Origin of the sequence: Serratia liquefaciens (genome assembly GCF_027594825.1) — a bacterium.
In the GTDB taxonomy this organism is placed as follows: Bacteria; Pseudomonadota; Gammaproteobacteria; order Enterobacterales; family Enterobacteriaceae; genus Serratia; species Serratia liquefaciens_A.
Window position 1 is genome coordinate 230,686 of sequence record NZ_CP088930.1, and the last position, 115,343, is coordinate 346,028.

Sequence of the window (115,343 nt, forward strand, 5' to 3'; positions counted from 1 at the left end):
ATCAGGGTGATCACATCACCGATAGCAGGCAGCGGCGAGGCGACAGTCAACATGGGCAACGCACAGGCGATGGCCAACAGGGTACCGGTCAGCAAGTACGGCATGATGTGAAAAGCCAGGCCGGAAGCCGCCGGCGCCACGTTCTGACGTTTCAACAATTTGGCGATATCGCGGTATTCCTGTAGTACTCCGGGGCCGCGACGGTTATGCATCCGCGCGCGCAGCACGCGGCTGATACCGGCAAACAGAGGGGCGACGGCCAGTAACAGCAAGGCCTGCGCCAGACCGAGTAACACATTGGGATAGGTCATTGTCATTTCCTCAGGCAAAAGCCACCACCAACAGCACCGCAATCTCCACTGCGGCCAGGCCGCGGCAGAAGGCAACGAAGGCGTTACAATGTAACGGGTTGGTCAAAGATTCCGGCAGCCAGCGGCGCAGTTGATAGAGCGGGGCGAACATCACCCGTAGCGGTTGGGCAAAACCGGTGGCGGTGATCACCATCGCCTCCTCATGACCATATCCGCAGGTCCAGGCGCTACCCTGTACCCGGCGAGGTTGGCGACGGGTCTGATAACGTGCAGCAATCAATAGCGGCAGCAGCGGCATCGCCAGCAACAAAATGGCGATCAACGGGGTAGAAACCAAAGTGCCGGATACGGAGAGGGATTGTTCGGAGGTCATGCCGATCAGCCGGGCAAACAGCGGGATGATCCAGGGCGCACCCAGGCCGCAAGCCAGACACAGCAACGCGGGCAGCGCATGGCTCAGCGTCAGGCAAAGGTTAGCCGGCACGGCCTGGGCCGCAGCGGCGCAGCGCGGGGCTCCCAGACAGGCAACGCCAAACACTTTGCTGACGCACATCACTGCCAGCGCACCGGTCAGGGCCAGCGCCACCGCCAGCAGCGGGCCGAACAGATGGCCAATAAAGCCAGGGGCCGCACTGAAATGGAACAGCCCCTGATAGATCAGCCATTCACTGGCGAAACCGTTCAGTGGCGGCAGTGCGGCCATGGCCACCAGGCCGATCAGCAGAGAAATGGCGGTCCAGGGCATCAGCCGTGCCAGCCCGCCCATTTTCTCCATGTCCTTCAGCCCGGTTTGTTGTTCGATGGTGCCCGCCGCCAACAGCAATGCGCTTTTGAACAGGCTGTGGTTCAGCAGGTGGAACAGGCCCCCGATCAGGGAGAACGCCGTCAGTAATGGCTGTTGCAGCGCCATGCCGACCATGGCACCGCCAATGCCCAGCAGGATGATGCCGATATTCTCCAGCGTGTGGTAAGCCAGCAAGCGCCGCAGATCGTGCTCCATCAGCGCATACAACCCGCCAAAAAACGCGGTGCCGGCAGCCAACAACAGGACCAGCAATCCCCACCACAGCGGCGGCGTACCCAGCAGATCCAGCCCAATCTTCAGGATCCCCAGCAGGCCAACCTTCATCAGCGCGCCGGAAAACAACGTGGCGGCAGAGGCGGGCGCGCTGCTGTGGGACTGAGGCACCCAGGCATGCAGCGGCATCACCCCGGCAAAAATGCCAAACCCGGCCAACGCCAGCAGGAATACGCCGTTACGCAGTGCGTCCGGCAATGGCGTAGCGCGGATCACGCTGAATTGCAGGCTGTGGCTGTGGGTATAAATCAGAGCGAAAGCGATAACCAGCAGCAGGGTGCCGAGGCGCATCAGCAGAAACTGGCTGTGCCCGGCCCGCAGACTTTTCGCGTTCGGGGCATGGACAATCAAGAAATAGCCGCACAGCGCCGCCAGTTCTAACAGCAACAGCAAGGCCAGTGCATTATCGGCGATCGCGGCGGCGCTCAGCGCTGCCAGCATCAGATTGATCAGCCCGCCCAACCGGGCACGTGCACTGGCATTCAGCTTCGCGACGCTTCCGATGTGATACAACGCGGCACAGATCCCACACAAAGCCATCACCAGCAATAACAGCGCGTTAATGCCGCTGATTTCCACCGCATAATTCAACCAGGGCAAACGGGCACTGTGCAGCGGTGCCAACAGCATTTGCCCCGCGGCCAGCAATGTGGCGATGGCACACAGCAAGCTGCCGCCACCCAGCAAGGCATTGATGCGCGGCCAGGGGGCCAGCAGCCAGCTCAGCAACGCGAACAGGAGATACCCGACTAATGCCAGAGTCAGCAACGACAATGGATCGGGCGCAATGGCGTAGAACATCAATTCGGCTCCTTGCGGGATTCTGGGGCGGTAGCGAACGGCAGCTCGGCGCTGAGCGCCTGCATGGCATTACGCCTTTTCTGTTCGCTGGCGTTACGCACGTCGTGGTCGCTGACCAAGCGAATGGCCTGGGTAGGACAGGTACGGATACAGGCGGGGCCCAGGGGGGTGAAAGCGCAAAGGTCGCACTTCACCGCCACGGCGCGGACACCGGGCACGCAATCCAGGAAGGCGCCGACCGGCCGCGGCGCTTTGGCGGCAGGCAGGGCCAGCGGTGTGTTGCAGTCTGCGGGGATCGCCAACGGAGTACTGCCGCCGAAGCCAATGGCGCCGAACGGGCAGGCGATGCCGCAGAGTTTGCAACTGACGCACAGGCTCTCGTTCAGGACGATGGCATCATCCTGATGGCGAATGGCGTTTACCGGACAGACCTGCGCGCAGGGCGCATCCTCACATTGATGGCACATCACCGGTGCCGAATCGCGGGCGTTACGTATCACCTGCAAGCGGGGTAATGCCTGCAAACCCTGTTGCCGATGTTCCGCAGAACAACTGGCCATGCAGGTATTGCAGCCAATACACAATTTGGGGTCCGCAATAATAAAGCGGTTCATGCACACTCCTTGCTTCGTCATTTATGACGAAATCGTCAGTAAAAAATGACGTTTCGACAGTTTTCTGTCGGTGAGTAACGCCGACAGTCAGACGGACAGGGTTATTTTTTTCAGTGCGTCATGAATGGCATGGCCGTCATGCAGAGAGTCAAACAGGCATTGGTAAATAACGGCGATCTTATCCAGGTAATGTTCAAATACCGCCGGCATGTCGCGATTGTTTATTACGCCGTCAATATTGCCGTCTTCATCCAGCGAGGCATGGGCGAAGGGGGCGAAATTCTCGGCTTCGTGCGGCGATGCCAAATTAATGCGATAGCAAATATCACGGCTATAAAACCCCTCACTTAATTGAATGCTCACCGTGAAGTGGTTGAACAGCACAAAACGCAGATCGTCGTCCTGACCGTAAGTAAACTGATGATTAATCTTCTTTTTAGTGGTGGTTACCGCTTTGATTAAGGTGCTGTGGTAGGTTTGCCACTGCGCCATCAGGCGGTTGCTTTTGTTGGCGATATAATCGGCCTGGCTGGTTACTTCACTGATAGTACTCATTGTCGTCACTCAAAATGGATGGTCATTGTCGAAACGCTTCGGGTGAACGACTTAAAGCATAAAGCGTGCCAGACTCCGGTGGTTTTTATTATTTCCTTTTAATTCAAGCATCAGTAATGGAATTAACCTCCTCAGTGAGCAGTGCGACTGCCAGCTAATTAATGTCGACGTCATGACACTCGACAAATATGCCGAATAGGTTTTGGCACCATATTTGCAATGCAGGGTGACGAAACGTTTTATCACCCCAGACGGAGGCCGGATGCACGAAATAACCTTGTGCCAACATGCGATGGAAATAATGCAGCAACAGGCTCGTCAACATCGGGCGAAACGTATTACCGCGGTGTGGTTCGAAATTGGCGCATTTTCCTGCGTGGAGGCGGAATCGCTGCGGTTCTGTTTTGACATGGTCTGTCGCGACACCCTGGCCGAAGGTTGCGAGCTGCATCTGCATGAACAACGCGCCTTGTCCTGGTGTTATGACTGCCAGGCCGACGTCGAGCTGTTGATCCCGCAGGTTCTGGTCTGCCCGCACTGCGCCGGTAGAAACCTGCGGGTGCAGGCCGATGATGGGTTGCAAATAAAACGTCTGGAAATTGAATAACTGAAAGGAGAAAGAACATGTGCAGCACTTGCGGTTGTGCCCATGGGGAACTGACGATTGAAGGGCAAGCAAAGGTCCCGTTTCGCCCGCAGCGGTCTCTGCAGGGGGACCTGCATTATGGACTGGGAGTGGCGGGCACTCATGCGCCGGGCATCAGTCAGCGGCGAATGCTGGAAATAGAAACCCGGGTGTTGGATAAAAACGATCGTCTGGCCGAACGCAATCGCCAGTATTTTGCCGAGCAACGGATCCTGGCGTTGAATCTGGTATCCAGCCCCGGTTCAGGCAAAACCACGCTGCTGACCGAAACCCTGCTGCGGCTCCGCGGGGCGCGTGAGTGCGCGGTAGTGGAAGGAGACCAGCAAACCACCAACGATGCAGAACGTATCCGCGCCACCGGCGTGCCGGCGATCCAGGTCAATACCGGCAAAGGCTGTCATCTGGACGCGCAAATGGTTCATGAAGCCGCCCAACGCCTGGAGCTCAAACCCAGCAGCCTGTTGTTTATCGAAAATGTCGGCAACCTGGTTTGCCCAGCCAGCTTCGATCTGGGGGAGCGGCATAAGGTGGCGGTGCTGTCGGTCACCGAAGGGGAAGACAAGCCCCTCAAGTACCCACATATGTTCGCCGCCGCACGTCTGATGCTGCTGAACAAGGTCGATCTGCTGCCGTACTTGAAGTTTGACCTGGACGCCTGTATCGCCAATGCCCGTCAGGTTAATCCCGACATCGAGATAATTACCCTTTCGGCGACTCAGGGTGAAGGGATGGACCAGTGGATGGCCTGGCTGGAGCGGCAGCTATGTGCATAGGTATTCCCGGGCAGATCGTGGCGCTGGACCAGCATCAGCCTCAGCACGCCTGGGCCGAAGTCTGCGGCGTACAGCGCGAAGTGAATATCGCGTTGGTTTGCCGGGAGGATGAACCCAAAGAAGCGATGCTGGGGTGTTGGGTGTTGATCCACGTGGGCTTTGCGATGAGCCGTCTCGATCAGCAAGAGGCCGAGGAAATGCTGGCGGCACTGCAGGCGATGGGGGAAGTGGAGCAGGACGTGGCGTTGTTTTTGGCGGGGGAGGATAACCATGGATTACGTAGATGAATTTCGCGATCCGCAGCGGGTGAAGAACCTGCTGCAACATATCTGGCAGCGCGCCGCGCAGTTGCCGTTTACCGCCGAACGACCGCTGCAAATCATGGAGGTGTGCGGTGGCCATACCCATGCGATATTCCGCTTTGGCCTGGACAAGCTGCTGCCCGCGCAAATCGAATTCATTCATGGCCCCGGCTGCCCGGTTTGCGTTTTACCCATGGGACGCATTGACGCCTGCTGCGAAATCGCCGGGCACCCCGAAGTGATTTTTTGCACCTTCGGCGATGCGCTGCGGGTGCCAGGCCAGCAGGGATCTTTACTGCAGGCTCGCGAACGCGGTGCCGACGTGCGAGTGGTTTACTCACCGTTGGATGCCCTGATGCTGGCGCGGAATAACCCGCAGCGGCAGGTGGTGTTCTTTGCCCTGGGGTTCGAAACCACCATGCCGGTCACGGCGGTTACCCTGCAACAGGCGCGGCAGGAAGGCCTGGGTAACTTCAGCGTATTTTGTCAGCACATCAGCCTGATCCCCACCTTGCGCAGCCTGCTGCAACAGCCGGATGTGCGCATCGACGGTTTTCTGGCACCCGGCCACGTCAGCATGGTGATAGGCACCGAGCCCTATCATTTTATCAGCGGGCAATACCACAAACCTCTGGTGGTGACCGGCTTTGAGCCACTGGATATCTTGCAAGGGGTGCTGATGCTGGTCGAACAGTTCCTTGGCCGACAAAGCCAAACCGAAAACCAATACCGGCGGGTGGTGCCGGAACAGGGCAACCGGCTGGCACAGCAGGCGATGAGCGAGGTTTTTGTGCTGGGTGGCGGCAGCGAATGGCGCGGGCTGGGCACCATTGCCGACTCAGGCATTGCTCTTACGCCAGCCTATCAGGCTTTTGATGCGGAACGTCGTTTCCGCCCGCAGCGGCGGCAAGTGGCTGACGATCCGCGATCCCGCTGCGGAGACGTGCTCACCGGGCGGTGCAAACCGCGTGATTGCCCGCTGTTTGGCCGCGGTTGTACGCCGCAAAACGCGTTTGGCGCCCTGATGGTCTCATCCGAAGGGGCCTGCGCCGCCTGGTACCAATATCGCCGCGAAACAGAGGAGATGCCGGCATGAACAACGTGATTACTATGGCTCATGGCAGCGGTGGTGCGGCAATGCAGCAATTGCTGGACGATCTTTTCTTGCCTGCCTTTGCCAACCCGCAGTTGGATCAGCGTGAAGATCAGGCCCGATTGGACCTGGCCGAGTTAACGCAGCAGGGCGATCGGCTGGCGTTTACTACCGACAGCTACGTGATTGACCCGATTTTCTTTCCGGGCGGTGACATAGGCAAGCTGGCCATCTGCGGTACGGCCAACGATCTGGCGGTGAGCGGCGCGCTGCCGCGCTATCTTTCCTGCGGCTTTATTCTCGAAGAAGGCTTGCCGTTGCCCGACTTACAACGCGTGGTCGCCTCGATGGCCGCCACCGCGCAGCAGGCTGGTATTCGCATTGCGACCGGGGATACCAAGGTGGTGCAGCGTGGTGCAGCCGACAAAGTGTTTATCAATACCGCCGGTATTGGGGTGATCCCGTCAGGCCTGAACTGGGCGGCGCAAAATATCCGCGCCGGCGATGCCGTGATTGTCAGCGGCACCCTAGGGGATCACGGGGCAACTATTCTCAACCTGCGCGAAAAGCTGGGTATGTCTCTGGACGTGATCAGCGACTGTGCGGTGTTAACGCCGTTAATTGAGCCACTGCGTGCCATTCACGGCGTGCGGGCGCTGCGCGATGCGACCCGTGGTGGGGTGAATGCCATTTTGCATGAGTTCTCCCGTGCGGCGGGCGTGGGCATCGAGGTGGAAGAAAGCCTGTTGCCGATCCCCCCGGCAGTGCGAGGCATTTGCGAATTGCTGGGGCTGGACGCCATTAATTTTGCCAACGAGGGAAAACTGGTGGTCGTAGCCGCACCGCAAGCCGCACAGGACGTGCTCTGTGCCTTGCGTGCTCACCCATTGGGCGCAAGCGCGGCGCTGATTGGCACAGTGACGGATGGGCGACAGGTAAGACTGCAGGGCGCTTATGGCATCAGCCGCCGGTTGGATTTGCCACATGCCGAGCCTTTGCCGCGGATTTGTTGATCCCGTCGGGGGAGAACGCCGCCGGCCAGCGTTACACTTTGCGATGTGACTCACAAATCTTCATCGCGACTCAGGCAAGTGATAAACAATGTCGAATGCACAATTAGAAAAACAAGAACTACTGGAAATTACCCGCACGCTGCTGAGCCAGCGCAGTTTCACCGATCTGTTGCTGCAACTGCGCCAGATACTGCAACGCCTACAATTGGCGGACCAGGTCACGCTGGTGCTGTTTGACCCCGACAGCGAACGGGTCAGCTTTTATGGCCTGGATGCGCATCGACGGCCGGTGAACTATCAGGATGAGACCCTGCTGGCAAATGGCCCGGTAAGTCGGCTGCGACAAAGCCCGCTGCCACAGCGTTGGCAGAGCGATGATCTGCACGCACGCTATCCGCAAATCGGTGCTCTGGCGCTGTATTTGCCCTTTAACCAGTATTGCCTGATGCCGCTGCATGCAGGCGGTGCGCTGATCGGCGGTTGTGAGGTGTTACGTTGTCACCCAGCGCCGTTCGCCGACGCCAGCCTGGTGCAGTTGCAGACACTGATGGAGTTGGTGGCATTGGCGGCAGAGCAGCTCCAGCTGCGGGAGGAGGCGGAACTCCGTCAACGGCAATTGCGCCATGAGCGAGATGATTATCGCATTTTGGTCGACGTGACCAACGCGGTGCTCTCGAAGCTCGATTTGGATGATTTGATCGGTGAGATCTCAAAGGAAATTCACCGTTTCTTCAAAATCGATGCGATCAGCATTGTGCTTTGCGTTGATAAAACCGAGCAGGTCACCATTTATTCCACCCACTATTTGCAGGATGACGTGGTTGAGCGTCAACAGTACAGCGTGGCGCTGGCGGGCACCTTGTCGGAACAGGTGATGCAAAGCGGTGAAATGCTGCTGTTGAATCTGAAGCACTCCGACCGGCTGGCGGCCTATGAGCGCCAACTGTTCGATCTCTGGCATGAGCAAATTCAAACGCTGTGCGTACTGCCGTTGGTTTTCGGCAACAAAACCCTGGGCGTACTCAAGCTGGCGCAATGTCAGCCGGACAACTTCAACGCAGCCAACCTGCGGGTGCTGCAGCAAATCGCCGAGCGTATCGCGATCGCCGTGGATAACGCGCTGGCCTATCAGGAAATTAACCGGCTCAAAGAGAGCCTGGTGCATGAGAACCTGTATCTGACCGAGCAGATTAACGGCAATAACCCGGACTTCGGCGAGATTGTCGGCCGCAGCGTGGTAATGTCCGCGGTGCTAAAACAGGTAGAAATGGTAGCGAAAAGCGACTGCTCGGTGCTGATCCTCGGCGAAACCGGCACCGGTAAAGAGCTGATAGCCCGTGCCATTCACAACCTCAGCGAACGACGCGATCAGCGCATGGTGAAAATGAACTGCGCGGTAATGCCGGCCGGGTTGCTGGAAAGCGATCTGTTTGGCCATGAAAAAGGGGCATTTACCGGGGCGACCAATCAGCGAATGGGGCGTTTTGAACTGGCGGACAAGGGAACGCTGTTCCTGGATGAAGTGGGCGAAATCCCCGTAGAGCTGCAACCGAAATTGCTGCGGGTACTGCAGGAAAGGGAGTTCGAACGCGTTGGCGGTAACAAGGTGATCTCGGTGGACGTGCGCCTGATTGCCGCGACCAACCGGGATTTGCAACAGATGGTGGCCGACCGCGAGTTTCGCAGTGACCTGTTTTACCGGCTTAACGTCTTCCCGATCGTCATTCCACCTTTACGTGAACGCCCGGAAGACATTCCGCAGTTAGTGAAATTTCTGACCTACAAAATTGCGCGCCGAATGAAGCGTACCATCGACAGCATCCCGGCGGAAACCTTGCGCCTGCTGAGCCAAATGCCCTGGCCGGGAAACGTGCGCGAGCTCGAGAATGTCATTGAACGTGCGGTACTGCTGACGCGAGGTACGGTGCTGAACCTGCAACTGCCGGAGCTGCAATACCCGGTCCCTTCGATGGTGCTCCCGGTTGCCAAAGCGGAGCCCAGCCAGCCCGGGGAAGATGAGCGCCAGCAGATTATCAGGGTGCTGAAGGAAACCAACGGCGTGGTTGCCGGCCCGCGCGGTGCCGCTCAGCGCCTGGGGCTGAAACGTACCACGCTGCTTTCACGCATGAAGAAATGGGGGATTCTGGTTAAGTGAAGCGCCACAGGGGTTAGGGGCAGCCAATGAGGGATATCCCTCATTGCGGCTTTAGGCTGAGTTACCTAAGCTAAAGCTGCAATGCAAATCGCACACAAGGAGATCATCATGACTAACTTACCATCCGAAGATCGTAATCCCGCCCCAGATGCCGCTGAAGAAAATGCGTTCTTTCCGTCACCTTACTCTTTGAGTAAATACACGTCGGCAAAGACGGACTTCGACGGTGCCCACTATCCTGCACCTTATAAAGGCGGCAAGTGGAAGGTGTTGATGATTGCGTCTCAGGAACGCTATCTGATGATGCAAAACGGAAAGTTTTTCTCTACCGGGAACCATCCTGTGGAGATGTTATTGCCCATGCACCACATGGATCTTGCCGGGTTCGAAATCGACGTCGCAACGCCATCAGGCGACCCGGTAAAGCTTGAGATGTGGGCATTCCCTGGTGAGGATGCGGCGGTCAAGGCCACCTATGAGAAATATCGCCATCAGCTCAAGCAACCGAAAAAGCTGACTGAGGTGGTGAAAGATTTGGATGCGGGTAATTATATCGGCGTCTTTATCCCGGGCGGTCACGGCGTCCTTAACGACATTCCCTTCAGCGAAGACGTGAAAAAAGCGCTGTTCTGGGCCCATGACAACGATCGTTACGTGATTTCACTGTGCCACGGGCCTGCCGGATTGTTGGCGGCGGGCTTGGGTGAGGACAAGGAAAACTTCTTGTACCGCGGTTACGAAATCTGTGTTTTCCCGGACTCGCTGGATACCGGCGCCAATATCGATATCGGTTATATTCCGGGCCCAATGCCCTGGCTGGTCGGCGAACGCCTTCGCGAGCTGGGCGTCAAGATCCTCAATAGCGACATCACGGGGAAAGTCCATAAAGACCGTCGTTTGTTGACCGGCGACAGCCCGTTGGCCTCCAACAATCTCGGCAAGTTGGCCGCAGAGACATTGCTTGCCGACGTTGCGGCGCGATGAGCAACCCCATTGCCCAGGATGCCTTTTCAACCGCTCTCGCCATAGAGGAGAGCGGTTCACTATCGGCAATCCAGGATCGGGTTCGAACCTTCGCCAAACCCTACGGTTTTGACCGTTTCGTCCTGTTCTCAGCTTCCGCAACGACAGAAGCGGTGGTCGAGCATATTTACTGGGTTGAAGGCGACTGGTTCGGCAACGGTGAAAGCGTGGACGCAGTAACTTACGTACGCCACTGCCCGGTGACGCGACATATGCTGCTGGGCGGCGATCCCTTTTTCTGGAGCAAAATCAGCGCGGAGAAAGGGGAGCTGTATCAGGTCGTTCGAACCCCACGAGGGCCGGGGATCCATGGTTTGCAGATCCCGGTATTTGGCCCGCTGGGACTGGAGGGGGCCATCAGCCTGGGCGGCGAGCACATAGAAGCTTCCGCGCAAGTCAGGCTGGCGATGTCATTGGTGGGTACGGCGGCGTTTTTCTCCGCGCGCCGCCGGTTAGAAGCGCCTGCAGATGGGATGATTGGCAAGTTGTCCGAACGTGAGCGCGAAGTCCTGGCCTGGACGGCTGCCGGGCGTCGGCAGGCTGATATCGCCGCCACGCTTGGGCTTTCCGAGCGAACCGTGGAAAACCATCTGCGCCGGATACGCCTGCGTCTGGGGGCGGCCACTACCGCCCAAGCGATAAGAATAGCGATCCGCAAGGGTGAAATAGAAATCTGACGACGAGAAAACGATGTCATTGCCTGAATATATGAATGAGATTGAAATAACCACGCCTGGCGGACCTGAAGTACTCAGGCTACGCAAGGCGTCGCTGCCGCAGCCTGGCCCTGATGAGATCCTGGTGAAAGTTGCCGCCGCAGGCGTAAACCGTCCGGATGTTATACAGCGGCAGGGGAATTACCCTATGCCCGACGGCGTCACTCCGGTGCCTGGCCTGGAAGTTGCCGGCAGCATTGTGGCTTTTGGTGACAACGTCACTGGGTTTTCAATCGGCGACAAGGTATGCGGACTGACCAATGGCGGGGGGTACGCGGAATACGCTTTGTTGCCCTCGACGCAATGCTTGCCGATTCCGGCAGGAATAAGCGTTATCGAGGCTGCCGCGATACCCGAAACGTTCTTTACCGTATGGGCTAATCTGTTCCAAATGGCTAACGCCAAACGGGGGGACAGCGTACTCGTCCACGGCGGCACCAGTGGTATCGGAACCACCGCACTGATGTTGTGCGAAGCGTTCGCAATAGAGTGTTTCGCCACCGCAGGCTCCGAGTCGAAATGTGCTGCCATAACCTCCCTTGGGGGAAAGCCGATTAATTATCGCACCCATGATTTTGCGTCCGCCATCCTCAACCAGACGCAAGGGCGCGGTGTCGATATTATTCTCGACATCATGGGCGCGTCTTACATCAAACCGAATCTGACAGCGTTAGCACGCGATGGCCGCCTGGTGGTGATAGGTTTTCTTGGCGGAGCCATCGCGGACGGCGTCGATCTGCAGGCGATGGCGCTTAAGCGCGCGACCGTTACCGGCTCGACCATGCGGGCAAGAACACCGCAGGAAAAGGCGCACATTGCTGCTGAACTTCGCCAGTACGTTTGGCCGCTGTTGGCTGCGGGTCAGTGTCGTCCGGTCATTCATCAGGTTTTCCGGCTTGAGGATGCCCCGCTGGCGCACGCCATGATGGAACGCGGCGATCATATAGGGAAAATTGTTCTGCAGATTGCGGACTGAGTTGTAAACGGGGCGGTTAACCGCCCTGATAGACCCCCTGCCGGCTTCGCAGGAAACTTGGCTGTGATGCTAATGCTATTCTGCGTCAACAGAATTACAGCTTGTAGCCAATAACTCGTCCAATGACGGGGCTTCGGCCAGGTTCTCGATACATGTCATGAGATGCCGGGCATTGTCACGTAATCCACGGCAAGGAGACTGTGAACAGCAACGAAGGAACTTAGCGCGAATATCCTGCATGTCTGCGGGATTTTCCGGCCAGCCGCGGCCAAACTCCGCCGCCAGCTTCAATGTCTCGCCTCGGTCGGGGGTGATATGAAGTTCAAAGCGGTCGAAACGGTCGAACGTGGGGCGCTCATGCACTTCGATGCGTTGTGCCAGCGCGACGACGGCGGGTTCGGTAGCGTATTCGGCGCTGAATTCACGCGCACTGGCGCACCCACGCAATAATGCATTGGCTATCACGTAACGCGCGCTGAATTGCGCGTCGATTTCCGCCGTTTTTTGCGGTTCATACTCCGCACCGCAGACCATACGCATGGTGGGCGAGGCGTGCAAAATGATTTTTGCCTGGCCGGGATCGGCTAATTGCCGGTGCGGGCCGGCATTCAACAGCGTCTCTGTCAGCGCCAGCAAAATGCTGCAATGGGGGTAAAGTTTAAAACAGGTTGCCTCTTCGCCTAGAAATGACACGCCCAACTGATGAGTCAAAGGGTGCAGATCGGGTTCTCCTGGCGCATACAGATTAAAAAAACCGTTTTCTCCGCTCAGCACCCGCTTGGGGCCACTGATGCCGGCTTGTGCCAACATAGCCGCTTCCAGAGCATGTCGCGCCACCAATCCTTGGCCGATGCGTACCGCCAGCGTTTTATCCTGATAATGCTGGAAAGTCCCGATACCAAAGTCAAATGCCAACCCAACGGCGTCGGTAAAGGCCTGACGATCGAGGCGCAGCAGACGAGAAGCGATCACGACGCCGGAAAACAAGCCCAGGATATTGGAATCGAAGCCACGATAGAAAAAGCCGTTAGCCTGAGCCGCAAGATTGATGCGTTGCGCAAAATCCTGCCCTACGGCCAGTGCGGCCAAAGTCTCCAATCCAGATGCGCCAGAAAGCTCCGCTGCCGCCAGTGCCACCGGCACGTCAGAAGAACTGGGGTGCCAACCGGGCGACAGCACGTCACAGTAGTCGAGTGCTCTGGCGCGCACCGCATTGACGAACGCCGCCTGCGGCGCCGCAAGCCGTTCTTCGCAGCCAATCAGCCGTGCTTCATGGCAGCCACTCCAACGCCTTGCCAGGGTCAAAGCGGCATCAACGCCGCTCTGTTCGAAGCCGGCGGCAAGACACCCCAGGTTATCCATCAGGCGTTTGCACTGAAACGCCAACACCGATGGGGGCACCATGCAGGCATCTACCTGTGAGGCAAAAGCGATCAGTTCTTCGATCGGATCGGGTTGTGTTCGCATCATTTATCCTCGCTCAAATTATTCTTGGGGTTTGCTCAGTGCGGCCGGCTGAGATGGGGCATGCACACGAAAACGCGGATGAAGCATGATCAGTAGCCAGACGGTCATGGCAATGCTGAGTAAACCGGCCCATAGCATCGCCACGCCAAAACCACCGGCAAAGGCGTTATGGGTTAAATCCAACAGGCGGTCCGCGCTCAACGGCGTGTTCGCAGTTTGCTGCTGTTCAATAATGGCCGCCCGGGCGATCGCTGAGGGATGCTCAACGCCTTGCGATTGCAAGACGAGGGTCAAAGAGCTCACCGCTTTCATGCTCATCAATGTGCCCAATAGGGCAATACCCAGAGTCATCCCCGTTTGGCGCAGCGCATTCATGGTGGCCGAGGCCATACCTGAACGCTGTGGCTCGACGGTGCGCATAACCAACGCGCTTGTGGCTGGCATCGCCAACCCCATACCCAGACCAAGCAAAGCCAAATAAAACGCGACGATGGCGTAATGAGAATTCGCCTGTAACTGCGTGAGCAGCAACAAGGCGATGCCGATTAGGCCGTAACCGGCGATCATCAATGAGTTGACGCTGAGTCGGGCAGAAAGCCGGCCAAAACAGGAGGCCGCCAGCGCCATGGCAAGAAACTCCGGTGCCATGCGCCAACCGGTGGCGGCAGGGCTCCACCCTTGAGCCTGCTGCAGAAAAAGCGAGACAAAGAAGACGCTGCTGTAAGATGAAAAGCCGAGGACGAAAGAAGCAAAGTTATAGCCAGTGAAGTCGGCTTTGCGAAACAGACTCAATTGCAGCAGGGGGCGTTTAACCTGGGTTTCCACCCAGATGAACAGGACGAATAGCGCTAGCGCGGCATACAAAGGGAGACGCGACTGCATACTTTGCCAGCCATGCTCTCCGGCGGCGATCAGGCCGTAGGTCAAGGCGCCAAGCCAAAGAATGCTTAACCCCTGGCCGAGTGGATCGAGAGCGGCATGCTCCGGATGCGCGCTCTCCCTGATCCCCCAACTGCCCAGTACCAGCGCTACGATCCCCACCGGGATATTAATCCAGAAAATGCCCGGCCAACCTGTGGTATGAACCAGTACGCCACCGAGTACTGGGCCGATCACCAGGGAAAGGGCATTGACCGATGACCAGATACCGATCGCTCGCGTGCGCTGCTGTTCTTCAGGGAACGCATGCGTCAGCAGAGACAGTGCGCCGGGGATGACGGCAGCGCCGGCAATCCCCTGAATCACCCGACCGGCCAGCAAGACGCTTAGGCTGGTAGCGAAGGCACAAAGGATAGAGCCAAGGATAAACAAGGCTACCCCATACAACCAAATACGTTTACGCCCAAAACGATCCCCCAAGGGACCGGAGGAGAGTATCAGCGCGGAAAGACAGAGTGCATAAGCGTCAACCACCCATTGCAAACCCGACATATCAGTCTGCAACGACTCCTGCATAGTGGGCAAAGCGACGTTAACAATGCTGATATCCAGCGAAGCCATAAAGGTTCCCAGACAAATGGCGGCGACCAGCGAGATCCTGCGCATACCGGACATAGAGTGGCTCCTTGAGTCATCGATGATGATAGTGAAAACTATTCTCACCTTATATTATGACTGACCGTCGGTCAATGGAGTGTTATTATTGATTTCACTGCCGCGGGTCATCTGGTCAATGGCGGCAACATTGGTTAGGATGGCCCCTGGGCTATAAGTGGACGTGAAGATGAAAACAAAAGAAAAAATGAAAGAATCGCAGCCGCGAACCAAACCTGCGGAAGTGCGTTTGGATGAGCTGATGGATGCGGCGCAAAAGCTGTTTATTGAAAAAGGTTTTGAAGCAACCACAATCAGCGACATCGTACGTGATGCGCAGGTTGCCAAAGGGACTTTTTACCATTACTTTCCGTCCAAAAACGAAATGTTGTCCGCATTGCGTATCCGTTTCACCACTCATTTTATTGAGCAAATTCAGCAAGCCATTGACGAATGCCCACAAGATGACTGGCTCGCGCGTTTACGTGCCTGGTGTGATGCCGGTGTGGCAACTTACCTGGAAGGCATGGAGTTGCATGACGCGTTGTATCACGATCATCATTATCACACCCGGGGCAATCAGGATCGTGATGCCGTGCTGGAACAAATCCTGACGATTTTGAATGACGGTGCCGCAGCCGGAGCCTGGCAATTGGAGAATCCGCACCTGACGGCGATTTTAATGTATCACGGCATGCATGGTGCGGTGGACAACGCCATGGTCTGCCCCGATGCCGATCGTAACGTCTTGGGCGCGGCATTGGCGAAAGAGTTTATGCGTTTACTGGGCTGTCGTTAGCCACGCTCCCGGAAAGATCCAGCGATACCCAGTAACCGGGTTGATAGGGAACCGGGAGATAACGCTCAAACAGCTTCGCAAAGGTCGTTTCGGGGTCAACCTCGTTAAACAACGAGGGGTGGAACCATTTTGCCAATCGTTCGATGGCGACAAAATTGAACGGATGATCGTAAAACGGATGCCAGATGGCATAGGCTTTGCCATGTTGTGCCGCCGCCAGAGTACGATAGGCAGGTCGTTGCATTAATTTTCGCAGTTGCCGCCTTGCCAACGTCTGATCTGCACCAGGCCCCAGGTTAACCCAATCGCCATTCGGCGAATATTGGCTCCAGTTGCTGCCGGTCACTACGATTTTATCGGGACGGGAAGCGATCACCGTTTCCTGACTGAGCGAACCATAGACGCCATGAATATACGCTTCGGCCAAATTATAGCCGCCGGCGATATCCACCATTTCTCCGTAATTCCCTTTGCCCCAAGACAAACAACAGTCGTCATACAATCCCGCAGCGCGCTCCATCATTATCCGCGGACGTGGGGGCGCATGTCGCGCCAGCGTCTCGGTAATATGATCGAGATGTTGTTGACGAAAGCGGATCAGGCTGGCGGCGCGAAGCGGGCTGTCGAACAGTTGTCCCATAATGGCCAGGCTTTTGGCGCTGTTGCTCATCAGGCCGATGCTCATATCGACAAATACCACCGGGATCCCTGCCGCCGTTAGCCTGCTCATCAGCCCGTTGGCCTCTATCGTCAGCCGGGTATTCAGGTTGAGGATCATCACTTCCGGACGCAGAGCAATTAACCTTTCCAAGTTGAATTGCATCTGTTGCACGCCGGAAAATGCCGGGAGTTCAGCCAATTCCGGGAAATGGCGGCAATAAAGGTGATAGCTGTCCAGATCGGCGGTGCGGAAATTATCACGCCACCCAACCAGTTTTTCGGCGGGCGAGGCAGGATTCAACGCCGCCACGGTATAAAATAAATTGCCTTCCGCTAAAAAAATACGTTTCAACGGATAACGCAAAATAACCTGGCGGCCGGCAATGTCGGTAACTACCTGGCTGTCTGCCTGCGCACGCAATGACTGCAGTGGGGAAAGTAACGCCAGCGCGGCCGCCGTCTGAATAAAATGACGCCTGCGCATTAAAAATACCAACTGACGGAGCCAACAATGGTGCGTTCTATGCCGATACTGCAATAAGGCGCGCTGGTGCAGCTGGCGACATAGGATTTATTAGTCAGGTTGTTGACCGTCAGGCCCAGCTCCAGATTGTACAAGCGGGGATCCCAGGCACCCGGCGTATAGCGTACGGAGAGGTCGCCAAGCCAGGTCGCGGGGACTTTAAAGCTATTGGCACCATCGGCCCAGCTGGAACCCAGATAGCGTGTCCCTGCGCCGACCAGCAACCCCTGCAACGGTCCTTTGTTAAAACGATAATCTAGCCACAGAGAACCGGTTTGGGCGGGCACACCGACCGGATGACGGCCCAATGTGTTATCGGTTGCGGAAGTCACGACATTATTCACCCAGGCATAAGCAAGCATCAGGTTTAGGTTGTCGGTTAAGGCCGCCCGCGACTCCAGCTCCACGCCGCGCGAACGCACTTCTCCGGTTTGGGTGTAGTAGCTGGGATTCAACGGATCGATGGTGTTCACATCGCGTTGGGTCAATTGATACACCGCCAGGCTGGTCATCATCGCGCTGCCAGGCGGCTGGAATTTTATCCCGGTCTCATATTGTGTCGAGTGGGTGGGTTTGAACGGCGCCCCGTTGGCGTCGGTACCGGTGAGCGGGTCGAATGCGGTCGATGTGCTGATCCAAGGTGCCAGACCGTTTTCCAAAGGATAACTTAGCCCGGCGCGGTAACTCCAGGCAGTGTCATTGGTTTGTGTCCGGGTGCTGGTCAAATTATTGTTAGTGCGCATTTGCGACCAATCATGACGCCCGCCCAACAGCAAATGCCAACCGTGCCACTGCATTTCATCCTGGCTGTAGATACCGACCCGGTTAAAACGCTGCGTGGTTGAGGTTTCAGAAGACGGCACGGGATCAAATGAAGGTCGATAATGGCTGGACCAGGGATCGAAGGAGACAGTTTGTGAAACCCACAGATCTTTATCGAACTTACCGGTTTGATAATCGATACCCGTCAACAGCTGATGGTCTAATTCACCGGTAGAAAATTGAGCGATGGCTTGATTATCCAACGCCAGACTGTCCGCCTGGCTGGGGGAGTCTTGATAGACTGCCGTCAAACTGCGTTCGTCCGCCGTGATAGCTCGAGTAAAGTCGCGTCTGACTGCAGAATCAACATGGGAGAAGCGCAGGTTTTGTTTTAACCGCCAGCTATCGTTCAATTGAAGTTCAAACAGAGAAGTCACGTCGTACTGGGTACGTGTAGAATGCTCATGAGCCGGATCGCTGTAATTCTTGTCGGTATCAATTTTTCCGCGAGGATTGGGTAATAACCCCAAGACCTGAGCCGGCAACGTGTTGTAATAACCTGATTTAGGTTCACGCAAATAATGCGTCAGCAAGGTCCAACTGGTGCGATCATTGGGCTGCCAGGTGATGGAGGGTGCCAGATAGAGACGCTCCTGCTTGGTGTCTTCGATTTGCGAACCGCGGGTCACGGCCAACCCATCAAAACGGTATAGCCATTGCTCGTTATCGGTTAACGAGCCGGTAGAGTCCAGGCTAAGTGAACGGGTGCGATAGTTGCCTATATCGAGCTTCAGTTGGTTAGACGCGAGGGCGGAAGGGCGTCTGGAAACCATATTAATTACGCCACCCGCGCCGCCCTGGCCGTAGAGCGTGGACGATGGACCATGCAGGACTTCAACGCTTTGCAGCCCCCAGGCCTCAATCTGTGGCCCCCAAATCCCAGTGTTGCCAATTACGCGCAATCCATCAAGATAATAATCTGCTTCAAAGCCGCGTATTCTGCCAAAGTCGACGCCGCTGGAGAAGGCGCCGAAGCGCTCTACGGAAACACCGGCACTGTAGCGAAGTGCTTGGCTTACGGTCCCGGCTGACTGTACGTCCATCTGTTGGCGATTAACTGCCGACACGAACTGCGGCACGGCTGTCAGCGGCGAGCGCGTCTTTGTCGCCACCTCAACCTGCTTGACGGCATACCCCGGCAGGGAGGCATCCGACGCCTGGTCGTTGGCCGTCACCAAAACTGATTCTTCAGCAGCGGCTGAAACCGCGAACGGTGACAATCCCAGCGCCAGCGTCCAAACGCAGCCACGGCGTGATCGGAATCCATTTATGTTTATCAAGACCTATACCTTAGTGAATGACGTTGATCGATGACAGCGACGGTGGGGCGCAGGCAATCAGGGTAGCGATAAAATACTCATTGACCGACTGACGGTCAATATGAATAATTATCAATACTATTTAGCTATTGGATAACATCATGATCACTTTTGAAGGTTTGCTATCCCTGTTGGCGGAGATTGGTGTCCCTGAAGATGTCCTGCAGCAGGCAGACGGAAGTTGGCAATTGCGGCAGGACCTGGCGTTAACTTCTGCTGAAACCGTTGCTCTGCAAACGCAGCTCAAAAATCGCTACAGCGCGACGCTCTCATTATGGGGTGCACGCGACTATTCATTAGATGAGCTTATTGCTGAAATGGCATAAGCAAATTTCATTTTTTGAGTGGTCAGCATAGGGTTGATTCAATGGGAGTTATTACGCCTGTCGAGAGTAGGAAACATAAATTCCATAAATAATTAACGTCAAACTAATTGACTGACGGTCGGTCGTAGTGTTTGATGGCGGGCAGAAAAAAAACAAAATGCTGTGAGTCCATTTTAGTTTTCATTGTGAGTCAGTGCAGGAGTGGGAGCATCGTCTGACGAGGTGCTTACAGGCTGTGTACTTAGCGAATTGCGATTGTGGAAGATACCAATCGAACAGTTAGTTAACTCATTATGGAGTCGCTATGGTTAGTGTTGAGGATTCGATCAATCAGCGTTTGTTGCGTTCCCTGCAACAAAATACCCAACGTCCTGCCCTGTTTGAAAATGGGGATGTTTACCACTACGGTTGGCTGAAGAATGCCGTTGCCTCTGCGGCAATGCGCATGCAGCAGTTGGGCGTAGAGAAGGGCGATCGGGTGGCCTACCAATTGCGTAACACCCGTGAAGCCGTGATCATCTTGCTTGCTACGCTGATGAGAGGTGCCATCCCCGTCCCCATATTACCCTCTTACCGAGAAAAAGAACTGCGGCACATTTTGCATTTAACCGCACCCAAAGTATTCGCTCTACAGCGCGGCAACCGTCGCTACAATCCCCTGGCTACCTTGCAGTATTTGTTTGATGAAGGTCTGAATATCGATGTTGTGCTGGTTGAGGATTACGAGCACACCGACCATGACTCACGTTATCTCAATTTGCAAAATTTCTGTGCCCCTTTGACGCCGGCTCCCGAGCTCCACGCCGTTGCCTTGTCTGCAGATGACACGGCAATCATGTTACTTTCAAGCGGTACTACCGGATTACCCAAGGCAATTGCCCGTAAAAACGGCGGATATAGCTACATGATTGAGTGCGGTTGCGATGTGTTCGTTTTGAACAACCACTCAGTGTATTTCGCGGCTATGCCGGTATCCCATGGTTTCGTTATCAACTGTCCCGGCATCCTGGGCACGCTCTCGCGGGGCGGCGCGGTGGCACTCGCCGATATGCCGTCAGCGGAAACCGCGCTGGAGGTCATTGAACGCTGTGGCGTTACGCACACCACGCTGGTGCCGGCCTTGCTGACGCAATGGAGTGAGTTGCAACAACGCTCTCCTTACAATATGACTTCGCTGTGGCATGTCCAGGTCGGCGGTGCCCGAGTTACGCAAGAGCTGGCGGCATCTTCATCGAGTATCCTCGGCATCACCTTGCAGCAATGTTACGGCATGAGTGAAGGACTGCTGTGCTTTAACGCGATTTCCGATGAAGACGAACTTCGTTTCACTTCACAGGGACGGCCACTCAGTCCGCATGATGAGGTGCTGATTGTTGATGAATATGGCCATACGTTGCCGGTGGGACAGTCAGGAGAACTGATCACCCGCGGCCCCTACACGTTAACCGAGTATTACCAAAACCCACAGGCCAATCGCACCGCTTTTACCCACGATGGTTTTTACCGCACCGGTGACCTGGCACACGTTGATCAGGCGGGTAACGTTTTTATTGACGGTCGGGTCAATGATGCTATCAACCGGGGGGGAGAGAAATTCTGCCCCAATGAGATAGAAGAATTGGCCGAGCAACATCCGGCGGTGATACGGGCGGCTTGCGTAGGCATGGACGATGCGCTGTATGGCGAAGTGCCCTGCCTGTTTGTTACCGTCGCCCATCCCGACCACTCGCTGACATTGGGTGCGTTAAGACGTTTCTTTGAGCAAGCAGGGTTAGCCGCATTCAAAGCGCCTGAAAAGTTGCTGATAGTCGAATCGATCCCGATGAAAGGCATCGGCAAAATCGATCGCCTGACGCTGCGGGAGATGCTACGCCAAACTCACCTTGCCAGTTCGGAGAAAACCGCGGGACTGAACTCATGACGCTATTACGCCAAAGCAACGGCTGCGTGCTCAGACTCAGCCGTCCACTCACCACGCCGGTAACGAAACAGCTGGTGGTTTTTCCGCATGCCGGCGGGGGGACCTCTTTTTATCAGTATTGGCGCGATCTGTTGCCGGACGAGACAGACCTGTTTGTTGTGCAATATCCCGGGCGGGAAGAGGCCCAGAATGTACCGTTTTGGACCACGGCTACCCAGGCGATTGAGGCCTGCAGTCACGATTTGCGCTCATCACTGGGTATCGCGCCCATGGTGATCTTTGGCCATAGCATGGGGGCTTTGCTGGCTATGCAGGTCGCTGGGGCATTAGCTGGCTCGCGCTTTCATTTCGAGACGGTACTATCGGCGCAGCGTGTCCCCTCTGAACTCCTGAGCTTACAGCATGAGCAGCAACGTCTGACCGTATTGGAAAGCATCGTGACCTTCAGTGAACGCAGCGGTTCTCTGGTGCTCGACGACATCACCCGGCCCATGGTCACCGGACTGATCCTGCAGGATTTACAATTACTGGGAAAATTGGCTGCCAAACCCTTACCCGGTCTCAGTCCGCGCATTTTTGGCGGCGATCAGGATCCGCTGGTTAACGCCTTATCACTGTTGCAATGGCAAGAAGATCTCCCCGGCAGCCAAGTGAGATTTTTCCCTGGCGACCACTTTTATTTTATGCAAGATAGCGCCGCTTTTTTACGTCAGCTAATGCAGTAACGTGCTGGCCCTTTGTTAACGTTATGGTCTTGAAGGAACATCTGATGAATTTTGAGCTGTTTAATCCACAGGATTGTGCACCGGACACAGAGAAAGCCTTTACCCTGTTTCCGCAACTGAAGAAATTCTACACCGGGTTGGGAAATACGCCACTGACCCCGGTGCCGTCGCCCGAAGGCAAAGCGACAATTCTCGCCAAGTTCGAGTTTAAAAATCCCTTTGGTTCCGTTAAGGATCGCACGGCGTTCGGGTTATTTTGCGATGCCATCAACCAGCATGATTTCAGCCGGGGTGAACTGAAATTACTCGACTCTTCGGGCGGCAACATGGCGAAGGCGTTGGCAAAACTGGGTGATATGTGCGGCATTGCCGTGCAGGTGGTCATTCCCGACTCTTCGCCGCAAGCGCTGATCGAAACGCTGGAAGGGGATAATGCCATTGTCACTTTGGTGGATCGTAATCAATTTCTGCTCGGTGTCATTGCCCGCAGCCAGCAGATTGCGCACGACGATAGCAGTTGGACGCTTTTGTCGCAGCATCTTAATCTGGTCAATACCGCCATGCATCAGTACCAGACCGGAGCAGAAATTCGTCGTCAACTCAATGGTACGCATGCCGACGGCTGGGTTTCTGCGGTGGGGACAGGGGGAACCTTATCAGGGGTAGCAGCGGCACTGCGCCAGGACAACCCTCAACTGGTTGTCTGGGGAAGCACCCCGCAAGAACTGCCGTATGGCACACTTTCTGCCCCTAATGGCGAAGCAAAATTTGCCGGTGCTGGCGGCCTGGGTTTCGGATTCCGCCAACCTTTTATCAGCAAGCTGATGCCACAAGAGCCGCCATTTAATCAGGTTTCCTACCGCGAAGCCTTATGTGCAATGCATGAGTTTTTCCAACTCACCGGCGTCAAGATCGGTGCCTCTTCCGCGGCTAACTGGAAAACGGCGTGGAAACTGGCGATGACTCTGGAGCGGGGACAGCAGGTCGTCACGTTGTTCGCCGATGCAGGCAGCGACGTTGAAAGAGAAAAAGGACGCGAGTGGTTTAAACAAAGCGAGGCGTTAACCGCGTAACAACGATGTCTTACCTTTAGCCAAGGATTACATAATGGAAATTATACAGGGCAATAATAATGTATTGTCCGAGTTAATTACGATCGGCGATCAAGTTCGTCAAAAAATACTCAGCGGCAATAAACCTGCGGATATTGAACTCGCGCTGCAAAAAAATGAGGGATATAACAATGTGACGGTAATATCTGCCATAGAAATGGCAAATATAACCTTCAATGCAAAAACAAAGAGCGGCCCTAATGTTGGTGATGCCAATTCGCACACCGACCAATTATTTGATGAGGAAGGGCGTGATCTGGGCACTATGACCGGAAGCGGTTGGAAAATAGCCTCATTGGCGGATGGCAGCGTGGTATCTTGGTATCACGAAACTGCGGAAACGCCGTTAGGAAGAATTGAAACCTCTGGCATCTGGAATTCCAGCGCTATCTGGGCAGGGCAATGGCAATCTCTGTTTGCCGCAGGTGTCAGTGGCGATGTCATGGGGAAAATCGGTGTTCGACAGATATACCAGGATATCCCGCGAGAAAAATACCTGACGTTGATAGTGCTTTTGCCTATCGACCAAATAAAAAGCTTAATTAAAAAATAACATTCACCCTATTTAAATAATCTCTATTGCAAGGGGTAGGTATGCACACGTCTGTCCAATGGGATGTCATTATTATCGGTGCCGGACCAATAGGCCTTTCCACGGCCTGGAATTATGCTCGTGATCACCGCGATCAGAAAGTCCTGGTGCTGGATCAACATCCACTGCTGACGCAATTGGCCGGCACCAGCGGGGAGGAACGCCACTGGCGCTTGCAATACTCGGAACTGGAAATATTCCGTCTCACGCTAGAGGCTGACAAATTATGGCGGCAGTTGGAGCATCAAGCCGACAGAAAGTTGATCCATCGCGTGGGAAGTTTGTGGTTTGGTGATGCAGATGTCTGGACCAATGAAGGGCAGATCCGCCAAACCATGACCTCGATGAATGATATGAATCTGCCGTATGAGCGGCTGACCATGGCAGAGATTGAGCGTCGGTACGGTTTTACCGGTTTGGACAGTAACTACGAAGGCTTTTTGCAGCGGGACGGGGGTGTCATCGATGTCAAAAGCACGCTGACGACTCTGTACTCACTGGCCAGCGAGGCCGGGGTGACGTTTCAGTTCCAGCAAGGGGTTAATACCATCGAGCCCGATGCCAGCGGCGTTACGGTGCTGACGTCTCAACAGCGCTACCGCGCTCGCAAGGTGTTAGTCGCCAGTGGTCCCGGAAGCAAAAAACTGCTGCAACAATTGGATATTGAACTGGCACTGTCTACCTTCGAAATGGCATGCATCAGCATGTTGCGTAGCCAACGATTGGAAGCCAATGACCCGTTTTGGTTTGCCTTCCAGGCTCCGGTTGAGAGCGACACCAATCTGTTCTACGGTTTCCCGCCCAACCCTTGGTCGATCAATGGGCTAGACCGGCTTGGCACGGATTTTGAGGTGGATCCTATAACCGAGGAAAACGCACCGAGTTACCAAGCCAACCCACACCATGTGGAACGGGCGCTGGAGTTTGCCCGTCGTCATATGCCCTTCCTGGAGCCCGATCGTCAACACTCGGCGTCAAGTTGTTTGGCTGTCCTGCCCAGCAATCCCTCACGCCAGTTTTATCTCGACAGTGCTCGGGGCCGTTGCCACGGGGGCGAAAACCTGGTGGTTTCGGCGGGCGGTTGGGCATTCAAGTTCACCCCGTTGATGGGACAGATTTGTGCCGATCTGCTGGCTGAGCGTGAACCTCGCTGGGATATCAGTGCATTACGTTTCTAACCGGGAGGATGCTATGCAGCAGGTGAACCACCCTGAACAGCAGGTTGCCTTGGTGGGCATGGCCTGTCGTTTTCCTGGGGCCGAAGATATCGATAGCTGGTGGCATAACCTGATCAATGGCGTTGAGTCATTGGTTCGGGTCGATAAGGTGGATATTGCCGCTGATAACGGGCAATACGTGCCCGTCGCGGCACCCTTGTCTGGTGACGTGACTCGCTTTGACGCGGGTTTCTTTGGCCTGAGCGCTCGCGAGGCGTTACTGATGGATCCGCAGCATCGCTTGTTTCTGGAATGCGCATGGCACGCACTCGAAGATGCCGGCGTGACGCCAGGGGATCTTGTCGATACCGGGCTGTTTGCCGGCTGCAGCAGCTCCGATTATTTACGTCAGGCGCAGCAATCGGCACTGTTTCAGCAGTTGGACCCTTCTGCATTCGAGCAGCAAATTGCCTGCGACAAAGATTACCTCACCAGTCGAGTGGCCTGGCATCTGGGCATCGGGGGGCCGGTGTGCAATGTGCAAGCTGCCTGTGCCACTTCACTGGTGGCGGTTTACGAGGCCGTTCAGGCGTTGCGAAGTGGGCGTTGCCGTTTGGCATTGGCCGGTGCCTGCACGCTGCGGATCCCGCAAAGGGAAGGCTACTTTTCCCAGCAAGGCATGGTGTTTTCAACCGATGGCCATTGCCGGCCTTTTGCTGCGGACGCCAGCGGTACGGTATTCGGCAGCGGCGTTGCCGTGGTGGTCCTGAAGCGCCTGCAGGACGCGCTGACGGACGGCGATGAAATTATCGCCGTGATTCAGGGGGTGGCGATGAATAATGACGGCGCGCGTAAAGTCAGTTTCACCACCACCAGTCTGCACGGTCAGCAACGTCTGTTAAGGCAGGCGATGGACGATGCGCGTCTGGAACCGGAGGATTTTCGCGCCATCGAAGCTCATGGCACAGGAACGCTGGCCGGCGATCCTATTGAGTTTGAAGCACTTAATACCGTTTTCCGTGAACGGACTGACCAACGAGGTTTTTGCGCAATCGGTGCAGTAAAAGCCAATGTCGGTCATTTGGAAACCTGTGCGGGGATGGCAGGGCTGATTAAGGCAGCGCTGCAAATCCGCCATGGGTGGATCACGCCACAAATAAATTTTTCTCGCGCAAATCCGGCGATCCCGCTGAATGATAGCCCATTTGAATTTCTTGGCTCAGCGCAACCCTGGTCAGCAAACGACAGGCGTCATGCCATTGGCGTCAGTGCCTTCGGCATTGGCGGAACCAATGCGCACGTGATTCTGACTCGACCACCACAAAGGACCAGGCGGCGTGAAGCCAGTTCGTCACTGATGGCCAACGTGGTGCCGATCAGTGCGCAGTCCGAACAGGCCTGGCACCGTTTGGTCAAACGTTACCTGCAGCTTCCGGCTGCGGCTGACAATGTTCAACTGGCATGGAGTGCGCAGAGTGGCAGAAAGTCTTTGCGCTACCGCGGCACGCTGCAAATCGATGAAGAGGGCATATTGAGCGTGAAAGAAAACGTTGCAGATATCGGTAAAGGGCGTCTCAACGTGGTTTTCCAGTTCCCCGGTCAGGGCAGCCAGTTTATCGGTATGGCCAGAGAATTGATGACGCAAGATGCGGTATTCCGTGATCTGATGGCCGAAAAGCTGCGCATCCTCAATCAGCATGCGGGGCTGGACATCTCCAGCCTGTTTAACGGCGAGGCGGCACCGGAAACCATCAATAACACTGCCGTTACGCAACCGGCATTGATAGCGGTTGAAATTGCCTTGGCCGAACTGTTGATGCATTACGACATTAAACCCGATTGGGTACTGGGGCACAGCCTCGGCGAAATTGCCGCCGCATGGGCCGCAGGTGCCTTTTCTTCAGAGGCTGCGTTGGTATTTGCGGCCCAACGTGGGCGGCTGATGGCATCGCTTGCGCCGGGCATGATGTTAGCCGTGGAGTTGAGTGCTCAGCAGTGCCAACCCTGGCTCAATGCGGATATTTCACTGGCGGCGGCAAACAGCGAAAACGGTTGTGTGCTCTCGGGCAGTCAAACCGCAGTCAGTGCCTGTGAACAGGCACTGCGCGCAGAAGGTATTCGTTGCAAAGCCTTGGCCGTTTCCCATGCCTTCCATTCGGCCCTGATGGATCCGGCGCTAAACGATTTGGCAGCTATCGCGCCGGAGCCAAACGAGAGCGCACCTGCTGCACGTTATATTTCCGCACTGCTTGGCTCGGAGATTAGCTTGTCGGAAATGGATGCGCATTATTGGGCTCGTCATGCCCGAGAACCTGTGGCCTATCACCTTGCGTTGCAGCAAATTCCGCAGCGAGGCAAAACGTTGTTTATCGAGGTTGGGCCAGGGTCGACACTTACGGCGCTGGCCGCGCAACTTAAGTCGGCAGGGGCTACCACGGCAGTACGCACGTTGCCCCGGCGCGATGAAGCACAAAGTGAAAGTGCGGTTTGGTCGCAGGCATTGCAAAAAATTTGGCGCGCCAGCGTCAACATCAACTGGCAACGGCTGTGGGCATCGCCGCCGTCACGTATCGCGTTACCTATGTATCCCTTTGATCCCACCCAGTGGTGGCTGGGCGAGCATGACCTGCATGGGCCGGACGCCGAGAGAAACGCGACTGCCGCAACGGACAAATCTGATCCCACCATGGAAAGCGTCTGGCGTATCTGGGCCAGCGTCACGGGATTGCGACCCGACTCAAATCACTGTGATTTTTTTGACGCCGGCGGGCAATCGCTGATGGCGCTGCGTCTGATTGCTTTGATCGAGCAGGAGTTTGCTCAGGTTATCAGCATGGCTGACTTCTTACGACGCCCCACACCATGGGGGATAAGGCAACATTTAGAACCGGTTGGAGCAGTTGAGCAAAAATCCAATTAAACAGGATGGCAAATTATGTCAGTAACCAATGCATTGCTGAATACGCGTAATCACTATCAGGTTGAGACGGTTGAGGTTGATGACGAGACTTCATTTACCCTGGCCTATTCATCACAAATAAAGCTGTTGCCGGCCAATGGCGGTATTCGTTGGCGAGCCTATGCTTCGCGCCAACTGCAGGAAGAAGAGGCGATCATGTTGGCCCAGCGCATGTCACTGAAACATGGCCTGTATAACACCGGTTTCAGCGGCGGGAAAATTGTGGTGAACAGTAAACGCTCACCTAAAGAACAGCCTGCCGTGCTGGAAGCGATTGGTGAATTGCTCAATCGCTATGGTGGTACCATGTTTACCGGCTGCGATATTAATACCGGCAACCGGGAAATGGACTATCTGCGCCAGTTTACCCCCTGGATCCTCAATGCGATGGACAGCCCTCAGGTGGATACTTCGGTCGCAACCGGTTATGGCGTCTGGAGCTCAATCAAGAAGGTGTTGATACTCCGCTTAAATCATCTTTCCCGAGCGCGAGTGGCCATCCATGGCATGGGAAAAGTGGGATCCGAGGTCGCAAAACAGTGCCTGCTGTTCGGCTGTGAGGTGGTGGGCTACGACATCAATCCCGCAGCTGTTTTCCCGGACGGTGTCCAACGCGTTACGGAAGATCAACTTTTATGGCAGCCAAGCGATGTGCTTTGCATTGCCTCACTTTCCGGCATTTTAACGTTAGAAAACGTTGAATTGCTGAATACACGTTGGGTGATCAGCAGCGCCAATTCGCCATTTGGCAACCTTCAGGCTGAACAACGCTTATTGGCACGGGGCGTTCATTACTTGCCCGATTATGTCAGTAACGCCGGGGCGGTGATTTGCGACAGCATTGAAATGGCCTTTACCGAGCGATACAACCAGATGAATCAGGAGCAGGTCAATGCCTACGTTCATTCGGTTATCGGCGCCAAAACGGAGGAGCTGCTGCAACGCGCCCATTTGTTGGATTGTGATGTCGGCCGATTGCTGCAACCGATAAAGTCAGCGTTGATGGTGGCGTAAAATCTGGCAGGGTGGTGAAAGCCATCCTGTCTTTAACTTTTATGGATCCAGTGGATAAATGATTATTATAAAAGACGCTTTGCGCAGCCGGATTGAATCTGAATCACAGGGGCGTCGCACGGTGCTATATACCGCCAGCGGGCAACCAAATTATATGTATGTCATGCCACGCTTCACGTTGGATGAGGTGGCTTCAGGCCTGGGGCAGGCGGTGCATCCTGCGTTTGTCGTCAATGGTAAAGAGAAAAGTGAATTTTTTTACGGGTGTTATCCCGGCAGCCTACACCACGGTGAGTTGCTCAGTTTGCCTGATGAGGAACCTGCCAGTTGGCTTGATCTGGCGGCGTTCCGGCAGGCGGCCGCTCGCAATGGCGCAGGCTGGCATCTTGGCACCAATGCGGAATGGGCCGCCTTGATGTTCTGGTGTCGTCATCATCAATGGCTGGAGCAAGGTAATACCGACTATGGCCGATCGGTTCAGAACCACGATCAAATCGGCCGCCGTCTGGATGGCGCGCCCGCAGGGGAGCAGCAGGGGCAGCCGACTACCCTTAGCGCGTCAGGCCCTGCGGCCTGGTACCATGACGGCTCCGTTAACGGTATTGGCGATCTGTGCGGCAACCTGTGGGAATGGCAGCTGGGGCTGAGGCTGATAGCGGGAGAAATCCAAATTTTGCCGGACAATGACGCGGCGATGCCGTGGACTGACGAGACGGAAGCGCGCTGGCGGGCGATAGATCTGGACACCGGTTTGCTGCTACCTCCCGGTGCGGAAAATTCGGCGAAGTTTGACGCATCAACACCGAAACGCGACGGAAATGCCGGAGTGCCGGTGATTAACGCCCGCATCCATAACTTTAACGGCGATCCGCAGGATAATGGCTACCCACCGGGCTTGATGGACGCGGCGTTTGATCAAATTGAACTAAAAGGCGGTGCTGCAGCCCCCAACCTGCTAAAAATTCTTGGCATCATTCCACACCACCGCAGTGAAGATGGCGACCAGGTTTATCTTCGTAACTATGGCGAGCGTATTTTGATGCGGGGTGGGGCCTGGTATTCAAACACCGCCGCCGGGATGCGAACCCTGTGTCTAAGCCATGGACCAAAACATGCCAGTGCGACAGTCGGCGCCCGACCGGTCTGGTGTTTGTAGAACTCGCGACAGAGTTCGAGCAGGATAAAAACCAACCCGCGCTTACCGGCGCGGGTTGGTTTATGCAGCAGGGTTTATGATTTCGCGTCACCGATATCCATCGGCCTTTGTTTACGAAGCAGGTGCAGCAGCAATGACACGCGCCGCTCTGTCCGTTCCGGCGTGTCCGGTGGCAAGTTATAGCGCAGAGTGTAACGCTCATTTTTTTCATTGAAGAAATCGATCACAAGCACCGGGACCGAAGCACCCACCACTTTTCGATAGTTCAATGAGATGCCTGACAGCCTTCTATTCATTGAAACATCCATTTTCCATCAGCTCACAACCAGAGGACGACGGGTAGACATGGCGATGCGGCCGATGCCAAAACTGAGCGCCGCGCCCAGCAGCAGGATCAACAATGAACCCCATGCCGCGCGTGATACCTGTTTGGCCGCCACTTCTGCCGCTTCGCGGGCTTTTTGCTCGGCCTGCGCCTTAAGCTGCTCGACCTTTTGAACGGCCTGCTGATAAGCCTGGGCATAGTTGTCTACGATCTGGGTCGCTTCTGCACGGCTCTTGCCTGTACGGGCCGCCACGATATTCACCAGCGCATCCTTATCTGCCGCATTCAGGGTTGGTTCACCGGATTGCTTGACGCGTTCAAACCATTGCTTGAGCTCTGCCGCCGCCTGGGTTGGGTCAGTGGCTGCATCCGTAGCGGTTTGCTTACCATCAGCAGTGACGTTATCGCTCTTTTGTTCCAGCTTGGACGGGTCCAGTTCGGCCTTGCCGGTTTGCTTAAGAGTGGTGGTTAACTGGTTTTCCAAATTCCCCCAGTCCAGGCTGATGCCATTCTTGTCCAACTGCTGTTTGACGTTTTCGCCAATGCCCGGCGCTGCGGCCGCAATACCGTTGCCAGCCAGAGAGAGCCCCTTGCCGACGGCGGTACCGGCCAGACCGACCACGCCGCTCGCGACCGAAATCACCAGCCAGGTTGTCAGTAATGTGGTCACTGCCCAGCTCAACAGACCATGCAAACCGCCACGGTTTGGCGCCGTTCTGCCGGCTACAAATGCACCAGCCGCCAGCGAGACCAGGGTAGTGACAAACAACCAGATCCCGGTGCCCATGCCAAAGCCACTAAGAGGATTGCCCTCATGCAGCGGATCCACGGCCGAAGCGCCGATGGCCGTGCCCAGCACGCTAAGTATCAGATAGGTCACCAACGCCATGGCACTCCCGGCCAATACCGAACCCCATGAAACGTGAAACGCAAAGCGATTGGATTCATAGACAGTGGTCATTGTTATTCCTTATATTGACTAAACAAGTGGTTGTACGCACAGCACAGGGCCGCGCCGACAGAATCAGTCTGCCGCTTGGCACCACTGATCGTCCCGGTTCATTTGCACCGATAAAGCTAGTGCATTCACACCCCGCGAATGCACCTGTTACGCACTATGCTGTTGGGAACAGCGCCACTATTTGGCACTGCGATCGCCGTCAGGCGGCCAGGCCACTTCGTCTTTTGGAGAAAACATGAGTCAGTCCATCCTTGCCAACGAAACTAACCGTAGCCAGCTACAACAGATCATCTCAGGGTTGTCCGAAGGGGTGATCCTGGCCGAGGTCGACCAGACCATTCTGTGGGCTAACGAGGCGGCACTGAGCATGCATGGGCTGAGTAAACTGAGTCAATTGGGGGCGACTGGTCGTGAGTATGGCGAGCGCTTTGCCTTGCGTTATCGCAACAATCACCCTTTGACGCCGGAACAGTATCCGATTAACCGGGTCGCCAACGGTGAAACCTTCAGCGACGTGCTGGTCGAGGTTCGGCCGGTCAATGAATCGGAATACCTGTGGGTTCACCGTTTACGCAGCCTGGTGATCACCGATGGTCAAGGGCAGCCTGAATTGCTGGTTTTGATCCTGAGCGACGCCACCGAGTGGGCCAGTGCCGAGCAGCGCTTCGAAAAGACCTTCAACGCCAACCCGGCACCGGCGGTGATCTGTAGCCTGAGCGACCTGCGCTATATCAAAGTCAATCAGGGGTTCCTCGATATGACGGGCTACACTCGCGATCAGGTGATGGGCACTTCGGTGTATGCGCTGGATGTTCTGGAACAGGCGGAACGCAAGGAGCAGGCGGTGCAATTGCTGAGCGAAGGGGCGACCATTCCGCAGATGCAGGCCGAACTGAAACTGCCGGCCGGCGGAACCAAGCTGGTGATCGTCGCCGGCCAGCCGCTGGACATCAATGAAGAAGATTGCATGCTGTTTACCTTTACCGATCTCGAACCTCGTCGCAAGGCAGAGTCGGCGTTGCGCGAGAGTGAAGAGCGATTTGCCAAGTCCTTTCGTCTAAGTCCGGTGCCCACGCTGGTGTGCACGGCGGACAAGCAGCGGGTGCTGGATGTCAATGAAGCCTTTATGAAGACCACCGGCTACGCCGCCGAGGAGTTAATCGGCAAGACGGTCGAAGAGATCAATGTTATCGATGGGCAAGGGGAATGCCGGCGCTTGTTTGCCACGTTGGAAAAAAACGGCAACGTCGAGAATCAGGATGTCAAAATACGCAAAAAGGGCAATGAAATCATAGACTGCGTGGCGTCAGCGGATGCCGTGAGCCTTCAGGATGCCCGCTGTTATCTCCTGGTATTGATGGATATTACCGAACGCAAACGTTCTGAGCTTGATCTGGTGGCTGCCATCGAAGAAGTGATGCAAGACGCTTCCTGGTTCAGCCAGACATTGCTCGAAAAACTGGCCAATGTAAAAAGTATCAATAAGCCTAACCTGGCGGGTTTTTCCTTCACCGATCTTACCGCCCGCGAGCGCGACGTATTGGGGTTGATTTGTGAGGGGCTGCCGGACAAAAAGATCGCCGCGCGCCTCAATCTTGCCCCGAATACGGTGCGTAATCATGTGGCTACGGTCTATTCCAAACTCGATGTCCACAGCCGTAGCGAAGCCATCGTCTGGGCCAGAGAGCGGGGGCTGTTTGCCGGTGAACGATCGTCCAAAAATGGAAAGTAGGGTGCAAATGCACTGGTCAATCCCCTGCAAATTGACCTTATGAGCGGTTCGTCAACGGCTTACTATCGAGAGACAAGGTAGGCATTTGCACCAGGCAAGTGCCGAAACAAACCTCACACAGGAGTGCAGAATGAACAGCGATAAAATCAACGGCGTGATGGATAAAGTGGTAGGCAAGGCGCAGGAAGTAACCGGTGATGTTACCGGCGATGAGCGTTTGCAGGCTGAGGGATCTACCCGCTATGTTGCCGGTGCATTACAAGAAAAATATGGCGATGCTGTCAGCTGCGTCAGCGATCTGGTCAAGAAGAAACCCCTCACTACGGTAGCGATTTTTGCCGGCGTGAGCCTGTTGGCGGGCCTGCTGCTACGTCGCCGCTAAAGCTTTTGATTGACTGACGACCGCAAAAAAACCAGTGCCTGACTCGCCCGCACCCTGCGGGCGAATGCTTTCCCCGCACCGCTGCACATTGTATTTTGTGACAAAAAAGCCTCTTTTACTCCCCTTCGTTTTTTGCGTCTGAGCCATAGGTTCTATATATTTATTAACAGGCACTGAATAAAGATGCGAATATCAGCCCGCATTGTGCATCAGTGGCCAGTATAATCAGTTTGCAAAGATGTTGACGGAACATGTGCTTTCGGGAGCAGAGTAAAGGTCAGTGAGGAACCTATTGCCTCTTGATGTTGCAACCGAGCAGACAACGACTCACAGGTTACGAGGAACTATCATGCATAAAAGAACACTGGCGTCATTGCACTACGATAAAATGCCTTACGATGGGGTGTATTACCATATTCTGAAACGCGAGGCACATGGGCACACGGCGCTGTTGAAACTTGATGCTGGCAGTCACCAGTCAGCCCGCCTGCATCCGGGCTGGGTCAAACTGATGGTCCTGTCCGGTGAGCTTAAGATCGGCGATCAAACCCTGCAGTCCCATGAAATGTTTATGATCCCGGCCAATACCGCCTATACCGTGGATGCTCTCACAGAGGTTTACTGTCTCGCCATTTCCGAACTGGATGGCGTGGAGTTGGCCCGCTAATTCTTTTTCTGCCAGCCTGCCGAACACCGTGCGCAGGCGACGATCCCACTCTATTTTTTAGACCTGTCTATCACGGGCCAACCTTGTTGGCCCATCAACGGGTGCTATCTGGAAGAGAGCAAGTTATAAAACCAGGTGACGTTGTCACTGTTTTTTGAGTTATGTTAAATAGTTAGGGATTCACTTTATTGCCTACGACCAATTAGCCATGGCAACAAAGCATGCTGCGCGTTACAGTTAATAGAATGCAGATACGTTGGTGGATTTAAGCTCGGGTTAACGACGCGATTTGGCGAAGTCTGCAAGGTCGATGTAGCTAATTTATTTCAGATTTCACGTAGCGCGATCAAAAAAGGAGGGCATTTTGACCGGTTCCAGACAGCTTCTACCGGTGATCCAGTCACTGGAGTGTCAGCTTCATTCGCCAGCAATACGCAACAATGTGAAGGCCGTTGACGAATTACTGCATGTGGATTTTGAAGAAATTGGTCGTTCAGGACAATGCTATAACCGGCAGCAAACCGTTACGGCGCTTGAAAGAGAAAGCAGCCAGGTTTCAATTCTCGCTGAAGAGTTCAAACTGTCCATCATTTCTCACGGCACAGTATTGCTTACATACCGAAGTTTTCAACGTGACGCTGATGGCGGGATTAGCCGACACGCGCTGCGATCGTCACTATGGTTGTTATCAGATAATCGCTGGCAGATACGGTTTCATCAGGCTACGCCAGCGGAGGATTCTCGGTGAGACCGCGCCAATAAATGGCGGGGAAAATCATCAGAATTCACGTAGCGCGATCAAAATGAAGTAAGGAAAAGGATGATGTTTAATAAAGGCAGGCCGAAAATGCTTTTTCGCAGGGAGAACACCACGGCAAGAGGAGCAATCCGCCATGGTGGTGAATACCGCTGGGAGCGCCATAAGAAACAGGCAATTGATGAAAATTTGCCAATGCGAGAAGGCATGCACGGCAGAATTCAGCAAGGGATCGATTACACACCGTTGTTTAAGTTTTTGTTGAGTAACGTTGGGCAACCGTGGGTTGATGTGCATCGTGAAGCGATCGGTCGACTAGACAAGGAAGAGCCGATATTTTATTTAGTTGCCGTACTGCGTAAAGATTGGCACAGCTATGTATGTTGTGGAGAATCGAGTTACTACAGCGGGCTTTGCATTGATGAGCAAGGATTGCTGCAGAAGGTTAATCCTGAATTCACAGCCGAAGACGTACCAGTACGATGCCGTTGTTGTACGTATACATTTAATGGTGAACGAGTACCTGTAACTGAAAAGAACTGGCTAAAACCTTACGAAGAGGAAAACTGGGAATGATGATGACCGAACCTGTTTTACACAGAGCAAAAACCTTGGGGGCGGGCAGTTAGGCTAATGATATCGGTTATCCTAATATTAAATTTAACATAATATACATTATGCGCACCAAGGTAACTCTACGTAGAATCTGAGGTTTTGGGCTGCGCCATGGGCTTTTATTAATATCCCGTTCAGCCAGTGCTTTTTGCTTAAGCCCATGCTGATTCAAACAATCAATGTCTTCGGTCGCCATATCTACGCCACGAAAACCAAACTCACATTGAATTCTTCTGACCGGTTTTGTCACAGTCCATTACTGCAACTCTTGAATCCGTGTGTCCCGGAACAAATTACCTTCTTCACGCACAGGACTATGTGCAGTTCTTATCTTGGTGATCGTGCATCAAAATTGTGACCTGCTGTTTTGGGATGCAATGACACCCATGACTGACGCACTCACTTATGATTCAACGAAACAGGAACAGCATTTGAACGCAAACTGGATAAACTACAATTCTGGGATCAGAGCATCCAGTCGAGCAGCATTCACCGTGACATTGTCACCTTAACAGAGCTGTTTATTTCTGAGCATATGCCCTGCAATCCCGATTCCTTCAGTTTGCGTTTGGTGTCCATCAGAGTTTCCCGCTGGCTACTCAGCGTCGCCATCATGCGTTCAATCTCCTCAAGCCGTGCATCAAGATTCTGCATAAGGCTGTCCTGGTACGCCATACCTTCCAGCGACAGCACGCCGCGGATCGTATCCAGCGCAAAACCCAGATTTTGTCCGATCTGGATAAGATGCAAACGCTCCAGCGAGGCCTCGCTATAAACACGGTATCCGTTAGCGCTGCGCGATGCTTTAGGCAATAAGCCCTGTTGCTCATAGTAACGTATGGCCGATGCGGCGATTCCCGATCGCTCTGCCAATTCCCCTATTTTCATTTCGCTTGACCTTAAAGTTAACTTTAAACTTAGTATACACGGATTCTCTTTTTGATTAAGGATCCGCCATGATGTTCACCCCGCTCACCCTGCCCAACGGCAGCATCCTTCCCAACCGCCTGGCAAAAGCCGCGATGGAAGAAAACATGGCTGACGACGGCCAAGTGCCTGGCCCGGCATTGCATCGTCTATATCAGCGCTGGACGCAAGGTGGTGTTGGCTTGATCATTACCGGCAATGTCATGATCGACGGCCGTGCAATGACCGGACCCGGTGGCGTGGCACTTGAAGCAAATACCCCGCTGGCTCCCTTTAAGGTTTGGGCTAAATCCGCACGCCAAAACGGTGCGCAGGTCTGGATGCAGATCAACCATCCGGGCCGCCAGGTCATGGCGAGCATGGGTGGCGAAGCCTGGGCGCCGTCGGCCGTTCCCGTGGAAATGGGTAAGCACAGCAAGTTATTCGCACAGCCGACGGCCATGAGCCAAGCGCAGATTGACGAGGTGATCGAACGTTTTGCTGCCACCGCTTACGCTGCTGAACAGGCTGGATTTACTGGCGTACAGATCCACGCAGCACATGGCTATCTGCTCTCTCAGTTCTTGTCTCCTTTGACCAATAAGCGTGGCGATCAATGGGGTGGCAGCCTCGCTAACCGCGCTCGCTTGCTGTTAGACGTCGTACGAGCCGTGCGTGAACGTGTCTCGCCTGGGTTTTGCGTTTCGATTAAGCTGAACTCGGCAGATTTTCAGCGTGGCGGCTTCTCTGAAGAGGATGCGCAACAAGTGATTTTGTTGCTGAATGACTTGCCTGTCGACCTGATTGAACTGTCGGGCGGCAGCTACGAAAGCCCGGCGATGCAGGGCAACGCCGCTGATGGCCGGACATTGGCGCGCGAAGCCTATTTTTTGGAGTTTGCCCGCGATCTGGCCGCCATTGCGCACATGCCGGTAATGACGACGGGTGGAATTGCCCGCAAATCCGTGGCGCAACAGGTGCTGGACAGCGGCGTCGCCGTGGCGGGAATCGCAACAGCCATGGCGCAAATTCCTGACCTGCCGCTCCAGTGGAAAGCCGGCAATGAACCTTATGCGTTGCCAAAACCGGTAAAGTGGAAAAATAAAACCATGGCCGCCCTAGCTCGAATGGCTTTAATCACGCGCCGCCTGCGTGCACTGGGTGAAGGGCGTACTCGTGCTAGCCGTTATTCGCCACTGTTTACATTAATCGCCAGCCAGTTACGTACCAAGCGCATCACCCGTCGTTATCGTGAATGGCGCCAACAGCGGGCCTAAGCCATCGCGTTGCGAGCGCCCTGTCAGCATAAAGTTAACTGAATAAAATCCATAATGTCATCGACCGCCTCACCCTGTTTATCGGGTGAAGCGTTGATACATAAAACATCGGCGTAACCGTTGAGCATCGCGCTTAACTGACGCGCCACCCGGGCCGAATTCACCTTGCGGAAATGGCCTGCCGCTGTCCCCTCGTTAATGATCTCGGCAATATAGATATCCCATTTAAGGGTAAAGGACTCAGCGAGCTCAGCATAAACCCTGTTGTGGGCCGCTATCTGCCAGAGAGAGCTGTAAAGCTGCCAGCCGGCATCTTGCGAATCGGGAAGATAATTCTTGACCAGGGATTTGATTTTTTCAGCGGGCGTCAGCTCCGCTATTTCCGCAGCAAACTCATCCAATTCATTCTGCATGTAGCGAGAAAGCGCCTCAATACAGAGTGTTTGCCAATTGCTGAAATAATAGTAAATGTGGCTGCGTGAGAGACTGAGGCGTTCGGTCAGCTCCCGCGTGCTGACCTTTTCGATTCCTTTCTCGATAAACAACGCAATCGTCGTGTCCAGAATTTGTGTTTTCAGGTCTTCTTTCGTTTTTCTCATTCATTAGGCCCGTTGACTTTGAGCAGTTGCTCAAATAGACTCACTTCAGTTTTGAGCGACCGCTCAATTTCAGTGAATATCTTAGCAAATATGAAAGCCTTACAAAACCCTAAACCTGCCGCCGTTGCCCGGGCACCTAGCGCTATTTTGACGTTGAAGCTGCTTGCTCACCGCCATGCCAGGAAGCTGGTCATGACATTATTACTTGTCGTGGCAGAGAACATTACCTACCTGCTCTACCCTCTGTTGGCGGGCTTTGCCATTAACGCCATTATTGCCGGCAAGGCTTTACACGCCGTGTTGTATGCATTGATGGTTTTTATCATGTGGGCCATTGGCGCGGCCCGCCGCAGCGTAGATACTCGCACTTTTGCCAGAATTTATGCTGAGCTTGCGGTGCCGGTGATTGTTGCCCAGCGTCGGGACAACCACAGTGCTTCAACCATCGCCGCACGCGTTGCCCTGTCGCGCGAGTTTATCGACTTTTTTGAAAAGCACCTGCCGACGCTGATTACCTCGCTGGCATCTATCACTGGTGCGGCGATCATGCTGTTGGTGATTGAGTTTTGGACCGGTGTGGCCTGCCTGGCCATCTTGGTGTTTTTCGCATTCTTCTTACCGGGTTACACCCGCAGGAATGAGGCGCTGTTCGTTAAACTTAACGATCGTCTTGAAAAAGAGGTGAATTTTGTCAGTGCGGCATCCAGGATTTCCCTGGCTCGACATTATGGCGTGCTGGCCAGGCTACGCATAAAGCTGTCCGATCGTGAGGCATTGGGATTCCTGTCCATCGGTACGGTAATAGCGCTACTGTTCGGCATGACCATCCTCAGCATGTCGCTTAGCAGCACGCCAAATGCCGGTCATATTTACTCGGTGATGACCTATATGTGGATGTTTGCGATGAGCCTTGATGATGGGCCTCAACTGCTTGAAAAATACTCCCAGCTCAAGGACATAGGTAAAAGAATCAATACCGGCCTTATCTGAATCACCTTACCCTCTATGAGGAAGCAATCGTAAGTCAAGGAAAGTTCTCGCTCACGATTGCCGCAGAAAGGCTGCCTTAGATAATGTATGAAAGTAAAAAGGTCATCCCCAAAGCCAGCACCGAAGCGATAAACGTTGCCGTGGTGTAGTACTTGAACGTTTCATTGAGCGTTGCGCCGCAATACTGTTTCACCAGCCAGAACAACGAATCGGTCACTATGGTGCAACCGATAGCGCCAGAGCCGATGGCAATGGTCACAATCTCCGGGCTGACGTTAGGATAGAGCGCTAACATCGGTGCGACAATGGCCGTTGCTCCCATCATGGCAACGGTGGCGGAACCCACTGCCGCATGAAGAATAAGTGCGACTAACCACGCCAACAGGATCGGGTGCATATGCAGGTTGGAGAGCATTAACGCCAGGGTGTCCGCCAAACCGCTGGCCTTCAATATGCTGTTGAAGGCCCCGCCCGCGCCGATGATCAGCAAGATATTGGCTATCGAAGAAAAACCCGTTTCCGTGTGGCGCAGCAGCGTACTCATCCCCATATGACGGCGGATACCCAGAACGTAATAGGCCACAAACACGGCAATAAACATGGCGATAATCGGGTTGCCAATAAACTCCATCAGGCCAAACAGGCGCCCTTCTTTAGCCAGGTTCAACTCCGCTACCGTCTTCACCAACATCAGCACAATCGGCAATAAAACCGTAAACAACGTTGCCCGCAGCGAAGGCAGCTCATGCTCTTCTCGTACGGTCAGATTGGAAAATTCTGGCGGTACCGGCTTAAACGGCAAGCGTTTCCCCAGCATCTTTAAGAATAACGGCCCTCCGACCAGAGACGCCGTTAACCCGACGAGAAGACCGTAAACAATCACCGTTCCCACGTCTGCACCCAGCTTATTGGTCACAAACAGCGCCGCAGGATGTGGAGGAACGACGCAATGCACTGCCATCAATGCAGTACAAAGCGGTATGGCCAGCTTTAGCAGCGAGGTGCCGGTTTTTCTGGCGATGGAGAAAGCCAGTGGGATCAATAACACCACGCCGACTTCGACAAACAGTGTGATGCCGCAAACTAAACCTACCAACACCATAATGACGTCAACGGAAAGCCAGCGGCAGCGCTGCAGCGCAATACCAATGCGTTCTGCCGCACCGGAAACCTCCATCATCTTGCCAAGAATGGTGCCCAGCCCAATCACCGCGGCCAGGAATCCTAGCGTGCTGCCAATGCCGTTTTCAATGGCATTGACCATATCAATCGGGCCCATTCCCATCATGCCACCGACAAAAAAGCTCGCTAACAACAACGCCAAAAAAGGATGAAATTTGAACTTTACGATGGTCAAAATGATGAGTGCAATACTGGCGATCAGCGTGACGGCAACCCAAATGTGTGAATCCATGGCCCATATCCCCTGTCATTGAATTGTCTTTATTGGACAGGAAAACGACGATCGGTGACAAACGATAAAAATCCCACCTCACATGAGTAAAACAGAATCAAACGAGTGACTTGCGCCAAAAAATGGTGCAATTTAGCGACATGAATCAACTTTACTCACCAAACTGGTGCGTAAAACACAGGTTTTTTAATTTCAGGGGGTAATATGTCAGGCAACCATCTGCTAACGGGTCAGCACCGATCGCTTAATGGCTGGCAGCTATCGCGGCTGTTTACATTTGAAGTGGCGGCTCGGCACGAGTCTTTCGCCATGGCTGCGGATGAACTGTCGGTGAGCCCCAGCGCGGTAAGCCATACCATTAATCAACTTGAAGCTAATCTTGGCATAAAGTTGTTTATTCGTTCTCATCGCAAAGTCGAGCTTACCGCCGAAGGAAAACGGGTTTTTTGGGCGCTAAAAACGTCATTTGGCACCCTGAATCAGGAAATTTTGGATATCAAAAACCAGGCGCTGTCAGGCTCCTTGACGGTTTACTCCCGACCGTCGATCGCCCAGTGTTGGATCGTGCCGGCGCTGGCCGATTTTTCTCGCCGTTATCCCGCCATCAACCTGACTATTCTGACCGGCAATGAAAACGTAAATTTTCAGCGGGCAGGCATAGATCTGGCCGTTTATTTTGATGCAACCCCCTCATCACAGCTTCATTACCAATACCTGATGGATGAAGCCATTATTCCCGTATGCAGCCCGGAATATGCCGCCCAATTTGAGCTGGCCAATTTTCCCGGCAATCTGTCGCACTGCACCCTGCTCCACGATCGCCAAGCCTGGAGCTATGATTCCGGAACCGATGAATGGCACAGCTGGGCTCAACATTTCGGTGTCAATCTGGACACCTCGCCGGGAATAGGATTCGACCGTTCCGATCTGGCCGTCACGGCGGCGGTGAACCACGTTGGTGTCGCCATGGGCCGTAAACGACTTATTCGCAAGCAACTCAGTACCGGCGAGCTGGTTGCACCATTGCCAAAAATGGAGCTGAAATGCGATCAGCACTATTATGTGTCAACGCTTTCCGACCGTCAGTGGCCGAAAATCGACGCCTTTATCGTTTGGTTAAAATCGCTGGGTGATTTGCCGTTGGAATGACCAACGCCAATTTTCCCTGTGCCTGGAATTCCTTATTATCCCGCTTATAAACAACGGCAGTTATGGCAAAAAACAGCCTGGCGGGATATATCATCACTCTTGCTGTTAGTATTATTCTCCCGCGCGCTCGTAATATATCCAAACAGTTAAAATGGTTGATAACGTGAAGCAAACGGCAATTTTCTTTATCAATAAGCCAACCAGGCATAAAATGTTTTAACATTTGCAGCATAAAACAGTACAATTCCGCCCGTTAATTTTGCCCTGTTCTAGGATATATGTGTCGTTAATTCGGACTGCCACATCGCGAAGCCATCTCCCGGCCTGTCTGGGGATTTTTGCGATGCTGATGTTGTTCATTGCGCCGGTGATCTCCCGATCGCTGGAGCATGCGCGCGTGGGGCAATCTGAAACGGCCACAATGACGGACTGCGGCATGGATATGTCTGCACATGGTCATCATCCTTCGCCGGAGCCTGACGGCAAAGCCATCGCACAAAGCATGACGATGGCCATGCAGACCGGCAGCCATAATATGGCGATGATGATGGATGACAGCGCCTGCGGCTACTGCGTTTTGCTGATCCATGTCCCCTTGTTAGACCTGGCCAGTTCACCGCTATTCTGGTCTGGTTCGCTGTTGTCACGCGCACCGCCGCTGCATTATATCTTCCCGCTATTCGCCCATGTGATCCACTCCGAGTCCCAACCCCGCGCTCCACCAGCATCGTTCCGCTGATTTAAAAATTAATAGACTGCAGCCAAATTATTCCTGTTGAGACTATTCAACCAGGCGGATTTTTTACGCCCGTCGGAATTACCCACTGCACTCAATAAACATCGCAACCCTGTTGGCATTATTCCCACGCCATAATCGGGCCAAAGCTTATTAACGGCGGCATGATGCTCCGGGTTTCACTGCGCCTAAATAACCGGCTGTTGCGATGTAAACGTATTTTTAGCGTCAAAATTGGCATTAAGGAACGATGATGTTTGGAAAAACCAAGAATTATAAGAAGCGCCCTCTCTCCCTGCATGTTGCAGCGGCAATGCCGCTGTTTGTCCTGGCGGGCTTCAATGCTCAAGCTGCGCAACAACACCAGCATGAAGTTGCGGTTAAGGCCAATGATGGTGACGTGATCACCGTAACCGCACCGCTCTATTCACCGATGACGATAGTGACCTCACCGAAAACCCCTCGCCAGCCTGTACCTGCCAGCGACGGTTCGGATTACCTGAAAACTATCCCAGGATTCTCCCAGATCCGTAATGGCGGCACCAATGGCGACCCGGTGTTTCGCGGCATGTTTGGATCGAGGCTGAAAATCCTGACCGACGGTGGCGAAATGTTGGGGGCCTGTCCTTCACGAATGGACGCCCCGACCTCCTATATCTCACCGGAAAGCTACGATCTGCTGACCATCACCAAAGGCCCGCAAACGGTGCTTTGGGGCGCAGGATCCTCTGCTGGTACGGTGCGCTTTGAGCGAGAACGTCCGCGGTTTGATAAACCAGGCATCAAAGGCAACGCCAGCATGCTGGCCGGCTCCAACGGCCGTTGGGATGAAAACATCGATGCCAGCCTGGGCGGTGAACAGGGTTATCTGCGCCTGATGGGCAATAAATCGCGCTCTCACGATTACCAGGACGGCAATGGCGATCGCGTGCCTTCTCGCTGGGACAAATGGAATGGCGATCTGGCGCTGGGCTGGACGCCGGACAACGATACCCTGCTGGAAGTGACTATGGGTCGGGGTAATGGCGAAGCGCGCTATGCCGGGCGCAGCATGGATGGTTCGCAGTTCAAGCGCGAGAGCCTGGGCATGCGGGTAGAAAAATCCAACATTAGCGAGGTATTCGACAAGCTGGAAGCCCAGGTGTATTACAACTACGCCAACCATATTATGGATAATACCACCCTGCGTTCGCCCGGCCAGGGCGGCATGGCGATGGGACACATGGGGATGGGGATGCCTATGCACGCTGGCATGACCATGCAGTTGGATCGTCGCACCGTCGGCGGTCGAGTGATGGGCACCTGGCTGTGGCAAGATTTTAAGTTGGAAAGCGGTATGGATACGCAAACCAACACCCATCGCAACAAACGGGGTAACGCCTGGCAAGAGGATGCGCAGTTCCATAACTACGGTGCCTTTGGTGAACTGACCTGGAGCGCGACCGAACAAAGCAAGATCATCAGCGGTGCTCGTCTCGATCGCACCCTGGTGGATAACTACAAAACCGGCAACGATACTGAGCGTTCCGATACGCTGCCTAGCAGTTTTAGCCGTATTGAGCACACATTGGCCAGCATGCCGTTGATGCTTTACGCCGGGATAGGCTATACCGAACGTTTCCCCGACTATTGGGAGCTGTTCTCCCCGACGTTTGGGCCAGGCGGCAACAAGAGTGCGTTTGACAGCGTGAAGAGTGAAAAAACCACGCAGATCGATATCGGTGCCCAATATACCGACCAGCGTTTTAACAGTTGGGTATCGGCCTATGTTGGCCATGTGAATGATTTTATCTTGTTCAAATACGATCCGCATCACGCCCGCATCAGCCAGGCCGATAACGTCAACGCCACGATCATGGGCGGTGAAATGGGTATGGGTTACCAGTTGACCGAACACTGGAAGACCGATGCCAGTCTGGCTTATGCGTGGGGGAAAAACACCAGCGACAACCAGCCCTTGCCGCAAATCCCGCCGCTGGAAGCTCGCTTTGGTTTAACCTACGAACGTGGCGACTGGAGCAGCACCGGCCTGTGGCGATTGGTCAGCAGCCAGCACCGCGTAGCCATCAATCAGGGCAACGTGGTCGGTAAAGACTTTGCCGACAGCCCGGGTTTTGGCGTGCTGTCCGCCAATGTGGCTTACAAGGTGAACTCACACGTCAAACTCAGCACCGGCCTGGATAACATTCTCAATAAAACCTACAGCGAACACCTGAATCTGGCAGGTAACAGTACCTTCGGCTATTCGTCGAATACGTCGGTTAATGAACCGGGCCGCACCCTGTGGGCCAAGGTCAATGTCACCTTCTAACTACTAGGTGCTATGGGGCGGTGTATGCATGCCACCGCCCCTTTTTCAGATTAGAATCATGTATGCCAACACCGGGGTTAGCGTCAAAGCCGTTCGCCTCAACATTGTCTCCTCCCTTAACAAGCGCACGACAGCCCCGCTCCCGATGTTATGTTGCACCTGCACCGCAAACTGGCTAAGATCACTTAAAATTTATTTTAAATATTAAACAAAATGAATAAAACTGTTTTGAGTGACCATCCCCGTTTTCTCGATTTACCCGCAGGCTATTTCGGCATGGTGCTGGGTACCATTGGCGCCGGTTTTGGTTGGCGCTATGCTGCCACCGTCTGGCCCGTTTCTCCGCTTATCGGCGAAAGTCTGGTGGCTTTCGCCATCATGCTTTGGGTGCTGCTGGCGGTGGCTTTTCTGTATCGTTTACTGCGTTTTCCCCACAGCGTAAAGGCTGAAATCGAACATCCGCTCATGAGCAGCTATGTCAGTTTATTCCCGGCAACCACCATTCTGGTCGCCATTGGCGTGGCGCCCTGGTGGCGTTCACTAGCCATTACGCTGTTCATTATCGGCGCCGTGGCGCAGTTAAGTTATGCTGCCTGGCAAAGTGCCGGGCTGTGGCGGGGCGCACATCCGGTTGAAGCCACTACCCCCGGGCTTTATCTGCCTACGGTCGCCAATAACTTTATCAGTTGCATGGCCTGCGGCGCTTTGGGGTATCACGATTTGGGCCTGCTGTTTCTGGGTGCCGGTATTCTTTCCTGGCTGAGCCTGGAGCCGGCTATTTTGCAAAGGCTTCGCAACCAGGGGGAAATGCCGACGCAGGTCAGACTTTCCCTCGGGATCCAGCTGGCGCCGGCTCTGGTGGCTTGCAGCGCATGGTTGGCAATCAATGGTGGCCAGGCGGACGTCCTGGCCAAGATGCTTTTTGGCTATGGTCTCCTGCAGCTCTTATTTATCATTCGCTTGCTTCCCTGGTATCTGAAAGGCCCTTTCAATGTCTCATTCTGGAGCTTTTCGTTCGGGTTATCCGCCCTCGCTACCACCGCCCTGCATCTCGGCCATGAAAGCCACGAGGGCGTGCTTTCTGCGCTAGCATTGCCGCTTTTTGTCTTCAGCAATGCCCTGATTGGCTTGTTATTGCTCCGCACGCTGATTTTGTTATTCACGGGCAAGTTGCTGAAATACAGCCAACCGCATGCCTGAAACCGTGCAGATGTATTTATGCAACCGACGAGACAATATGCTCTCGTAGCCATTGATGCGCCGGATCGCGATGGGCACGCTCATGCCATAGCATGGTCATCTCGAACCCCGGCAACTCGACGGGCGGTTCCACCACCTGCAACGCGTTATTATTGCGGACCAGACGTGAAGGCAGCATGGCCACCAGCTCTGAGGTTGCCAACACCGACATCACAAACAGAAAATGCGGCACGGAAAGCACCACTCGCCGGCTTAAACCGGCTTCCGCCAGCACTTTGTCGGTGATACCGAAGAAGCCCCCGCCGTCCGGCGAAACCATTACATGTTCCAGATCGCAGAACTGAGCCAGTGAAGGTGGCTTTTTCAAGCCAGGGTGCCCGGCTCGTCCCACCAGCACGTAGCGTTCGCTGAACAAAATACGTTGTCGCAAATGGGCGGGAGCCCCTTCACGCGTATGAAAGGCCAAATCTATCTCACCCAGCTCCGCCTGCCTGGCGATGCGTGAAGGTACGGTCTCAATTACCGCCAGTCTGCTGTTCGGTGCCGCAGCCCGCAACCCCATCAACGCCGGCTGAACAATGGTTGACTCGCCATAGTCGAAAGCGGCAACGCGCCAGGTATTTTCGGCCACTTTGGGATCAAAGGGGTCTGACGGTGACACTGCACGTTCCAGTGCTTCAAGTGCCTGCCTCAGTGGTTCACGTAACTCATCGCCGCGCGCGGTGGGCCGCATTCCTCGTGGCCCCGGCAACAGCAACGGATCGTTAAAGATGTCTCTGAGCTTGGCCAGATGCACACTGACCGAAGGTTGTGAGAAGTTTAAACGTTGTGCCGCCCGGGTAACGTTATGCTCTGAAAGCAAGGCGTCCAGCGTGACCAGCAGGTTGAGATCCAGGCGTCTGATATTATTCATGCTAATACCTGTAATATTAGAAATTCATTTCTAATATACCTGACGACCGCCTAACCTGCCTTCATCAATCAATGGAGGTTCTACAATGAACGTTTTACTGGTCTACGCCCACCCTGAACCGCAGTCATTAAATGGTTCGCTCAAGGATTTTTCAGTGCAGCGGCTCGAAGCTGCCGGCCATGCGGTGCAAGTCTCCGATCTGTATGCCATGCAATGGAAAGCGACGCTCGACGCCAATGACAGCACGGCCCAGCCCGGTGACCGTTTCAATCCGTCGCTCGCTTCCCAGCAGGCTTTTTCACAGGGTTTACAGAGCCAGGATATTGCACTCGAGCAGGACAAGCTGCTGTGGGCCGATACGGTGATCTTGCAGTTCCCGCTGTGGTGGTTTTCGATGCCGGCAATCCTTAAAGGCTGGGTTGAACGCGTCTATGCCTACGGATTTGCCTATGGCGTCGGCGAGCACTCTGACGCTCGTTGGGGGGATCGTTATGGCGAAGGCACCCTTGCCGGTAAACGCGCGATGCTGATTGTCACTACCGGCGGATGGGAATCGCACTATGCAGCACGCGGCATCAATGGCCCGATAGATGACATTCTGTTCCCTATCCAACATGGCATCCTGCATTATCCCGGTTTCGCAGTGCTGCCACCTTTTGTCCTTTATCGTACCGGCCGGGTTGGTGAAGCGCGTTATGCCGAAGCCTGCCACGCCCTGGGGCAGCGTCTGGACAATCTGGAGCAGACCTCGCCGATCCCCTTCCGCCGTCAGAATGCAGGCGAATACGAGATCCCGGCATTGACGCTGAAATCCGACATTGCTCCCGGGCGTAAGGGTTTTAGCGCGCATATTGAATAGTTAAGGAACTCTGAGGTAATCCCAGTGCGGAGAATAAGGCCAAGAAGCCCGGCGAACCGGGCCATAGGCAAGCTTATTTTTCCAGAGGATAAATGGTGCCGGCGTTCATGATGCCGTTGGGATCGTAGACTTCTTTCAACGCCTTCAGGATGTAATAGGCGCTGCCGTGTTCGTCTTTGGTCCAATGTGTACGATGTTTGCCGATGCCGTGGTGGTGCACCATAGAACCGCCCTGTTTTAGGGTTTCTTCGACGATAATCTTGTTCAACGGATTGTGGTACTTGTCGATCTCCTCTTCCGGTTTGCAATCCACCACGTTGTAATCGTAAACGAAGTACATGTTGGTGCCATTAATGTAACTGTGTGAAGAGTGGCCGCCCAGCATGGTGATGTAATCGGCATGCGGGAATTCCGCGCGTATTCTGCGGATCACATTTTCATAGATGGTATGGATGCTGGCCCAGTCGCTGGAAACTTCGGTGGTGAACCCCATATTGTTGGTTTTCATGATCTGCAGACGTTCTGCCTCCACCTTCTCCGGTCCCCAGTTCAGGTTATTGAACCACTGCTCAATCAGCTTGCTGTCCACTTTGTGGCATTCGGCGTGGCGTTGCACAATGGCCTCAATGCCTGCCCCTGTTGCCTGCGCAATGCCTTTTGCTCCTTCAGCCATAAAGATCAGCACGCATTTGCCTGCGGCAAAATGGGTAAAGTGTTGGGTACCATCCTCGACGTCATACAGACGGGCGATTGACGGCCGATAGCCATCGACCATGACTTCCCGCAGGATATCAAAGCCGGTCTGCATATTGTCGAGGGTGTAACCGTAGAACAGGTTGTTTTCCGGCGTGTACTTGAAGATTTTCACCGTCACTTCGGTAATGAAGCACAGTGCCCCTTCATTGCCGATGATCACGTGGCGAATATCAGGCCCGGCGGCACGACGCGGCACATTTTTGATGCGTGTAATCGTGCCGTTCGGGAAGACGGCTTCCAACCCGACCACCATATCTTCAATCGCGCCGTACAGCGTAGAAAGTTGACCGATGCTGCGCGTCGCGACCAGGCCGCCCATCTGTGCCAGCGGCTTGGACTGCGGCGAATGTCCGGTAGTGTAACCCTGGGCACGCAGTTGATTTTCCAGCACTTCCAGCGAGACGCCACACTGGGCCGTGGCCTGCATGTTGCGAATATCGATGCTGACGATCTGGTCCAATCCCGAGCCATCCAGTACCACTGAGTTTTTGACCACCGTTTCCAGCCCGCCCTCGGTGGCGGATGCGCCGGTACGCGGCACACAGTTGATGCGATTTTCGTTCATAAACTTCAGCACACCCGCCACCTGCTGGCTATTTCCCAGCTTAACCACGGCTGCCGGCAACGGAAGAGTGAAGACGCCATGAATATCGGCATATTTGCGGAAACGGTCCACGCTGTTTTTCTTCAGCGTTTCTTCGTCGGTAATGACCCGCTCTGGGCCCACGATTTCTTTTAAATGAGTGACAATAGATTCACGAGTCAGAGACATGGTTACTCCTTCCTGATAATAAGAATATAAAAATGTAATTGAGATAAAACGGAGATCGTTCCGCTTATTTAACGAACCAGATAACCCCCATCGACCACCAGCAAATGGCCATTAACGTAATTTGATGCCCTGCTGGCTAGAAATACCATTGCCCCCATTAAATCTTGCGTGTCACCCCAGCGGTTGGCAGGAATATGCTCCAATACACGCCTGTTGGTTTCCGGATTACTTCGGGTTTCTGCGGTAATGTCAGTGGCGTAATAACCCGGTGCAATACCGTTGACCTGAATATTATATTGCCCCAGTTCATCACAATAAGCCTTGGTAAAACCGGCCAGGGCATGTTTAGTGGCAGAATAAGCCGGGGACCATTGACCGCCAAGATAAGAAAAGAGCGAGCAAATATTGATGATCTTACCCTGCTGGTTGGGGATCATCACTTTGGCGGCTTCGTAGCTCATTTCAAAGGCGGCCGTCAGATTGATGTCGATCATCGGGTCCCAGTCGGCACGGCCAAAATCCTGCACCTTGTTCAGTTTGCAGATGCCCGCATTGTTGACCAGAATATCCACGGACCCGAAATGCGCCAGGCATTCGGCGATGACCCTGGCCGGAGCGCCTTTCTCGGTGATGTCCACCTGCATAAAGGCTACGCGCACGCCCTGTTGTTCAATGATTTCACGGGTTTGTCCCTGATCCATCACAAAGCTGGGAATAAACAGATTCGCCCCGGCCTTGGCCAACGCCACGGCAAACGCCTGTCCCAGCCCACTGTTGCCGCCGGTGACAATCGCCGTCTTCCCCTTCAGCGAAAAAAAATCCAGTGAGAACGCATTCAACGCATCTAGTGACATGTCCTGACTCCTTAGCCTGGAAAAAAAGCAAAAAAAATGAGAAAAGTAAGCTCCTCTGCGCTGGGCAAAGAAGTTACTTTTCTCATCGGCTCTAGTAACTGAGAAGCAAGCTAACATGCCCGCCCCGTTGGCTTCCGTGATTGACTTCACAAAATCATTTTATGCTAAAAACAGCGTGATAATAAAAATCACCTGCCTCACTGAATAATTAATCCATGACAAGTCTACGCCAATTTTCATTTTAGGCTTTTGTGATAACAATCACGGATATTATTCCCGGCGTCGTGCTATTTGTTAGTGCAGTTACTGAATGAGCCCAAGAGAAAAGTAACTTCCCGTTATGCGGGGAGCTTGCTTTTCTCTTTTTTTGTTTGACCATTTAAATGGAATGCCGCATGAAGAAATCAAATTTCCACCGTTGGTTAACCCTGGCAATAATAAGTATAAGCGGCGGCGTTAGTTTTGACCTGGCCTATTTACGCTATATCTATCAAATCCCCATGGCGAAGTTTATGGGTTTTTCCAATACCGAAATAGGGTTGATCATGAGCACTTTCGGTATTGCCGCCATTATTCTTTATGCCCCCAGCGGTATTGTCGCCGATAAATTCTCCCACCGTAAGGTCATGGCTTTCGCCATGATCGCGACCGGTTTGCTAGGGGGGCTGATGGCGTTTTACCCGCCTTTCTGGGTGATGATCCTGATACAGGTAGCATTCGCCATTACCACCATACTGTTACTGTGGTCCGTCTCCATCAAGGCGGCGTCACTGCTGGGCGACCATGAGGAACAGGGAAAAATCATGGGCTGGATGGAGGGGCTACGGGGCGTCGGCGTAATGGCGCTGGCGGTCTTCACCATGTGGATCTTCTCTTTATTCGCAGCCGAGGATCCCAACAGCCTCAAAGCGGTGATCCTGATTTACAGCGGCGTGTATATTCTGCTCGGCGTGCTTTGCTGGTTCTTCGTCAGCGAGGGCTCTACCCAGACCGCAAGCAGCAGTACCGAGCCCTCACCCCCCTTTAGCCTCAGTGACATCCTTAGAGTGCTCAAGGTCAGCAGTACCTGGTATTGCAGCATGATCATCTTCGGTGTCTACACCATTTACGCCATCCTGAGTTACTCGACCAATTACCTGACCGAGATGTATGGCATGACGCTGGTTGCCGCCAGCTACATGGGCATCGTTATTAACAAGATATTCCGCGCCATCTGTGGCCCGCTCGGGGGATTGATCACCAGCCACAGTCGCCTGAAATCGCCGACCCGGGTGATTCAACTGCTGGCGCTGGCCAGCCTGATCACGCTGGGCGCCTTGTTAGTCACCAATCAACAACCGGGCTCGGTCGCCGTGGGTATCGGTTTGATCTTGCTATTGGCTTTTGCCTGCTATGCCTCGCGCGGGCTGTATTTCGCCTGTATTGGTGAAGTCCGTACGCCCAAATTCATTATGGGCACTACGGTGGGTATCTGCTCGGTGATCGGTTTTCTGCCGGATGTATTTGTCTACCCGCTGGTGGGGCATTGGCAAGACACCCTGCCTGCAGCCGAAGCCTATCGCAATATGTGGCTGATGGGGTTGGCCGCCACCGCTTTGGTGGTGGTATTCACCTACCTGTTGTTCAACAAGATCAAAACTGCCGACGCAAAAACTACAACCATAAAACCCCTGGTCGGCTAATGGATTTTCCTTGAGGAGCGAACGCATGAAAAAGCAGTATTTAATGGGGGTGGACGTTGGCACCCAAAGCGCAAAAGTGGTGATTTTTGATTTGGACGGCAACGTCATTTGCGAAGGGAAACAGCAACTGCGCAAGCTGGAGATCCCCGCGCCGCTGCTGGCGGAGCATCCTGATGACGATCTCTGGGACGCCCTCAAAGTGGCGTTTCGTCGCGTCATGCAGCGTTTTGCTGAAGCCGGTGGTCAGCAGCAGGACATTCTGTCGATGGGGATTTGCATCGTTCGCTGCTGCCGTGCGCTGCTGAAAGAAAACGGTGAGCTGGCCTACCCGGTGATCAACTGGATGGATAAGCGCCTCAACAAGCCCTATGAGTATATAGATGCCTACCGGGAGGTGCGTTATATCACCACCACCTCGGGGTATATCACTCATAGGCTGACCGGCGAGTTCAAAGACACCTGCGCCAATTACATCGGTTGGTGGCCGATGGATAATGATAGCCTGGACTGGAGCACGGATCCGGCGGTCTGGCAAAGCTGCAATCTGACGCGAGATCGGGTACTGGACGTGGTGAAGCCGGGGGAAATCCTCGGTTATCTCAGCGAACGGGCGGCACAGCAAATCGGTTTACCAGCAGGTCTCCCTGTTGTCGCGACTGCGCACGATAAAGCGGTAGAAGCCCTGGGGGCAGGTTCACTGGACGAGGGGGTCGCGCTTATTTCCCTTGGCACCTATATCGGCGCCATGGTGCATGGCCATGCCAACGTGAAAAACGCACGGCATTTCTGGCCTTTCCAGGCTTCGATCCCCGGCCGTTATTTGTATGAGTGTATGGGCGTGCGTCGCGGTATGTGGACCATCAGCTGGTTTCGCGACCAGTTTGGCGCGGCGGCATTGTCTGCGGCCCATGACGCGGGGGTTAGCATCGAAGAACTGTTGAACCACGAGGCCGAACGGGTGCCGGCGGGCTGCGAAGGTTTGATTACCGTCCATGACTGGGCACCTCCCTCAGAAGCCGAGTACCGCAAAGGTGCGATGATTGGCTTCGATGGCCGTCATACCCGGGCGCACATGTACCGCTCTATGCTGGAAGGTATCGCCTTCACCATGAAAAACCACATGGATAAAATGGCGCAGGAGCTGAATACGCCCTTCAGCAGCCTGATCATCTCCGGCGGCGGCGCCAACAGCGATTTGTTTATGCAAATTTTCGCCGACGTATTCGGGATCCCGACGCGTCGGAACCTGATGAGCGGCTCTGCCGCGGTGGGATGCGCCATCAATGCCGGCATGGCGATTGGCGTGTTCGAAAGCTATCAGCAGGCCACCGAAAGGCTGGTGAAAATCGGCGACCGCTTTATGCCGGACAACCCTAATCATCTTTTTTATCAGCAACTCAATGAGCGGGTTTACCAACAGGTGAACGCACACCTCGATCCGCTATTGCGTGCGCTCAGCCCTCTGGTGGATTAGCTATAACGCCAACTTCCACACGTCATGGTTGGTGGTGGAGACGGCAATCGCTCCGGCTTTTAACGCCGTCTGGGCGTCGTCTTCATCACACACCAGGCCGCCGGCGATGATCGGCAAATCGATTTTATCCGCCACCCAACCCAACACTTTCGGCATGCAGCCTGGCAGGATTTCGATGCAGTCCGGCGTGGACTGCGCTACCTGCTTGTCGACGTTATGGAAGGAGATGGAATCGAGGATAAACAGCCGGTGAATGGCATAGAACCCCTGCTGACGCGCAGCTTTGACCATTGAGGTTTTGGTACTGATGATGCCGTCGGCGGCGGTCACGATCTTCAGAAAGTTAATCACGATTTCTTTGTTGGAACTTCCCTCCAACAGATCTACGTGTACAAAGGCATATTTTCCGGCCTCTTTAATCTGCTGCACGATACGTCCGATGTTGCAGATATTGCCGTAGAGCACCGAAATAATCCGGCAGTCTGACTTCACCGCTGCCTGCAGACTTTCATTATCTTTTACGGCGGCAATCACCGGATGCAGTTTTAACAACTCAACAATTGAAGACACGTTATTCCCCTGGTAGGCCCGCAGCAACAACGGCGGGCAATGCTCATTAACAACAAGGTAACACACCCCTACACCGGTATCTCCACGTCCGCTCACAGCGCGGCGATCATGCCCGGCAACGGCTCAGGATACCCTGACCGCTGCCGGATTTCCTGCTGCAGCCAATCATGAAAATACCCCACCCGGGGCATATCGCGCTTGCCTGCGGGAATTTCCAACCAGTAACCGTTGCGGCTTTTCAACTCAACCGGCGACAGCAGCACCAGCAGACCGCTTTGCAACTCATTGCGGATCATCATCCGATCCAACACGGCGTAGCCTGCGCCGGTAATGCAGGCGTTAATCACCTGGTCCTGCGTACTGAACTCCAGCCCGCTTTGCTGGCCGGCAATAGCCTGTCCCGCCGTCGTCAGCCAGCAGGGCCAGTTGTCCAGGCGAATATCGCCATTGAGGATGTGTAACTGAGGCTGGGTATGCAGCGGCGGGAAGCCGCCATTGACCATCAGTAAAGGGCTGCCGACCAACACCAGTCGTTCATGGCATAACCATTCGCCCCGGGCGGCGCAGTCATCCGCATCGCCAAAGCGGATGGCGCAGTCGAAATCGCAATATTTTTGCCGGGTTTCACTGATCAGGGCGATCTGCAACTGGCTGTTACGGCTGCGCAACGCCACCAAGCGGGGAGCCAGCCAACGGGTGGCAAAGGTCGGTGCCACCTGCAGACGCAGGTGCTGTAACGGATTGTGCAGTTGTACATGCTGGATCCCCTCCTCCAGGATATCCAGCGACTGCCGCACTCTTGGCAGTAACGAGATCGCGTCCTGCGTCAACGCCAGGCCACTGTGGCTACGGACAAACAGCAGCTTGCCCAGGAAAGCTTCAAGCTGCTTGATCTGCCGGCTGGCGGCGCTTTGAGTAATAAATAACGCCTCTGCCGCTTTGCTGAAACTCAGCGTTCGGCAGGTTTCCTCGAATACGCGCAACATACTGAGTGAAGGAAGTTTTCTCACGATACGCGAAGCCTCTGTGCATAAAACAACATGTTAACCATATGTTGCTAATTTGCAGTGATTCGCCAGTCTGCACCCCGTTTATTTCTGTAAAACCAGAAGCCGATCACATGCGTTTTCCACCTGAGGGTATGACTAAAACGCACTCGCCGAAGCGCGGGTCTGCTGCCACATTGTTTACGCATTCAAAACAAAGAACCAACAATAACCCCACACCACTCCAACTGGAGGACAGGGCAATGCAACATCTGACATCACAACAAATACGTATGGATGACGTCCCCTTAAACCGATTCCATCTCAAAATCGCCGGGCTGACTTTCGGTGCCCACTTCACCGACGGCTATGTGCTGGGCGTCATAGGCTTCGCCCTGGCGCAAATCAAACCGCAAATGGGGATCTCCGCCTTTTGGGAAGGCATGTTGGGCAGTTCAGCGCTGATCGGCCTGTTTATCGGCAGTTTGGTGCTCGGCTGGGTTGCCGATTACATCGGTCGACAAAAAATATTCTGCTTTAGCTTTGTGGTGATCACCCTGGCCTCGGCGCTGCAATTTTTCGCCACCACGCCGGAACAGCTCTTCTTGCTGCGGGTGCTGGTCGGCATCGGATTAGGCGGCGACTTCTCCGTCGGTCACACCATGCTGGCCGAATTTTCTCCCCGTAAACACCGTGGCGTACTGCTGGGATCTTTCAGCGTGATCTGGACTTTTGGCTACGTAGCCGCCGGGTTTGCCGGTCACTTCCTGACGGCGATGGGACCGGATGCCTGGCGCTGGCTGCTCTCTTCATCCGCCGTGCCGGCCGTCATCATATTGCTCATGCGCATAGGCACGCCGGAATCTCCCCGCTGGCTGATGGGAAAAGGGCGTCACGAACAGGCCATGGCCATCGTACACCGCTATTTTGGCCCTAACGTCAAGCTGGTTGATGAGGCCCCCACCCTGAGTAAACAGCGCTTTTTCTCGCTGTTCGGCCCGGTATATCGTCGGCGCACCGCGTTCAACAGCCTGTTCTTTGTCTGTCTGGTGATCCCCTACTTTGCGATTTATACCTTCTTGCCGTCCATTCTGCAGGTCATGGGCCTGGATCAAAATTTCGCCACCGACCTGTTGCTCAACGGCCTGCTGATCGTCGGTGCGCTGCTCGGCATTTTGCTGACCATGTTCTGTTCACGACGAGGCTTCCTGATCGGTTCCTTCGTGTTCCTCGCGGCCTGCCTGGTGTTGCTTAGCCTGATCCCCGCCAGCCAATCGGCGTGGCTGATCGCGCTGTTTGCAGCTTTCACGCTGGTGATGTCGGCGGTCAGCAACCTGGTCGGCGTTTTTCCCGCGGAAAGTTTCCCTACGGAAGTCCGCTCAATGGGCGTCGGGTTCGCCACGTCAATGAGCCGTCTGGGTTCTGCCATCGGCACCGGCCTGTTGCCACTGGCGATTGTCCACTACGGCATGCCCGCCACCACCGGCATTCTGGCCGTGATCTTGATTATCGGCGCGTTAGTCTCCATCGCCTGGGCGCCAGAAACCAAAGGATTAACCCTGGTGGACGCCAGCCAGGATCCGGCACAGCGCGCAGACAGTGCGTTGGCCGCGACGATTAAATAGCACCATCTGACTGAAAACAGGAGCAATGACGTGGAAATGTATATCGGTGAAGGGTTTGAGGGTAATGGCGTTAACGCCTCGCACATCAATGTTTTGATCGGCCCGCGTCAGGGTGCGGTTGGTCAGGCGTTCTCATCCAGTCTGGCTTCCCCCAGCCAGGGACACTGCCCCTTTATGGTGGTAGTGAAACCCAATGTGCCTACCAAACCTATGACGCTGTATGTCAACAAGGCCGAAATCAGCGGTGAACTGCATGGCAACGCCACCTGGGGTGCCTCCCAGGCGGCCATCGCCAAAGCGGTGGCGGAAGCCCTGCTGGAGGGGGTCCTGCCGCCAGAGGCCGAAGACCAGTGGTGCATCGTGACCGCCAACTGGGTGAATCCGGCCTGTGACGATCTGGACGAGGTGTATCGGAATAACTACCGCGCCTGCAGCCAGGCGATCCATGCGGCGATGAATCAGTTGCCCAACCGTAGCCAGCTCGCCCAGGCTCTGCCACAGCTGACTAATCCCTTTTATACCCCGCGTGCCTGAGGAGAACGCCATGGATTACATCAATCTTGGTCAGTGTGGACTGAAAGTTTCCCGCTTGTGCCTCGGCACCATGAACATGGGCAGCAAACAATGGAAACCCTGGATTTTTGACGAACAGCAAAGCGAGCCGCTGATACGCCACGCGCTCGAGTGCGGGATCAACTTCATTGACCTGGCGGATTTTTACTCCAGCGGCGCAGGCGAGGAAGTGGTTGGCCGCATCATTGCGCGCGTGGCCCAGCGCGACGAGCTGGTGTTGACCACCAAAGTCGGCTACCCGCTGGGTGGCGGCAGCAATAATCAGGGGCATTCACGCAAGCACATCATGACCAGTATTGACGCCAGCCTGCGTCGCCTGGGCACCGATTATGTCGATATTTACATGCTGCACTACTTTGACGTGAACACCCCCGTCGAAGAAACCTGGTCGGCGATGAACGATATCGTCCGAGCAGGCAAGGCGCGGTATGTCGGCGTATCGACCATGTATGCCTGGCAATTGGCGAAAATCCTGTGGATATGCGAGCGACAGGGGTTCGTCAAGCCCATCAACATGCAATTGCAGCTCAACTGCGCCTACCGCGAAGAAGAGCGCGAGATGATCCCCTTGTGCCGCGATCAAGGTTTGGGCATTTCGGTGTTCAGCCCCCTGGCTCGGGGGTTATTAAGCTGCGATTTCAACTCGGTGCGAAACCAAACGGATTTCTTCACTCAGGAGATGTATGCCGATACGGCTTCGCGCAACGTCGCACACTCGGTCAGCCAGGTGGCGACGCTGCGCGGTCTCCCGCCGGCGCAAATTGCTCAGGCCTGGGTGCTCGGTCACCGGGGAGTGGACTGCATGCTGGTCGGCGCCGACACTGTGCAACAGATAGACAGCGCCGTCAGTGCCTTATCGACCCCGCTCAGTGACGACGAACGCTATGAGCTGGAACGCCACTACACCCCCTGCGATGTGATTAACGATTACACCGCAGGCAAACGCATTGCGCGTGAGAGCCGCCCAACTCGCGGTTTTACCCTGGACAATACCGACACAAGGAACATTGCATGACCTCCTATTCTTCCCTGCTACGCAACGGCTGGTATTGCGACGGCCAATGGCGCAGCGCACCTCGGCACTATCCCGTAAACAACCCCGCCACCGGCGAGAAACTGGCGGAAGTCGCCCTTGCCGGCGCCGCAGAAACCGAAGCGGCAATTGCGGCAGCCTCGGCCGCACTGCCTGCCTGGCGCGCCTTGCCGGCAAAGGCACGCTCACAGATCCTGCAACGCTGGTTTCAACTGATCGTGGCGCATCAGGCCCCGTTGGCGGAGCTGATGGTGGCAGAACAAGGCAAGGTATTGAGCGAAGCACAGGGAGAAGTGCTTTATGCCGCCAGCTTTATTGAATGGTTTGCCGAGCAGGCCAAGCGCGCCTACGGTCACACCATTCCTGCCACCAAAGCCGGCAACCAAATCCTGACCTTTAAACAGCCGGTTGGCGTCATTGCCGCGATCACGCCGTGGAATTTTCCCTTGGCCATGCTGACGCGCAAGCTCGGCCCCGCGCTGGCAGCCGGGTGTACCGCCGTGATCAAACCGGCCAATGAGACCCCACTTTCCGCCTTTGCGCTGATCGTGCTGGCAGAACAGGCCGGCGTTCCCCCCGGGGTGATTAACGCCGTCTCCGGCGATACCCCGGCGATTGGTACGTCACTGATGGCAAGTTCACAGGTGCGCAAGGTCTCCTTTACCGGTTCGACACCGGTGGGAAAACTGCTGATGCGTCAGGCGGCGGATACGGTGAAAAAACTGTCGCTGGAACTGGGAGGGAACGCCCCCTTTATCGTGTTTGACGATGCGGACCTGAGTGCGGCGGTGGCGGGCGCGATGGCGGCCAAATTCCGTAACAGTGGCCAAACCTGCGTGTGCGTGAATCGCTTCTATATTCAGGACGGCGTTTACGATCGTTTTATCCAGTTATTGACCGAGGCCACCCGGGCGTTGAAAGTGGCTCCCGGCATGACGCCAGGAGCCCAGCAAGGGCCGTTAATCCATCTGAAAGCGGTAGAAAAAGTGGAGGCTCACCTGCAGGATGCATTAAGCCAGGGAGCACGACTGATGTGCGGGGGCGAGCGCCATCCGCTCGGGGGAACCTTCTTCCAACCCACGGTATTGGCCGACGCCAACGAACAGATGCGGTTGGCGCATGAAGAAACTTTCGGGCCGCTGGCAGCCTGCTTCCGTTTCCATACCGAAGAAGAAGTGATCCGCAGGGCTAACGACACGCCTTTCGGATTGGCCGCCTATCTCTACACTCGCGACCTGGCGCGTGCGTTCCGTGTCTCGCGCCAGCTGGAAAGCGGTATGGTGGGCATCAATGAAGGCATTATCTCGACCGAGGTGGCGCCCTTTGGCGGCGTCAAAGAGTCTGGCCTGGGCCGTGAGGGCGCGGATGTGGGACTCGAGGAATATCTCGAAACCCAGTATGTCAATTTGGGGCAACTGGGCGGCGAATAAATAGCTGTTCGGTCATCAATTGCCCCCACTGCGTGCCCGGCTGCTCTTCTGCAAGCACGAAACCGACGCTTTCATAAAGATGCCGGGCCGCATCCAGCCCTTTGAAGGTCCACAGATGGATTTCGTCAAAGGCATTTTCATCGCAAAAACTGACTGCCCGATTCAGCAACTGGCGGCCAATGCCGCCGCCACGTAAGCTGTCATCGATGATAAATGCGCGCAAGTGAGCGCGGTTGCCCCCCAAGGTTTCGCCATCAATCGAAACCGAGCCGACAATGCGATCGCCCTTCAGGGCGGACCAGGTCTGGTTTAATGGATTCGACAAACGCCCGGCCAGATCGGCCAATGCTGAGCCCACCGCAGCTTCAAAGAAGGCGCCGAACCCCACGGTGCGGGAATAGTATTGCATGTGCATTTCCAGCGTTCTGGCGGTGAAGCCCGGCAGATAACCGCTGACAATCTCGATGGGCGCTGCAGAAACCGACGTTTCCCCCAAGCGATGTGCTCGCAACGCTGTGGCATAGCTATGCAGCCCATCGGCGATGCCGACGCTGGCGTCGGCCGGCAACTGCGCCAGAGCGGTAAGCACCTGACGATCGGCAAAACGATTGATGCCCGCCAGGGTTTCTCGCCCTTGCGCCGTCAGCCGCAGGATCTTCTCTCTGGCATCTCGCGGGCTGGCCTGCGTTGCCAGCTCCCCGGCTTTGATCAGCTTGTTCAGCATGCGGCTGACGCTGGATTTCTCCAGGTTCAGCACGCTGCAAAGCTCGGCGGCGGTATCAACGTGCCGATCGCCTATTTCAATCAACGCATGCACCGCCGATGGCGGCAGGTCGGTTCCTGCCAGGGTATTGCCCATAAATCCCAGCTCACGCACCAAATGGCGCGACGCATCCCTGATCGGGTGTAAATACGGACTTGGTTGGAGGATTGACATGATCGCGGCTCTGATATGGTTGTATTGTGCAACCATATCAGAGTTATTCAGCAGTGCAAAGGGGCACGGATCCTAGAGGACAGCTGCCCGTCATCAGGCTTGCTCAGGTTTTTAGGCAGCACCCTCGCCCTTTTTTAACTCTTTCAGGTATTTGTAAACCGTGGCGCGGCCGAGGGATAACACGTTGGCGATATAATCAGCGGCGCTTTTGGCTTTGAACGCACCTTCGTTATACAGGTCAATCACCAACTGCTTTTTCTGTTCGCGACTCAATGAACCCAATGAGGCATTTTGCCGGCGGATCCACTCGTGCAGGAAGGTGTTGATCTTCTCCTGCCAGTCATCTTTGAATAACTGCTGTGGCTGAGGCTGCAAACGGGTGACCGACAGGAACATATCCAACGCATTTCTGGCGTCTTCAAATGTCGCGGTGCTCAAATTAATGCACAGCAGGTAGCGGGGAACGCCCTGTTCGTCTTTTGCGGCAATGCTCACCGATCGCATTTTCTTGCCGTCCCAGTTGAGCTTTTCATAAGGGCCGGTCACCTGGCCTTCGCTGTCGATGTCAAAATCCTCCAAACCGGCATCGTCACCCGGTTTGCGTTTCGACAGATTATTGGCGAGGTAGGCCACCTTATTGGTAGAGAGATCGTGTATCACCACTTCCACATTGGGAAAAAACAGCGCTGCAATGCCGTCGGCGACCGACTGCAGTAATTCTAATTGGGACGTGGTTTTCAGCACTTTGCTATTACTCCATAGCGATAAGGCATGATGATATTGGCCAGTTTTCATCATTGGGTCAGCCGCTTAGCATACCTCAGTTGCCCCGCAATGCCGAGCGGGGGAACGGCTTACCACCCTCCCGCACCGGACCTACTGTTTTAGCAATCAACGGTCAGGGCGGTGTTAGTTGTTCATGGATCACTACATCAACCCATTAATGCCACTTTATGGAATTATAAAATCCAGATGGTTTCATTATCTGCCATCACCTGTACTGGTATATTTACTCCCATACTTCTATTTCGGAGATTAAATTTATGAATACGATGATGACTGCGCTGGTGCTGGAAAATTTTGCCGACGAGCAATTTAGCCAAGTTCAATACCCTGTACCAACAGCTGGAGCGGGCCAAGTGCTGGTACGGATACACGCGAGTGGCGTTAACCCTATTGATTATAAAATTCGCCTCGGCGAAGCGCCCTACGCAATGCCAGAGCTACCGGCGGTGCTGGGGACTGATATGGCGGGGGTTATCGTTGCCGTTGGTGATGGCGTCGAACGATTCAATGTCGGTGATGAAGTTTATGGCCTGACCGGTGGCGTTCGTGGACTTCAGGGTTCTCTTGCGCAATATGCTGCGGTTGATGTCGACTTACTGGCACTGAAACCCCGTAATTTATCCATGCGTGAAGCCGCTGCCATTCCGTTGACCTTATTAACGGCCTGGGAAGGCCTGGTCGATAATGCGAAGGTAAAACCGGGGCAGAATGTGCTGGTCCAGGGCGGCGCCGGTGGCGTTGGTCACATGGTTGTGCAACTGGCAAAGGCCATGGGTGCCAATGTCTGGGCCACAGGCTCAACGGCTAAGCAATCACTGATCGCTCAGTTAGGTGCAACACCACTGGATTACACCGCGCTGTCTGCGCAAGAGATCGTGAACAACTGCACCTCAGGCCAGGGCTTTGACATTGTTTATGACACTGTGGGAGGCCAGGTTCTGCAAGATTCGCTGGGCATGACCCGACATTACGGACATATCACCAGTTGTGCCGCGTTCGGTGAGCATAATCTGGCGGTATCTTCGCTACGTTGTGCCACGCTGTCTGGCGTGTTTGTCCTGATGCCCATGCTGTCTGGAGAAGCTCGTGCTCATCATGGTGAAATACTGGAAGCCGCTACCCGCCTGATTGAAGAGGGTAAAATTCATCCGGTTGTCGACATCCGTCATTTCAATCTCGATCAGGCTCTCGACGCGCACCACGCAGTGCAGGACGGTTCGGCATCTATCAAGGTAGTTATTGATATTGAATAAGCCTCTATTGAGGTCGAACGAACCTGTAAATAATTCTGCGTAACTGCCCACTCATTAAAGGTGATCGCTCTGGCGATCGCCAAACTTGATAATAAAACGGCTCATCCTCCGCCGTCAGTTCTGGATTGGCATACTCCATTTGTTTGACACATCCCTGATCGCCAGATAAATAGCTTTTCTGTATAAGGTCAGGTTTCAATATCCGCTAATATATCAGCCAGATAATCAAATAACGTCCTAATCCGCAACGATGTTGGCCCACGCTGTGGCCGATAAAGATAGAGCCCCCAGCTTGCGAAAGCATTGTTTTCCAGGATCTGAATCAGGTGCCCACTTTTTAAATAAGGCAGTGCCAGAAATCCGGGCATATGTCCAAAACCGACGCCATCGAGCACGGCCTGAAACTCAGCTTCCAGATCATCGGTAATAAAACGTGGATTCGACGGCGTAAAACTTCGCGTGTTCTTGAAACTCCAAGGCCAGCAACGCCCGGTTTTATGATCAATCAATGCTGTCAGCGGGAACAAGTCCAGCTCATCAACACGTTTGGGCATTCCTGTCTGATTAATCAATTCTGGTGTACCGACGGCAAAAAAATGGATTTTAGCCAGCTCACGTGCCACATAACGGTTATCAGGTAAAAAACCGAAGCGAATACCAATGTCTATCCGCTCATCAATCACATCACTGTGTGTATCTGTCAAAATACAGTCCACAACTATATCCGGGTAACGCAGGGAAAATTGCGTTAATGCCGGAATAATAAACTTGCGGCCAAACACGGAAGACACCGTCAGCCGAATGGTTCCCCGCATCTCATCTGACTTTGGCTGCGGTTTTACCGTCAACAAGGTATCGACAGCGTTAACAGCCTGCCGGGCATATTGCGCGAGGCGCTCACCATCGGCCGTTATTTTCATCTGCCGGGTGCTTCGGTAAAACAAAATTTCACCACGCTGCTGTTCGAGTTCTTTCACCGCACGGGTCACCGCCTGAGGTGAGATGCCCAGAAGTATCGCAGCATCTTTGAAGTTTCTTGACTCTGCGACGGTACAAAAGATGCGCAACATTTCCAGTTTATTTTGCATGGCAGACCTGAACCGTTGACGGGGTTAATTCCATAATCAGGAATTCTGTAATGGAATCTTTTCCACATATTGTAACGTGAGGTGAAGAAATACTGGAATACCCAAATTTGTGTGACGGATACTTTCAGGCCCCCCTGCTGGGGATACCGGCAAAACGATACCGGCCCTTTGTTAAAGGGAAGTTAAAAACTGTACGCATCAGAAAATGGCTGTTCGAGCTGCGCGGTTGCGCTCATTTAGCATGCGAAGCATGAGCTTGGAGGATGATTCATTTATTATCAGTCAGTTGTGATTATTTTTGTTCAAGAATAAAACGCTGACAACGCCGATTTAACATGAATTTAACTCCGGCGTCAGGAAACGGCATTGTCAACACGACACTTAAATAAAATGAAACTTTTTGATCACATTCAAGCTTCTGAAAAATAGATGAAAACGGGTTTTATGCATTTTTTATGCATAAAGCATGGGTACCCCCCGCGACCACCGTACAAAAGTAATTAACTATTCATTTTTGCGTCGCCAAACCGGCTTGAAACCGGCCTGTGGCCCGATGAGTGGGGGCTAACAAGCCGCGTTTTTAATGGTAAATTTAGCGTCGCAAAAGTGTTATGCACTTAGTAATCCACGGTTAAACAAAATAAATACCTATATATAAAAAGGTTGGTTATGGAAAAGCTATCCTACGCTTCAGAAAGCAGCACAACGGCCTGGGCCACCTATCTGCAACAAATTGACCGCGTTGCACCTTATCTCGGTGAGCTGTCGCGTTGGGTTGATACCCTGCGTCACCCTAAGCGTGCGCTGATCGTTGATATTCCTCTGCAAATGGACGACGGTTCAATCCGCCACTTCGAAGGTTTCCGCGTTCAGCACAACCTGTCGCGCGGCCCGGGTAAAGGCGGCATCCGTTACCATCCAGATGTTGATCTCGATGAGGTTATGGCGTTGTCAGCCTGGATGACCATCAAATGTGCGGCAGTTAACCTGCCTTACGGTGGCGCCAAGGGGGGGATCCGCGTCGATCCTTTCAAACTGTCTGAAGGCGAGCTGGAAAGATTGACCCGCCGCTACACCAGCGAAATCGGCTTTATCATCGGCCCACAGAAAGATATTCCCGCACCGGACGTCGGCACCAACTCCAAAGTGATGGCCTGGATGATGGATACCTACTCCATGAACCACGGCACTACCATCACCGGCGTCGTCACCGGCAAGCCTATCCATCTGGGCGGCTCTCTGGGCCGTGAAAAAGCGACCGGCCGTGGCGTGTTCGTTACCGGTTGTGAAGTGGCCAAACGTTTGGGCGTGCAGCTCGAAGGTGCCAAAGTGGCAGTACAGGGCTTTGGTAACGTGGGCAGCGAAGCGGCTCGTCTGTTCGTCGGCATCGGCGCACGCGTAGTGGTGATCCAGGACCACTCAGCTACCCTGTTCAATCCGGACGGCATCGACCTGAGCGCGCTGACCGAATGGCAAGCCAAGAACAAGCAGATCGCCGGCTTCCCTGGCGCCAAAGAAATCGAAAGCGAAGCTTTCTGGTCCGTAGACATGGACATCCTGATCCCAGCCGCCCTGGAAGGTCAGATCACCCGTCAACGTGCAGAAATCCTCAGCGCCAAGCTGGTACTGGAAGGGGCGAACGGCCCAACCTATCCAGATGCGGACGACGTTCTGCGTTCACGCAACATCACCGTAGTGCCTGACGTTATCTGTAACGCCGGCGGCGTGACCGTCAGTTACTTCGAGTGGGTGCAGGACATGGCCAGCTACTTCTGGAGCGAAAGCGAAATCAACGAGCGTATGGACAAGATCATGACCGACGCTATGATTCACGTTTGGAACAAGTCCGAAGAGAAAGAATGCAGCCTGCGCACCGCGGCTTATATCGTCGCCTGTGAGCGTATCCTGACCGCACGTAAAGAGCGTGGCATTTACCCAGGTTAATGCGTTATCCCTCCCGGCTTGCTTTGCAGGCCGGGATTATTTCCAAACAGAGCCCCTCAGCGCAGTAACCTTTTCAACACCTTTCCGGTGCTGGTCATCGGTAGCCGTTCGACAAACTCTACGATACGCGGATATTTAAACGCCGCCAGTCGCTCTTTGGTCCAGGCGATCAGCGCCCCCTCCGTTACCGGGTCATCTAGGTCCTTCAACACCACCACCGCTTTAATTTCCTCTCCCAGCGATGGATGCGGCACCCCGATCACCGCCACGAAGGAAACGGCCGGATGGCGAATCATCAGTTCCTCCACTTCGCGCGGATAAACGTTGAATCCCCCGCGGATAATCACGTCTTTCGACCTATCGACAATAAAATAAAAGCCATCGGCGTCGCGTCGCGCCAGATCGCCGGTTCTAAACCAGCCGTTTTCCAGAACTTCGGCCGTGGCCTCCGGTCGGTTAAGGTAACCTTTCATCACGTTGTGGCCGCGCACCGCAATCTCGCCGACCTGATCAATACCCGCCACCGTTTTGCCGGTGACATCAACCAGGCGGACCTCAACGCCCCAGATCGGTTGGCCGATAGATCCCACTTTGTTAACGCGTCCTGGGTGATTGAAGGTAGCGACCGGACTGGTTTCCGACAGTCCGTACCCCTCCAGAATGTTAACGCCGAAACGACGGGCAAAATCTTCAATGATCTGCACCGGCAAACTGGCCCCGCCGGAGACCGCCATGCGCAGATTTTTGCGCAACAGCGCCAGATCTACGCTGTCGTCCAGCGCGTTCAGCAATGCCCAGTACATGGTAGGTACGCCGGCGAAAAAAGTGATGGCGTATTTTTGCATCAGCGAGATAGCCAACTTTGCATCAAAACGCGGAACCAGCACCAGCGTCGCCCCCAAGGCAAAGCCGGCATTCATCTGGACGGTGGAGCCGAAAGTATGGAACAGCGGCAGCGTCACCAAATGACGATCGGGGCGTTCTACCGAGCTGTTGAATAACTGTACCGAACCCAGCGCATTCAATACCAGGTTGGAATGGGTCAACTCCGCGCCTTTGGCACGACCGGTGGTTCCGCTGGTGTAGAGGATCACTGCGGTATCGGACTCCAGGGTGCTGGCACTGTCAAAATCGGCAGGTTGCTGGCGGATGGCCTGGCTGAAGCGGTCGCCGCTCAGCGCCAGGCTGTCACCGATAATAATGAAATCGCGGCACTGTTGAGCGGAATCGAACGCGATTTTTGCCTCTTCCCCCAACGTCAATCCCTGGCCCCCTTCAAAGCAAAAAAAGGCCACCGCCTGCGAATCCTGCAGGTAGTATTCAAACTCCCCCGCTTTCAGCAAGGTATTTAACGGCACCACCACCGCACCCGCTTTGAGAATGCCGAAATAAATCGCCGGAAACTCCCAACGGTTGGGGCAGGCCAGCGCCACCCGCTCCCCCGGTTTCACGCCCCGCCCCCTCAGCAGATGGGCGACCTGGTTGGCAAATTGATCGAGTTCGACATAGCTAAGCTGGACTTCGTCCTGAACCAGTGCCAGACGGTTGGGGAAAGTACGCGCACTCTCTTCAAGCAATGTGGCCAAATTAAGCATGTGAGGGTCTCATGAGCAGAAACCGGGAAGCCCGGTGAGTCAATAATTGAGATACTGCGCCACCTCATTGAGGTTGATCTCCCTGAACCGCCTCCGGCGGTAAAATCAGTATAGATGCATCCGCGCCAGGGGCAGGTTCGCGTTCCACCCAGCGGTAGGCTATATGTTAGGGATTATTCCTCCCGGAGATCCCCGTATGAGCAAGAAAAAGATCCTGATGCTGGTTGGTGATTACGCTGAAGATTATGAAACCATGGTGCCCTTTCAGGCATTGCAGATGATTGGCCATCAGGTGGATGCCGTCTGCCCGGACAAGGTCAAAGGCGATTACATCATGACGGCAATCCATGATTTCGACGGCGCGCAGACCTACAGTGAAAAACCTGGCCACCGTTTCACCCTGAATGCCGACTTTTCTGCTGCAAAAGAAGAAGACTACGACGCGCTGTTGATCCCCGGCGGCAGAGCGCCCGAGTATCTGCGTCTGAACCCGCAGGTTATCAAGCTGGTGCAGGCTTTTGATGCCGCGCGCAAACCCATCGCCGCCGTGTGTCACGGCCCGCAGCTGTTGGCCGCCGCCGGGGTGCTTAAAGGCAGAACCTGCAGCGCCTATCCGGCCTGCGCCCCGGAAGTGCAGTTGGCCGGAGGCCACTATGCGGATATCGGTATCGATCAGGCCCATGTTGACGGCAATCTGGTGACCGCCCCTGCCTGGCCGGCGCACCCGCAATGGCTGGCAAAATTTGCCGAGCTGCTGGCACAATAATCCCGTTAAAAGGCCCGCAATTTCTTTGCGGGCCTGAAACTGCATTCGGCGCGATGAGTTAACGCATCCAATATTGGATCATTTTAATTGCTCAATCAGAAAGTGAATGTCATAAAGCCAGCGTTTGGCCCGGGCGGATCGCACCAGCATATAAACATATAATGGCCGGATCCTTTCCATTTCAAGATCCCAGTGATTCGCTCGACGATTTGATGAGGAGAACAATAACGCCGATTTTGACTCCTGACGAAAATACAGCTCATGATTGTAATTGCTGCTGTCGATGAGAAAGGCGTCGAAATAGCCACGCATTAGCGTTTCCGACATTGGCAAGGACAGGTGCAGCTCTTTGTTAATTTCCGTATTGAGCGTAACGGCAATCCCCTTTTTAAGCAGGCTGGGCGAATTATAGCGATCAATCACTGAAATGACCTGTTGCTGAATATCACTTTCCATTTCAACCTCAATATATTTGGCCGCGAGAATGATGCGATATCATTCAGACCCTGCTGATGGTGGCGAGTTCTCCATCGTCTGGTCATTTTCCCTTTCTTTACACTTCCACCACAGAATGAATATAAAAAAACGCAGCGTGCTATCACCACACTGCGTAATTTAATTATTGCCCAGGCTTAAATCTTATTGGGTTAAAGATCTATTATTGGCAACCACGCCATCGCCCTGCTTTTCTGCCGCGATGCCCCCGCCCAGGACTTTATACAGAGTAATCAGGTTCTGATATTCGGTTTGGCGAGCCGCAATCAGCGACTGCTGGGCGGTATACAGCGTGCGCTGTGCGTCCAGCATAACCAGATAGGTATCTACTCCGTGGCGGTAACGCAGCTCCGCCAGGCGATAATATTCCTGCGAGGCCGCCACATAGCCGGTTTGTGCCGCTAACTGTTCCTGGATTGTGCCCTTGCGTGCCAACGCATCGGCCGTTTCCTGGAATGCCGTCTGCACCGCTTTCTCATAGGTGGCGACGTAGAGATCTTTCTGCGCCTTGGTGTAATTCAACTGCGCCGTATTATAGCCGCCGGTAAAGATTGGCAAGCTGATGCTCGGTGCAAACGACCAAACACCCGCCCCCTGACTGAACAGGGATGACAGTTCTCCACTGCCCACCCCGCCGCTGGCAGTCAGGCTGATAGACGGGAAGAACGCCGCGCGGGCAGAACCGATATTGGCATTGGCGGCCTTCAGATTATGCTCGGCTTCCAGCACGTCCGGACGGTTCAGCAGCACCTGCGACGACACATTGGCCGGCAGGTCTTTCATGATGCCAGACAACGCTTCGATCCCATCAGGTAACAGGCTTTCCGGCACGCTTTTTCCGACCACCAGATCCAGCGCATTCTTCGCCTGCGCCGCGCTGGTGGTATAGCTGGCTACGTCCGAACGCGCCTGCTGATACACCGTCTCCGCCGACGCCACGTCAACCATCGACAAAATGCCGTTTTGCTGATTCTTGCGTGTTACCGCCAGCGACTGTTTGGCACTTTCCATGGTGCCTTTGGCCGCGGCCAGATTGCTGCGTTCTGCCGCCACATTTACCCAGTCGGTCACGATGTCGGCAATCAACGCCAAACGGGTACTTTTAGCCGCCTCGGACTCCGCCAAATAGCTCTCGAATTTAGAGCGAGTCAGGCTGCGATTTTTGCCAAACAGATCCAACTCGAAGGCGCTGGTGCTGGCGTTAGCCTCGTAGCTTTGGCTAATCGCAGTAGCGTTGTTTGCCCCACCGGTCAGAGCGCGTGAACGCGTTCCTTCCAGACCGGCATTGATGGTAGGAAACAGATCGGCACGCTGCTCACCGTAGAGCGCCCTGGCAGATTCGATGTTGGCAATGGCCTCGCGCAAATCGCGACTGCTGCTCAGCCCCATTTCCACCACCTGCCGTAACCGACTATCGACCACATAGTCACGCCATGGAATGTCCGGGTAGCTTAATGACAATTTACCGGAGGGCGCGGTATAAGCCGCCCCTTGCGGCAGCGTTGAGGGCACCGGTGCCTGCGGGCGCTGATAGTCCGGATCCAGTGAGATACACCCCGCCAGCACCAGCGGAAAGGTCAAAGTGATTAAACGTTGCAGCACGTTATTCTCCTGCCTGCGGCGCAGTGTTTTCTGTTGGTTTGGCGGGGGTTGTTTTGCGTGAAAACATCCGTCTAACCAATACGTAGAACAAGGGAACGAAGAAGATGGCCAGTAATGTCGCCGTAATGGTACCGCCGATGATCCCGGTACCTATGGCGATCCGGCTGTTGGCCCCGGCGCCGCTGGAAACCGCCAAGGGCAATACGCCGGCGCTAAACGCCAGAGAGGTCATCAAAATGGGACGCAAGCGCATACGGGAAGCCTCCACGGCGGCGGCGATCAAGGCTTCGCCGCGCTGGTAATTCTCTTCGGCGAATTCGACGATCAGAATGGCGTTCTTGGCCGACAGGCCGATAATGGTTAATAACGCCACCTGGAAGTAAATGTCGTTTTCCAGCCCACGCAACGTGATCGCCAGCAGCGACCCCACCAGGCCCATAGGAACGACCATCATCACGGCAAACGGGATTGACCAGCTCTCGTACAGCGCGGCCAGGCACAGGAACACCACCACCAACGAAATGGCATACAAAGATGCTGCCTGCCCGCTGGTCAGTCGTTCCTGATAAGACAGCCCGCTCCACGAGAAGCTGCTGGCCGAGGAGAACTGCGCCGCCAGTTTTTCCATCTCGTCCATTGCCGTACCGGAACTGGCACCGGCTGCGCCCTCACCGGTGATCTCAAACGAGGACAGTCCGTTGTAACGCGACAGATTTTCCGGCCCGTAAATCCAATGTGAAGAGGCAAAGGCAGAGAACGGCGTCATGCTGGTGGTACTGCTGTTGGAGGTGCCGCGAACAAACCACTTGTCGAGATCCTCCGGCTTTGACCGATACTCGACGTCACCTTGCATATAGACCTTTTTCACCCGGTTGCGGTCGATAAAGTCGTTGATGTAGGTGCTGCCGAACGCGCTGGTGAGCGTACTGCTGACGTCGCCGGCGCTCAGGCCCAGCGCCTGAAGTTTGTCGTTGTCGATTTCTACCTGCAGCTGTGGCGTATCCGGCAAGGTGTTGGCACGAACCGCACTCAGATTTGGGTTTTTCCCGGCGGCGGCGATGATCTGGTCACGCATCACCTGCAACTCCGCACGGGTGGTCGCCCCTTTAGCCTGCAGTTCGAAGGTGAAACCGTCGGACTGGCCGAAGCCGTCAATCGCCGGCGGGCTCATCGAGAACACCTGGGCATCGCGGATCGTGGCAAAGTGCGCCATTGCGCGTTTGGCAATCGCATCGGCGGTATTGGCACTGCCGGGGCGCTGGCTCCAGTCTTTCAGACTGACAAAGGCCATACCGGCATTTTGCCCGCTGCCGCTGAAACCAAAACCGTTGATGGTGAAAATGGTGCTGACGTTGGCCTTCTCGTCGGTGAGGAAATAGTCTTTCACCGCATCGCTGACCGCCGAAGTACGGGCATTGGTCGCGCCGGCAGGCAGCGTATATTGCACCATCACCACGCCCTGATCTTCATTGGGCAAAAAGCCGGTCGGCAGCCGCATATACATCACGACGACGGCGATCAGCAGCAGTCCGTACAGCAGCAGATAACGCATCGGACTGTGGATCACCCGAGCCACCTTATCGGCGTATTTCTCCTGCAGGCGGTTATAGCCGCGGTTAAATTTGCCCAGCAGGCCTTTGTCGGTCAGATCGTCATGAGCCGGTTTCAGCAAGGTGGCACACAACGCCGGCGCCAACGTCAGCGCCAGGATCACTGACAGCACCATCGACGCCACGATGGTAACGGAGAACTGACGGTAGATAACCCCGGTGGAACCACCAAAGAAGGCCATCGGCAGGAACACCGCCGACAGCACCATGGCGATGCCGACCAGTGCCCCGGTGATTTCCTTCATCGATTTTTCCGTCGCCTGGCGCGGCGACAGCTTCTCTTCCCGCATCACGCGCTCGACGTTCTCTACCACCACAATGGCGTCATCCACCAACAGTCCAATCGCCAGCACCATACCAAACAGCGTCAGGGTGTTGATCGAATAGCCGAAGGCGGCGAGTACGCCAAAGGTGCCCAACAGCACCACCGGCACGGTGATGGTCGGGATCAGCGTAGTACGGAGGTTTTGCAGGAACACAAACATCACGATCACCACCAACACCACCGCCTCGATCAGCGTTTTCACCACTTCTTCGATCGAGATATTAATAAAATCGGTGCTGTCTTTCGGGTAGGCGACCTTGTAACCGTCGGGCATCGAAGTCTGGTATTCCGCCACCTTGGCTTTGACCAGCTTGGCGGTATTGAGCGCATTGGCCCCGGCGGCCAGTTTCACCGCGATGCCTGAGGCTGGATGCCCATTCAAACGGGCGCTGGAGGAGTAATCCTCGTTACCCAATTCCACCCGCGCCACGTCGCCCAGGCGCACCAGTGCGCCGCTGCTGTCACTCTTGAGAATGATGTTGCGGAACTGCTCCGGCGTTTGCAGGCGAGACTGCGCCTTTACCGTTGCGGTCAGTTGCTGATCGGCACCGGACGGCAAGTCGCCGATCTTACCGGCAGAAACCTGGGTGTTTTGCGCTTCTATCGCCGTTGACACGTCGGAAGGCATCAGTGAAAAGGACGCCAGCTTGGTCGGGTCAAGCCAGATGCGCATGGCGTATTCCGATCCGAATACCTGCACATCGCCAACCCCTTCAATGCGCGACAGCGGATCCTGAATGTTACTCACCAGATAGTCGGAAATGTCCGCAATGCTGGCCTTGTCGGTTTCGTCATACAGACCGACGATCAGCAAGAAGCTGCTCTGAGATTTTTTGACCGTAACCCCTTGCGCGGTGACCTCGGTAGGCAAACGGCTTTCCGCCTGCTGCACCTTGTTTTGCACCTGCACCTGCGCGATATCCGGATCGGTACCCTGGTCGAAGGTCACGTTAATGCTCACAGAGCCGTCGGAGCTACTGGTGGCTGAAAAGTAAAGCAGCCCGTCCAGCCCGGTAAGTTGTTGTTCGATGACCTGTGTCACGCTGTTTTCCAGCGTCTCGGCATCGGCGCCCGGATAGGTGGCGGAGATGGATATTTGTGGCGGGGAGACGTCAGGATATTGCGAAATGGGCAGCGAGTTGATCGACATCAGCCCGCACAGCATGATGATGATCGCAATCACCCAGGCGAAAACCGGTCGCCGAATAAAGAACTGCGCCATGGTTACTGCTCCCCGCCGTTAGCCGTCGGTTGTTTCACATCAACCGCTTTGACCTCAACGCCCGCAGCCACCTTATTGGTGCCTTCAACGATCAGACGATCGCCGGCTTTCAGGCCCTTGCTGACCAGCCAATTGCTGCCGATAACCTGCTCGGTAATAACCGTGCGTTGCTCCACTTTGTTTTCCGCGTTGACGACCAGCGCCGTGGCTTCCCCCTTGGCGTTACGGGTGATCCCCTGTTGAGGCGCCAAAATCCCTTTGGGGTCGACGCCGTTGTCGACCGTGGCGTGCACATACATGCCGGGCAGCAATTCGTGCTCGGGATTAGGGAACACCGCACGCAGGGTGACGGAGCCTGTTGACTCGTCTACCGCCACTTCCGTCAGCTCCAGCTTGCCGGGGTGGGTATAAGGCGTACCGTCCTCAAGTTTGATCGCCACCGGCGTGACATCGTCACGTTGCAGCGATGCCTGCTGTTTACGCAGTTTGAGCAATTGACTGCTGGATTGAGTGAGATCGACATAAATCGGATCGAGTGCGCGAATGGTCGCCAGGGCATCGGTCTGACTGGCGGTCACCAAAGCGCCCGGCGTAACGGAGGAAATGCCGATACGACCGGAAATCGGTGCACGAACCTGGGTATAGGCAAGATTGATTTTTGCGGTTTCCAGGGCTGCCTGGTATTGCGCAACGGCGGCAACCGCTTCCAGATAGGTCGCCATGGCATCATCCGCATCCTGTTTGGATACGCCATTCTCTTTTACCAGCGCCGCATAGCGCTGGGCTTTCAGGCGGCTGGACTTCACCGTGGCTTCAGCGCTTTTCAACTGAGCGGCAGCCTGATCGTAGCTGGCCTGGTAGGTTGCGGGATCGATCTGATACAGCACCTGCCCAGCCTTGACCTCGGCCCCTTCGGTAAACAGACGTTTTTTGATAATGCCGTCCACCTGGGGGCGAACGTCCGAGGTCATGGTGGCGTTCACGCGGCCGGTCAAATCGCTGCTTAGCGTTACCGGTTGAGCCTGCAGCGTCGCGACACCCACCTCCTGCACGCCACCGGCGCCGGCGGGTGCACCACCGCTCTGGCCATCACAAGCGGCCAGCAATAACGACAGGCTGACAAGTAAAACCTTTTTCCTCTGCATCGACTATCTATCCTATTGAGAACGTTTATTCTCAATATATAGAAAGCACTGTTTTTAGTCTGACAGGGTTGCGTAAGGATTGCGTAAAATTGCATCGCAGAGCGTGAGGAGAACCGGTGCGCGCCCACTTTACGCACCGGTTAAGGGCTTTACTTTTGACGAAGGGGGACGTCTTTCAAGAACCAGGTCAATGCGAAGGCCAGCGCCATAACCCCGGCGGCAATCTGATACACCGAGTGAATGGCCCCGCCAAAGGCTTGCAAATAGTCGTTCTGCAACGTCAACGGCAGATGATGCACCGCCGCCGCGCCCAAAGACCGCGGTAATGCCGTCCCTTCAGGCAGCAGGCTGGCCAACCGGCTGTGCAGCACATTGGTAAAAATCGCGCCGAACACGGCGACCCCGATGGAACCGCCGATAGAGCGAAACAGCGTAGCGCTCGAAGTGGCAACGCCCATGTGTTTTGGCTCGACGCTGTTTTGCGCCGCCAGGATCATCACCTGCATCACCATACCCAATCCCAACCCCAGCAGGCTGATGTAGAGATACAGCAGATGCACCGGCGTCGAGTTTTTCAGCGTCCCCAGCAGTATCATCCCGGCCAGGGCGCAGCAGGTGCCTATAATCGGAAAAATGCGGTATTTGCCGCGCTTGCTGATTAACCGCCCGCTGACGATGGAGCTGAACATAATCCCCCCCATCAGCGGCAGCAGTTGCATCCCGGCCTGGGTCGGCGTGGAATTCTTCACCACCTGCAAATACAGCGGCAGGAAAGTCACCGAACCAAACAGCGACATCCCGACGATAAAACCGACCAATGCGCACAGCAAAAAGGTCCGGTTGCGGAACAAGCCGAGCGGAATGATAGGCTCGCTCGCCAGCCGTTCTTCGTAGATAAAACCGCCCAACGACACCAGGCCAAAAGCCAGAATGCACCACAATTGGCCGTCCGACCAGGCCATTACCGTGCCGCCCTGGCTGGTAAACAGGATAATGCAGGTCAGGGCTGCGGCAAGGTAGCCGGCCCCCAGAAAATCGATTTCATGCTTCACGCGGTTGACCCTGGATTGGAACACCGCGCCAATCACCAACAGTGCGAAAATCCCCAGCGGCAGGTTGATATAGAAAATCCACCGCCATGAGAAATGCTGCACCAGCACCCCGCCAATCAACGGGCCCACCACCGTCGCCAGACCAAATACGCCGCCAAACAGCCCCTGATAACGTCCGCGCTCGGCCGGCGGGATCACATCGCCGACCACCGCCATGGTGACGACCAGCAACCCGCCACCGCCCAGCCCCTGCAAGGCACGCATCAGGATAAGCTGAGTCATGTTTTGCGCCAACCCGCACAGCACCGAACCGAGCAGGAACACCACAATGGCAATCTGCAGCACGATTTTACGGCCAAACAGATCGCCGAACTTGCCATACAGCGGCACCACTATCGTCGATGCCAGCAAATAAGCGGTGACTACCCACGACAGATTTTCCAGCCCGCCGAATTCACCGACAATGGTCGGTAATGCAGTGGACACAATGGTTTGATCGAGCGCCGCCAGCAACATGACCAGCAGCAATGCGGAGAACAACAACCGGATCGAGGGCGCCTGCCCAGACGCCCTGCCGCTGTCTTCGCTGCCTGCCAGATGACTGATACCCATTTAGGTGAGCTCACTTGTAATTAATTAATCGGGTAATTAATATATGAGTGATTCTTTTCTCCGGTCAATGGATCTCACCGCGATGACAGCACAAAACGTTAAAGCCCCGCGCCGCCCTGGTCGGCCAAGCGGCGGCACCAAGGGCACAGAAAAACGCGAGCACCTGCTGGATACAGCGCTTAATTTGTTTGCCCGTCAAGGCATTGCCGATACTTCGCTCAATGCCATTGCCCGTGAAGCCGGCGTCACCCCCGCCATGCTCCACTACTATTTTCACAACCGTGAACAGCTGTTAGACGTGCTGATCGAAGAGCGTTTCCTGCCGGTCCGGCTGGCCGCCGGCAGCGTTTTCGACGCCAATGCGGACGATCCTGTTGCCGCCTTCACCCAACTGGCCCAACGTTTTATCGATATCTCCACCGCACACCCCTGGTTCGCCCCGCTGTGGTTGCGAGAAGTGATGAGTGATAACGGCGTACTGAAGCAGCGGATGGACGAGCGTTTTGGCGATGCGCAACGCAAAGCGGCCCTGAAGTCGATTATGCGCTGGCAGGCAGAGGGCAAGCTGAATGCCGATCTGGAACCCTCTTTGCTGTTTATCACCCTGTTTGGCATGACGCTGCTGCCGCTGGCCACCGCGCCGAAATGGCACCGTGACAACAACAGCCACGGCCCGCAGAGCGCTGAAGTTATCGCGCGCCACGCCATTGCGCTGTTAAGTCACGGCCTGGGGCCGCAGCGCTAAAGGGAGATCCATTTTGGCGCTACGTACCCCCTGTTTATTTACTTAAACGGCCGGCAGTTGGCTGGTTACACAGTGGATCCCCCCGCCACCGGCGGCGATAGCGTCGATATTCAACTGCACCACTTCACGCTGTGGATAAAGCGCCGTCAATAATTCCAAGGCTGCGGCATCCGCTTCGGCATCGCCAAACTCCGGGGCGATAATCGCGCCGTTGATGACAAAGTAATTGATGTAACCGGCGGCAAAATCGGCATTGCCCTTGCTGAAGCGGCTACGACGAGGATCCAGCGGTGGCGATACCGTATGCACCTGTATCTTGCGGCCATCGGCATCCGTGGCCTGCTTGAGGATCGCCAGGTGATCCAGCGTGACCTGATGGTCGTAGGACTCCGGATCGCTGTCCAGATTGGCGATCACCACGCCTGGGCTGACGAAACGGGCATAAAAATCGACGTGAGCGTCGGTAATGTCTTTGCCCTTAATCCCCGGCAGCCAGATGATTTTTCGCAGGCCCAGCATCGCTTTGAGCTCTTGCTCTACCCGATCGCGGCTCCAGCCAGGGTTGCGATTGCGATTGACCCAGCTGCTCTCGGTCATGATGCCGGTGCCATGGCCATCCACTTCGATGCCACCGCCTTCCCCTACCAGGGCGCTGCGGCGCAGTGGATTAACCCCGAAATGCCTGGCCTGGAAAGCGGCCAACTGAGCATCCTTACCGTGCCGTTGCTTATTGCCCCAACCGTTAAAGTTGAAGTCCACCGCCGCCAATTCCCCCGCGTGGTTGGTAACGAAGTTGGCACCGATATCGCGCATCCAAATATCATCGAGCTCGGTAATGACAAAGGTCACATTGTGGCTGCCGCATTTTTTCTCTGCCAACTCTCGTTCGCGTTCACGGCAAAATACCGTCAGCGGCTGGTAAACCGCGATAGCACGGGCAATGCGGCCCAGGGCATCTTGCACGTCCGCCGTGAACTCACCCCAAATCGCCCGCTGTGCGCCAAAAGCGATAAATGCACATTGCTGAGGCTCGCCCTCATCGGGCATGCGCCAGCTTCCGCCAGCCGTTTTCTGAGCCGCGTGGCTGGACAATGACGCCAACCCCATCGAGGCCGTCAGGCTAATGCCGGCAATCAGGGAAGCCTGTTTGATAAATTCACGACGTGTTGACATGGTTTGCTCCTGTATTGCCGCCAAAACAATTAGCTAATCTATTCAGCAAAAGACGGCGTGATGTCGATAACGGTTATGTTAATCCCTTTAATCCGGGTAAAACAAAGGATACATTTAGCGGACACCTGATTAGATAGGCTTATCAATAATGCTTAAGCACTGGCCCCCGATGAACGCCCTGCGCGGTTTTGAAGCCGCCGCCCGGCTGGGCAGTTTCCACCAGGCCGCCGATGAGCTGCACCTCACTCAGTCGGCGATCAGCCAACAAATTCGCAGCCTTGAAGCCTTCCTGGAGCAACCGCTGTTTTTCCGCAGCGGCCGCAGCGTCAGCCTGACCGATGCCGGTCAGGATCTCTACAGCACTGCCCAGGTGATGCTGCAACAGTTGGCCGTTGGCATCCGCCGTCTGGAGCAGTACCGCAAACCCAACCAACTGATCGTCAACACTACGCCGGCGTTCGCCCGCCACTGGCTGGTTCCACGCCTTAAAAGCTTCCACCGGCAGCACCCGGATATCGACCTGTGGCTGTTCACCACCTTCGATCCACCGGATATGGCGACCGAAACCGTCGATCTGGCGATCCGCGACGATCTCAGCGCGCAAATTGAATGTAGCCTCAAAATGCTGCATCAGGATCGGCTCTATCCGGCTTGCCATCCTGAGCTGCTGAAGCGGGATAAGGCACAACGCACCACCTTGCACGGCGAACGTGAGATGGACTGGAGCCATTGGGCGGTTCAGGGCGGCGCCAACGTCGGGCAAAGCAGCCACGGCCTGAACTTCTCCGATCCCGGCCTGCTGTTGGATGCGGCCTGCGACGGCCTGGGCATCGCTCTGGTCAGCCAACTGCTGGCACAGCAGGCACAGGCCAGAGGCCTGCTGCAGCCACTGACGGAACAAAGCGTGCGCGGCCCCCATTGGGCATGGCTGATTCATCGCGACAGCGAGAATAATCCCCTCACTCAGCATTTCTGTGAGTGGTTACTAACTCAATTACCGGCGGCGATTTAACGTTCTACCTCACGCTTCCAAACGCAGGATAAAGCGCGACGGATTGAGCGGTGCTACTTTCAATCAAGCGCCCGAACAAGCTTAAACAATGGCGCTAAGTGGTTGTTGAGATTGAATTCACCTGTCATCGTTCAATTCGAAAAGGAAAGGCTATGCATTCTGGTTTATTAAAAACATTAGCACTTGGCGTGGCGTTAGCCACGCTCAGCCCTTCGGTATTCGCCGCTAATCTGAACGCCGGTGCCGTGGCGGCACCGGATCAATACGGTGCCAAAGTGGCCGCACAAATTTTGCAGGCCGGCGGTAATGCTGTCGATGCTGCGGTCGCGACCGCCTTTACGCTGGCGGTGACCTACCCGGAGGCCGGCAACATCGGCGGCGGCGGTTTTATGACCCTGTACGTCGACGGCAAGCCCTACTTCCTCGACTACCGGGAAGTCGCGCCCAAAGCGGCCACCAAAACCATGTACCTTAACGAAAAAGGCGAAGTGATCGAAAACCTCAGCCTGGTGGGCACCAAGGCCGCCGGCGTACCCGGCACGGTACTCGGGCTGTGGGAGGCGCATAAACGCTTCGGCAAGTTGCCCTGGGCAGAGCTGCTGACCCCGGCTATCGGCTATGCGCAACAAGGCTTTAAGGTGGCCGATCAGCAATACCAATACCGCGAGGATGCCAACAAGCTGTTCGCTGAAAAAACCAACTTCGGCGATTACTTTGGCAGCATGAAACCCGGCGCGGTGTTTAAACAGCCGGAGCTGGCCAAAACGCTGGAGCGCATCGCCAACCGGGGTGCAGAGGACTTCTATCAGGGGGAAACCGCCAAACTGTTGATCGCCCAGATGCAGCACGATGGCGGCCTGATCACCCAGCAGGATTTGACTGACTATCGGGTGAAGTGGCGCGAACCGATGAAAATCGCCTGGCGCGGCAATACCCTTTATACCGCCCCGCTGCCCAGCTCAGGTGGCATCGCGCTGGCGCAGTTACTGGGCATAAAAGAAGACCGAGCTGCCGATTTCAAAGGCGTAGCGCTTAATTCCGCCCGCTATATTCACTTACTGTCGGAAATCGAAAAGCGCGTCTTTGCCGATCGCGCCGATTACCTTGGCGATCCTGACTTTGCCAAGGTGCCGGTTGCCCAGTTGGTCGCCCCGGATTATTTGCAAAAGCGGGCTGCGGAGATCAACCCGACCGCCATTTCACCGACCGAAAAGGTGCGCCCAGGGTTAGAGCCCCATCAAACCACGCATTTCTCGATTGTTGACGCTCAGGGTAACGCGGTCAGCAATACCTATACGCTGAACTGGGACTTCGGCAGCGGTGTCGTGGTGAAAGGCGCAGGCTTCCTGTTGAATGACGAAATGGACGACTTCAGCGCCAAACCGGGCGTGGCCAATGCCTTTGGCGTGGTCGGTAGCGACGCCAACGCCATTGAGCCGGGCAAACGCATGCTTTCGTCCATGAGCCCGACCATTATCACCCGCGACGGCAACGTTAGCCTGGTGATCGGTACCCCTGGCGGTTCCCGCATTTTCACCTCGATTTTCCAGGTGATAAACAATCTCTATGACTACCGGTTACCGCTGGAGCAAGCGGTGGCCGCTCAGCGCGTCCATCACCAACTGTTGCCGAAAGACACTATCTTCTACGACGCTTTTGCCCCACTGACCGGCAACGTGGCCGACCAGTTGAAAGCCATGGGATACACACTGGAAGATCAGGGCTGGTACATGGGGGATATACAGGCGATCCGCGTCAATGGTGACACGCCGGAAACCGCCTCCGATCCGCGTGGCCGTGGTGTGGGGTTGGTAGTGAAGAAATAACGACAAAAAACCGGGCGCCTCGGTGAGAAATGCGCCCGGTTTTTATTTTTACTCTGCGGCACGTATGACATTTGTTTGATTTACGCTCTCAAGTTGCTCGCTTAACCAACAGGCACACAGTTTATTCCTAATTTCCGACACGTAATGCCTTCATTTCTTATACTCTCCTGCCGACCCGTTAACGGGCCGCGTTTCTTTTCTATCCCCACCCACAAGGAGTCATCATGAAAAATAACGAGCGCAAGCATCTCACGCGCCCGGAGATCGAGCGCATGCTGGTCGCCGCCGGCGACAGCCCCGATCCGGAACGCAATACCTGCCTGCTGTGGATGTGCTTTATTCACGGCTGCCGGGTCAGTGAACTGACCGGGCTGCATCTGGCAGATCTGGATATGGCGGCAGGCAGCCTGTACGTGCGTCGCCTCAAAAACGGGCTGTCTACCGTGCAACCTCTGCATCCCATGGAGCGTGATTTGCTGGCGCGCTGGCTGGAGCGCAGACAGCGCTACCCGGGGGCGAACGATTACGACTGGCTATTTTTATCCCACAAGGGCGGGCGGCTTTCTCGCTCCCGCATTTATCGGATACTGAAGCAATTAGGGGAACGGGCAGGACTGACGATTGCGGTACATCCCCATATGTTACGTCACGCCTGCGGCTACGCGTTGGCGGATAAAGGGGCGGATACCCGGCTGATTCAGGATTATCTTGGCCATCGCAACATCCAGCATACTGTGCTGTATACGGCCAGTAATGCAGGACGATTCAAGGCGTTGTGGTTCGAGGAAAATGTAACATTTTGAACCAAAGTGTCACTATACTAAGTTTCTGCTGCTAAAAACGTCAATTTTTTTCTGCAAAATTTCCGCAATTTGATTTTTATTTTTGAATATCATCCAGTTACAATCATCTACCTGAAACGTCATTTTCCAGCATATTATACTTTCCCACTTTTAAGCCTTGTTGCTCTGTCGTTACTCAATTCACTAATCCAGTTTATTACGCTGAAATAGCGCCATCCATGGCCTTTTTTTAGCGATATCGTACGCCATCATCCGCCTTTTTAGTCATAAATCCATAATGTGACACTTTGGTTCATTATGTTGCGTTTTTATCGGTCGCAAAACGGGGCTTATTCAGCCATTTTTATGCCTCACAGGGAGTGTGCAGACATGCCAAAAATCCACCGCGTGGCAGGGCTCACCCGCCGCAAATTCGTCGGGCTGACTGCCGCCCTGATGCTGGTCAACACCGGTTGCCTGGCCAACCTGACGGTCTACCCGATCAGCGCCGACATCGGTCCCGGCCAGGAGGCCACCACGCTGCAGGTGCTGTCCAAATCACCGCAGACCCAATACGTCCGTGTCGGCGTTAAACGTATCCTCAACCCGGCCACCCCACGCGAAACCGAGGTCGATGTCGCCAGCCAGCAAGGGTTGGTGGTGTCGCCGGACAAGTTCGCCCTGCCCGCCGGTGCCTCGCGCACCGTGCGATTAATCAGCCTGGCAACGCCCCCGCAGGAAGAAGCCTGGCGGGTCTATTTCGAGCCGGTGGCCTCACTGAGCGAAGACGAGCCTCCCGCCACACAAAACGCCCAGGTGAACGTCAACCTGGTCTGGGGTGTACTGGTCCGCCTGCTACCCGCCGTCCCACAACCACAACTGGCGCGCAGCGCCGACGGCAGCCAGTTACTCAACCCGGGCAACGTACGCCTGGGCGTATTGAAAGTGGGTCACTGTACGCCAGCCTGTCGCTGGCAGCAGATTGACCGCAGTGTCTATCCCGGTGAAGCCCTGGTGCTGCCCACCGGGATGTCAGGTGGCGTGGTACGCGTGGAATATCGCGACGGCGCCCCCACTCCGACGACGGCGGATTTGCCGGCCGGAGCCTCAACCCCAAAAAACTGAAATAACCAATAAGGATGTTGTATGAAAAAGTTGTATACCTTTGCCCCTATCGCCCTGGCCACCCTGTTCTCCCTGTCTGCCATGGCGGTACAGAAAGACATCACCATCACCGCCGATATCGACCCGACGGTTGAACTGCTGCAGGCCGACGGCACCGCGCTGCCGTCCAGCCTGAAAATGACCTACCTGCCCGGCGTCGGCCTGCAAAAGAAAACCCTCAGCACCAAAATCTTCACCAATGACGTGAAGAGCCAAGTCGAAATGCGTCTGCTGACCGCGCCGGTGCTGGCGTCCAACACCAAACCCAGCGCCACCGCCATCCCGCTGAGCGTCAGCTACAACGGCAAGACGCTGACCACCGCCGTGACCAAGGACAGCACGCTCAAACCGACCGACCTGTTCCCGAACGGCCGTCTGGATGCGGGCTCGGTGCCGTTTGACCTGGTCATTTCACAAACCACCCAGGCCGCCATCACCGAGTCCGGCAGCTACCAGGGCGTGGTCAGCCTGGTGCTGAATACCGCCACCGCTGCAGTTGGAGGTTAATAAAAGAACCCATATCGACAGGGCGCGCCTCCGGTGCGCCCTTTTCCCGGGTCTGGATGACCCCGGTTTGACCAAGGGAACTGAACGCCATGAATACCCGCTACCACCCACTGTATCTGGCCCTGCTGTTGGCCTGCCAGGCTGAGGCCGCGTCGCAGGTACCGCCGGGATTCGAATCACTGCTGCTGGGGCAGACGGAGCGGCTGGAAGTGCGGTTGCCGGGCCGCTCGCTCGGACTGTTTGTCGTCGAAGTCAAGCCCGATACCCTCACCTTTGAAACGCCGGAGACCGTGCTGGCGGCCGCAGGCCTGCAAGCATTATCCGAACCACAACAAAAACAGGCATTGCAGGCCCTGAGCCAACCGCTGGCACGCCATGGCAACCTGGCCTGCAACGGCAGCGCGACGCCGGGCTGCGGCTATGTCGCCACCGACAGCGTGGCGGCCATTCTGGATGAAAGCGAGGGCGCGGTGCTGTTATTTATGAAACCGACCTGGCTGGCCAGCATGAAACAGGACCAGCGCTGGCTGACCCCAACCCCGGCGGCGAAAAACGCCTTTATCCACCGTCAGACCGCCAACTACAGCGGCGACAAGGACAGCCAGAATCTGGCGCTGAACGGCACCGGGGCACTGGGGCTGGGCGAGCGCCGCTTTCTTGGCGGCAACTGGGCCTACACCTGGAACCGGGTGCGCGACGCCAGCGCCAGCCGCCTGTGGTTTGACAATCTCTATGCGCGACAGGACATGGGCAACCGCTACTACCTGCAGGCGGGCCGCATGGACCAGCGCAACCTCTCCAGCCCGCTGGGCGGCAACTTTGGTTTTACCCTGCTGCCGCTGACCCGCTTTGACGGTCTGCGGCTGGGGACCACCGACGCCTACGTCAACCAGAGCCTCAGCCGTGATGCCACCCCGGTGATGGTCCAGGTCAACCGCAATGCCCGGGTCGATATTTATCGCGGCAGCCAGCTGTTGGGCAGCCAGTATTTTTCACCGGGGATGCACGCCCTGAACAGCGACGGTTTTCCGCCCGGCAGCTACCCGCTGGAGCTGCGGGTGTATGAAGACGGGGTGCTGCAACGCAGCGAAAGCCAGCCGTTCAGCAAGGGCGGCAGCGCCTTCAGCGACCGCTGGCAATGGTTTTTTCAGGGCGGGAAATCTTCAGCGGAGCGTTCAGCCTCACCAGGGTCGGCCTCTTCAGGCACCGGCGCCGCCGGGGTGCAGCTGGCGCTGTGGCGCAACCTGCAACTGACCAGCGGCGTGGCGAAAACGCAGGGCACCACCTACAACGAAACCCGGCTCGACGCGCAACACGCCTTCAGCTTTGGCGTACTGACCCTGGCCGTCAGCGGGCTGGCCGGCAACGACGGCACCCGGGGCAACAGCCAGCAACTGAGCTTTGTCGACGGCTTTTCCGCCAGCCTGTACCGCTTTCACCTTGGCGGTGCCGGCTGCGGCCAGACAGACAACGGCCACAACAACGATATGGGCTGCTACACCTCGCTCAACGGCTCATTCTCGGTGCCGATTGCCGGCTGGAGCGCCACGCTGGGCTACAGCGACACGCAAAACAACGGGCGCAGCTACCAACGGCCAGTCTCGGCAGACGGTCTGGTGCCCGCACAAACCCTGCGCAGCGCCGACCAACGCAACCGCACCTGGCAACTGGGGCTGTCGCGGGCCTTCAACTGGGGCGGTACCACCGTCAGCACCCGGCTGGGGGGCTTTCGCAACCGCAACGGGCAGACCACCGACAACGGCGTTTACCTCGGTTTTACTCTGTCGCGTACCGACAGCGCAGCACAAACCGGTGGCAGCGACAGCTACAGCAGCGCCGGGGTGGACTGGCGCAACGGCGGAGGCCAGGCGCAGACCAGCTACAACCTCAACCATACCCGCATGTGGCAGCAAGAGACCTACCGCGAACTGGCGGTGAACTTCTCCGGCTACAACGACGAAAGCTACAGCGGCAGCCTCGGCGGCCGCACCAACGGACGCTACGGTGACCTGAGCGGCACCTTGAGCGACAGCCGCCGTCGCGGCGGAGGTAACCGCAGCGCATTGACCGGTGGCTACTCTTCGGCCATGGCGCTGTCCAGTGACGGCCTGTTCTGGGGCGGCAACGGCGGCGGTGAGCCTGCCGCCGGACTGGTGGTGCGGGTAGCCCCGGCGGACGAAAACGGCGGGGCCGCGCAGGTGAACGGCGGCAATACCCGCCCGCTGACGCTCGGTTTTGGGCAAAGCACCCTGCTGCCGCTGGAGGGCTATCAGCTTGCCAGCGTGGCGGTGCGGGACATCGCCGGCACCTCCGGCGGTGGGGTCGCCAACGTGAACGGCGGCGCGGGCGAAGGCCGTTACTTCCTGCCGCCGGGCCGGTTACTGGTGCGCGAGGTCAGCGCTAATATCACCTGGGTGTATATCGGCCAGGCGCTGGGGGCGAATGGCCAACCGCTGGCCAATGCGCAGGTGCTTAATCAGGCGCTGCCGGCGCTGGGGGCCGACGGCGGCTTTACCCTGCAGGCCAAACAGAAGGTGCCGGCGCTGTGGCTGATGAGCGACGGACAGCTGATGCGCTGCCCGCTGCGGGTCAAGGCGGTGCGGGATATCTTGCAAATTGTTGGCGCAACGCGCTGCGTCGCCGCTGGCGCAGAAGGACTGCCGCAGTCGCTGCTGATGACGCCACGGGTAATGAAACTGCTGGCAACGGCCAAACGCTAACCACAGGACAAAAACAGAATGAAGGCAATACTTAACCAAAGGGTAAAAAAGATATTTGTGTGCGGCCTGCTGCCGCTACTGATGACGGTAGCCAGTTATCCGGCACAGGCAGACCGCGTGCCGCCAGCGGATAACCACCAGATAATTACCCTGAGCTATGACAAAAGTGCACTGCCGGCGGACAATTATATCTGGAATATGGCTTCTGGTGGATATGATACCGTCGACCGAATACCGTGGAGCAGGAATGCCTGGGTTTGTCTGTCTGACGGCGATACGTCAACAGGCAGTTGCCCATCGAAGGCGCTGGACTGGGATGTTTATCATAACGCCGAGGGGAAACTATCATTAACCTTTACAGAGCAGCGTAGCCATCATTTTGTAGTTTTGACGCTAAAAAATATTAACAGAGGCAAATATTATGGAACTAGTTGTGCAGCAATAGCTGGCTATTATTACCCAATGTATGCTGCCGGCTACAATTGGTGTATCGACGGTAATGCCTCCAGAGCTGCCAGAACTCTCTCTGTTTATCTCCCACAAACCGAACTGGCCAAGCTCCCCACCGGCGGCGTCTGGAAAGCCAAACTGGTGCTAAACGAGATGATGTGGGATCCCTATGTCAAAGTCGCCACCTTCTCCGCCGATATCACCCTCAACGTCACCGATAAAAACAACGGCGCGATTTATTTACCAGCCTTTGGCAGCGCCACGCCGCGCGTTGACCTCAACCTGCGTACCCACCCCCTTTCCACTGCCCCCGGCGGCGAAGTCTCCGGCCAATCCAATATCGATATGTGCCTGTACGACGGTTACAACAGCAACAGCCCCTGGCTGAAGGTCACGCTGGCCGATCAGCAAAGCGTCGCCGGCCGCGCGGCGGACGTATTCTCGGTCAGCCGCGACGGCAGCAGCGCCACCGCCGCCGCCGATCGCATCGATTACCGCGTCACCCTCAACTACAATAATCAGCCGCAAAAGGTGAATAACGGTCAGGCGATTACCCTCACTGGCGTCAACACCGCGCTGATCCGTCCGGTGGTGCTGCCCGGCATCCCCTTCCCGGTGGTCTGCACCCCGGCACCGCTGACGCTGGACGTCTTGCCATTCGCCAAGCTGAGCAAGGCCGCCGGCCATTTTACCGGCACGCTGCGCGTCACCCTCAGCGCGGATGCACTGGCCCCGTAATCTTCAACGCGCTAGCGATAAAAAAACGGGCGCACCAGTGAAAGGTACGCCCGTTTTTTTGGGGTTCTACTGCTTGGCGACGGCAGGCGTAACACCGGTATTCGCCAACTCGCCGTACACGACCTGGCCACGGAAGCCGCGCCGCACCTGTTGGAACAAGGCGCGGAAGGCCGGATAATCCTGCGCCTGGCAGAGTGCGTCCTTACCACGCACGGCATTCAGCTGTAGCCGATGGTTGACCACCACCTGCTGCCCTTCGAGCTGCCATTCAACCTGGTATTGACCGGCCGCGTTGCTGAACTGCTGGTTTTTGGGAATGGTGATAATCGGCACGCCGGCGGGCAGGTGCAGACGATAGGTCTCGTCGTACTGCTGCGCGGTACAGAAGAACGGCGTTTCGTTAGCCGGGGCGGACGTCGTCGAGTAAAGCGTACGGAAAGACTTGCCGCCGGGCGGCGTCGGTACGGCCATTCCGCCCACTACGCTGAAATCGACATAATCCTCGGCTTTGAATTTGTAACTGTAGGCAAACGGCTTTTTGAGATCGAACGCATCGCCTTGCTTCACGATAACCCCACGGCCATCAATGCCTGAGGACGCCATGATGTTCTCTTCGACTCGCGCCCGGTTCTGCTGATTGATTTGCGAGAAATAGCCTCTCAGGTCGATCTCATCCACCTCCCCCAGCTTGCGTTCGGTTTGGCCGCGCATATTACCCGCTTTATCGAAGTAGAAGTCCACGCTGAGCGACGTATTGTTACGCTGTTCGTCGTTATCCGGGGTACGCGCCAGTTTGGCTTCGCGCGTCAGCAGCACCGGTGCCCCAAGATCGGCCCCCGGCAGTTGGCCGAAGCGCGCCCACGGGCTGGTAGAATCCAGATACAGATTGAACTCCGGCACGTAGGTAATCGCGTGGTTAAACCGGCCCAGCAGCGGCACCGTCGGCAAGATCGGCCCTTGATCCATGCCGATCAGCACCGGTGAACTGACGATGCCCTTGGCGGCCAGCAACGCCTCTAGCATCACCACATGATCCTTGCAGTCGCCATAGTGATTATCCAGGATGCTCTGCGCCGAATTCGGCTCCAGCCCGCCGTTGCCCAAATAGACCGCAACGTAACGAATATTCTGTGCCACCCAGCGATAAATCGCCGCCGTCTGCTCACGACGGTCGCTGATGCCGTCGGTAATTTTATCCGCCAACGCCTGGATCGCCGGGGTCACTTTGGCCGCCTGACTGGCTTTCTGTTGATAGGCTTTGGCCAGCTGTGGCCATTCGCGGTAGGTACTGGCCATGATGGTTGGGCTGAATGTCCAGCTGTTCGCCGACCAGTTTTGCGCTTCCAGCGGTTCACTGCGCCGGTAGTGCCAGCGCCAGTGGGCCTGACCGTCACGGATCTGCGGCTTATCTGCGCCCTCTACGCCTCGGGTAAAGACATGCATCGGCACATTGGCCGGCGCCTGCAAATTGACCTCAGCGTCATCAAACTGGTCGAAGACGCTGAAGGTCTCCCACAGGCCGAAGTAGTCCGGGAAATACGGGGTATTTTGCGTGCGCAACACCTGATACACCACGCGAGAACCCGGCGCCAGGTTGGAGAAGACGATCACCCTTACCTTGCGATCGGCATACAGCGGCGCAGAGGCACTGGAGTAGCTTTCCTGGGTATAAATGCGATCGGGCGCGACATCATGGCGCTGTCCATCGGCCGTCAGCGTATAGGCTGAAACCACCTTCAGCGTTTCCATTTTTTCGCTGTAGCTCAGGCGGATCTGGCTGAACTTCTCCACCGCCGCCTTGGTTTTGAGCAGCACCTCGTAACTCTCGGTCTTGGTGTTGCTGGCATTGGCATTGACTTGATAATCCGCGCGGTAACGCACAAAGCTGAAATCATTGCTAACGGCGGCATCCTTGGCGGCAACCGCGGGGGCCTCCACGGCCAACAGCGTTGCCGGGTGTGTTGCCGCCAGTCCAGCGGCCAACACGAGTGAAGGGATGACAATTTTCATCTTCGTTCCTTGAAGTTTTTAAACGATAACAGTGACATTGATAAAGTACTGACCACTGGCGCAAGAGCGGCACACTAATACAATTGAGAATCGTTTTCAATAAAATACCGTTTGAGTCCGGTGTGCCTGACTTAACCCTGCTCTATCAACATGACAGCCGTGGTATCGCTCTCCAAAGCATCAAAAATATGCTCGCGGTCGGCAGAATAACTGATGTAATCCCCGGCGTTTAATTCTACCGGCTGGTCCTTAGGCCCGACTAACGCCCTGCCGCTGCTGATAATCACATGCTCAATGGTGCCCGGCATATGCGGCCGCGAAATGCGGGCTTCGCCCGGTTGAACCTGTAGACGGTAAATATCGCGCTGTGCCCCTGGCGGACAGGTCGCCAACAAGGTGGCGGCGTAGTTGGCCTGTTCGGAAACCGTGGTTACCCCTTCATGGGCGCGGATCACCTGAACGTGTTGGCGTGGCTGAGAAATCAACCGGCTGACCGGCACATCCAGCGCCATCGCCAACGCCCACAAAGTTTCCAGGCTGGGGTTGCCGCTGCCGGTTTCCAACTGCGAAAGCGTCGATTTTGCAATGCCGGCTCGGCGAGCCAATTCGGTCACTGAGAGGCCCAATCGCTCGCGTTCACGGCGAATGGCGGCCGAAAGCAGGCCGATTGGCGTAGCGTTATTGCTGACAAAGTCGCTCATTGTTCACCATATCGTTCATTCGTTCGACTTGACGAACACCCATCAGGTGTTCATCATAATGTTCAGTTGTTCATTTTAATGATAACCGCCTACGGCGGCAAGCGCAGCGCGCTATCAGGGAGAAAGCAAATGAAGATAAAAACCGGTGGCGTGTTGCAGATGACCCTCGCCATGGTCATTTCCGGTACCGTGGGCTGGCCGGTGGTGCTGCTGGGGCAGCCGCCCGCCACGGTGGTTTTCTGGCGCTGCGCGTTTGGCGCGCTAGCGATGCTGATCGCCTGCGCCCTGCTTGGCCTGCTTAAAAAAGGCATGCTGACCCGACGTCAGGCTGCCATTGCGGTGCTGGGCGGCATCGCCCTGGTGCTGAACTGGGTAATGTTGTTTGGCGCTTACACCCATGCCTCTATTGCGGTGGCGACCGTCACCTACCACGTCCAGCCCTTTATGTTGGTTGGGCTCGGGGTGCTGTTTTTCGGCGAAAAAATGACGGCATCCAAGTTTGGCTGGCTGGTACTGGCCTTCGTCGGCATGCTGCTGATCATTAGCGGTAAACAAGATGGCGGCGATGCCAGTGCCGATTACTTCACTGGCGTGTTATTGGCGCTGGGCGCAGCCTTTATGTATGCGGTAGCGGCGGCGATCGTCAAGCGTTTGAAAGAGGTACCACCGCACCTGATCGTGCTGATCCAGCTCACCCTGGGCGTCGTGCTGCTGGCGCCGTTCGCCGGCTGGGCCCAACTGCCGTCAACGGCCAACGGCTGGTTGCTGCTGGCGACCCTGGGTCTGGTGCACACCGGGCTGATGTCTTCGCTGCTGTACAGCGCAATCCAGAAAATCCCCACCGCCCTGGTAGGCGCGTTGTCTTTCATCTATCCGTTGGTGGCGATTATCGTCGACTGGGCGGTATTCGGACACCGCCTTAGCCTGATGCAACTGTCGGGCGCCGCCGCCATCTTGCTTGCGGCGGCGGGCATGAATTTTGGCTGGCGGCTGGTGCGGGAAAATCGGGCTAATCGCCCTTCATCCGATAACGCGGCATAAAACCGGCGGGATGCCGACTTGGGGTTCCCGCCGAATTTTAGCGTTGCCTGACGTTACTGCGCATTTTTTGCCGGACTTAACGTAAAGACTTTTGGATTTTTGCCTATCCACTGCGCCGCCAGTCCGTTGAGTTGTTCAACGGTTACGGCATCCAGCAAAGTGTCTTCCTGAGCCAACGACGCAAAGTTTCCGTCATCAGCCGCCACCTGCGCCAAGGTGTCTGTCCAATAGCTGGCGCTGTTTTGGCTGGCCTGTTGTTCGATCCGCCAGGCCTTCTTCGCCTTAATCAACTCTTGCTGGCTGACGCCTTCGCGCGCGGTCTGATGCAAAACTTTCAGGGCTATGTCGCTCAGCTCTTTGGCGCGTTGTGGCGCAACGGTAAAATTGAGACGTGCCAGATAATAAGGTTGCGGTAACTTGGCCAGCAACTGTGAGAACCCCAACGTATAAACCCCACTGGCCTGTTCTCGCAGGGCATAACGTAGGCGCAGGCTGACAATTTTATCCAGCAGTTGTAAACCGAGCTGGTTCGATTGCGACCATACCGCGTCGGCCGAGAATTGCATGCTGACCATGGTTTTAGGGCTGCTGGCCAGCGGATAATCGGCGTTGAGGCTACGGTGTGTTGGCACAATGCCAAGATCCCGCCACTGGGAACGCTGCGTTGACGCAGGCAATGCGCCCGGCCAACGTTCCACCCATGTTTGCAAGCGCCGCAGGTCTATCGCCCCGCTGAGGGTTAACGTCATGTCCTGAGTCGCAGCAAACAGTTGCTGATGTCGCCGGGACAAACTTTCGACGCTGAAATCGCGCCACGCGCCCTCTGGCGTCATCAATAACCGATCGCCATTTTGGTAGGCTGCCCGGGTCAGATGGTCCAGAAACTGCCGTTCGACCGGCTGTTTTGCCAGACTGAGGGCAAAGGCCTGTTTTTGCTGTTCCAGTTTGTTGGCGTCAAACTGCGGCGCGGTGATTTTCAGATATAACAGCTGTAACAACGTTTCCAACTGTTCCGGCGGTGCCGAACCCCGCAGCCCGTGATAAAGCATTTCATCATAGGGCGTGAGGCTAATGTCGTTCTGCTTGTTCAGCCTGGCCAACTGACGGGCACTGTACGGGCCGTAGCCACTGGCTTCTGGCAAACGCATGGCCCAGTTGACTTCACCGACACCGTTGGCCGCTTCTAACGAGCGTCCTCCTGGAATACGCAATGACAGTTGAATGTCGTCTTTCAGGCTATTGTCCGCTTTGACGATCACCCGCAATCCGTTACTCAGGGTCCATTGCTCACTTCCGGCCACCGGCAGCTTCTGCCGGGCGATGATTTTGCCCGACGCTGGCGAACTCAGTGACAATGTCACAGGCTTTGCCGTTAACGTGAAGGGGCCGGGCTGAGAATGGCGAATGCTTTCCCAGAGCGCCGCCAATTGCCGCGTGTCCAGCTTGTTTTTATCGCTGTCGGGGCCGATAAGCGCCAGGCGCGGTGATCCCACCGTCAGCAATTCAGCCACCTGCGCCTGAATATGTTTCACCGTGATGGCATCGAGCCAGGCCTGCGTCATCGCCAACTGCTGCTGTTTGTTAAGCATCGGCAGATCAAACTCGATGGCGGTCGTCAGATTATCCGCCAGATAATCATGCTGATAGCGCCCTTCTGCCGCAGCCTGTTGGCGTAATTTGGTTAAGACCTGTTGGCGCGCAGCGTCCAGTTCTTGCTTGCTGACCTCTGCGCTGGCCAGGCGTTGCAACTCGACGAACAGCAAGCGTAGCGCTCCAGCATAGTCGTCGTCTTTAGGACGGGCGATCAGCAAATGCTGAATGCGTTGGTTATCCAATAGCGCGCCCTGTTGATTGATGCTGGCCATCGGGAGCATTTCGTTATCGACCAGCAGCGAGAGTCGCCGGTTAAGTATGTTGAGCCATAAGGTATCCAGCAAATCGCGCCATTGACCATTGTCGGTATTCAATGCCTGCGGCAGATCGCGCTGAATGCTCAACTGGATAATCCGTGTTCCCTGCTCAGGGTCCAGTATTGTGGTGGTCAATAATCCAGACTGTGGCGCAAACCTTTTCCAATCGGGATTGTCTTGCGCGGGATGGGCCGGTTTCGGCATCGCAAACAGGCTGCTCACCTGTTGACGCACCCTGCCGGGGTCGAATGCGCCGACCACCACCAACGCCATACGCTGTGGCTGGTACCATTGTTGATAATAGCCCATCGCATCGGCAACGGGCGCTTGCTCTACGACGTCCAGCAGGCCAATAGGATCACGCTCCGCATAGCGGCTACCCTGATAGCGCAAATCTTGCAGCGACTGGTTGATACGAGACCCCACCCCTTGGCGCAAACGCCACTCTTCAACAATCACCTGGCGTTCCTTTTGGAAAGCATCCGGCTCGAAACTGATCCCCCCCGCCCAGTCCGCCAAAATGCGCAGACCCAGCTGCACTTGCTTTTCGTCGGCCTTCGGCAACGAAAGCTTGTAGGTGGTGGCGTTGAGACTGGTGGCCGCGTTCACGTGACTGCCCAGAGTAATACCCTGCTTTTCCAGCGATTTAAAACTGCTGGCACCGGGGAAATGGCGAGTCCCCTTAAAGGCCATATGCTCGACAAAATGAGCCAGTCCGCGCTGCCGTTCGGTTTCCTGCAGCGAACCGCTGTTCACGATCAGCCGTAATTCGGCACCGGGTTGCGATCGCGGCAACAGATAGACCTGAATGCCGTTATCCAGCTTGAAGTGGTGTAAATCAGCCCGCAACGGCAGGGGTTGAGGGCCGGCGCCTTTTTGGGATGGCGCACAGCCCAGCAGCAGGACCAACAGAGGGATCATGACGAGCCGGTTCAACATGGTGGTGTAACTCCGTGATTATTCACCGAGGCCTCATCAAGCGCATAGCAGCGCTCGGCGATATCGGCCAGGAAAGCCTGGTGGCTGACCAATAACACCGCGCTTTGCGGAAGTTGTTGTTTCAGCAACAGTAGAAGATGACGGGCGCTGGATTTGTCCAACGCGGAGGTGGTTTCGTCCAATAAGACCAATGCAGGACGGTTAAGCAGCAGCCTGGCGAACATCACGCGTTGCTGTTCTCCTCCGGATAAGCGCTGCTGCCAGTCGGTCGATAGCGCCAGTTGCGCAACCAACTGAGGCAGCCCAACCTGCGTCAATACCTGGCGATAGCGTGCCTCGCTGAAATTGCCGCGGGACAGCGGGTACGCCAGCAGGTCATCCAGCCGTTCAACCGGCAGATAGAGACGCTGAGGGATCCAGCACACCCTGTCGCTACGGTGGATCTGTCCTTGAAAGTGCGACCAATGTCCGCTCAGCGTTCGCAACAACGTAGACTTTCCTATGCCGGAACGGCCCTGAATCAACGACAAACTACCGGCTGTGGCGGTAATGGCGACGTTCTCCAACAGCGTGCTCCCCTCCGCCGTCTTGACGTCCAGCGTCGCTTGCAACGGCGTGGCCAGATCCGCCGCATTGTCCGTCGGATCATTGGCCGGGGCATCCAGCAGTACGACAAAGTTGTAAAGACGGGTCACGGTAGCCTGCCAGGCGGCAATTTCCCGATAAGAGAAAATAAACCACCCCAAGGCTCCAGCCACTTGCGCAAAGGATTGACGGATCTGCATCAGCCCGCCCAGCAGCAATTCGCCGGCGAGAAACTTGGGCAATGCAAAGAAGATCGGCGCCAGCGCACTCAATTGCTGATAACCGACGGTGAAGAATGAAAGGTTTTTTTCGTAACGGATCAGTTGGTACCAGTTTTCCGCCACGGCGGCGAAACGGGAAAGCAGCGCCGCTTGTTCATGCCGCTCGCCTCTTTGACCGGCTATCGCGTCGCTGGCCTCGCGGCGGGCAATCAGCCCACTGCGATAGTCCGCCTCGCGCCGCTGTTTTTCCATATTGAGCCGGCGCAGTGGATAGCCAATCCAATGCGTCAATCCAATAGCCAGCAAGGTGTAGACAATACAGACCCAGAACATGTAGCCAGGCAGACGCCAACTGCGTTGCATCAGCTCAAAATTAAGGCTGCCGGACAGTTGCCAGAGAATGGTGGCGAATGAAATCAGGGTCAGCATCGAATGCAGAAAGGTGATCAGCAATCGCAGGCTGGACTCAATCAGCAACCGCACGTCTTCCGCGATGCGTTGGTCCGGGTTATCTGGCACCAGCGCATTGATTTTCAGATCGTAGTGGCGACCGTCCGCCGACAGCCAGCGCGCCAGAACATGCTGGGTCATACCGATACGCCATCGCATGATCAAGCGTTGTTTGAGGTAGTCAGCAAAGACCACCACCAGGATCAATGCGGTGATAATCAGCAAGAAGTCCTGCAGCAAACGATACAGCGACTGGCTGTTGAGCTGCTGCAGCGCATTATAGAACTCGCCGTTCCACTGGTTGAGACGCACGTTGAACCAGACCGATGACAGGCTCATTGCCAACACCACCAAAAGCAGCAGCCATGACCACAGCGCCGCACGCCGCCCCCAGAAAGGGGCGGCAAGATAACAAAATTGCTTCAAAGTTTTCATTAGTGAACCGCTAACCCAGGTTGAGAAATTCCCATGCCTGACCGCCGGGCCTTATTGCCCGGGGTCAAGTTCATCAAAAGGGATCAGAGATCGTAATTCAGCTGAAGCCAGAACTGACGCCCCGGCTCGTAGGAGTGCAAGACCCGATCGCCATAAACAAAGGTGTCGGCAACGTTGCGTTTGTTGAGCAGGTTATTGACCTCAACCGAAATGCCGACGCCATAGGCAAAGGCCGGCTGCCACGTGACTTTGGTATCCCAGCGGAAATTGCTGGCGAAGTGGGTTTTGTCGTATTTGAGCATTTGCTTGCCGCTGTCGGGATCGAGGTAATATTCATTCCCGTAACGAACGGCCTGATTGCGTGCGCTGCGCCACTGTAAGCGGTTATAAAACGTCAGGTTGTATTCCTGCCAGTCGCTGGTCAGCTCCAGGTTAAAGCGCCACGGCGAATTGAAGTCGGTGGCAGGCAGGTCAGCGGCGTTTATCACCCGGCCGTCATACCACACCTTGTCGGAATCCAGCTTGGTGTTGGGATCGAAAAACGCATATCCCTGGTCTTTTGGCGTGTTGCTTTTGCTCTGCTGCCAGCTTATGGATCCCGACAACGCATGCGTTACCGCACCCAGCTCCCAGGGTTTGCTGTTGCTGACCGCCAACGACAAGGTGTCGTGGCTACTGCGACCGCCGTTATCGAAACTACGGATCCGCGATTTCATGGCGTTGGCGCTGTCGGCATATTTGGTGCGGCTGCGAACTTCGTCATGCCCTTCGCGGTGCACGTATTGCAAGCGCCACAGGCTTTGCATCACCTGTTGTTCAACGGCAAAGCTGAGTTCATCGTTATAGGGAGTGGACAGGCTGTCGACGCCTTCAAAATCTTTCACGCCATCCCAGTCGTTTTCCGCCGGATCCAAAGAGCAGAAATAGTAACAGTGTTCCATGCCGGCATTCTGCGCCTCATACAACGCGTAGGTCAGCATTGAACGACCGTAGTAGCGGTTGGCGCCGGCAATCAGAACGGTTGATCCGGTACCGAATACATCGAAACTGCTGGTCAGTCGCGGGGCCAGGTTGGTTTTTTCGACGAAATCGTCTCGGTCCAGGCGAACGCCCGGCCGTACGGTAAGACGCCCGTATTGCATGCTGTCGTCAAGGAACAATGCATAGTTGGTATAACCTGCCTGATAATTGCCTGCCCGGAAGCGAGTGACGTAACTGGCATTGTTCATGTACTCCAGATCTTCCGGGGTGCCGCTGAACTTGTAACGGTAGTAATCCCGATCGCGCAGGTAACGGGCGCTGGTTTTGTTGACTTCAAACCCCATGTTCGGCGAATGACGCAGCCCCAGGGCCTGGAAAGGGGTAAACCTCAGCACGCCTTTCACCGCACCGCTGTTTTGCCGCGTCGTCAAATCCCCCTGACCGCCATTGTTGTAGTACTGCGGGTTGCGCCAGTCAGAGTAATCCTCCAGCGTGTAATAATCCTTCAGATCGTTGGTTCGCTGATCTTTTAACTGTTGGTAATTGGCGGTGAGATCCAGACTCGCAATGTCAAAACGGTGCTCCAGTTGCAACGTGGTGCTCAGGCCATTGTGGTCATTGTCATAGCCTGAATTGAGCACGCTACTGGAAAACAGCTTGCTGGTGTAAGCCGAGTAATTAGCGGAAAGGTGCGCGGTGGTACGCTCATTGGCATCCCATGACAGCTTGGCGAAATAGTTGTCGGAAACACGCTTTTGATTACGGTAACCCGGCTCGGTAGACACAATTTCCAGGGCATTGTCCGGCCCTAACTGCAGGCCGCTGCCACCGGTGGTGTAGGTAGGCAAATCGGAGATACGGTGCGAGGCGGAAACCACGATGCCGAGGTTATCGGCAATCCCTGCCTCAAACCAGCCGCCAAAGTTCTGTTTGGTGTATTTGGGTTGATAGCGCCCAGGGCGACTGGTGTCGTTTTTGGCGCTGTCAAAATCCATATCAGGATCGGTGAACACTTTGTTCCACGAGGAACGCGTTTCACGAAAATACGCATGCGCACTGTTTTCACCGCGCCAGCGGCGGCTGGTGACGTCCAAAGTGCCGCCGGTGAAGCCGCCGTATTCAACCGGGATGTTATTATCGAACACCGTTACGCTGTCGATCAGGCGGCTATCGATATACATGCCCTGCTCGCTGCTGTCGATACGGGTGATGGTTTCGCCGTTACCGTCACTGGCAGGGTCAACGTCGTTGTTGAAACTGACGCCGTCTAACTTATAAGCATTCTGATAGCTCGACGAACCATGAATGGATATCGCCTCAGGTTTGATTTCACCCTGCGTCAGGCCGGTATTCCCGGCATTGGAAAACTGCACCGCCGGGTTGGATTTCAACAGTTCGGTGACGTTGCCGTTACCGGTTGAGCGTTGACGGATCTCTTCGGAAGTGATGACCTGCGGCGCCGACATCACATTGTCCGCGCTGCGCCCGCCGGCCTCTCCCATCACCGACGTAGTTGGCAACACCATGCCCTTGGTATTGCCCAGTGCGGCCGGCGGACGGATCACATAGCCATTGCCGCTGTCGACCAACGTCAGGCCGCTGCCGACCAGGAGCTGCTGCAAGGCGGTCTGCGGACTGTAGCTGCCGTTGAGCGCCGGAGCACGCAAGTGCTGCAAGTCTGCCTCATTGAACAACACCTGCAGTTGCCCCTGTCGCGCGATCTGCGCAATGGCATTAGCCAGAGGTTGTTCAGCCATATCAAGTTGCAGTGCTGCGGCACCAGCCAGTGGGCTGGACAGCAGCATCGCCAGCGCTATTGCGGTCAGTGCCGGCATCCCAGAGCGTTTATTGTTTTTTTGCGTCATGTTGAGTGTTCTTCCCTAGAAAATGAAAGTGCCGTACCCATCGGCACAGCACCTGGGAAGACGTGATAATGAGAATTATCCTCACCTAAAAAATGAAATATTTTTTAACTTTTTTATTTGGCCTTTATTATCAATGCATTGCCATTTGCATCACGCACCACGCTCACGTTCAACAACAGCGGCAGTGCCGTCAGGAAAGCATCAGGATCGGCCAAATCCAAGGTGCCTGACACCGGCATTTCGGCAAGATCCGGGCTGGCCAAACTGATGTGGCCGGCCCGGTAGCGGTTAAGCTCTGCTGCCAGATCGCCCAATGGACGGTTGCGGAACAGCAATTGGCCCTGACGCCAGTCGCCTATTTCTTCCAACGATCTGCGCCCACGCTGCAGCTCCCCAGCGGTCGGTTCCTGACGAGCCAGATCGCCGGCGTGTAACAATACCGGGGTTGTGTGAGGCCGCCCCATCATGGCAACAATCCCTTTGCGCACCGCGACGGCTACGCTGGCGCCATCAAAGCGCACGTCAAATTCGGTACCCACCACTCGCACCTGGCTTTCCCCCGCATACAGCGTAAAGGGTTTTGCCTTGTTCGCTGCAACGCTGAGATAGACTTCACCTTGTTCCAGCCAAAGCTGTCGCTGCTGTTGACCATACTGCACGCGTATTTTTGTTTGGCGGTTCAGGTAAACCCGGCTGCCGTCCGTCAGCACCACATCCCGGGGGCTGTCGGCGGTCTGCACGCTAAGGTTGTTGGTCAGCAACAGCGGTAGCTGGCTGGTCGGCAACAGCAGCGCCAGGGCAAAAAACAGCCCAGTGCCGCAACGGCGCAGTGGCCGTAGCCAGCCGGTAGTTTGGCGACGAACCCTATCGGCAGGTCGCGCTATTTGCAGGCAATCGCCCCAAATTTGCTGGATTTCCTGAAAGGCCGCCTCATGCAACGAAGAAGCAGCTCGCCAGTCGGCCAGCTGCCGCTGCTCGTCACGGGTTAAACGGCGCGCCTGGCTGCGACTAAACCACCACGCGGCCTGTTCATCAATCTCGCTTTTCAGCAATTGATTGTCATTCATCATGTTGCACACTCTCCTGCCCGGCAAGATAACGCTTGCAGTGCACTAAGGCGCCGGCAATATGCTTTTCCACCATGCTGACGGAAATGCCCATTCTTTCCGCGACCTCCACTTGCGACAGGCCATCGAAACGGTGCAGTACAAAAGCCTGACGTCGCCGCGGCGGCAGACTGTTGATTGCGGCCTCCAAATGGTTCAAGCGCTGCTGATGTTCGAGCCTTTGGTGAGGATCGGTTTCAAAGGGCGCGACATCCTGTCGATAAATCTCTTCTTCCTGATCTTCCGCCAACAAAAGACGCCGCTTGCCGGCGCTGCGCCAATAATCAATCAAAACCCGATGAGCGATTTTGAACAGAAAGGCGCGGGTATGCTCAACCGGCGTCTGTTTCGCACGTTTTAGCCATAAGGCAAAGACATCTTGCGAAAGGTCTGTCGCGTCGTGGGCATTATCCAGCCGTTTGCGAAAGAAGCTCACCAACTGACCGTAGGTATTCTGGTAGGCCAGACTTACCTTTTTTGATGACGGTTTATTCATGACGATATCCGTAAAGATCGCACTGTCCCGAACGAATTGGCAGGCCAGGCTGCCGCAGAATTCGGAAACATTGAGTCGGTTACTCACGCTGCAGGCAGCAATATTTTGCAAAACAGGGGCGACTCTGAAGGTGAATACAATGGCGTTCACTCTTATAAGGCTGAGGGTTATAAGCAAAGCACAGATCAAATGCAAATAATAATCACTACTACTATCAAAGTGATTATCATTGAGTATAATCCGCAGCATTAAATTCGATATATTCGCGGATCCAGGGGGGCGTTATCCCCCTTTCGCTACGCTGATCGATATATTGAATGGGACATGGAAAGGCATGGAGTGGGTAATGAAATCATTTCGACAGGTGGCCACCGGTGGCTCGGCCGTCTCTTTGGTGAAATTCAAATCGCCGCTAATCCCTGCCCCCCGTTGGACGTTCAGCCTGCTGCTTGGCATCGCCGTACATCTGTTGGCGGCCCTGATGTTGATTGGCTGGGTGCATCACGTCACGCCACAAGGCATGTTGCCGCCGGCCGTGATTATGGATCTGGCGATGTATCAGCAGATGGCGACCCCTGCCGCCGATGTTCCCCCCGGGCCGGAGCAAAACATGGCGGCTCCGGAAAGGGTTAAACAACCCGAAAAAAAATCCGAAGACTTGCCCAAGTTGACGCGCGCGGCACAGGGAACGCAGGCTATTCGTACCGAATTGCAGGTCAAGAAAGCCAAACCAACGCCTGAGCTGAACGACCTTCCCTTGCCGGTGGTGGCCCGCAACAGCGCCCCCACGACCAGCGCCCCTTTACCGGGACAGTCACAGAAAAACTCCGCGTCTTTCACCAGCCCTTCGGCCGCCGCTGTCAGCGGGCAGGTCAACTGGAACAGCGACGTTCTGGCACACCTTGCGCGCTATAAACGCTACCCCCGGGAAGCCTTGCGCTATCGTCTGCAAGGCGTGAGCCACGTTCGCTTTAAGGTCACGTCCGCGGGAAATGTCATTGCGGCGGAACTGTTGTCCAGCTCCGGTGAGCGAATACTGGATCGGGAAGCTATGCGGCTGATCGCCCGGGCACAACCTCTGCCACCGCCGCCGGCAGAATTGCTGCGTAACGGCGTCGTCGAGCTGATTGCGCCTATTGCCTACGACGTCAAAAACTGACCCGGCAAACCTTACTGCACCCTGTGTGACTCAAGGCAGTTGTTTCAACCCGTTCAATCCGGCAATCACCTTTTGCAGAGCCCGGTTGAGTGGTTTGTCCTGACGTAACGCGATAGCCAACGTACGCTCAAGCACCGGCGTCAGGGATCTCCCTCGTAAGTCGGTTAGCGCCATGCGGGGAATAATGCTGTACCCCAGCCCGGCGGCAACCATCTCTTTGATCGCCTCAATGCTGCCCAGCTCCATCACCGGCATCGGTTTCACCCCGGCACTCAGAAACCAGCTGTCAATCAGCCTGCGGGTGCTGCTGCCGGCCTCGAAGGCGACCCACGGCAGCGCGCCCAGCCCCTGCGGCGTGAATTCGACGGGCACGTTCGAGCCATCCGCAGGGAAAATAGCCACGAATTCATCTTGCAACAATGGGGTTAACTGCACATTGCGTCCGCTGGCCGGCAAGGTCACCAAAGCAATATCGAGCCGGTTTTCCTCCACCGCTTTCACCATGTTATCGGTGTTGCCGGTACGTACGCCGATGTTTAAGCGTGGATAATTCTGTTTCAGTTCACGCAGTAGCGAAGGCAGCAGATGAATGCAGGCGGTAGCCCCGGTTCCGATGGTGATGACGCCGGCAATCTCCTGTGCATGATCGGCCATCGCACCCAGTGCATTGTCCACTGCCGTATTGATACGTGTGATATGTTCAAGTAACACTTCACCGGCGGACGTGGGCCGCACGCGTTTGGCAACCCGCTCTAACAGCCGCACCTGCAGACGCTGTTCCAACTGGCGTATCTGCAGGCTAACGGCAGGCTGGGTCAGCCCCAGCAAATCTCCCGCCGCAGAAAAACTCCCTTGCCTGACCACCAGAGCAAAAGTGTTGAGCTGGTCTAAATTGACTTTTTCCACCGTGAGACGCCTTCTAAACCCCGAATGTTGCCGAATAATAAGCGAAACGCCTATCCCAAAAATATCAAAAGCTCAGCGAATTAACGTATTCGCCCTGGCCGGCAAGAGCTGTTATTTATTTAACCAGACACGGGAGGAGTTAACGATGGCACGCTACGTGTGGAATGACCGACTGAAACAGAGCATCCGTTTCAGTTACTGGAATGAGCTGTGCGTTACCGACGATAAAGGGGCCTTGGCCCCTCAACCTGCTGATAAACCTGCCCGACAGGCTTCGAACTTATATGCCCTATCGGACGCAGCATCCAGCTCACCTGCCCTTTAACAAACCAGGAGACCTTTGCGGCCCCTGGCTCCATGCTAATTAGGCTATTTCTCCGCCGTTTGAGCGCGCAAGCGGCTGACCTGCGCTTGCAGCTCGGGCCACGGCGCTTTCCCCGCATAACTTTGTCGCAGATAGTTAAGCAATTCGGCAATCTGGCGGTCGTTCAGATTATGGCGAAATGCCGGCATATAGCCCAGGCTGTTATTGGCCGGCCGCTGAATACCGTCCAGCACCACCCGAATGGCATTGTCCGGCTTATCGGCATACAGGTTGGTGTTCAACGCCAGCGAAGGTCGAACGCCGACCATCTGAGCGCCCTTTTCCTGAGCATGGCATGCCATACAGGCACCGGAGAAAATACGTGCGCCCTCCGTGGTTAACGGCTCGGTGCGTGACTCGGCCCATTGATTCAAGCGTTTGGCCTCCGTCACCTTGGGCTCGGTCGGATGAAACGTACGCAGATAGGTGGCTATGGCCTGCAAGTCTTGCTCTGGCAAGCGCGAAAGCCCCTCTTCAATCACCGGCGCCATCGGCCCGGCTGCCACGCCGTGATCCGCCGAATAGCCCGTGCGCATAAAGCTGAGCAAATCCTCGCGTTTCCACTCCAGCGGAGCCAAGGAGCTGCCGGTTAGCGACGGGGCCGTCCAGTCTTCCGCCACGCCGCCGGTCAGGTGCTCGGCGCCGCCTTTCTCGCCAAACATCAGGTTGCGCGGCGAGTGACAGGCGCTGCAGTGGCCAAGGCCTTCGGTCAGATAGGCCCCGCGATTCCATTCGGCGCTTTGCGTCGGGTCGGCTTTCATCGCACCAGGCGTCAGGAACAGCCAGTTCCAGGTGACGATGCCCTGGCGAATGTTAAACGGAAAACTCAACTCGGTGGCCGGCGGCTGATATTTCACGGCCGGTTGCGACATCAGGTAGGCGTACAATGCCTGCAGATCTTCATCGCTGGTGCGGGTAAACGCCGTGTAGGGAAAGGCCGGGTAGAGATAGTGCCCTTCACGGTCAACCCCATGGCGCATCGCTCGCTCAAAAGCGGCATACGACCATTGGCCAATACCGGTTTCGTTATCCGGCGTAATGTTGGTGCTGTAAATGGTGCCGAACGGAATTTCCATCGCCAAGCCGCCGGTATTGCGCTCGCCGCCGGGCCGGGTATGGCACACCGCGCAGTCGCCGAGATCGGACAGCACTTTCCCTTTGGCTATCTGTTGCTGACTGAAAACGTGATGATCATTTTCCTCCAGCGGCGCGATTTCCGGTTGCCAACTGGCTATCGCCCCAATGACCACGGCGGCAACCACCGTCAGACTGCCCCATCCGGCAACTTTTTTTATGCTGATCATAGTGATTTATCCCCTTTTGCGTTGCCGGAAGCCTGCTGTTTTAACGCCTTCACCACCCGCTCCGGGGTGAAAGGCACTTCCCGCATACGCACGCCCAGCGCATCGAACAACGCATTGGCGATCGCCGCCGCGCTCGGCACAGAGGCAGATTCTCCCGCCCCCATCGAGGGTTCATCCGGATAGTCCAGCAGTTGAATATCAACCTGCGGCAACTCATCAAACCGCAGGATCGGATAACCGCCCCAATCCAGTGACGTCACGGCCGCGGCGTCAAAGGTGACGAACTCTTTCAGCACCCGGCTGGCGGACTGAACGATATTGCCGTGCACCTGGTGACGAACCCCGGCCGGGTTGATGATGCGGCCGCAGTCGTGGGCAACGAAGATTTTATCCAGCTTGATCTGACCGCTGTGGCGATTAACGCTGAGATCGCACACCCAGGCCGCCCAGGCGGCACCAAATCCGGGGAATTTACTGTGGAAATAACGCGCATAGGCAAAGCCGCGCCCTGTCACCCATTCAGGATCGCCGGATACCGGGCTGCGGTGAGCCGGGCCATCCTGCCAATTGGCCTGCTTTTTCAACGCTTGAATCAGCGCCACAGCACGCGGGTCTTTCAGATATTGCAGGCGGAATGCGATCGGATCCTGCCCGGCTCGCCACGCCAGTTCATCAATCCACGATTCGTGGGCGAACACATTGGGTAACGCCGAGACCCCACGCATCCACGAAGCCCGCACAATCGGCGCTGCGTCCTGGCACACCACCCGCATGTTGGGATATTCATATTGTGGAATGGCGGTTCTGTCGCCCATCTGCTGGACGTCTGCCCGGTTGGGCACTTTACCGGTCAGCACCAGTGACAGCGTCACTGCGTTATTGGACGGGTAGCTGGTTTTCAGTTCATAAGCCGCCACCTGATTGTGTTGGTCCAACCCGCCGCGGACTCGTATCAGTTGCCCGGTGCCCTTGGGTTCCCAGCCAGCCTCTTGTTCACGCATCAACTGTACCCTGACCGGCTTGCCGGTGGCCTGCGATAACAGCACAGCGTCAGCAGAGACGTCATCGGCGCAGTTGCGACCATAGCAGCCGGAGGCTTCCATACGATTGATATGAACCTGCTCTGGCCGCCAGTCGAGCAAATGAGCGATGTCCTTACGCAAATCGTGAGGATTCTGCGTGCCTGACCAGACTTCGGCGTGATCGAGACCGACGTCGGCCACCGCACAGGACGGACCGATTGACGCGTGTTGATGATAAGGCCAGACGTAATCAGCATTGACTTCGGTATGCAACGAGGCCAAAGCGGCATCTACCCCGGCATCATCACGCAGCACGCGATCGGTCTTGGGGTTTTCCACCAGGGCCTGATGCAATCCTGTGAGCGAAAGATCGGGTAAACCGGACCAGGGGCGCCAGACGGTCTTCAGTTGTCGCATCGCGGCAATCGCCTGCTCTTCACGTTCGGCGACGATGCCGATGAAGTCGTTAATCACCACCAGTTTTACGATGCCGGGCAGATGGGCGATGGAGTCAGAGTCTACCGACAGCAGGCCACTGCCCAAGGGGGCGCTGCTGTCGGCGCCGATATACGGCGGACGCACCACTCTGCCATGCAGCATGCCCGGCAGGCGGAGATCATGCACATAGGTCAGTTGGCCGGTCACCTTGGCCGGGATATCCACGCGCGGCACCGCCTTGCCCACGTAACGACTTTCCGCCACACTCTTCAGCCTGATGGTTTTATCCAGTGCCACCTGTAAATTCTGCCCGCGGGCCAGTTCACCATAGCTCAGGCTGACGTTGGGTTTATCTATCGCAAATACCCGGCCATTTTCAGCCTGCAGGCGTTCCACCGGTAACGCAAAGGCCTTTGCGGCCAGCGCCAGCAGCAATTGCCGCACCTGCGCGGCAGCCTGGCGCAGCGGTATCGAAGTCACCTGGATAGTGGCGCTGGCGATGGTAGGCCCCTGATCCGGGGTGCGCTGGGTGTCACCCAAAATCACCGTAACGTGCTCAAAAGGTACGCCGATTTCATCGGCAACAATCTGTGCCAATGCGGTGCGAATGCCGGTGCCGAGATCCACATGGCCGTTAAATGCGGTTACGCGGCCATCGGCGGTCAGGCCGATAAAACTGTCCACGCGATCGAGCGGCAGATCGCCGACCGCCGCTGGCTCAGCGGCGAAAGCATTAAGTGAAACGGGCAGCAGGCTGCTGACCATCACCAGGCCACCGGCCTGCAACAGGCGGCGGCGCGTGATTTCCAGGCGGCTCATGCCGGCCCCCTTTCCGCCAACAGCTGGCGGGCTTTGGCGGCTGCACGCAAGATTTCAATATGGGTGCCGCAACGGCACAGGTTATAAGCCAGCTCATTTTTGATTTCTTGTTCATCTGCCCGAGGGTTGCGTTCAAACAGAGCAACCAGCGTCATGATCATGCCGTTGGTGCAATAACCGCACTGCGCGGCCTGCTCATCAATAAAACCTTGTTGAACCGGATGCAGTTGCCCCGCCTCGCCAAGGCCTTCCAGCGTGGTAATGGATTTGTTGAGGGCACCGCTCAGCGGGAGGGAACAGGAACGGGCGGCTACGCCGTCGATCAGTACCGTGCAAGCACCGCACTCCCCGAGGCCACAGCCGTATTTAGGGCCGTTAAGGCCCAGATCGTTGCGTAACACGTAGAGTAGCGGCGTTTCGGGTGAAACGGCGCCCAGTGCGACCATCCGGCCGTTTATTTTTATTTCCATGGTGAATGCATATCCTTAACCAAACGGATCTCTCCGTAATATCACTGTGATGAATAACTCACAGCATGCTAATTATAATCATTGAAAGACTTTCTAATGTTAAGGGTATGTAGCGGCAATTGCTTTAACGAAAAGTGGGTATTTATTATCGATTGCCGATGACTGGTCACAATAACGGCAGCTCAGGTCGCTGACGTTGAACAAAAAACGAGCGCACTTTCTTCCTGCGTGAAACCGCCGTCAGAAGCATTGATATATTTTATTTCGGTGAATTAAGCGTTATTAAGCAGGAGGTATATCTTGAAGCTTTATTTTCTTCGGTAATCTTTTTTATTTCCACAGGCTAATATGAGGTCCGAGTTTATTATATTCCCTCTAGGCCGACAGCGCCGTGGCGCGCGGCCTTCCTCTCTGCCACGCCGCTTGGGCTGTGGCATTCCCTTTAGCTAATTAATCGCTAAGCAAGGGACTATTTATAATAAGCCGCCGCTTTACACCCTCGCGCGCAAATTATTATTATCATTACGTTCCCGCCGCAGAACCGACTTGAATTTTAATTATATTTTATTGCGCTACGCACAGAGCGGCGCGCTCTTTACTGCTGCCTACCGTATTGAGGACATCGTTATGGTTGTTTCTGTTTCGCCTGCACCGGATGCACCCACCGCCCCCCCAGCCGATGAGCCGGCTCGTTACCTCACTGACGATCGTCAGGCGCTGGATGCGGCGCGTCAGGTGGCCAACGCCGCAGCTCCCCGTGCCATGCTGCGTGACCGCCATCGGCAGTATCCGCTGCAAGAGCTGGCGCTGTTCAGCCAGTCCGGCCTGGGCGGCATTTCGATTCCGCGTCAATACGGCGGGCCAGGGCTATCCTTCGCCACGGTGGCAGAGGTCTTTCGCCTGATTTCCGCCGTCGATCCGGCGCTGGGCCAGATCCCGCAAAACCACTTTGGTCTGATCCAACTGCTGCGCGATGCGGCCAGCGAAGCTCAGCAACGGCGTATTTTCAGCGAAGTGCTGGCCGGCCGGCGCATCGGTAACGGTGGCCCGGAAAAAAACAGCAAACACACGCTGGACATGCATACCCGCCTGCAGCAAACGCCTGATGGCCTGCGTCTCAATGGGGACAAGTTTTACTCTACCGGCGCGCTGTTCGCACAAATCGTCGCCGTCAAAGCCCTCGACGATCGGCTGCAGCCGGTACTGACCCTGCTGCCAGGGCCCACGGTCGGCCTGGAGATTGTCGACGATTGGTCAGGTATGGGCCAACGCACCACGGCCAGCGGCACCATGCGGTTGCGTAACGTGGCGGTTGACCCGATCAACGTCATCCCGCTGCTGCCGCTGGCAGAAAAACCCACCATTCAAGGCGCGGTTTCTCAACTGATCCAGGCGGCTATCGATGCCGGTATTGCCCAAGGCTCTCTGGATGAGGCCACGCAGTTTATTCGCGAGCGCTCTCGCCCTTGGGTCGATGCAGGCGTCGAACGTAACGCCGACGATCCCTACATTCTGGCCGACGTCGGTCGAGTTAGCGTCGAGCTGTGCGCGGCAAATGCCCTGTTGAGAAAGGCGGCACTCACTCTCGATGAAGTCGATCGCCACCCGATCACGGCCGAAAGCGCCGCGGCCGCGTCGATTGCGGTGGCCGAGGCCAAGGTACTGACCACCGAGGTCGCGCTGTTGGCCAGCGAAAAACTGCTCGAGTGGAGCGGCAGCCGCGCCACATTGGCAGAACATGGCCTCGACCGTCACTGGCGCAACGCCCGCACTCACACCCTGCACGACCCGGTACGCTGGAAATACCACGCCATCGGCGATTACTACCTCAACGGCCGTTTTCCCGCGCGCCATTCGTGGATTTAAAGGAACCGAACATGACAAGCCAGACAGTCCCTCAACGTACCGCGCAGAGTATTACCGATGCCGGACAGGCGCTGGAGACCGCCCATCGGCTGGCGACAGAATTCAGTCCCGGTGCCGCCGAACGTGACAGCCAACGACGGCTGCCGGTTACCGAACTGGCCGAATTGTTCGCCTCCGGGCTTGGCGGGATCACCGTCCCGCGTGAATTTGGCGGCCCGGCGCTGTCAAATCGCGTTCTGGCGCAGGTCATCGTCATTCTCAGCCAGGCCGATGCCTCGATCGGTCAGGTGCCGCAAAATCACTATTACGCACTGGAAGTGCTGCGGGTCAACGGTTCAAAGCGTCAGCAGCAACGTTTGTATCAGGAAGCGCTGGCCGGGGTGCATTTTGGCAATGCGCTGGCGGAATTCACCAGCAAAGCCGCTCACCAGCGGAGTACCGCGCTATCCCGGCATCAGGGGCAATGGCACCTGAACGGCCAAAAATTTTACGCCACCGGCGCACTCTATGCCGGGCGCATCCCAACCGCCGCGCTGGGTGAGGACGGTAAAGAGCAATTGGTGTTTTTACCGCGCAATACGCCGGGTTTGACCATTACTGACGACTGGTCGGGCTTTGGCCAACGCACCACCGGCAGCGGCAGCGTGGCGTTAAACCATTGTCCGGTCGATGAAGAGGATATCGTGCCTTTCCAGACTGCGTTTGAACGGCCCACGCCGGTGGGCCCGCTGGCGCAGATTATGCACGCCGCCATCGATCAGGGCATTGCCAAAGCGGCCTGGCAAGACATGTTGCAGTTTGTCCGTACTCGTTCCCGTCCGTGGATTGACTCTGGGGTCGAACAGGCCAGCGATGACCCGCTAACGCTGGATCGCATAGGCAAAATCTCCGCTCGAATTCAGGCCGGCGACGCCTTGCTGGAAGTGGCGGGCGAAGCGGTCGACGCCGCACAGCGCCACAGCGATGCACAGTCGGTGGCGGAAGCCTCGATTGAAGTTGCCAGAGCGCGCGCCTGGACCACCGAAGTCTCGCTGGCCGCCGGCAATCTGCTGTTTGAGTTGGCCGGTAGCCGCGCCACTGTGCAGGAATACAACCTTGACCGCCACTGGCGCAATGCCCGCACTCATACCCTGCACGATCCGGTGCGCTGGAAATACCCGGCAATCGGCAATTACGTTTTAAACGGGGTGTTGCCACCGCGTCGGGGGACCTTGTAATGAGCGCTATTGCCAAAGAAGTTCTGCTGAACGCCTTCAACATGAACTGCGTCGGCCATATTCATCACGGCATGTGGACTCATCCACAGGATCGTTCCACCGAATTCAACCAACTGGGCTACTGGACCGAATTGGCGCAGCTGCTGGAGCGAGGCCTGTTCGACGGACTGTTTATCGCCGATATTCTCGGCGTTTATGATGTTTACCAGCAGAATATTGCCCTGACCGCCCGCGAGTCGATACAGCTGCCGGTCAACGACCCGCTGCTGCTGGTGTCGGCCATGGCGGCGGTCACTCGCCATCTGGGGTTCGGCATCACCGCCAACCTCAGCTATGAAGCCCCCTATCCCTTTGCCCGACGGCTGTCGACGCTGGATCATCTGACCCAGGGACGTATCGGTTGGAATATCGTGACCGGTTATCTCGACAGCGCCGCCCGCGCCATGGGGCTGAACGAACAGGTACCTCACGATCGCCGCTACGACCAGGCCGATGAGTTTCTCGACGTGGCCTATCAGCTGTGGGAAGGCAGTTGGGAAGACGGGGCCGTATTGGCTGACCGACAACGGCGAATCTACGCTGATGCGCAGAAGATCCATAAGGTGATCCATCGGGGAGAATTCTATCAGGTGGAAGGTTATCACCTGTCGTCGCCTTCACCACAGCGTACCCCACTGCTGTTCCAGGCGGGCAGTTCGTCACGTGGCATTCAATTCGCCGCTCGCCATGCGGAATGCACCTTCGTGAATCACGCCACGCCGGCGGTGATGAAAGCCCAGGTGGACAAGTTGCGCAACGCCGCGGTGGCCGCCGGACGTCAGCGTCAGGATTTGAAAGTCTTTATGGGGGTCGGCGTTATCGTCGCCCCCACAGCCGCGGAAGCTCAGGACAAATATCGCGAATATCTGCGCTATGCCAGTCCGGAAGCCGGCCTGGCGCATTTCTCCAGTTCTACCGGCATCGACCTCTCGCGTTTCGGGCTCGACGATCCGATCCAGACCGGGCCGACCCAGGCCATTCAATCCGTGACCCAAACCTACCGCGGCTGGACCCGGCGCCAACTGCTGGAACAGCACGCTATGGGCGGCCGCTACCCACTGGTGGTGGGCGATCCCCAGCAGGTGGCCGATGCCTTGCTGCAGTGGATTGACCAGGCCGATATCGACGGTTTTAACCTGACGCGAATCGTTAATCCAGGCAGCTACCGCGATTTTATTGATTTGGTGGTGCCGGAATTGCAATCGCGCGGGCGATACAAGACCGCCTACCGTGCCGGCAGCCTGCGGCAAAAACTGTTCCAACAACAAGACCGATTACCCCCAAGTCACCCGGCTGCCCGCTGGCGTCTGGGTGCTCCATTAACGGTTTGAACCACTTACTTTTCTTTTAAAGGGACAACATCATGACCATAGCCAATCTGGCACTAAAAATACTGTTCCCGGCGCTGCTGGCCTTCTCAGGCTCGGTGGCGGCGGCCAATGACTACAGTGGCGCCCTGAAGGTCGGCACCACCGCCGCCTTCGCGCCGCCGTTGGAAGTGGCGGCGGAAGAGGCTCGCAAACAAGGGCTGAAGGTGGACATTATCGAATTCAGCGACTGGACCGCTCCTAACGTCAGCCTGGAAAACGGCGATATCGACGTCAACCTGTTCCAGCACCTGCCGTTCCTGCATAACGCCAACAAAGAAGGCAATTTCCATCTGGTGGCCTATGCCCCTGCGATCATCAATAACGTCGGGTTGTATTCCAAGAAACATAAAAGCATTGCCGAACTGCCGGACGGTGCCAGCGTGGCGATTGCCAATGACGTGATTAACGGCGGGCGCGGTCTGTTGCTGTTACAAAAGGCCGGGCTGATTAAGCTCAAACCCGGTGCGGGTATCCAGGCGACCCAGGCCGATATTGTCAGTAACCCCAAACACATCAAGATTATCGAGGTAGAAGCGGTGCAATTGGCGCGCACCCTGGAAGAAGTGGATCTGGCGCAGGGCTATCCCCACTACCTGCGGCTTTCCGGCACCGTCGATCCCAACAGCGCCCTGCTGTTTGACGGCCTGGAGAACCCGGAGTACGTGATCCAATTCGTGATCCGCGACGGTCATCAGGACGATCCGCGTCTGCGCAAGTTTGTCGACGTGTATCAGCATTCCCCGGTGGTACGCGCGAAGCTGGACAGTTTCTACGGCAAACTGTATCAGCCAGGCTGGAGTCAATAAGTTATGTCCAGCCTGGTCCTGACTCCGCCGGAGGCCCTGGTTGCCGATGAGCCGGTTCGCCACCTGGATGATACTCATCTGCGCTTTACCCGGCTCAGCAAGCGTTATCCCGGCCAACTGACCGATGCGCTAAAGGAAATTAACCTCAGCATTCGCCGAGGGGAAATTTTCGGCATCATCGGCCGTAGCGGCGCGGGGAAATCCTCGTTGATCCGCACCATCAACCGATTGGAACGCCCCAGCGGCGGCAGCGTCGAGGTCGATGGCGTCGATATTGATCGTCTGAATGAAGATCAATTGGTGGCCTTCCGACGGCGTACCGGCATGATTTTTCAGCATTTCAACCTGTTGTCGGCCAAAACCGTTCGGCAGAATATCGAGCTGCCCCTGCGTGTGGCGGGCGTGCCCCCCGCAGAACGGCGCAGCCGAGTGGACGCGCTGCTGGAGCTGGTCGGGCTACGCGACTACCCGGACGCCTACCCGGCACAGCTTTCCGGCGGGCAGAAACAGCGGGTCGGTATCGCCAGGGCACTGGTGCACAACCCTGAACTGTTGCTGTGCGACGAGGCCACCTCGGCACTCGATCCGGAAACCACCCGCGCCATTTTGGCCTTACTGCAACGCATCAACCGAGAGTTCAACATCACCATCGTGCTGATCACCCACGAAATGGAGGTGATCCACGATATTTGCCACCGGGTCGCCGTGCTGGAGCGCGGCGAAATTATCGAGTACGGCCCCGTCTGGCAGGTGTACGGCAATCCGCAGCAGGAAACTACGCGTATCTTGTTGACCCCGGCGCACGACAGCCTGCCCGAGATACTGGCCGGACGAATTACCGCTACGCCATCGGCGCCGGATTCGCCGTTGTTAATCCGATTGCGTTATCGCGGTCTGGGGGCTTCGCTGGAACTGAATCGGGTGCTGGCGGCTTTTCAGGGCAATGTGACACTGGTCGAAAGCGCCATTGAGCATATTCAGGGAAGGGCCATAGGGTACTTGCTGTTAAGCGTGACACCGTCACCGTTCGCATCCGCTATTCCACAAACGCTGGCCGACAGCGTGGAGGTACTGGGCTATGTCACTGCTGCTTGACCGGCTGTGGGCCGGATTTCTCGATACGCTGCTGATGGTGGGCGTTTCTTCCCTGCTGGCACTGGCGCTGGGGCTGCCGCTGGCGGTTGTGCTGGTGGTCAGCGAACGCGGTGGGCTCTATGAACAAGTCGGGGTTCAACGGGTACTCGGCTGGCTGGTGAATCTGTTTCGCTCGATCCCCTTCTTGATCCTGATGGTCGCCTTGATCCCGTTCACCCGCATGCTGGTCGGCACCTCTTACGGCGTCTGGGCAGCGGTAGTACCGCTGACGGTCGCCGCCATGCCGTTCTTTGCGCGCATCGCCGAAGTCAGTCTAAGGGAGGTGGATCACGGCCTGATTGAGGCGGCACAGGCCATGGGATGTCGTCGTGGGCACATCATCCGCCACGTGCTGCTGCCGGAAGCGATGCCCGGCATCGTCAGCGGTTTCACCATTACTCTGGTCACCATGATCAACGCTTCGGCGATGGCCGGGGCTATCGGAGCCGGCGGTCTGGGTGATTTGGCTTACCGTTATGGTTACCAGCGTTTCGACACCCAGGTCATGCTCACCGTCATCGTGGTGCTGGTGGCTCTGGTCACCCTGCTGCAATTTTTTGGCGATCGGCTTTCGCGCCGATTAAACCACCGGCAATAACCCTTTTGTTAAATGGATATTGATGATGAATAAATTGAAAGCCTCTTTGATCGCCGCGTCGCTGCTGTTGGGCACTTGTGCTCTGTCGAACGCGGCGGCACAGGAAACACCACAGCAAATCACCATTGGCTATCAGAAAGCCAATATCTTTGCCCTGTTAAAATACCGTGGCTCGCTGGAGAAGGCCCTGGCGCCTCAGGGCATCAAGCTGCGTTGGATTGAATTCCCCGCTGGGCCGCAGATGCTGGAGGGACTGAACGTGGGCAGCATTGACCTGGCGGCGACTGGCGATGCACCGCCGGCCTTCGCTCAGGCGGCCAAGGCGGATCTGATTTATCTGGGGCATTCGCCGGCCAGCCCGAAAACCGAAGCCATTGTGGTGCCCCAGGATTCGCCGATCAAAACCGTCGCCGACCTCAAAGGCAAACGGGTGGCGCTGAACAAAGGTTCCGACGTCAACTACCTGCTGGTCAGCGCGCTGGAACAGGCCGGATTAAGCTATAAGGACGTTACCCCGGTGTATCTGCCGCCCAGCGACGCTCGCGCCGCCTTCCAGCGTGGCAGCGTCGACGCCTGGGTGATTTGGGATCCTTATTACGCCGAAGTGCAAAGTCATGCCAACGCTCGCCTGCTTAAAGACGCCGAAGGCCTGGTACCGCATTACACCTTCTACCTTGCCAGCCGTCACTTTGCCGAAACCTACCCTGACAGCGCCAAGCTGGTGCTCGACCAGTTGGGAGAACTGAGCACCTGGGCCAACGCGCATCAGGATGAAGCGGCGAAAATCTTGTCACAGAGTACCGGATTGGATCAGGCTATCTGGGCCAAAGCCCTCGCCCGCATGCCGTTTGGCAGCCAGCGCATGACCCCGGAGGTGTTCGCGCAACAGCAGCAACTGGCGGATAAGTTTACCGCCATCGGTCTCCTCCCGGTCAAGGTGGATGTCGGCAGCGCACGCTGGTCAGAAGATAAGTAAGTGACTGATTATTTATCTATTAATTCGACTAGCAAAGTCATATTCGGCATTTAACCGCCGGGGAGATTTAGATTATGATTCTTGCCTGTCTCTGAGGTTTGTTTCAGGGCCTGTCTACCGGAATTTTTTGTCCTTGTTTTGTTCGTCGTGAACGCTTGGCCGCACCTCTGTGCGGCTTTTTATTTTTTGGGGTACTGGCCTGCTGATGGCATAAAAAAACCGGCACCGATTGCTCCGTGCCGGTTGTGCCTTATCGCGCCGGGGCTAGCGCCCTTTGGCCAGCTTATGCAAGGTGGCGGCCAACAGATCCACTTCCTCGTGGGTGTTGTAAAATGCCAATGACGGCCGCACCGTAGTTTCTACGCCGAAGCGTCGCAAGATCGGTTGAGCGCAATGATGACCGGATCGCACCGCAATGCCCTCACGGTTGAGCGCATTCCCCACCTCTTCGGTGCGATAACCACTCAAAACGAATGACAGCACGCTGGCCTTATTGGCCGCAGTGCCAATCAGTCGCAGGCCGGGAATGCGGATCAACTGCTCGGTGGCATACTCCAGCAGCTCATGCTCGTAGCGGTTGATGTTATCCAGCCCCAGACGTTCGACATAGTCCACCGCCGCCCCCAATCCTACCGCATCGGCAATGTTACCGGTGCCGGCTTCAAATCTGGCCGGTGCCGGTTGGTACAGCGTTTTCTCAAAAGTGACGTCGGCAATCATGTTGCCGCCCCCTTGCCACGGCGGCAAGGTTTCCAGCAGCTCAGCCTTGCCGTACACCGCCCCAATACCGGTAGGAGCAAACACCTTATGGCCGGAGAACACGTAAAAATCCGCGTCCAGCGCCTGCACGTTGACCTTCAGGTGAGAGACCGCCTGC

General features: G+C 55.8%; 97 protein-coding genes (2 of these 97 only partly in view). 57 read left to right on the top strand and 40 right to left on the bottom strand.

Features of this window, described 5'->3' with window-relative positions:
* The 4 genes from LQ945_RS01015 to hycA form a co-directional block, all read right to left on the bottom strand.
* Positions 1-311: the start of a respiratory chain complex I subunit 1 family protein gene (locus LQ945_RS01015; RefSeq protein WP_270102079.1), read on the bottom strand. 625 nt of this gene lie to the left of the window's left edge; the window shows 311 of its 936 coding nt (coding positions 1-311); it begins with the start codon at positions 309-311; its stop codon lies off the left edge, out of view.
* A 10-nt stretch (positions 312-321) separates the two neighbouring features.
* On the bottom strand, positions 322-2,190 hold the full coding sequence (locus LQ945_RS01020; protein ID WP_270102080.1) for a proton-conducting transporter membrane subunit: 1,869 nt from the start codon (positions 2,188-2,190) through the stop codon (positions 322-324).
* Positions 2,190-2,804 (bottom strand): 4Fe-4S dicluster domain-containing protein, encoded by a 615-nt coding sequence (locus LQ945_RS01025; protein ID WP_044551144.1) that lies wholly within the window; start codon positions 2,802-2,804, stop codon positions 2,190-2,192. The genes LQ945_RS01020 and LQ945_RS01025 overlap by 1 nt, the downstream gene beginning before the upstream one ends.
* An 87-nt stretch (positions 2,805-2,891) precedes the next feature.
* Positions 2,892-3,359, bottom strand: coding sequence for a formate hydrogenlyase regulator HycA (hycA, locus tag LQ945_RS01030; protein ID WP_020826910.1), 468 nt, complete (start codon positions 3,357-3,359; stop codon positions 2,892-2,894).
* A gap of 262 nt (positions 3,360-3,621) precedes the next feature.
* Here hycA and hypA point away from each other — a divergent pair, with 262 nt between their 5' ends.
* The 9 genes from hypA (at position 3,622) to LQ945_RS01075 (ending at position 12,056) form a co-directional block, all read left to right on the top strand.
* Positions 3,622-3,966, top strand: coding sequence for a hydrogenase maturation nickel metallochaperone HypA (hypA, locus tag LQ945_RS01035; RefSeq protein WP_044551147.1), 345 nt, complete (start codon positions 3,622-3,624; stop codon positions 3,964-3,966).
* A gap of 17 nt (positions 3,967-3,983) precedes the next feature.
* Positions 3,984-4,778, top strand: a complete 795-nt coding sequence (hypB, locus tag LQ945_RS01040) for a hydrogenase nickel incorporation protein HypB (RefSeq protein ID WP_044551149.1) — start codon at positions 3,984-3,986, stop codon at positions 4,776-4,778.
* Positions 4,769-5,065: a HypC/HybG/HupF family hydrogenase formation chaperone gene (locus LQ945_RS01045; protein WP_044551151.1), complete on the top strand. Its 297-nt coding sequence runs from the start codon at positions 4,769-4,771 to the stop codon at positions 5,063-5,065. Before hypB ends, LQ945_RS01045 begins: the two co-directional genes overlap by 10 nt.
* Positions 5,049-6,176, top strand: a complete 1,128-nt coding sequence (hypD, locus tag LQ945_RS01050; protein WP_270102081.1) for a hydrogenase formation protein HypD — start codon at positions 5,049-5,051, stop codon at positions 6,174-6,176. The genes LQ945_RS01045 and hypD overlap by 17 nt, the downstream gene beginning before the upstream one ends.
* The gene (gene hypE / locus LQ945_RS01055) at positions 6,173-7,186 is read left to right on the top strand and encodes a hydrogenase expression/formation protein HypE (protein ID WP_270102082.1); all 1,014 of its coding nucleotides are present in this window, start codon (positions 6,173-6,175) and stop codon (positions 7,184-7,186) included. Before hypD ends, hypE begins: the two co-directional genes overlap by 4 nt.
* 88 nt (positions 7,187-7,274) lie before the next feature.
* Positions 7,275-9,341, top strand: coding sequence for a formate hydrogenlyase transcriptional activator FlhA (flhA, locus tag LQ945_RS01060; RefSeq protein WP_270102083.1), 2,067 nt, complete (start codon positions 7,275-7,277; stop codon positions 9,339-9,341).
* Positions 9,342-9,449: 108 nt separating this feature from the next.
* Positions 9,450-10,325 carry a glyoxalase III HchA gene (hchA, locus tag LQ945_RS01065; RefSeq protein ID WP_044551158.1) on the top strand — a complete coding sequence of 292 codons (876 nt, stop codon included), beginning with the start codon at positions 9,450-9,452 and terminating at the stop codon, positions 10,323-10,325.
* Complete coding sequence (locus LQ945_RS01070; protein ID WP_270102084.1) at positions 10,322-11,041, top strand: PA1136 family autoinducer-binding transcriptional regulator; 720 nt, start codon at positions 10,322-10,324, stop codon at positions 11,039-11,041. Before hchA ends, LQ945_RS01070 begins: the two co-directional genes overlap by 4 nt.
* A gap of 31 nt (positions 11,042-11,072) precedes the next feature.
* Positions 11,073-12,056, top strand: coding sequence for an NAD(P)H-quinone oxidoreductase (locus LQ945_RS01075; RefSeq protein WP_220496942.1), 984 nt, complete (start codon positions 11,073-11,075; stop codon positions 12,054-12,056).
* A gap of 75 nt (positions 12,057-12,131) precedes the next feature.
* On the opposite strand, the gene LQ945_RS01080 is transcribed toward LQ945_RS01075, so the two are convergent.
* Together LQ945_RS01080 and LQ945_RS01085 are read right to left on the bottom strand one after the other, a co-directional pair.
* Entirely contained in the window at positions 12,132-13,526 is a 1,395-nt protein-coding gene (locus tag LQ945_RS01080) for an MmgE/PrpD family protein (protein WP_122079351.1), read from the bottom strand.
* Between the two features lie 15 nt (positions 13,527-13,541).
* A complete protein-coding gene (locus LQ945_RS01085; protein WP_269935596.1) occupies positions 13,542-15,077 on the bottom strand; it encodes an MFS transporter in 1,536 nt (511 codons plus the stop codon).
* Between the two features lie 169 nt (positions 15,078-15,246).
* Here LQ945_RS01085 and LQ945_RS01090 point away from each other — a divergent pair, with 169 nt between their 5' ends.
* Entirely contained in the window at positions 15,247-15,855 is a 609-nt protein-coding gene (locus tag LQ945_RS01090; RefSeq protein WP_182825308.1) for a TetR/AcrR family transcriptional regulator, read from the top strand.
* On the opposite strand, the gene LQ945_RS01095 is transcribed toward LQ945_RS01090, so the two are convergent.
* Both LQ945_RS01095 and LQ945_RS01100 read right to left on the bottom strand, forming a co-directional pair.
* On the bottom strand, positions 15,830-16,999 hold the full coding sequence (locus tag LQ945_RS01095) for an ABC transporter substrate-binding protein (RefSeq protein ID WP_182825310.1): 1,170 nt from the start codon (positions 16,997-16,999) through the stop codon (positions 15,830-15,832). The genes LQ945_RS01090 and LQ945_RS01095 overlap by 26 nt on opposite strands.
* Entirely contained in the window at positions 16,999-19,035 is a 2,037-nt protein-coding gene (locus tag LQ945_RS01100; protein ID WP_270102085.1) for a TonB-dependent siderophore receptor, read from the bottom strand. Before LQ945_RS01100 ends, LQ945_RS01095 begins: the two co-directional genes overlap by 1 nt.
* 245 nt (positions 19,036-19,280) lie before the next feature.
* Between LQ945_RS01100 and LQ945_RS01105 the strand changes: the two genes are divergently transcribed.
* From LQ945_RS01105 to LQ945_RS01145, 9 genes are all read left to right on the top strand, one after another.
* On the top strand, positions 19,281-19,505 hold the full coding sequence (locus LQ945_RS01105) for a hypothetical protein (protein ID WP_270102086.1): 225 nt from the start codon (positions 19,281-19,283) through the stop codon (positions 19,503-19,505).
* A gap of 304 nt (positions 19,506-19,809) precedes the next feature.
* A complete protein-coding gene (locus LQ945_RS01110) occupies positions 19,810-21,426 on the top strand; it encodes an AMP-binding protein (RefSeq protein ID WP_122079355.1) in 1,617 nt (538 codons plus the stop codon).
* Entirely contained in the window at positions 21,423-22,151 is a 729-nt protein-coding gene (locus LQ945_RS01115; RefSeq protein ID WP_270102087.1) for a thioesterase II family protein, read from the top strand. The genes LQ945_RS01110 and LQ945_RS01115 overlap by 4 nt, the downstream gene beginning before the upstream one ends.
* Positions 22,152-22,195: 44 nt before the next feature.
* Positions 22,196-23,224 carry a pyridoxal-phosphate dependent enzyme gene (locus LQ945_RS01120; RefSeq protein WP_270102088.1) on the top strand — a complete coding sequence of 343 codons (1,029 nt, stop codon included), beginning with the start codon at positions 22,196-22,198 and terminating at the stop codon, positions 23,222-23,224.
* A 34-nt stretch (positions 23,225-23,258) separates the two neighbouring features.
* Positions 23,259-23,816, top strand: coding sequence for an allene oxide cyclase barrel-like domain-containing protein (locus LQ945_RS01125; protein WP_122079357.1), 558 nt, complete (start codon positions 23,259-23,261; stop codon positions 23,814-23,816).
* Positions 23,817-23,857: 41 nt separating this feature from the next.
* Positions 23,858-25,033 carry an NAD(P)/FAD-dependent oxidoreductase gene (locus tag LQ945_RS01130; protein ID WP_182825318.1) on the top strand — a complete coding sequence of 392 codons (1,176 nt, stop codon included), beginning with the start codon at positions 23,858-23,860 and terminating at the stop codon, positions 25,031-25,033.
* A gap of 13 nt (positions 25,034-25,046) precedes the next feature.
* Positions 25,047-27,932, top strand: a complete 2,886-nt coding sequence (locus LQ945_RS01135; RefSeq protein ID WP_270102089.1) for a type I polyketide synthase — start codon at positions 25,047-25,049, stop codon at positions 27,930-27,932.
* A 15-nt stretch (positions 27,933-27,947) separates the two neighbouring features.
* Positions 27,948-28,985, top strand: a complete 1,038-nt coding sequence (locus tag LQ945_RS01140; RefSeq protein WP_122079359.1) for a Glu/Leu/Phe/Val dehydrogenase dimerization domain-containing protein — start codon at positions 27,948-27,950, stop codon at positions 28,983-28,985.
* Positions 28,986-29,043: 58 nt separating this feature from the next.
* Positions 29,044-30,141: a hypothetical protein gene (locus LQ945_RS01145; protein WP_182825322.1), complete on the top strand. Its 1,098-nt coding sequence runs from the start codon at positions 29,044-29,046 to the stop codon at positions 30,139-30,141.
* Positions 30,142-30,215: 74 nt separating this feature from the next.
* Here the strand turns inward: LQ945_RS01145 and LQ945_RS01150 are convergent, their stop codons facing one another.
* A complete protein-coding gene (locus LQ945_RS01150; RefSeq protein WP_182825324.1) occupies positions 30,216-30,437 on the bottom strand; it encodes a hypothetical protein in 222 nt (73 codons plus the stop codon).
* An 18-nt stretch (positions 30,438-30,455) separates the two neighbouring features.
* Positions 30,456-31,427: a hypothetical protein gene (locus LQ945_RS01155; protein ID WP_270102090.1), complete on the bottom strand. Its 972-nt coding sequence runs from the start codon at positions 31,425-31,427 to the stop codon at positions 30,456-30,458.
* A gap of 235 nt (positions 31,428-31,662) precedes the next feature.
* Here LQ945_RS01155 and LQ945_RS01160 point away from each other — a divergent pair, with 235 nt between their 5' ends.
* The 5 genes from LQ945_RS01160 (at position 31,663) to LQ945_RS01180 (ending at position 35,541) form a co-directional block, all read left to right on the top strand.
* The gene (locus tag LQ945_RS01160; protein WP_182825328.1) at positions 31,663-33,159 is read left to right on the top strand and encodes a PAS domain S-box protein; all 1,497 of its coding nucleotides are present in this window, start codon (positions 31,663-31,665) and stop codon (positions 33,157-33,159) included.
* Positions 33,160-33,289: 130 nt separating this feature from the next.
* Positions 33,290-33,541 (top strand): CsbD family protein, encoded by a 252-nt coding sequence (locus LQ945_RS01165; protein ID WP_044551167.1) that lies wholly within the window; start codon positions 33,290-33,292, stop codon positions 33,539-33,541.
* A gap of 349 nt (positions 33,542-33,890) precedes the next feature.
* Positions 33,891-34,208, top strand: a complete 318-nt coding sequence (locus LQ945_RS01170; RefSeq protein ID WP_020826922.1) for a hypothetical protein — start codon at positions 33,891-33,893, stop codon at positions 34,206-34,208.
* Between the two features lie 364 nt (positions 34,209-34,572).
* Complete coding sequence (locus LQ945_RS01175; RefSeq protein ID WP_182825802.1) at positions 34,573-34,956, top strand: DUF4440 domain-containing protein; 384 nt, start codon at positions 34,573-34,575, stop codon at positions 34,954-34,956.
* A gap of 72 nt (positions 34,957-35,028) precedes the next feature.
* A complete protein-coding gene (locus LQ945_RS01180; protein WP_270102091.1) occupies positions 35,029-35,541 on the top strand; it encodes a hypothetical protein in 513 nt (170 codons plus the stop codon).
* Positions 35,542-36,069: 528 nt separating this feature from the next.
* On the opposite strand, the gene LQ945_RS01185 is transcribed toward LQ945_RS01180, so the two are convergent.
* A complete protein-coding gene (locus LQ945_RS01185) occupies positions 36,070-36,468 on the bottom strand; it encodes a MerR family transcriptional regulator (protein WP_270102092.1) in 399 nt (132 codons plus the stop codon).
* Positions 36,469-36,536: 68 nt separating this feature from the next.
* Here LQ945_RS01185 and LQ945_RS01190 point away from each other — a divergent pair, with 68 nt between their 5' ends.
* A complete protein-coding gene (locus LQ945_RS01190) occupies positions 36,537-37,763 on the top strand; it encodes an NADH:flavin oxidoreductase/NADH oxidase family protein (protein WP_270102093.1) in 1,227 nt (408 codons plus the stop codon).
* Between the two features lie 23 nt (positions 37,764-37,786).
* Here LQ945_RS01190 and LQ945_RS01195 read toward each other — a convergent pair whose 3' ends face one another.
* On the bottom strand, positions 37,787-38,362 hold the full coding sequence (locus tag LQ945_RS01195; RefSeq protein WP_270102094.1) for a TetR/AcrR family transcriptional regulator: 576 nt from the start codon (positions 38,360-38,362) through the stop codon (positions 37,787-37,789).
* A 90-nt stretch (positions 38,363-38,452) separates the two neighbouring features.
* Here LQ945_RS01195 and LQ945_RS01200 point away from each other — a divergent pair, with 90 nt between their 5' ends.
* Positions 38,453-39,352, top strand: coding sequence for an ABC transporter six-transmembrane domain-containing protein (locus LQ945_RS01200; RefSeq protein ID WP_270103033.1), 900 nt, complete (start codon positions 38,453-38,455; stop codon positions 39,350-39,352).
* Between the two features lie 76 nt (positions 39,353-39,428).
* Here the strand turns inward: LQ945_RS01200 and dsdX are convergent, their stop codons facing one another.
* A complete protein-coding gene (gene dsdX, locus LQ945_RS01205; protein WP_270102095.1) occupies positions 39,429-40,766 on the bottom strand; it encodes a D-serine transporter DsdX in 1,338 nt (445 codons plus the stop codon).
* Positions 40,767-40,970: 204 nt separating this feature from the next.
* On the opposite strand from dsdX, the gene dsdC reads away from it, so the two are divergent.
* The 4 genes from dsdC (at position 40,971) to tehA (ending at position 46,162) form a co-directional block, all read left to right on the top strand.
* On the top strand, positions 40,971-41,915 hold the full coding sequence (dsdC, locus tag LQ945_RS01210; RefSeq protein ID WP_270102096.1) for a DNA-binding transcriptional regulator DsdC: 945 nt from the start codon (positions 40,971-40,973) through the stop codon (positions 41,913-41,915).
* A gap of 343 nt (positions 41,916-42,258) precedes the next feature.
* Positions 42,259-42,654 (top strand): DUF2946 domain-containing protein, encoded by a 396-nt coding sequence (locus tag LQ945_RS01215; protein WP_270102097.1) that lies wholly within the window; start codon positions 42,259-42,261, stop codon positions 42,652-42,654.
* A 247-nt stretch (positions 42,655-42,901) separates the two neighbouring features.
* Positions 42,902-44,962 carry a TonB-dependent copper receptor gene (locus LQ945_RS01220; RefSeq protein WP_270102098.1) on the top strand — a complete coding sequence of 687 codons (2,061 nt, stop codon included), beginning with the start codon at positions 42,902-42,904 and terminating at the stop codon, positions 44,960-44,962.
* 213 nt (positions 44,963-45,175) lie between these two features.
* Positions 45,176-46,162, top strand: a complete 987-nt coding sequence (gene tehA, locus LQ945_RS01225; RefSeq protein WP_269935579.1) for a dicarboxylate transporter/tellurite-resistance protein TehA — start codon at positions 45,176-45,178, stop codon at positions 46,160-46,162.
* Positions 46,163-46,178: 16 nt separating this feature from the next.
* On the opposite strand, the gene LQ945_RS01230 is transcribed toward tehA, so the two are convergent.
* Entirely contained in the window at positions 46,179-47,075 is an 897-nt protein-coding gene (locus tag LQ945_RS01230) for a LysR family transcriptional regulator (RefSeq protein ID WP_044551186.1), read from the bottom strand.
* An 85-nt stretch (positions 47,076-47,160) separates the two neighbouring features.
* Here LQ945_RS01230 and LQ945_RS01235 point away from each other — a divergent pair, with 85 nt between their 5' ends.
* A complete protein-coding gene (locus LQ945_RS01235) occupies positions 47,161-47,934 on the top strand; it encodes an NAD(P)H-dependent oxidoreductase (protein ID WP_269935578.1) in 774 nt (257 codons plus the stop codon).
* Between the two features lie 73 nt (positions 47,935-48,007).
* Here LQ945_RS01235 and LQ945_RS01240 read toward each other — a convergent pair whose 3' ends face one another.
* On the bottom strand, positions 48,008-49,462 hold the full coding sequence (locus LQ945_RS01240; RefSeq protein ID WP_270102099.1) for an FAD-binding oxidoreductase: 1,455 nt from the start codon (positions 49,460-49,462) through the stop codon (positions 48,008-48,010).
* A 68-nt stretch (positions 49,463-49,530) separates the two neighbouring features.
* Positions 49,531-50,316, bottom strand: a complete 786-nt coding sequence (locus LQ945_RS01245; protein WP_122079375.1) for an SDR family oxidoreductase — start codon at positions 50,314-50,316, stop codon at positions 49,531-49,533.
* A 395-nt stretch (positions 50,317-50,711) separates the two neighbouring features.
* Here LQ945_RS01245 and LQ945_RS01250 point away from each other — a divergent pair, with 395 nt between their 5' ends.
* Entirely contained in the window at positions 50,712-51,998 is a 1,287-nt protein-coding gene (locus LQ945_RS01250; RefSeq protein ID WP_270102100.1) for an MFS transporter, read from the top strand.
* 25 nt (positions 51,999-52,023) lie between these two features.
* Positions 52,024-53,472, top strand: a complete 1,449-nt coding sequence (locus tag LQ945_RS01255) for an FGGY-family carbohydrate kinase (RefSeq protein WP_270102101.1) — start codon at positions 52,024-52,026, stop codon at positions 53,470-53,472.
* Here LQ945_RS01255 and LQ945_RS01260 read toward each other — a convergent pair whose 3' ends face one another.
* Positions 53,473-54,042 (bottom strand): glycerol-3-phosphate responsive antiterminator, encoded by a 570-nt coding sequence (locus LQ945_RS01260; RefSeq protein WP_044551198.1) that lies wholly within the window; start codon positions 54,040-54,042, stop codon positions 53,473-53,475.
* Positions 54,043-54,134: 92 nt separating this feature from the next.
* The gene (locus LQ945_RS01265; protein WP_269935573.1) at positions 54,135-55,052 is read right to left on the bottom strand and encodes a LysR substrate-binding domain-containing protein; all 918 of its coding nucleotides are present in this window, start codon (positions 55,050-55,052) and stop codon (positions 54,135-54,137) included.
* A gap of 239 nt (positions 55,053-55,291) precedes the next feature.
* Between LQ945_RS01265 and LQ945_RS01270 the strand changes: the two genes are divergently transcribed.
* Genes LQ945_RS01270 through LQ945_RS01285 form a run of 4 tightly spaced genes read left to right on the top strand, consistent with a single transcriptional unit; the run spans position 55,292 to position 59,689 of the window.
* Positions 55,292-56,653 carry an MFS transporter gene (locus LQ945_RS01270; protein WP_269935572.1) on the top strand — a complete coding sequence of 454 codons (1,362 nt, stop codon included), beginning with the start codon at positions 55,292-55,294 and terminating at the stop codon, positions 56,651-56,653.
* A gap of 30 nt (positions 56,654-56,683) precedes the next feature.
* Entirely contained in the window at positions 56,684-57,187 is a 504-nt protein-coding gene (gene fae, locus LQ945_RS01275; protein WP_081835850.1) for a formaldehyde-activating enzyme, read from the top strand.
* 10 nt (positions 57,188-57,197) lie between these two features.
* Entirely contained in the window at positions 57,198-58,241 is a 1,044-nt protein-coding gene (locus LQ945_RS01280; protein WP_270102102.1) for an aldo/keto reductase, read from the top strand.
* Complete coding sequence (locus LQ945_RS01285) at positions 58,238-59,689, top strand: NAD-dependent succinate-semialdehyde dehydrogenase (protein ID WP_270102103.1); 1,452 nt, start codon at positions 58,238-58,240, stop codon at positions 59,687-59,689. Before LQ945_RS01280 ends, LQ945_RS01285 begins: the two co-directional genes overlap by 4 nt.
* Here LQ945_RS01285 and LQ945_RS01290 read toward each other — a convergent pair.
* A complete protein-coding gene (locus LQ945_RS01290; RefSeq protein WP_270102104.1) occupies positions 59,661-60,626 on the bottom strand; it encodes a bifunctional helix-turn-helix transcriptional regulator/GNAT family N-acetyltransferase in 966 nt (321 codons plus the stop codon). The genes LQ945_RS01285 and LQ945_RS01290 overlap by 29 nt on opposite strands.
* A gap of 111 nt (positions 60,627-60,737) precedes the next feature.
* On the bottom strand, positions 60,738-61,370 hold the full coding sequence (locus LQ945_RS01295; protein ID WP_262239593.1) for a helix-turn-helix transcriptional regulator: 633 nt from the start codon (positions 61,368-61,370) through the stop codon (positions 60,738-60,740).
* Between the two features lie 299 nt (positions 61,371-61,669).
* Between LQ945_RS01295 and LQ945_RS01300 the strand changes: the two genes are divergently transcribed.
* Positions 61,670-62,665: a zinc-dependent alcohol dehydrogenase family protein gene (locus LQ945_RS01300; RefSeq protein ID WP_269935568.1), complete on the top strand. Its 996-nt coding sequence runs from the start codon at positions 61,670-61,672 to the stop codon at positions 62,663-62,665.
* 188 nt (positions 62,666-62,853) lie between these two features.
* On the opposite strand, the gene LQ945_RS01305 is transcribed toward LQ945_RS01300, so the two are convergent.
* Entirely contained in the window at positions 62,854-63,753 is a 900-nt protein-coding gene (locus tag LQ945_RS01305; protein WP_270102105.1) for a LysR family transcriptional regulator, read from the bottom strand.
* Positions 63,754-64,422: 669 nt separating this feature from the next.
* Here LQ945_RS01305 and LQ945_RS01310 point away from each other — a divergent pair.
* On the top strand, positions 64,423-65,697 hold the full coding sequence (locus LQ945_RS01310) for a Glu/Leu/Phe/Val family dehydrogenase (protein WP_262239590.1): 1,275 nt from the start codon (positions 64,423-64,425) through the stop codon (positions 65,695-65,697).
* A 56-nt stretch (positions 65,698-65,753) separates the two neighbouring features.
* On the opposite strand, the gene LQ945_RS01315 is transcribed toward LQ945_RS01310, so the two are convergent.
* On the bottom strand, positions 65,754-67,292 hold the full coding sequence (locus LQ945_RS01315; RefSeq protein WP_270102106.1) for a long-chain-fatty-acid--CoA ligase: 1,539 nt from the start codon (positions 67,290-67,292) through the stop codon (positions 65,754-65,756).
* A 196-nt stretch (positions 67,293-67,488) separates the two neighbouring features.
* Between LQ945_RS01315 and LQ945_RS01320 the strand changes: the two genes are divergently transcribed.
* Complete coding sequence (locus tag LQ945_RS01320; protein WP_270102107.1) at positions 67,489-68,058, top strand: DJ-1/PfpI family protein; 570 nt, start codon at positions 67,489-67,491, stop codon at positions 68,056-68,058.
* Positions 68,059-68,136: 78 nt separating this feature from the next.
* Here the strand turns inward: LQ945_RS01320 and LQ945_RS01325 are convergent, their stop codons facing one another.
* The 5 genes from LQ945_RS01325 to LQ945_RS01345 form a co-directional block, all read right to left on the bottom strand.
* Entirely contained in the window at positions 68,137-68,514 is a 378-nt protein-coding gene (locus LQ945_RS01325; RefSeq protein ID WP_333482954.1) for a DUF1493 family protein, read from the bottom strand.
* A gap of 183 nt (positions 68,515-68,697) precedes the next feature.
* Positions 68,698-70,155: an efflux transporter outer membrane subunit gene (locus LQ945_RS01330; protein ID WP_270102109.1), complete on the bottom strand. Its 1,458-nt coding sequence runs from the start codon at positions 70,153-70,155 to the stop codon at positions 68,698-68,700.
* Between the two features lies 1 nt (position 70,156).
* Entirely contained in the window at positions 70,157-73,312 is a 3,156-nt protein-coding gene (locus LQ945_RS01335; RefSeq protein WP_270102110.1) for an efflux RND transporter permease subunit, read from the bottom strand.
* Positions 73,313-73,314: 2 nt separating this feature from the next.
* Positions 73,315-74,457 (bottom strand): efflux RND transporter periplasmic adaptor subunit, encoded by a 1,143-nt coding sequence (locus tag LQ945_RS01340; protein WP_270102111.1) that lies wholly within the window; start codon positions 74,455-74,457, stop codon positions 73,315-73,317.
* Between the two features lie 149 nt (positions 74,458-74,606).
* A complete protein-coding gene (locus LQ945_RS01345) occupies positions 74,607-76,121 on the bottom strand; it encodes an MDR family MFS transporter (protein ID WP_270102112.1) in 1,515 nt (504 codons plus the stop codon).
* A 43-nt stretch (positions 76,122-76,164) separates the two neighbouring features.
* Here LQ945_RS01345 and LQ945_RS01350 point away from each other — a divergent pair, with 43 nt between their 5' ends.
* A complete protein-coding gene (locus LQ945_RS01350) occupies positions 76,165-76,866 on the top strand; it encodes a TetR/AcrR family transcriptional regulator (protein ID WP_420136173.1) in 702 nt (233 codons plus the stop codon).
* Between the two features lie 42 nt (positions 76,867-76,908).
* Here the strand turns inward: LQ945_RS01350 and LQ945_RS01355 are convergent, their stop codons facing one another.
* Entirely contained in the window at positions 76,909-78,039 is a 1,131-nt protein-coding gene (locus LQ945_RS01355) for an agmatine deiminase family protein (RefSeq protein ID WP_044551240.1), read from the bottom strand.
* A 148-nt stretch (positions 78,040-78,187) separates the two neighbouring features.
* Between LQ945_RS01355 and LQ945_RS01360 the strand changes: the two genes are divergently transcribed.
* The 7 genes from LQ945_RS01360 (at position 78,188) to LQ945_RS01390 (ending at position 87,238) form a co-directional block, all read left to right on the top strand.
* Entirely contained in the window at positions 78,188-79,051 is an 864-nt protein-coding gene (locus LQ945_RS01360; protein WP_044551241.1) for a LysR family transcriptional regulator, read from the top strand.
* Between the two features lie 152 nt (positions 79,052-79,203).
* Positions 79,204-80,877 (top strand): gamma-glutamyltransferase, encoded by a 1,674-nt coding sequence (gene ggt, locus LQ945_RS01365; RefSeq protein ID WP_270102114.1) that lies wholly within the window; start codon positions 79,204-79,206, stop codon positions 80,875-80,877.
* Positions 80,878-81,101: 224 nt separating this feature from the next.
* A complete protein-coding gene (locus tag LQ945_RS01370; protein ID WP_270102115.1) occupies positions 81,102-81,680 on the top strand; it encodes a tyrosine-type DNA invertase in 579 nt (192 codons plus the stop codon).
* Between the two features lie 369 nt (positions 81,681-82,049).
* The gene (locus tag LQ945_RS01375) at positions 82,050-82,784 is read left to right on the top strand and encodes a fimbrial protein (RefSeq protein WP_270102116.1); all 735 of its coding nucleotides are present in this window, start codon (positions 82,050-82,052) and stop codon (positions 82,782-82,784) included.
* A 21-nt stretch (positions 82,785-82,805) separates the two neighbouring features.
* Positions 82,806-83,330 (top strand): CS1 type fimbrial major subunit, encoded by a 525-nt coding sequence (locus LQ945_RS01380; protein WP_270102117.1) that lies wholly within the window; start codon positions 82,806-82,808, stop codon positions 83,328-83,330.
* A gap of 89 nt (positions 83,331-83,419) precedes the next feature.
* On the top strand, positions 83,420-86,050 hold the full coding sequence (locus tag LQ945_RS01385) for a TcfC E-set like domain-containing protein (protein ID WP_270102118.1): 2,631 nt from the start codon (positions 83,420-83,422) through the stop codon (positions 86,048-86,050).
* A gap of 198 nt (positions 86,051-86,248) precedes the next feature.
* Entirely contained in the window at positions 86,249-87,238 is a 990-nt protein-coding gene (locus LQ945_RS01390; RefSeq protein ID WP_333482964.1) for a CfaE/CblD family pilus tip adhesin, read from the top strand.
* A gap of 66 nt (positions 87,239-87,304) precedes the next feature.
* Here the strand turns inward: LQ945_RS01390 and LQ945_RS01395 are convergent, their stop codons facing one another.
* Together LQ945_RS01395 and LQ945_RS01400 are read right to left on the bottom strand one after the other, a co-directional pair.
* On the bottom strand, positions 87,305-89,248 hold the full coding sequence (locus LQ945_RS01395) for a DUF3857 domain-containing protein (RefSeq protein WP_270102120.1): 1,944 nt from the start codon (positions 89,246-89,248) through the stop codon (positions 87,305-87,307).
* A gap of 131 nt (positions 89,249-89,379) precedes the next feature.
* Positions 89,380-89,949 carry a helix-turn-helix domain-containing protein gene (locus LQ945_RS01400; RefSeq protein ID WP_270102121.1) on the bottom strand — a complete coding sequence of 190 codons (570 nt, stop codon included), beginning with the start codon at positions 89,947-89,949 and terminating at the stop codon, positions 89,380-89,382.
* A gap of 129 nt (positions 89,950-90,078) precedes the next feature.
* On the opposite strand from LQ945_RS01400, the gene LQ945_RS01405 reads away from it, so the two are divergent.
* Entirely contained in the window at positions 90,079-90,990 is a 912-nt protein-coding gene (locus tag LQ945_RS01405) for a DMT family transporter (protein WP_269935551.1), read from the top strand.
* A gap of 53 nt (positions 90,991-91,043) precedes the next feature.
* Here the strand turns inward: LQ945_RS01405 and LQ945_RS01410 are convergent, their stop codons facing one another.
* From LQ945_RS01410 to LQ945_RS01430, 5 genes are all read right to left on the bottom strand, one after another.
* Positions 91,044-93,839: a M16 family metallopeptidase gene (locus tag LQ945_RS01410; RefSeq protein WP_270102122.1), complete on the bottom strand. Its 2,796-nt coding sequence runs from the start codon at positions 93,837-93,839 to the stop codon at positions 91,044-91,046.
* A complete protein-coding gene (locus LQ945_RS01415; protein WP_270102123.1) occupies positions 93,833-95,530 on the bottom strand; it encodes an ABC transporter ATP-binding protein/permease in 1,698 nt (565 codons plus the stop codon). The genes LQ945_RS01410 and LQ945_RS01415 overlap by 7 nt, the downstream gene beginning before the upstream one ends.
* A gap of 83 nt (positions 95,531-95,613) precedes the next feature.
* A complete protein-coding gene (locus LQ945_RS01420) occupies positions 95,614-98,376 on the bottom strand; it encodes a TonB-dependent receptor (protein ID WP_270102124.1) in 2,763 nt (920 codons plus the stop codon).
* Positions 98,377-98,489: 113 nt separating this feature from the next.
* Positions 98,490-99,446, bottom strand: coding sequence for a FecR family protein (locus LQ945_RS01425; protein WP_270102125.1), 957 nt, complete (start codon positions 99,444-99,446; stop codon positions 98,490-98,492).
* Entirely contained in the window at positions 99,436-99,978 is a 543-nt protein-coding gene (locus tag LQ945_RS01430; protein ID WP_044551258.1) for an RNA polymerase sigma factor, read from the bottom strand. The genes LQ945_RS01425 and LQ945_RS01430 overlap by 11 nt, the downstream gene beginning before the upstream one ends.
* Before the next feature lie 346 nt (positions 99,979-100,324).
* On the opposite strand from LQ945_RS01430, the gene LQ945_RS01435 reads away from it, so the two are divergent.
* Positions 100,325-101,137: an energy transducer TonB gene (locus tag LQ945_RS01435; protein WP_270102126.1), complete on the top strand. Its 813-nt coding sequence runs from the start codon at positions 100,325-100,327 to the stop codon at positions 101,135-101,137.
* A 30-nt stretch (positions 101,138-101,167) separates the two neighbouring features.
* On the opposite strand, the gene LQ945_RS01440 is transcribed toward LQ945_RS01435, so the two are convergent.
* The 4 genes from LQ945_RS01440 to LQ945_RS01455 all read right to left on the bottom strand — a co-directional run bounded on the left by LQ945_RS01440 (position 101,168) and on the right by LQ945_RS01455 (position 106,460).
* On the bottom strand, positions 101,168-102,043 hold the full coding sequence (locus LQ945_RS01440) for a LysR family transcriptional regulator (protein WP_270102127.1): 876 nt from the start codon (positions 102,041-102,043) through the stop codon (positions 101,168-101,170).
* Positions 102,044-102,412: 369 nt separating this feature from the next.
* Positions 102,413-103,711: a c-type cytochrome gene (locus tag LQ945_RS01445; RefSeq protein WP_270102128.1), complete on the bottom strand. Its 1,299-nt coding sequence runs from the start codon at positions 103,709-103,711 to the stop codon at positions 102,413-102,415.
* Complete coding sequence (locus tag LQ945_RS01450) at positions 103,708-105,990, bottom strand: xanthine dehydrogenase family protein molybdopterin-binding subunit (protein ID WP_270102129.1); 2,283 nt, start codon at positions 105,988-105,990, stop codon at positions 103,708-103,710. Before LQ945_RS01450 ends, LQ945_RS01445 begins: the two co-directional genes overlap by 4 nt.
* Positions 105,987-106,460, bottom strand: a complete 474-nt coding sequence (locus tag LQ945_RS01455) for a (2Fe-2S)-binding protein (protein WP_269935542.1) — start codon at positions 106,458-106,460, stop codon at positions 105,987-105,989. Before LQ945_RS01455 ends, LQ945_RS01450 begins: the two co-directional genes overlap by 4 nt.
* A gap of 627 nt (positions 106,461-107,087) precedes the next feature.
* Between LQ945_RS01455 and LQ945_RS01460 the strand changes: the two genes are divergently transcribed.
* Genes LQ945_RS01460 through LQ945_RS01490 form a run of 7 tightly spaced genes read left to right on the top strand, consistent with a single transcriptional unit; the run spans position 107,088 to position 114,466 of the window.
* Positions 107,088-108,326: an SfnB family sulfur acquisition oxidoreductase gene (locus LQ945_RS01460; protein WP_270102130.1), complete on the top strand. Its 1,239-nt coding sequence runs from the start codon at positions 107,088-107,090 to the stop codon at positions 108,324-108,326.
* Positions 108,327-108,337: 11 nt separating this feature from the next.
* The gene (locus tag LQ945_RS01465) at positions 108,338-109,543 is read left to right on the top strand and encodes an SfnB family sulfur acquisition oxidoreductase (RefSeq protein ID WP_182823656.1); all 1,206 of its coding nucleotides are present in this window, start codon (positions 108,338-108,340) and stop codon (positions 109,541-109,543) included.
* Positions 109,543-110,913: an LLM class flavin-dependent oxidoreductase gene (locus tag LQ945_RS01470; protein WP_270102131.1), complete on the top strand. Its 1,371-nt coding sequence runs from the start codon at positions 109,543-109,545 to the stop codon at positions 110,911-110,913. Before LQ945_RS01465 ends, LQ945_RS01470 begins: the two co-directional genes overlap by 1 nt.
* Before the next feature lie 32 nt (positions 110,914-110,945).
* Entirely contained in the window at positions 110,946-111,758 is an 813-nt protein-coding gene (locus LQ945_RS01475) for a MetQ/NlpA family ABC transporter substrate-binding protein (RefSeq protein ID WP_270102132.1), read from the top strand.
* A 3-nt stretch (positions 111,759-111,761) separates the two neighbouring features.
* On the top strand, positions 111,762-112,853 hold the full coding sequence (locus LQ945_RS01480) for a methionine ABC transporter ATP-binding protein (protein ID WP_081835852.1): 1,092 nt from the start codon (positions 111,762-111,764) through the stop codon (positions 112,851-112,853).
* Positions 112,837-113,490, top strand: a complete 654-nt coding sequence (locus tag LQ945_RS01485) for a methionine ABC transporter permease (protein WP_044551278.1) — start codon at positions 112,837-112,839, stop codon at positions 113,488-113,490. The genes LQ945_RS01480 and LQ945_RS01485 overlap by 17 nt, the downstream gene beginning before the upstream one ends.
* 25 nt (positions 113,491-113,515) lie before the next feature.
* Positions 113,516-114,466: a sulfonate ABC transporter substrate-binding protein gene (locus LQ945_RS01490; protein WP_270103034.1), complete on the top strand. Its 951-nt coding sequence runs from the start codon at positions 113,516-113,518 to the stop codon at positions 114,464-114,466.
* 264 nt (positions 114,467-114,730) lie between these two features.
* On the opposite strand, the gene LQ945_RS01495 is transcribed toward LQ945_RS01490, so the two are convergent.
* A protein-coding gene (locus LQ945_RS01495) for a family 2A encapsulin nanocompartment cargo protein cysteine desulfurase (RefSeq protein WP_270102133.1) crosses the window boundary here: on the bottom strand, positions 114,731-115,343 show its 3' end. The gene runs 1,217 nt beyond the window's last position; 613 of the gene's 1,830 nt are visible here — the last part of the coding sequence; its start codon lies beyond the right edge, outside the window; it ends in the stop codon at positions 114,731-114,733.

What these genes read in the sequence shown, in the direction of transcription:
- hypE (WP_270102082.1), top strand. Translation starts at nt 6,173, where the DNA reads ATGAACAACGTGATTACTATGGCTCATGGCAGCGGTGGTGCGGCAATG.
- LQ945_RS01120 (WP_270102088.1), top strand. Translation starts at nt 22,196, where the DNA reads ATGAATTTTGAGCTGTTTAATCCACAGGATTGTGCACCGGACACAGAG.
- LQ945_RS01115 (WP_270102087.1), top strand. Translation starts at nt 21,423, where the DNA reads ATGACGCTATTACGCCAAAGCAACGGCTGCGTGCTCAGACTCAGCCGT.
- LQ945_RS01335 (WP_270102110.1), bottom strand. Translation starts at nt 73,312, where the DNA reads ATGGCGCAGTTCTTTATTCGGCGACCGGTTTTCGCCTGGGTGATTGCG.
- LQ945_RS01230 (WP_044551186.1), bottom strand. Translation starts at nt 47,075, where the DNA reads ATGAATAATATCAGACGCCTGGATCTCAACCTGCTGGTCACGCTGGAC.
- LQ945_RS01400 (WP_270102121.1), bottom strand. Translation starts at nt 89,949, where the DNA reads ATGAGCGACTTTGTCAGCAATAACGCTACGCCAATCGGCCTGCTTTCG.
- LQ945_RS01430 (WP_044551258.1), bottom strand. Translation starts at nt 99,978, where the DNA reads ATGAATAAACCGTCATCAAAAAAGGTAAGTCTGGCCTACCAGAATACC.
- LQ945_RS01345 (WP_270102112.1), bottom strand. Translation starts at nt 76,121, where the DNA reads ATGGGTATCAGTCATCTGGCAGGCAGCGAAGACAGCGGCAGGGCGTCT.
- LQ945_RS01070 (WP_270102084.1), top strand. Translation starts at nt 10,322, where the DNA reads ATGAGCAACCCCATTGCCCAGGATGCCTTTTCAACCGCTCTCGCCATA.
- LQ945_RS01195 (WP_270102094.1), bottom strand. Translation starts at nt 38,362, where the DNA reads ATGAGAAAAACGAAAGAAGACCTGAAAACACAAATTCTGGACACGACG.
- dsdC (WP_270102096.1), top strand. Translation starts at nt 40,971, where the DNA reads ATGTCAGGCAACCATCTGCTAACGGGTCAGCACCGATCGCTTAATGGC.
- hypB (WP_044551149.1), top strand. Translation starts at nt 3,984, where the DNA reads ATGTGCAGCACTTGCGGTTGTGCCCATGGGGAACTGACGATTGAAGGG.
- LQ945_RS01480 (WP_081835852.1), top strand. Translation starts at nt 111,762, where the DNA reads ATGTCCAGCCTGGTCCTGACTCCGCCGGAGGCCCTGGTTGCCGATGAG.
- LQ945_RS01110 (WP_122079355.1), top strand. Translation starts at nt 19,810, where the DNA reads ATGGTTAGTGTTGAGGATTCGATCAATCAGCGTTTGTTGCGTTCCCTG.
- dsdX (WP_270102095.1), bottom strand. Translation starts at nt 40,766, where the DNA reads ATGGATTCACACATTTGGGTTGCCGTCACGCTGATCGCCAGTATTGCA.
- LQ945_RS01270 (WP_269935572.1), top strand. Translation starts at nt 55,292, where the DNA reads ATGCAACATCTGACATCACAACAAATACGTATGGATGACGTCCCCTTA.
- LQ945_RS01155 (WP_270102090.1), bottom strand. Translation starts at nt 31,427, where the DNA reads ATGACCACTGTCTATGAATCCAATCGCTTTGCGTTTCACGTTTCATGG.
- LQ945_RS01180 (WP_270102091.1), top strand. Translation starts at nt 35,029, where the DNA reads ATGATGTTTAATAAAGGCAGGCCGAAAATGCTTTTTCGCAGGGAGAAC.
- hypD (WP_270102081.1), top strand. Translation starts at nt 5,049, where the DNA reads ATGGATTACGTAGATGAATTTCGCGATCCGCAGCGGGTGAAGAACCTG.
- LQ945_RS01375 (WP_270102116.1), top strand. Translation starts at nt 82,050, where the DNA reads ATGCCAAAAATCCACCGCGTGGCAGGGCTCACCCGCCGCAAATTCGTC.
- LQ945_RS01095 (WP_182825310.1), bottom strand. Translation starts at nt 16,999, where the DNA reads ATGCGCAGGCGTCATTTTATTCAGACGGCGGCCGCGCTGGCGTTACTT.
- LQ945_RS01360 (WP_044551241.1), top strand. Translation starts at nt 78,188, where the DNA reads ATGCTTAAGCACTGGCCCCCGATGAACGCCCTGCGCGGTTTTGAAGCC.
- LQ945_RS01145 (WP_182825322.1), top strand. Translation starts at nt 29,044, where the DNA reads ATGATTATTATAAAAGACGCTTTGCGCAGCCGGATTGAATCTGAATCA.
- LQ945_RS01140 (WP_122079359.1), top strand. Translation starts at nt 27,948, where the DNA reads ATGTCAGTAACCAATGCATTGCTGAATACGCGTAATCACTATCAGGTT.
- LQ945_RS01150 (WP_182825324.1), bottom strand. Translation starts at nt 30,437, where the DNA reads ATGAATAGAAGGCTGTCAGGCATCTCATTGAACTATCGAAAAGTGGTG.
- LQ945_RS01255 (WP_270102101.1), top strand. Translation starts at nt 52,024, where the DNA reads ATGAAAAAGCAGTATTTAATGGGGGTGGACGTTGGCACCCAAAGCGCA.
- LQ945_RS01410 (WP_270102122.1), bottom strand. Translation starts at nt 93,839, where the DNA reads ATGTTGAACCGGCTCGTCATGATCCCTCTGTTGGTCCTGCTGCTGGGC.
- LQ945_RS01350 (WP_420136173.1), top strand. Translation starts at nt 76,165, where the DNA reads ATGAGTGATTCTTTTCTCCGGTCAATGGATCTCACCGCGATGACAGCA.
- LQ945_RS01020 (WP_270102080.1), bottom strand. Translation starts at nt 2,190, where the DNA reads ATGTTCTACGCCATTGCGCCCGATCCATTGTCGTTGCTGACTCTGGCA.
- LQ945_RS01340 (WP_270102111.1), bottom strand. Translation starts at nt 74,457, where the DNA reads ATGCAGAGGAAAAAGGTTTTACTTGTCAGCCTGTCGTTATTGCTGGCC.
- LQ945_RS01490 (WP_270103034.1), top strand. Translation starts at nt 113,516, where the DNA reads ATGAATAAATTGAAAGCCTCTTTGATCGCCGCGTCGCTGCTGTTGGGC.
- LQ945_RS01085 (WP_269935596.1), bottom strand. Translation starts at nt 15,077, where the DNA reads ATGTCCGGTATGCGCAGGATCTCGCTGGTCGCCGCCATTTGTCTGGGA.
- LQ945_RS01185 (WP_270102092.1), bottom strand. Translation starts at nt 36,468, where the DNA reads ATGAAAATAGGGGAATTGGCAGAGCGATCGGGAATCGCCGCATCGGCC.
- LQ945_RS01300 (WP_269935568.1), top strand. Translation starts at nt 61,670, where the DNA reads ATGAATACGATGATGACTGCGCTGGTGCTGGAAAATTTTGCCGACGAG.
- LQ945_RS01380 (WP_270102117.1), top strand. Translation starts at nt 82,806, where the DNA reads ATGAAAAAGTTGTATACCTTTGCCCCTATCGCCCTGGCCACCCTGTTC.
- tehA (WP_269935579.1), top strand. Translation starts at nt 45,176, where the DNA reads ATGAATAAAACTGTTTTGAGTGACCATCCCCGTTTTCTCGATTTACCC.
- hchA (WP_044551158.1), top strand. Translation starts at nt 9,450, where the DNA reads ATGACTAACTTACCATCCGAAGATCGTAATCCCGCCCCAGATGCCGCT.
- LQ945_RS01465 (WP_182823656.1), top strand. Translation starts at nt 108,338, where the DNA reads ATGACAAGCCAGACAGTCCCTCAACGTACCGCGCAGAGTATTACCGAT.
- LQ945_RS01385 (WP_270102118.1), top strand. Translation starts at nt 83,420, where the DNA reads ATGAATACCCGCTACCACCCACTGTATCTGGCCCTGCTGTTGGCCTGC.
- LQ945_RS01245 (WP_122079375.1), bottom strand. Translation starts at nt 50,316, where the DNA reads ATGTCACTAGATGCGTTGAATGCGTTCTCACTGGATTTTTTTTCGCTG.
- LQ945_RS01485 (WP_044551278.1), top strand. Translation starts at nt 112,837, where the DNA reads ATGTCACTGCTGCTTGACCGGCTGTGGGCCGGATTTCTCGATACGCTG.
- LQ945_RS01125 (WP_122079357.1), top strand. Translation starts at nt 23,259, where the DNA reads ATGGAAATTATACAGGGCAATAATAATGTATTGTCCGAGTTAATTACG.
- LQ945_RS01325 (WP_333482954.1), bottom strand. Translation starts at nt 68,514, where the DNA reads ATGGAAAGTGATATTCAGCAACAGGTCATTTCAGTGATTGATCGCTAT.
- LQ945_RS01310 (WP_262239590.1), top strand. Translation starts at nt 64,423, where the DNA reads ATGGAAAAGCTATCCTACGCTTCAGAAAGCAGCACAACGGCCTGGGCC.
- LQ945_RS01135 (WP_270102089.1), top strand. Translation starts at nt 25,047, where the DNA reads ATGCAGCAGGTGAACCACCCTGAACAGCAGGTTGCCTTGGTGGGCATG.
- LQ945_RS01250 (WP_270102100.1), top strand. Translation starts at nt 50,712, where the DNA reads ATGAAGAAATCAAATTTCCACCGTTGGTTAACCCTGGCAATAATAAGT.
- LQ945_RS01075 (WP_220496942.1), top strand. Translation starts at nt 11,073, where the DNA reads ATGAATGAGATTGAAATAACCACGCCTGGCGGACCTGAAGTACTCAGG.
- LQ945_RS01280 (WP_270102102.1), top strand. Translation starts at nt 57,198, where the DNA reads ATGGATTACATCAATCTTGGTCAGTGTGGACTGAAAGTTTCCCGCTTG.
- LQ945_RS01415 (WP_270102123.1), bottom strand. Translation starts at nt 95,530, where the DNA reads ATGAAAACTTTGAAGCAATTTTGTTATCTTGCCGCCCCTTTCTGGGGG.
- LQ945_RS01235 (WP_269935578.1), top strand. Translation starts at nt 47,161, where the DNA reads ATGAACGTTTTACTGGTCTACGCCCACCCTGAACCGCAGTCATTAAAT.
- LQ945_RS01460 (WP_270102130.1), top strand. Translation starts at nt 107,088, where the DNA reads ATGGTTGTTTCTGTTTCGCCTGCACCGGATGCACCCACCGCCCCCCCA.
- LQ945_RS01045 (WP_044551151.1), top strand. Translation starts at nt 4,769, where the DNA reads ATGTGCATAGGTATTCCCGGGCAGATCGTGGCGCTGGACCAGCATCAG.
- LQ945_RS01130 (WP_182825318.1), top strand. Translation starts at nt 23,858, where the DNA reads ATGCACACGTCTGTCCAATGGGATGTCATTATTATCGGTGCCGGACCA.
- LQ945_RS01160 (WP_182825328.1), top strand. Translation starts at nt 31,663, where the DNA reads ATGAGTCAGTCCATCCTTGCCAACGAAACTAACCGTAGCCAGCTACAA.
- LQ945_RS01215 (WP_270102097.1), top strand. Translation starts at nt 42,259, where the DNA reads ATGCTGATGTTGTTCATTGCGCCGGTGATCTCCCGATCGCTGGAGCAT.
- LQ945_RS01320 (WP_270102107.1), top strand. Translation starts at nt 67,489, where the DNA reads ATGAGCAAGAAAAAGATCCTGATGCTGGTTGGTGATTACGCTGAAGAT.
- LQ945_RS01285 (WP_270102103.1), top strand. Translation starts at nt 58,238, where the DNA reads ATGACCTCCTATTCTTCCCTGCTACGCAACGGCTGGTATTGCGACGGC.
- LQ945_RS01025 (WP_044551144.1), bottom strand. Translation starts at nt 2,804, where the DNA reads ATGAACCGCTTTATTATTGCGGACCCCAAATTGTGTATTGGCTGCAAT.
- LQ945_RS01200 (WP_270103033.1), top strand. Translation starts at nt 38,453, where the DNA reads ATGAAAGCCTTACAAAACCCTAAACCTGCCGCCGTTGCCCGGGCACCT.
- LQ945_RS01355 (WP_044551240.1), bottom strand. Translation starts at nt 78,039, where the DNA reads ATGTCAACACGTCGTGAATTTATCAAACAGGCTTCCCTGATTGCCGGC.
- hypA (WP_044551147.1), top strand. Translation starts at nt 3,622, where the DNA reads ATGCACGAAATAACCTTGTGCCAACATGCGATGGAAATAATGCAGCAA.
- LQ945_RS01170 (WP_020826922.1), top strand. Translation starts at nt 33,891, where the DNA reads ATGCATAAAAGAACACTGGCGTCATTGCACTACGATAAAATGCCTTAC.
- ggt (WP_270102114.1), top strand. Translation starts at nt 79,204, where the DNA reads ATGCATTCTGGTTTATTAAAAACATTAGCACTTGGCGTGGCGTTAGCC.
- LQ945_RS01445 (WP_270102128.1), bottom strand. Translation starts at nt 103,711, where the DNA reads ATGATCAGCATAAAAAAAGTTGCCGGATGGGGCAGTCTGACGGTGGTT.
- LQ945_RS01475 (WP_270102132.1), top strand. Translation starts at nt 110,946, where the DNA reads ATGACCATAGCCAATCTGGCACTAAAAATACTGTTCCCGGCGCTGCTG.
- LQ945_RS01470 (WP_270102131.1), top strand. Translation starts at nt 109,543, where the DNA reads ATGAGCGCTATTGCCAAAGAAGTTCTGCTGAACGCCTTCAACATGAAC.
- LQ945_RS01105 (WP_270102086.1), top strand. Translation starts at nt 19,281, where the DNA reads ATGATCACTTTTGAAGGTTTGCTATCCCTGTTGGCGGAGATTGGTGTC.
- LQ945_RS01190 (WP_270102093.1), top strand. Translation starts at nt 36,537, where the DNA reads ATGATGTTCACCCCGCTCACCCTGCCCAACGGCAGCATCCTTCCCAAC.
- LQ945_RS01315 (WP_270102106.1), bottom strand. Translation starts at nt 67,292, where the DNA reads ATGCTTAATTTGGCCACATTGCTTGAAGAGAGTGCGCGTACTTTCCCC.
- LQ945_RS01420 (WP_270102124.1), bottom strand. Translation starts at nt 98,376, where the DNA reads ATGACGCAAAAAAACAATAAACGCTCTGGGATGCCGGCACTGACCGCA.
- LQ945_RS01450 (WP_270102129.1), bottom strand. Translation starts at nt 105,990, where the DNA reads ATGAGCCGCCTGGAAATCACGCGCCGCCGCCTGTTGCAGGCCGGTGGC.
- LQ945_RS01455 (WP_269935542.1), bottom strand. Translation starts at nt 106,460, where the DNA reads ATGGAAATAAAAATAAACGGCCGGATGGTCGCACTGGGCGCCGTTTCA.
- LQ945_RS01080 (WP_122079351.1), bottom strand. Translation starts at nt 13,526, where the DNA reads ATGATGCGAACACAACCCGATCCGATCGAAGAACTGATCGCTTTTGCC.
- LQ945_RS01390 (WP_333482964.1), top strand. Translation starts at nt 86,249, where the DNA reads ATGGCTTCTGGTGGATATGATACCGTCGACCGAATACCGTGGAGCAGG.
- flhA (WP_270102083.1), top strand. Translation starts at nt 7,275, where the DNA reads ATGTCGAATGCACAATTAGAAAAACAAGAACTACTGGAAATTACCCGC.
- LQ945_RS01240 (WP_270102099.1), bottom strand. Translation starts at nt 49,462, where the DNA reads ATGTCTCTGACTCGTGAATCTATTGTCACTCATTTAAAAGAAATCGTG.
- LQ945_RS01090 (WP_182825308.1), top strand. Translation starts at nt 15,247, where the DNA reads ATGAAAACAAAAGAAAAAATGAAAGAATCGCAGCCGCGAACCAAACCT.
- LQ945_RS01425 (WP_270102125.1), bottom strand. Translation starts at nt 99,446, where the DNA reads ATGATGAATGACAATCAATTGCTGAAAAGCGAGATTGATGAACAGGCC.
- LQ945_RS01405 (WP_269935551.1), top strand. Translation starts at nt 90,079, where the DNA reads ATGAAGATAAAAACCGGTGGCGTGTTGCAGATGACCCTCGCCATGGTC.
- LQ945_RS01305 (WP_270102105.1), bottom strand. Translation starts at nt 63,753, where the DNA reads ATGCAAAATAAACTGGAAATGTTGCGCATCTTTTGTACCGTCGCAGAG.
- LQ945_RS01370 (WP_270102115.1), top strand. Translation starts at nt 81,102, where the DNA reads ATGAAAAATAACGAGCGCAAGCATCTCACGCGCCCGGAGATCGAGCGC.
- LQ945_RS01395 (WP_270102120.1), bottom strand. Translation starts at nt 89,248, where the DNA reads ATGAAAATTGTCATCCCTTCACTCGTGTTGGCCGCTGGACTGGCGGCA.
- LQ945_RS01220 (WP_270102098.1), top strand. Translation starts at nt 42,902, where the DNA reads ATGATGTTTGGAAAAACCAAGAATTATAAGAAGCGCCCTCTCTCCCTG.
- LQ945_RS01165 (WP_044551167.1), top strand. Translation starts at nt 33,290, where the DNA reads ATGAACAGCGATAAAATCAACGGCGTGATGGATAAAGTGGTAGGCAAG.
- LQ945_RS01435 (WP_270102126.1), top strand. Translation starts at nt 100,325, where the DNA reads ATGAAATCATTTCGACAGGTGGCCACCGGTGGCTCGGCCGTCTCTTTG.
- LQ945_RS01290 (WP_270102104.1), bottom strand. Translation starts at nt 60,626, where the DNA reads ATGTCAATCCTCCAACCAAGTCCGTATTTACACCCGATCAGGGATGCG.
- hycA (WP_020826910.1), bottom strand. Translation starts at nt 3,359, where the DNA reads ATGAGTACTATCAGTGAAGTAACCAGCCAGGCCGATTATATCGCCAAC.